Source organism: Paenibacillus sp. PvR098 (assembly GCF_017833255.1).
Lineage (GTDB): Bacteria > Bacillota > Bacilli > Paenibacillales > NBRC-103111 > Paenibacillus_G.
The window spans coordinates 2,249,190-2,364,532 of sequence record NZ_JAFIBU010000001.1; the positions used below are offsets into that span (position 1 = coordinate 2,249,190).

At 47.6% G+C, this 115,343-nt stretch carries 96 protein-coding genes, 8 tRNA genes, 6 rRNA genes, 2 pseudogenes and 1 riboswitch (2 of these 113 cut by a window edge); of the genes and pseudogenes, 22 read left to right on the top strand and 90 right to left on the bottom strand.

Translation table 11 applies throughout. From position 1 onward, the window contains the following. Both JOE45_RS11220 and JOE45_RS11225 read right to left on the bottom strand, forming a co-directional pair. Positions 1 to 154 carry the beginning of a VOC family protein gene (locus JOE45_RS11220; protein ID WP_210020112.1) on the bottom strand. Its footprint begins 239 nt before the window's first position, so the window shows 154 of its 393 coding nt (coding positions 1-154); the start codon lies at positions 152 to 154; its stop codon lies beyond the left edge, outside the window. Positions 155 to 228: 74 nt separating this feature from the next. Further along, complete coding sequence (locus JOE45_RS11225; protein ID WP_210020111.1) at positions 229 to 2,019, bottom strand: M3 family oligoendopeptidase; 1,791 nt, start codon at positions 2,017 to 2,019, stop codon at positions 229 to 231. 162 nt (positions 2,020 to 2,181) lie between these two features. Between JOE45_RS11225 and JOE45_RS11230 the strand changes: the two genes are divergently transcribed. Both JOE45_RS11230 and JOE45_RS11235 read left to right on the top strand, forming a co-directional pair. Further along, positions 2,182 to 2,370, top strand: coding sequence for a YycC family protein (locus tag JOE45_RS11230; protein ID WP_210020110.1), 189 nt, complete (start codon positions 2,182 to 2,184; stop codon positions 2,368 to 2,370). Positions 2,371 to 2,373: 3 nt separating this feature from the next. After that, the gene (locus tag JOE45_RS11235; RefSeq protein WP_210020109.1) at positions 2,374 to 2,613 is read left to right on the top strand and encodes a hypothetical protein; all 240 of its coding nucleotides are present in this window, start codon (positions 2,374 to 2,376) and stop codon (positions 2,611 to 2,613) included. 143 nt (positions 2,614 to 2,756) lie between these two features. Here JOE45_RS11235 and JOE45_RS11240 read toward each other — a convergent pair whose 3' ends face one another. Both JOE45_RS11240 and JOE45_RS11245 read right to left on the bottom strand, forming a co-directional pair. Further along, positions 2,757 to 3,458 carry a DUF2225 domain-containing protein gene (locus JOE45_RS11240; RefSeq protein ID WP_210020108.1) on the bottom strand — a complete coding sequence of 234 codons (702 nt, stop codon included), beginning with the start codon at positions 3,456 to 3,458 and terminating at the stop codon, positions 2,757 to 2,759. A gap of 18 nt (positions 3,459 to 3,476) precedes the next feature. Continuing rightward, a complete protein-coding gene (locus JOE45_RS11245) occupies positions 3,477 to 3,848 on the bottom strand; it encodes a globin domain-containing protein (protein WP_210020107.1) in 372 nt (123 codons plus the stop codon). Between the two features lie 434 nt (positions 3,849 to 4,282). Here JOE45_RS11245 and ylbJ point away from each other — a divergent pair, with 434 nt between their 5' ends. Both ylbJ and glgP read left to right on the top strand, forming a co-directional pair. After that, the gene (gene ylbJ, locus JOE45_RS11250; protein ID WP_245246873.1) at positions 4,283 to 5,533 is read left to right on the top strand and encodes a sporulation integral membrane protein YlbJ; all 1,251 of its coding nucleotides are present in this window, start codon (positions 4,283 to 4,285) and stop codon (positions 5,531 to 5,533) included. Positions 5,534 to 5,614: 81 nt separating this feature from the next. Next, the gene (gene glgP, locus JOE45_RS11255) at positions 5,615 to 8,191 is read left to right on the top strand and encodes an alpha-glucan family phosphorylase (protein ID WP_210020106.1); all 2,577 of its coding nucleotides are present in this window, start codon (positions 5,615 to 5,617) and stop codon (positions 8,189 to 8,191) included. 60 nt (positions 8,192 to 8,251) lie between these two features. On the opposite strand, the gene corA is transcribed toward glgP, so the two are convergent. Beyond that, complete coding sequence (gene corA, locus JOE45_RS11260; RefSeq protein WP_210020105.1) at positions 8,252 to 9,202, bottom strand: magnesium/cobalt transporter CorA; 951 nt, start codon at positions 9,200 to 9,202, stop codon at positions 8,252 to 8,254. A gap of 165 nt (positions 9,203 to 9,367) precedes the next feature. Here corA and JOE45_RS11265 point away from each other — a divergent pair, with 165 nt between their 5' ends. Together JOE45_RS11265 and JOE45_RS11270 are read left to right on the top strand one after the other, a co-directional pair. Continuing rightward, entirely contained in the window at positions 9,368 to 10,051 is a 684-nt protein-coding gene (locus JOE45_RS11265; RefSeq protein ID WP_210020104.1) for a PilZ domain-containing protein, read from the top strand. Between the two features lie 36 nt (positions 10,052 to 10,087). Further along, complete coding sequence (locus JOE45_RS11270) at positions 10,088 to 10,900, top strand: NAD kinase (RefSeq protein WP_210020103.1); 813 nt, start codon at positions 10,088 to 10,090, stop codon at positions 10,898 to 10,900. Between the two features lie 67 nt (positions 10,901 to 10,967). On the opposite strand, the gene JOE45_RS11275 is transcribed toward JOE45_RS11270, so the two are convergent. The 6 genes from JOE45_RS11275 to JOE45_RS11300 form a co-directional block, all read right to left on the bottom strand. Beyond that, positions 10,968 to 12,062 carry a hypothetical protein gene (locus JOE45_RS11275; protein WP_210020102.1) on the bottom strand — a complete coding sequence of 365 codons (1,095 nt, stop codon included), beginning with the start codon at positions 12,060 to 12,062 and terminating at the stop codon, positions 10,968 to 10,970. A gap of 21 nt (positions 12,063 to 12,083) precedes the next feature. Further along, positions 12,084 to 12,788, bottom strand: a complete 705-nt coding sequence (locus tag JOE45_RS11280; RefSeq protein ID WP_210020101.1) for a M15 family metallopeptidase — start codon at positions 12,786 to 12,788, stop codon at positions 12,084 to 12,086. 24 nt (positions 12,789 to 12,812) lie between these two features. Continuing rightward, positions 12,813 to 13,988: a D-alanine--D-alanine ligase family protein gene (locus JOE45_RS11285; protein ID WP_210020100.1), complete on the bottom strand. Its 1,176-nt coding sequence runs from the start codon at positions 13,986 to 13,988 to the stop codon at positions 12,813 to 12,815. Positions 13,989 to 14,001: 13 nt separating this feature from the next. Beyond that, positions 14,002 to 15,582: a UDP-N-acetylmuramoyl-tripeptide--D-alanyl-D-alanine ligase gene (locus JOE45_RS11290; RefSeq protein WP_210020099.1), complete on the bottom strand. Its 1,581-nt coding sequence runs from the start codon at positions 15,580 to 15,582 to the stop codon at positions 14,002 to 14,004. Then, positions 15,575 to 16,354 carry an alpha/beta fold hydrolase gene (locus JOE45_RS11295; protein ID WP_245246883.1) on the bottom strand — a complete coding sequence of 260 codons (780 nt, stop codon included), beginning with the start codon at positions 16,352 to 16,354 and terminating at the stop codon, positions 15,575 to 15,577. The genes JOE45_RS11290 and JOE45_RS11295 overlap by 8 nt, the downstream gene beginning before the upstream one ends. A 322-nt stretch (positions 16,355 to 16,676) precedes the next feature. After that, on the bottom strand, positions 16,677 to 17,033 hold the full coding sequence (locus JOE45_RS11300; protein WP_210020097.1) for an S-layer homology domain-containing protein: 357 nt from the start codon (positions 17,031 to 17,033) through the stop codon (positions 16,677 to 16,679). Here JOE45_RS11300 and JOE45_RS11305 point away from each other — a divergent pair. Beyond that, positions 17,020 to 17,316, top strand: coding sequence for an alkaline phosphatase PhoX (locus JOE45_RS11305; RefSeq protein ID WP_210020096.1), 297 nt, complete (start codon positions 17,020 to 17,022; stop codon positions 17,314 to 17,316). The genes JOE45_RS11300 and JOE45_RS11305 overlap by 14 nt on opposite strands. A gap of 180 nt (positions 17,317 to 17,496) precedes the next feature. On the opposite strand, the gene JOE45_RS11310 is transcribed toward JOE45_RS11305, so the two are convergent. Then, positions 17,497 to 19,977, bottom strand: coding sequence for a trypsin-like peptidase domain-containing protein (locus tag JOE45_RS11310; RefSeq protein ID WP_245246884.1), 2,481 nt, complete (start codon positions 19,975 to 19,977; stop codon positions 17,497 to 17,499). A 163-nt stretch (positions 19,978 to 20,140) separates the two neighbouring features. Continuing rightward, a complete protein-coding gene (locus tag JOE45_RS11315; protein ID WP_210020095.1) occupies positions 20,141 to 20,794 on the bottom strand; it encodes a CAP domain-containing protein in 654 nt (217 codons plus the stop codon). A 5-nt stretch (positions 20,795 to 20,799) separates the two neighbouring features. Continuing rightward, positions 20,800 to 20,935: riboswitch (cyclic di-AMP (ydaO/yuaA leader) on the bottom strand. A gap of 238 nt (positions 20,936 to 21,173) precedes the next feature. Here JOE45_RS11315 and JOE45_RS11320 point away from each other — a divergent pair. Genes JOE45_RS11320 through JOE45_RS11330 form a run of 3 tightly spaced genes read left to right on the top strand, consistent with a single transcriptional unit; the run spans position 21,174 to position 24,692 of the window. Then, complete coding sequence (locus tag JOE45_RS11320) at positions 21,174 to 22,526, top strand: spore germination protein (RefSeq protein ID WP_210020094.1); 1,353 nt, start codon at positions 21,174 to 21,176, stop codon at positions 22,524 to 22,526. Next, on the top strand, positions 22,523 to 23,611 hold the full coding sequence (locus JOE45_RS11325; protein ID WP_210020093.1) for a GerAB/ArcD/ProY family transporter: 1,089 nt from the start codon (positions 22,523 to 22,525) through the stop codon (positions 23,609 to 23,611). Before JOE45_RS11320 ends, JOE45_RS11325 begins: the two co-directional genes overlap by 4 nt. After that, positions 23,604 to 24,692 (top strand): Ger(x)C family spore germination protein, encoded by a 1,089-nt coding sequence (locus JOE45_RS11330; protein WP_210020092.1) that lies wholly within the window; start codon positions 23,604 to 23,606, stop codon positions 24,690 to 24,692. Before JOE45_RS11325 ends, JOE45_RS11330 begins: the two co-directional genes overlap by 8 nt. 170 nt (positions 24,693 to 24,862) lie before the next feature. Here JOE45_RS11330 and JOE45_RS11335 read toward each other — a convergent pair whose 3' ends face one another. From JOE45_RS11335 to JOE45_RS11380, 10 genes and pseudogenes are all read right to left on the bottom strand, one after another. Further along, positions 24,863 to 26,818, bottom strand: coding sequence for an ATP-dependent DNA helicase (locus JOE45_RS11335; RefSeq protein WP_210020091.1), 1,956 nt, complete (start codon positions 26,816 to 26,818; stop codon positions 24,863 to 24,865). Between the two features lie 163 nt (positions 26,819 to 26,981). Further along, a complete protein-coding gene (locus JOE45_RS11340; RefSeq protein ID WP_210020090.1) occupies positions 26,982 to 29,378 on the bottom strand; it encodes a YcdB/YcdC domain-containing protein in 2,397 nt (798 codons plus the stop codon). 189 nt (positions 29,379 to 29,567) lie between these two features. Beyond that, positions 29,568 to 29,756 carry a hypothetical protein gene (locus JOE45_RS11345; RefSeq protein WP_210020089.1) on the bottom strand — a complete coding sequence of 63 codons (189 nt, stop codon included), beginning with the start codon at positions 29,754 to 29,756 and terminating at the stop codon, positions 29,568 to 29,570. Positions 29,757 to 29,849: 93 nt separating this feature from the next. Next, positions 29,850 to 30,644 (bottom strand): TatD family hydrolase, encoded by a 795-nt coding sequence (locus JOE45_RS11350; protein ID WP_210020088.1) that lies wholly within the window; start codon positions 30,642 to 30,644, stop codon positions 29,850 to 29,852. A gap of 272 nt (positions 30,645 to 30,916) precedes the next feature. Then, positions 30,917 to 31,147 (bottom strand): cold-shock protein, encoded by a 231-nt coding sequence (locus JOE45_RS11355; protein WP_210020087.1) that lies wholly within the window; start codon positions 31,145 to 31,147, stop codon positions 30,917 to 30,919. 78 nt (positions 31,148 to 31,225) lie between these two features. Continuing rightward, the gene (locus tag JOE45_RS11360; RefSeq protein WP_054817005.1) at positions 31,226 to 31,426 is read right to left on the bottom strand and encodes a cold-shock protein; all 201 of its coding nucleotides are present in this window, start codon (positions 31,424 to 31,426) and stop codon (positions 31,226 to 31,228) included. A gap of 181 nt (positions 31,427 to 31,607) precedes the next feature. Beyond that, a complete protein-coding gene (locus tag JOE45_RS11365) occupies positions 31,608 to 32,594 on the bottom strand; it encodes a Gfo/Idh/MocA family protein (RefSeq protein ID WP_210020086.1) in 987 nt (328 codons plus the stop codon). A gap of 231 nt (positions 32,595 to 32,825) precedes the next feature. After that, a pseudogene (locus tag JOE45_RS11370) lies at positions 32,826 to 32,981 on the bottom strand (alanine--glyoxylate aminotransferase family protein); the annotation flags it as partial. Between the two features lie 224 nt (positions 32,982 to 33,205). Then, positions 33,206 to 34,570, bottom strand: a complete 1,365-nt coding sequence (gene allB, locus JOE45_RS11375; RefSeq protein WP_210020085.1) for an allantoinase AllB — start codon at positions 34,568 to 34,570, stop codon at positions 33,206 to 33,208. 69 nt (positions 34,571 to 34,639) lie between these two features. Then, on the bottom strand, positions 34,640 to 34,804 hold the full coding sequence (locus tag JOE45_RS11380) for a hypothetical protein (RefSeq protein ID WP_210020084.1): 165 nt from the start codon (positions 34,802 to 34,804) through the stop codon (positions 34,640 to 34,642). Positions 34,805 to 35,846: 1,042 nt separating this feature from the next. Between JOE45_RS11380 and chrS the strand changes: the two genes are divergently transcribed. The 4 genes from chrS to JOE45_RS11400 all read left to right on the top strand — a co-directional run bounded on the left by chrS (position 35,847) and on the right by JOE45_RS11400 (position 39,009). Next, complete coding sequence (chrS, locus tag JOE45_RS11385) at positions 35,847 to 36,329, top strand: chromate efflux transcriptional regulator ChrS (RefSeq protein WP_210020083.1); 483 nt, start codon at positions 35,847 to 35,849, stop codon at positions 36,327 to 36,329. A 4-nt stretch (positions 36,330 to 36,333) separates the two neighbouring features. Continuing rightward, positions 36,334 to 36,945, top strand: coding sequence for a chromate efflux transporter ChrB (gene chrB / locus JOE45_RS11390; RefSeq protein WP_245246886.1), 612 nt, complete (start codon positions 36,334 to 36,336; stop codon positions 36,943 to 36,945). After that, the gene (chrA, locus tag JOE45_RS11395) at positions 36,933 to 37,472 is read left to right on the top strand and encodes a chromate efflux transporter ChrA (RefSeq protein WP_210020082.1); all 540 of its coding nucleotides are present in this window, start codon (positions 36,933 to 36,935) and stop codon (positions 37,470 to 37,472) included. The genes chrB and chrA overlap by 13 nt, the downstream gene beginning before the upstream one ends. 295 nt (positions 37,473 to 37,767) lie before the next feature. Then, positions 37,768 to 39,009 carry an MFS transporter gene (locus JOE45_RS11400; protein WP_210020081.1) on the top strand — a complete coding sequence of 414 codons (1,242 nt, stop codon included), beginning with the start codon at positions 37,768 to 37,770 and terminating at the stop codon, positions 39,007 to 39,009. A 115-nt stretch (positions 39,010 to 39,124) separates the two neighbouring features. On the opposite strand, the gene JOE45_RS11405 is transcribed toward JOE45_RS11400, so the two are convergent. The 12 genes from JOE45_RS11405 to JOE45_RS11460 form a co-directional block, all read right to left on the bottom strand. After that, positions 39,125 to 39,682, bottom strand: coding sequence for a FumA C-terminus/TtdB family hydratase beta subunit (locus tag JOE45_RS11405; RefSeq protein ID WP_210020080.1), 558 nt, complete (start codon positions 39,680 to 39,682; stop codon positions 39,125 to 39,127). A 24-nt stretch (positions 39,683 to 39,706) separates the two neighbouring features. Continuing rightward, positions 39,707 to 40,549 carry a fumarate hydratase gene (locus JOE45_RS11410; RefSeq protein WP_210020079.1) on the bottom strand — a complete coding sequence of 281 codons (843 nt, stop codon included), beginning with the start codon at positions 40,547 to 40,549 and terminating at the stop codon, positions 39,707 to 39,709. A gap of 62 nt (positions 40,550 to 40,611) precedes the next feature. Continuing rightward, entirely contained in the window at positions 40,612 to 41,397 is a 786-nt protein-coding gene (locus JOE45_RS11415) for a TrmB family transcriptional regulator (protein ID WP_210020078.1), read from the bottom strand. Between the two features lie 229 nt (positions 41,398 to 41,626). Beyond that, on the bottom strand, positions 41,627 to 43,015 hold the full coding sequence (gene thrC, locus JOE45_RS11420; RefSeq protein WP_210020077.1) for a threonine synthase: 1,389 nt from the start codon (positions 43,013 to 43,015) through the stop codon (positions 41,627 to 41,629). After that, the gene (locus tag JOE45_RS24190) at positions 43,003 to 43,299 is read right to left on the bottom strand and encodes a hypothetical protein (protein WP_461480180.1); all 297 of its coding nucleotides are present in this window, start codon (positions 43,297 to 43,299) and stop codon (positions 43,003 to 43,005) included. Before JOE45_RS24190 ends, thrC begins: the two co-directional genes overlap by 13 nt. Positions 43,300 to 43,360: 61 nt before the next feature. After that, entirely contained in the window at positions 43,361 to 45,073 is a 1,713-nt protein-coding gene (locus tag JOE45_RS11430) for an adenine deaminase C-terminal domain-containing protein (RefSeq protein ID WP_210020075.1), read from the bottom strand. 20 nt (positions 45,074 to 45,093) lie between these two features. After that, positions 45,094 to 46,158 (bottom strand): ABC transporter ATP-binding protein, encoded by a 1,065-nt coding sequence (locus JOE45_RS11435; protein WP_210020074.1) that lies wholly within the window; start codon positions 46,156 to 46,158, stop codon positions 45,094 to 45,096. Between the two features lie 15 nt (positions 46,159 to 46,173). Further along, positions 46,174 to 46,962 (bottom strand): ABC transporter permease, encoded by a 789-nt coding sequence (locus tag JOE45_RS11440; RefSeq protein ID WP_210020073.1) that lies wholly within the window; start codon positions 46,960 to 46,962, stop codon positions 46,174 to 46,176. A 6-nt stretch (positions 46,963 to 46,968) separates the two neighbouring features. Further along, entirely contained in the window at positions 46,969 to 47,790 is an 822-nt protein-coding gene (locus tag JOE45_RS11445) for an ABC transporter permease (RefSeq protein WP_210020072.1), read from the bottom strand. 39 nt (positions 47,791 to 47,829) lie between these two features. Then, a complete protein-coding gene (locus JOE45_RS11450) occupies positions 47,830 to 48,762 on the bottom strand; it encodes a nucleoside hydrolase (RefSeq protein ID WP_210020071.1) in 933 nt (310 codons plus the stop codon). Between the two features lie 91 nt (positions 48,763 to 48,853). After that, entirely contained in the window at positions 48,854 to 49,933 is a 1,080-nt protein-coding gene (locus JOE45_RS11455) for an ABC transporter substrate-binding protein (RefSeq protein WP_210020070.1), read from the bottom strand. 174 nt (positions 49,934 to 50,107) lie between these two features. After that, positions 50,108 to 50,443, bottom strand: a complete 336-nt coding sequence (locus JOE45_RS11460; RefSeq protein ID WP_245247286.1) for a Na-translocating system protein MpsC family protein — start codon at positions 50,441 to 50,443, stop codon at positions 50,108 to 50,110. A gap of 321 nt (positions 50,444 to 50,764) precedes the next feature. Between JOE45_RS11460 and JOE45_RS11465 the strand changes: the two genes are divergently transcribed. Beyond that, entirely contained in the window at positions 50,765 to 50,866 is a 102-nt protein-coding gene (locus tag JOE45_RS11465) for a YjcZ family sporulation protein (protein ID WP_210020068.1), read from the top strand. 214 nt (positions 50,867 to 51,080) lie between these two features. Here the strand turns inward: JOE45_RS11465 and rrf (JOE45_RS11470) are convergent. From rrf (JOE45_RS11470) to JOE45_RS11500, 7 genes are all read right to left on the bottom strand, one after another. Continuing rightward, positions 51,081 to 51,197, bottom strand: a 5S ribosomal RNA gene (gene rrf / locus JOE45_RS11470). Positions 51,198 to 51,257: 60 nt separating this feature from the next. Further along, a 23S ribosomal RNA gene (locus tag JOE45_RS11475) occupies positions 51,258 to 54,179 on the bottom strand. A gap of 295 nt (positions 54,180 to 54,474) precedes the next feature. Then, positions 54,475 to 56,015, bottom strand: a 16S ribosomal RNA gene (locus JOE45_RS11480). Together the 16S, 23S and 5S rRNA genes form the textbook arrangement of a ribosomal RNA operon. A 1,038-nt stretch (positions 56,016 to 57,053) precedes the next feature. Beyond that, positions 57,054 to 57,680, bottom strand: a complete 627-nt coding sequence (locus JOE45_RS11485) for a cysteine hydrolase family protein (RefSeq protein ID WP_210020067.1) — start codon at positions 57,678 to 57,680, stop codon at positions 57,054 to 57,056. 88 nt (positions 57,681 to 57,768) lie between these two features. Next, positions 57,769 to 58,581, bottom strand: a complete 813-nt coding sequence (locus JOE45_RS11490) for an ABC transporter ATP-binding protein (protein ID WP_210020066.1) — start codon at positions 58,579 to 58,581, stop codon at positions 57,769 to 57,771. Between the two features lie 15 nt (positions 58,582 to 58,596). Further along, entirely contained in the window at positions 58,597 to 59,433 is an 837-nt protein-coding gene (locus JOE45_RS11495) for an ABC transporter permease (protein ID WP_210020065.1), read from the bottom strand. Positions 59,434 to 59,461: 28 nt separating this feature from the next. Beyond that, entirely contained in the window at positions 59,462 to 60,562 is a 1,101-nt protein-coding gene (locus JOE45_RS11500) for an ABC transporter substrate-binding protein (RefSeq protein ID WP_210020064.1), read from the bottom strand. A gap of 251 nt (positions 60,563 to 60,813) precedes the next feature. Here JOE45_RS11500 and nthB (JOE45_RS11505) point away from each other — a divergent pair, with 251 nt between their 5' ends. Genes nthB (JOE45_RS11505) through JOE45_RS11515 form a run of 3 tightly spaced genes read left to right on the top strand, consistent with a single transcriptional unit; the run spans position 60,814 to position 62,523 of the window. Beyond that, positions 60,814 to 61,533, top strand: a complete 720-nt coding sequence (gene nthB, locus JOE45_RS11505) for a nitrile hydratase subunit beta (protein WP_210020063.1) — start codon at positions 60,814 to 60,816, stop codon at positions 61,531 to 61,533. Then, a complete protein-coding gene (gene nthA / locus JOE45_RS11510) occupies positions 61,520 to 62,155 on the top strand; it encodes a nitrile hydratase subunit alpha (RefSeq protein ID WP_210020062.1) in 636 nt (211 codons plus the stop codon). Before nthB (JOE45_RS11505) ends, nthA (JOE45_RS11510) begins: the two co-directional genes overlap by 14 nt. Positions 62,156 to 62,172: 17 nt before the next feature. Beyond that, complete coding sequence (locus tag JOE45_RS11515; RefSeq protein WP_210020061.1) at positions 62,173 to 62,523, top strand: nitrile hydratase accessory protein; 351 nt, start codon at positions 62,173 to 62,175, stop codon at positions 62,521 to 62,523. A 617-nt stretch (positions 62,524 to 63,140) separates the two neighbouring features. Here the strand turns inward: JOE45_RS11515 and JOE45_RS11520 are convergent. From JOE45_RS11520 to JOE45_RS11650, 27 genes are all read right to left on the bottom strand, one after another. Then, on the bottom strand, positions 63,141 to 64,487 hold the full coding sequence (locus JOE45_RS11520; protein ID WP_210020060.1) for a hypothetical protein: 1,347 nt from the start codon (positions 64,485 to 64,487) through the stop codon (positions 63,141 to 63,143). A gap of 92 nt (positions 64,488 to 64,579) precedes the next feature. Beyond that, on the bottom strand, positions 64,580 to 66,052 hold the full coding sequence (gucD, locus tag JOE45_RS11525) for an alpha-ketoglutaric semialdehyde dehydrogenase GucD (protein WP_210020059.1): 1,473 nt from the start codon (positions 66,050 to 66,052) through the stop codon (positions 64,580 to 64,582). 42 nt (positions 66,053 to 66,094) lie between these two features. Next, positions 66,095 to 67,147 carry an Ldh family oxidoreductase gene (locus tag JOE45_RS11530; RefSeq protein WP_210020058.1) on the bottom strand — a complete coding sequence of 351 codons (1,053 nt, stop codon included), beginning with the start codon at positions 67,145 to 67,147 and terminating at the stop codon, positions 66,095 to 66,097. A gap of 3 nt (positions 67,148 to 67,150) precedes the next feature. Continuing rightward, entirely contained in the window at positions 67,151 to 68,095 is a 945-nt protein-coding gene (gene kdgD / locus JOE45_RS11535; RefSeq protein WP_210020057.1) for a 5-dehydro-4-deoxyglucarate dehydratase, read from the bottom strand. Continuing rightward, positions 68,092 to 69,393, bottom strand: a complete 1,302-nt coding sequence (locus tag JOE45_RS11540; protein WP_210020056.1) for a nickel pincer cofactor-dependent isomerase, group 22 — start codon at positions 69,391 to 69,393, stop codon at positions 68,092 to 68,094. Before JOE45_RS11540 ends, kdgD begins: the two co-directional genes overlap by 4 nt. An 88-nt stretch (positions 69,394 to 69,481) precedes the next feature. Then, positions 69,482 to 70,522, bottom strand: a complete 1,041-nt coding sequence (locus JOE45_RS11545) for a Bug family tripartite tricarboxylate transporter substrate binding protein (protein WP_210020055.1) — start codon at positions 70,520 to 70,522, stop codon at positions 69,482 to 69,484. Between the two features lie 205 nt (positions 70,523 to 70,727). Next, entirely contained in the window at positions 70,728 to 71,432 is a 705-nt protein-coding gene (locus tag JOE45_RS11550; RefSeq protein WP_210020054.1) for a FadR/GntR family transcriptional regulator, read from the bottom strand. Between the two features lie 75 nt (positions 71,433 to 71,507). Then, positions 71,508 to 73,013, bottom strand: coding sequence for a tripartite tricarboxylate transporter permease (locus tag JOE45_RS11555; protein WP_210020053.1), 1,506 nt, complete (start codon positions 73,011 to 73,013; stop codon positions 71,508 to 71,510). A gap of 9 nt (positions 73,014 to 73,022) precedes the next feature. Next, positions 73,023 to 73,475 carry a tripartite tricarboxylate transporter TctB family protein gene (locus JOE45_RS11560; protein ID WP_210020052.1) on the bottom strand — a complete coding sequence of 151 codons (453 nt, stop codon included), beginning with the start codon at positions 73,473 to 73,475 and terminating at the stop codon, positions 73,023 to 73,025. Positions 73,476 to 73,686: 211 nt separating this feature from the next. Beyond that, on the bottom strand, positions 73,687 to 75,195 hold the full coding sequence (locus JOE45_RS11565; RefSeq protein ID WP_210020051.1) for a xylulokinase: 1,509 nt from the start codon (positions 75,193 to 75,195) through the stop codon (positions 73,687 to 73,689). Between the two features lie 24 nt (positions 75,196 to 75,219). After that, positions 75,220 to 76,032, bottom strand: a complete 813-nt coding sequence (locus JOE45_RS11570) for a class I fructose-bisphosphate aldolase (RefSeq protein ID WP_210020050.1) — start codon at positions 76,030 to 76,032, stop codon at positions 75,220 to 75,222. 33 nt (positions 76,033 to 76,065) lie between these two features. After that, positions 76,066 to 77,109, bottom strand: coding sequence for a zinc-dependent dehydrogenase (locus JOE45_RS11575; protein WP_210020049.1), 1,044 nt, complete (start codon positions 77,107 to 77,109; stop codon positions 76,066 to 76,068). Positions 77,110 to 77,158: 49 nt separating this feature from the next. Continuing rightward, positions 77,159 to 78,025, bottom strand: a complete 867-nt coding sequence (locus JOE45_RS11580) for a MurR/RpiR family transcriptional regulator (RefSeq protein WP_210020048.1) — start codon at positions 78,023 to 78,025, stop codon at positions 77,159 to 77,161. Between the two features lie 22 nt (positions 78,026 to 78,047). Then, positions 78,048 to 79,127 (bottom strand): NAD(P)-dependent oxidoreductase, encoded by a 1,080-nt coding sequence (locus JOE45_RS11585; RefSeq protein WP_210020047.1) that lies wholly within the window; start codon positions 79,125 to 79,127, stop codon positions 78,048 to 78,050. A gap of 18 nt (positions 79,128 to 79,145) precedes the next feature. After that, entirely contained in the window at positions 79,146 to 80,426 is a 1,281-nt protein-coding gene (locus JOE45_RS11590; RefSeq protein WP_210020046.1) for a TRAP transporter large permease, read from the bottom strand. Between the two features lie 19 nt (positions 80,427 to 80,445). Next, a complete protein-coding gene (locus tag JOE45_RS11595) occupies positions 80,446 to 80,973 on the bottom strand; it encodes a TRAP transporter small permease (RefSeq protein ID WP_210020045.1) in 528 nt (175 codons plus the stop codon). Between the two features lies 1 nt (position 80,974). Beyond that, positions 80,975 to 82,420 (bottom strand): FGGY-family carbohydrate kinase, encoded by a 1,446-nt coding sequence (locus JOE45_RS11600; protein WP_210020044.1) that lies wholly within the window; start codon positions 82,418 to 82,420, stop codon positions 80,975 to 80,977. A gap of 70 nt (positions 82,421 to 82,490) precedes the next feature. Beyond that, positions 82,491 to 83,525, bottom strand: a complete 1,035-nt coding sequence (locus JOE45_RS11605) for a TRAP transporter substrate-binding protein (RefSeq protein WP_210020043.1) — start codon at positions 83,523 to 83,525, stop codon at positions 82,491 to 82,493. A gap of 322 nt (positions 83,526 to 83,847) precedes the next feature. After that, positions 83,848 to 84,633, bottom strand: a complete 786-nt coding sequence (locus JOE45_RS11610; protein WP_210020042.1) for a cysteine hydrolase family protein — start codon at positions 84,631 to 84,633, stop codon at positions 83,848 to 83,850. 317 nt (positions 84,634 to 84,950) lie between these two features. Next, entirely contained in the window at positions 84,951 to 86,567 is a 1,617-nt protein-coding gene (locus JOE45_RS11615) for a glycoside hydrolase family 13 protein (protein ID WP_210020041.1), read from the bottom strand. Between the two features lie 13 nt (positions 86,568 to 86,580). Then, positions 86,581 to 88,674 (bottom strand): amylo-alpha-1,6-glucosidase, encoded by a 2,094-nt coding sequence (locus JOE45_RS11620; protein WP_210020040.1) that lies wholly within the window; start codon positions 88,672 to 88,674, stop codon positions 86,581 to 86,583. A 17-nt stretch (positions 88,675 to 88,691) separates the two neighbouring features. Next, positions 88,692 to 89,516: a carbohydrate ABC transporter permease gene (locus JOE45_RS11625; RefSeq protein ID WP_245246889.1), complete on the bottom strand. Its 825-nt coding sequence runs from the start codon at positions 89,514 to 89,516 to the stop codon at positions 88,692 to 88,694. Between the two features lie 6 nt (positions 89,517 to 89,522). Next, positions 89,523 to 90,470, bottom strand: a complete 948-nt coding sequence (locus tag JOE45_RS11630) for a carbohydrate ABC transporter permease (protein ID WP_210020039.1) — start codon at positions 90,468 to 90,470, stop codon at positions 89,523 to 89,525. Between the two features lie 88 nt (positions 90,471 to 90,558). Further along, positions 90,559 to 91,779 carry an ABC transporter substrate-binding protein gene (locus JOE45_RS11635; RefSeq protein ID WP_210020038.1) on the bottom strand — a complete coding sequence of 407 codons (1,221 nt, stop codon included), beginning with the start codon at positions 91,777 to 91,779 and terminating at the stop codon, positions 90,559 to 90,561. Between the two features lie 176 nt (positions 91,780 to 91,955). Continuing rightward, a complete protein-coding gene (locus JOE45_RS11640) occupies positions 91,956 to 93,491 on the bottom strand; it encodes a response regulator transcription factor (protein WP_210020037.1) in 1,536 nt (511 codons plus the stop codon). A 3-nt stretch (positions 93,492 to 93,494) separates the two neighbouring features. Further along, a complete protein-coding gene (locus JOE45_RS11645) occupies positions 93,495 to 95,300 on the bottom strand; it encodes a sensor histidine kinase (RefSeq protein WP_210020036.1) in 1,806 nt (601 codons plus the stop codon). A 153-nt stretch (positions 95,301 to 95,453) separates the two neighbouring features. Continuing rightward, positions 95,454 to 97,169 (bottom strand): methyl-accepting chemotaxis protein, encoded by a 1,716-nt coding sequence (locus JOE45_RS11650; RefSeq protein ID WP_210020035.1) that lies wholly within the window; start codon positions 97,167 to 97,169, stop codon positions 95,454 to 95,456. Between the two features lie 241 nt (positions 97,170 to 97,410). Between JOE45_RS11650 and JOE45_RS11655 the strand changes: the two genes are divergently transcribed. From JOE45_RS11655 to JOE45_RS11660, 3 genes and pseudogenes are all read left to right on the top strand, one after another. Beyond that, positions 97,411 to 98,376: a sugar-binding protein gene (locus JOE45_RS11655; protein ID WP_461479734.1), complete on the top strand. Its 966-nt coding sequence runs from the start codon at positions 97,411 to 97,413 to the stop codon at positions 98,374 to 98,376. Positions 98,377 to 98,486: 110 nt separating this feature from the next. Beyond that, complete coding sequence (locus JOE45_RS24195) at positions 98,487 to 98,813, top strand: hypothetical protein (RefSeq protein WP_461479733.1); 327 nt, start codon at positions 98,487 to 98,489, stop codon at positions 98,811 to 98,813. Continuing rightward, a pseudogene (locus tag JOE45_RS11660) lies at positions 98,768 to 99,476 on the top strand (MFS transporter); the annotation flags it as partial. The gene JOE45_RS24195 and the pseudogene JOE45_RS11660, both read left to right, overlap by 46 nt. Positions 99,477 to 99,663: 187 nt before the next feature. Here the strand turns inward: JOE45_RS11660 and JOE45_RS11665 are convergent. The 19 genes from JOE45_RS11665 to JOE45_RS11755 form a co-directional block, all read right to left on the bottom strand. Continuing rightward, positions 99,664 to 99,740, bottom strand: a tRNA-Pro gene (locus tag JOE45_RS11665). Positions 99,741 to 99,752: 12 nt separating this feature from the next. Then, positions 99,753 to 99,832: transfer RNA gene (locus tag JOE45_RS11670), tRNA-Leu, on the bottom strand. Positions 99,833 to 99,923: 91 nt separating this feature from the next. Beyond that, positions 99,924 to 99,997 (bottom strand) — tRNA-Arg (locus JOE45_RS11675). Between the two features lie 10 nt (positions 99,998 to 100,007). Continuing rightward, positions 100,008 to 100,082: transfer RNA gene (locus JOE45_RS11680), tRNA-Gly, on the bottom strand. 15 nt (positions 100,083 to 100,097) lie between these two features. Continuing rightward, positions 100,098 to 100,174, bottom strand: a tRNA-Met gene (locus tag JOE45_RS11685). A gap of 9 nt (positions 100,175 to 100,183) precedes the next feature. Further along, a tRNA-Val gene (locus tag JOE45_RS11690) sits at positions 100,184 to 100,259 on the bottom strand. A 6-nt stretch (positions 100,260 to 100,265) separates the two neighbouring features. Then, positions 100,266 to 100,337: transfer RNA gene (locus JOE45_RS11695), tRNA-Glu, on the bottom strand. Positions 100,338 to 100,381: 44 nt separating this feature from the next. Beyond that, a tRNA-Asn gene (locus JOE45_RS11700) sits at positions 100,382 to 100,457 on the bottom strand. 49 nt (positions 100,458 to 100,506) lie between these two features. Beyond that, positions 100,507 to 100,623: ribosomal RNA gene (gene rrf / locus JOE45_RS11705) — 5S ribosomal RNA — on the bottom strand. A 60-nt stretch (positions 100,624 to 100,683) separates the two neighbouring features. Further along, positions 100,684 to 103,605, bottom strand: a 23S ribosomal RNA gene (locus JOE45_RS11710). A 295-nt stretch (positions 103,606 to 103,900) separates the two neighbouring features. Continuing rightward, a 16S ribosomal RNA gene (locus tag JOE45_RS11715) occupies positions 103,901 to 105,441 on the bottom strand. Positions 105,442 to 106,010: 569 nt separating this feature from the next. Beyond that, on the bottom strand, positions 106,011 to 106,361 hold the full coding sequence (locus JOE45_RS11720) for a nitrile hydratase accessory protein (RefSeq protein WP_210020034.1): 351 nt from the start codon (positions 106,359 to 106,361) through the stop codon (positions 106,011 to 106,013). Beyond that, a complete protein-coding gene (nthA, locus tag JOE45_RS11725; protein ID WP_210020033.1) occupies positions 106,358 to 107,017 on the bottom strand; it encodes a nitrile hydratase subunit alpha in 660 nt (219 codons plus the stop codon). The genes JOE45_RS11720 and nthA (JOE45_RS11725) overlap by 4 nt, the downstream gene beginning before the upstream one ends. Next, positions 107,004 to 107,720 carry a nitrile hydratase subunit beta gene (gene nthB / locus JOE45_RS11730; RefSeq protein WP_210020032.1) on the bottom strand — a complete coding sequence of 239 codons (717 nt, stop codon included), beginning with the start codon at positions 107,718 to 107,720 and terminating at the stop codon, positions 107,004 to 107,006. Before nthB (JOE45_RS11730) ends, nthA (JOE45_RS11725) begins: the two co-directional genes overlap by 14 nt. A 69-nt stretch (positions 107,721 to 107,789) precedes the next feature. Next, positions 107,790 to 108,821, bottom strand: coding sequence for an ABC transporter substrate-binding protein (locus tag JOE45_RS11735; RefSeq protein WP_210020031.1), 1,032 nt, complete (start codon positions 108,819 to 108,821; stop codon positions 107,790 to 107,792). A 17-nt stretch (positions 108,822 to 108,838) separates the two neighbouring features. Beyond that, a complete protein-coding gene (locus JOE45_RS11740; protein ID WP_210020030.1) occupies positions 108,839 to 109,621 on the bottom strand; it encodes an ABC transporter ATP-binding protein in 783 nt (260 codons plus the stop codon). A gap of 23 nt (positions 109,622 to 109,644) precedes the next feature. Then, positions 109,645 to 110,487 carry an ABC transporter permease gene (locus JOE45_RS11745; protein WP_210020029.1) on the bottom strand — a complete coding sequence of 281 codons (843 nt, stop codon included), beginning with the start codon at positions 110,485 to 110,487 and terminating at the stop codon, positions 109,645 to 109,647. Between the two features lie 60 nt (positions 110,488 to 110,547). Next, entirely contained in the window at positions 110,548 to 111,582 is a 1,035-nt protein-coding gene (locus JOE45_RS11750) for an ABC transporter substrate-binding protein (RefSeq protein WP_210020028.1), read from the bottom strand. 179 nt (positions 111,583 to 111,761) lie between these two features. Next, complete coding sequence (locus JOE45_RS11755; RefSeq protein ID WP_210020027.1) at positions 111,762 to 112,802, bottom strand: ABC transporter substrate-binding protein; 1,041 nt, start codon at positions 112,800 to 112,802, stop codon at positions 111,762 to 111,764. A 408-nt stretch (positions 112,803 to 113,210) separates the two neighbouring features. Here JOE45_RS11755 and JOE45_RS11760 point away from each other — a divergent pair, with 408 nt between their 5' ends. Continuing rightward, positions 113,211 to 113,600 (top strand): RidA family protein, encoded by a 390-nt coding sequence (locus tag JOE45_RS11760; RefSeq protein ID WP_210020026.1) that lies wholly within the window; start codon positions 113,211 to 113,213, stop codon positions 113,598 to 113,600. A gap of 89 nt (positions 113,601 to 113,689) precedes the next feature. Here JOE45_RS11760 and JOE45_RS11765 read toward each other — a convergent pair whose 3' ends face one another. Further along, the gene (locus tag JOE45_RS11765; RefSeq protein WP_210020025.1) at positions 113,690 to 114,475 is read right to left on the bottom strand and encodes an enoyl-CoA hydratase-related protein; all 786 of its coding nucleotides are present in this window, start codon (positions 114,473 to 114,475) and stop codon (positions 113,690 to 113,692) included. 58 nt (positions 114,476 to 114,533) lie between these two features. Next, positions 114,534 to 115,343, bottom strand: partial view of an NAD-dependent succinate-semialdehyde dehydrogenase gene (locus JOE45_RS11770; protein ID WP_210020024.1) — the 3' portion only. The gene runs 684 nt beyond the window's last position; only the last 810 of its 1,494 coding nucleotides appear in the window; the start codon falls outside the window, past its right edge — the gene reads right to left on this strand; it ends in the stop codon at positions 114,534 to 114,536.

Sequence of the window (115,343 nt, forward strand, 5' to 3'; positions counted from 1 at the left end):
GACCTTCGCTGCCAACAGTAAACCACGCTCCCGCAAAATCAAACGGAGGCCGCTCTATTTCTTCAAGCCCCAACACTTCTTTATAAAAAGCCTTGGAGCGCTCCAAATCGCGAACGCACAAGCTGACGTGATGAATCGAGTGAATGGATAGCATGCTTATCACCTACCTTCTTCATCGATTACCTCTACTCCAGTTCGTTCTTTCTAGAAATTTCCACTACTTTAGCCCTACTCAGTCAATCGCAAAAATTCGTGCACGTCGGCAATGGAGATGTCCATAGCCTGCTGCCAGAAGTCCGGCTTCCGCAGATCAATACCAAGATGCTTGCTCGCCAATTCTTCGACGGTCATACGGCCGGTATCGCGAAGAAGCGCCACGTATTGATCCTCGAAAGCGGCTCCGCGACGGAGCGCTTCCGCATACAGCCCAGTGCTGAACATGTAGCCGAACGTATAGGGGAAATTGTAGAACGGCACTTCCGTGATATAGAAATGCAGCTTCGACGCCCAAAAATACGGATGGTATTCATCCAGCGCTTCTCGGTATGCCGTTTTCTGCGCGGAGAGCATCAGCTCATTCAGGCGTTCCGTGCTGACGAGTCCCTTGCGGCGCTCTTCGTAGAATGCCGTTTCGAATATGAACCGTGCATGAATGTTCATATAGAAAGCAACGGAGCGCTGAATCTTGTCTTCGAGCAGTGTCAGCCGCTCCTCGTCCGTCGCCGCCGCCTTTACCGCCGCATCGGATACGACCATCTCCGCGAACGTAGACGCCGTCTCCGCCACGTTCATCGCATATTCTTGGGCAAGCGCCGGCAGGTCGTTCATCACGTACTGGTGATAGCCGTGTCCTAGCTCGTGAGCGAGCGTCGACACGTTCGAGGCCGTTCCCGCGTAAGTCATAAAAATGCGCGTTTCTTCGCTGATCGGAAACGATGTGCAGAAACCGCCTGGCCGTTTGCCTGGGCGGTCTTCTGCCTCAATCCACCCGTTCTCGAACGCCTTGACGGCAAAATCGGCCATCTTCGGGCTGAAGCGGCGGAACTGCTCCACAATGAGCTGTGCGCCTTCATCATAGCTATAATGGATGTCTCCCTGCCCGACCGGAGCATCGACATCATGCCAGCTCAGCCGCTGTATGCCGAGCAGCTTCGCTTTCCGCTCCAGATAGCGGACAAAAACGTCTTTGCTGCCTTCGATAACGCCCCACATCGCATCCAGCGTCTCTTTCGACATCCGGTTGATATCAAGTGGCTCTTTGTGAATCGAGTCCCATCCGCGGCGCTCATAAAGCTTGACTCGGAAACCTCCGAGATGGTTAAGCGCGTCTGCGCAGTAGTCGGCATGCTCCGCCCACTTCTCCTCCCAGCTATGGAAAAGCGTTTCCCTTACCGCTCGGTCCGGACTGTGCATCTTATTCGCGGCCTGACCTGCAGACAACTCTGTAACGACTCCGTTCTCCTCGAACGGTACACGAAATTTGCTGACCGTTGTATTATAAAGCTCTCCCCAGCCATGGTACCCGTCAACGGCCAAATCGTAAACCAGCGCTTCCTGCTCCGGCGGCAGCTTCTCCGCGGCCAAAGCTCTGCGCTCCTCAAGTGGATAAGCAATATCCTGTAGCTCCGGATGCTGCAGCAGCGCCGTCCACGCTTCGCTGCCGATCTTCGTCAGAAGGTCATCAAACCTTGTACTGGCGGAAGCATAGGAAGCACCGATCGTTCTCACCTGTCCCGCAAGAATAACCGCCTGTTTGTCATTCTGATTTTCCGCTGCCAGACATGCCGTAAACGAATCTGCCTCACGTATTTTTAGCGCCGCTGTTTGCAGAAGACGGATCAAGGGCAGCAACGTTGCTGCCGAATCCGATGCATTCGGAATGGTCAGCTCCCCGAGCGCCCGCTCCATAGCGGCGATATCCGCGCGAAGCCCTTCCAAAAACTGCTCAAAAGCCTGAGAATGGCTTCCTCCCTTAAAAAAACGATTCAAGTCCCACGTTTGTGGCAATGGACTCCGCATAGGGTAACACCGCACCTTTCGTATAATATGTACTCCTTTCCATTAAACCACAATTCAGGCTCAAGCCCAAATATGCTGGTGCCCCATATTTTCGGTTGAATTGTAGGTCCTGAATATGATTAAATGGAGACTATAGATCTTTAGGACTGGAGGTTCCACTCGATGAGACCACTTCCCATTTCTCCGGAAACGGCCCAGAGACTGGCCAAGGAGCTAAATGTTCCGCTTGAACATTTAATGCATATGCCACAGCATATTTTGATGCAAAAGCTGGCTGAGCTCGCCAAGCAAAAAACGGATGAAACCACAAAGAACGATGCGCCGGATTCCGGCAATTCGAGCCCGGAGTAGCGGATGATTCCTTTTGCCCATACCTGGCCGTATGATCGGATCGGACAAGACGTATACGTCCAAAGCTGCCCCTTCTGCCAAGCAGCCAATGTGCTGCTGACGCTCAAAGCGAAAGATCTCGCAGAGCTTCGAGAAGGGGTAAAAAGGTTGCTCGTCTTCCCCTGCTGCCGAAACAAGTTGACTCTGGTCGATGCTGACCCAGATTACCTGCTAGCGGACCGCCCGCTTCGCCGAAACGGCTGATTCGGCTTTCCCGCTTTTATCACGGCCGGCAAAATCGCTATAACATTTTATCCGGATATTTCCACAATAAAACAAAAAGCTTAAAGCTCTTACAGACCGGGTTGGTGTGCGGAAGCTTTGAGCTTTATATGATTACAAATTTCCTATAAGTTTTCGAGAATATCTTCCTCGAACTCCACTTCGTCCTCCCGCATATCCTCTCGGGTCAATACCCACTGCTCGCGACAGGCACGGATCATGGCAGCATCCGTAATGCTCTTGTCATTAATAACGCGGCCATACCATTTCACCGCTTCCCTGTAATGCTTCAACCGCCGGTTCAGCTCCCCCAGCAAGTACATCAACCGGGCGTTGTTCATTTCTCCCCCTTCCGTCTCGAATGCGCGGGTATATTCCTCAAGCGCGTATTGGAGGAATCGCTTCTCCTGCTCTTTATCGCCCTTCTCGCGATATAACCATCCGATGTGATGCAGCAGCCCCGCGGTAACTCTGCCCTGTTCTCCCACCGTTTGTGCACAGAGAAGCGCAAGCTTGAAGCTATAAATAGCCTCATTCCACGTTCGAGGGCCGCCATAATCCTTGTAGCTCCATTGGTCGGCCACCTTCTCTTTGAACGCATTTTTTTGTGCAAGCGTCAATCGGTCCTTCGAATTCTCCGTGCTGGCAAAGCCGCATTGAGGACAGATACGAACCACATAAAAGTTCGGGTTAATCTCTTTATACTGTACGCCAAAATCCGTATCCGTGCTCGCCACCTTCTTAAAGCTCGGACGGACGCGAGAACTTTGAAAATTCGTTTCGCAATGAGGACATACCACTTTCACTTGAAATAACGGTTCAACCATGGAGCACCCTTCCTTCAATTAGCTTGAGCTGTTGATAAAATGATAAGCGGGCCCCTTTAGCCTCTCCAGCACGGCAAACTGCAGCTCCGGATCCCATCCGGTCTCCTGAAGCGCCTGCTTCATACAGCCGAGCCAAGCTTCGGCCCGCTCGGGTGTTATGGGGAAGGACATGTGCCTCGCCCGCATCATCGGATGTCCGTAGGCCTCCGAAAAGAGCTGCGGCCCCCCAAAAAACTGCGACAAAAACATATATTGATTCTCGATCACCGGGCGGATATCTCCCGGGAACAAAGGGGCAAGCAGAGGATGCTCTTGGACCTTAGGATAGAACGCCTCTACCAGCTTCCGGATCCCTTCCGCCCCGCCCATCGCTTCGTAAAACTCAGACATATTCGGATTCCTCCCCAAAGGACTTAACGGATGCGTCGTCTTTAAGGGACGCGCGTGATCATCAAAGTGATTCAGATCATCTGTAAACAAAAAAAGATGCTAAGCCATAAGCCTTAGCATCGGTATACTGGCCAAAACCCTATACATATGGACATGGGAAAAAAGCTTACACATCCTCTTCACCCGAAGACATCAGCGATTCCCTTATAACATAAACAAAAGCGCATACGAGAATTCCAGCAATTACACCCGACATAAGGATCACTCCTATTCTCATATTGGTACTATTGTACCATAGAAAACCGTATAATTCAGCCCCTATGTTTGCTTTCTAAAATATTTTTGAAAAATTCACACTTCTGTTCGGGCATGTCTATACCCGCCACTTCATATATCAGAATGACAAGCTTTTTATAGTTAGGAGGTGGGTGCCGATGCGTACGAAAAACTCTCTTATGATCGCCGCGGCGCTGATCGCCGTTACGTTTGCTTTCCTGATGCTGGCTTTCCCGACAGAATCCTTTCATGCATCGCTGAAAGGAATGTCCATATGGTGGGATGTACTTTTCCCGGCGTTGTTTCCTTTTTTCGTCATTTCCGAAATCATGCTCGGTGTGGGCATGGTTCATTTCTTCGGTACCCTTTTGGATCCTCTGATGCGGCCGCTGTTTCGTGTGCCGGGCATCGGCGGCTTTGTGATGGCGATGGGCTTTGCTTCCGGATATCCGATCGGAGCCCGTCTCACCTCGCAGCTTTGGGAACAGCGCCTGGTGAACCGGGAGGAGGGAGAACGTCTGGTCGCCTTCACAACATCGTCGGACCCGATCTTTTTGATCGGAGCCGTATCGGTCGGTTTTTTTCACAATCCGGCGCTGGCCGCCGTCCTGGCTGCGGCCCATTACGGCGCCGCCATCCTGATCGGTCTGCTGATGCGGTTTCACGGACAGCCATCGCGGGATAATAAACGAAAGAACAAAGCCTCTTCGACGAACATACAGACTAGAGCTTCCAGAACCCGTATTTGGTACCGTGCTTTCGAGGCGATGCATGAAGCCCGGCTCAAGGACGGACGTTCGTTAGGCGTTATGCTGGAGCAAGCGATCTACTCCGGTTTAAATCTAATGTTTGTCGTCGGCGGCTTGGTAGTCTTTTTTTCCGTAGTCATGGAGGTGATGACTTCATCTCATGCCATGATCTTTTTTTATGCTGCGATCGACTCCGTACTTCAACTATTCGGCATGCCTATCTCCCTATCCCAAGCTGTAGCTAACGGATTTTTTGAAGTCACCTTGGGTGCCAAAACTGCCGGGGCCGCGGAAGGCATTCCCCTCATGTATCAAGCCGCCATCGCGGCGTGGGTTTTGTCTTGGGGCGGTCTTTCCGTTCATGCGCAAATTATCAGCATTCTGCATCATACCGACCTTCGCTACATACCATTTATCGTTGCCCGGTTTATCCACGGCCTGCTGGCCGCTGCATTAGTTATTGTTCTCTGGAAACCTCTGGCGCCCGATCACGCGAACCTTACCGCCTTTATCCCTATTCCGGATGTTACACGTCCCATAACTACGCTGCTGCAGCATACCCTGCCTGCCGCGGTCCTCACATTCACCTCGGTGCTGGGCATCCTGCTTCTGCTTTCCGCTTGTTTCTTTATAGGAAAAAAATGCATCAAGAGTTTCTAATTATTAGATTCTACAAGGACAAACGGAACTCTAATAGCTTCATCTGATGAACATGTGAAAATTTTGGGTAGAGGTGAAACGATGCAAACCAAGTTCCATTCAAGAAAGATCGAACTGCCCCCCGCCATCAGCCGGCTGTCGGACCTGGCCTTCAATTTATGGTTCAGCTGGAACGATAGCGCCAAGGCGCTGTTCTCGGTCATTGAACCGAAGCTTTGGGAGCAATTCGGACACAATCCCGTCCGCTTGCTGCTGGAAGTCGATCGGGCTGTGCTGGAAGCATTGGCGTGTGACGATGATTTTCTTCATCAATACGAAGCGGTGATGAAACAATACGACGATTATTTCGAAACCTCCACATGGTTCGAGCATGAGCACCCCCGCCATACGCAGCAGATGATCGCGTATTTCTCAGCGGAGTTCGGCTTTCACGAGTCGCTTCCGATATATTCGGGTGGCCTCGGCGTGTTGGCCGGCGACCACTGCAAATCGGCCAGCGATCTGGGTGTCCCGCTTGTGGGAATCGGACTTTTATATAGAAGGGGATATTTTAACCAAAGATTCGATTCCCATGGCAGACAGATGTCCGAGAATACGATCTACGATTTTAACAAGCTGCCGATCGCTCCAGCCTACACATCGGCTCAAGCAGACAGCGGTGCCGAACAGCTGCGGGAGGAGCTTTACATCACCCTGCCCCTGGCTGATCGAACCGTTCGTCTGAAGGTATGGCAGGTGCAGGTTGGCAGGGTTCCGGTATTTCTGCTCGATGCGGATCTGGAGGACAACAGCCCTTGGGACCGTGAGCTAACCGCTCAATTGTATGGCGGTAACCAGGATGTTCGAATTGCACAGGAGGTGCTGCTGGGCATCGGCGGCGTGAAGGCGCTGAGGGCTCTTGGTATTCCTACGGGGGCTTACCACATCAATGAAGGCCATGCTGCCTTTTTGTCCTTTGAGAGACTGAGAGAGCAGTTGGACCAAGGACAGCCGTTCCACGTTGCACTCGAGGTTGTCCGCGCAAGCACTGTTTTTACGACCCATACGCCCGTACCGGCGGGCCACGACGCTTTCCCTTTACCTATGTTCGAATACTACTTCAGCCGGTTATTTGCGGATTATCCCCATACGAAACCCGCTTTGACGGAGCTCGGATGGGATGTTCAAAAACAGTTGTTCAACATGACCCATCTGGCGATGAACACTGCCGCCCTACGCAACGGCGTCAGTAAGCTGCACGGTCATGTATCTCGCGATATGTTCCGCGCATTCCATGGAAACATCGATGTGCGTGAAGTGCCGATCGGCCATATTACGAATGGCGTTCACCTGAAAACCTGGCTCGCGCCCGAGCTCAAAGAACTCTACAGCCGCTTTCTTCCCGGAACGTGGATTTCTTATCAAGCGAATAAGGATTTGTGGAAGTCCATTGATCAAATCCCCGAGGAATCGCTGTGGTCAGTTCATTTAGAGCTGAAAAAGCAATTACTGAAGCTCGTACGCGCCAACCTTCACGAGCAGCTCAGCAGAAACGCAATGGCGTCGGCTGACAAAATGGAGGAGCTTCGATGCTGGTTATCACCCGAAGCGCTTACGATTGGATTCGCAAGACGCTTTGCCACTTATAAACGGGCGAACCTTATCTTTAAGGATCTGGACCGTCTGAACCGTCTTGTAAATAACCCAGAGAGACCGGTACAGTTTCTGTTCGCAGGAAAGGCTCATCCCGCCGATCATCCCGGTCAGGAGATGATTCGTGAAATCTACAGGATTTCACAGATGGAACCGTTCCGCGGTAAAATCATACTTCTCGAAAATTATGATATAAACCTGTCCCGATGCCTTGTTCAAGGCGTAGATGTTTGGCTTAACAACCCGCGAAGGCCATACGAAGCCAGCGGCACCAGTGGTCAGAAGGCAGCAATGAACGGAGTCATTAATTTTAGCGTGCTGGACGGCTGGTGGGAGGAAGGGTATGACGGCACCAACGGATGGAGCATTGACGGCGATCACCATGCCGACCCGGCGACGCAAGACCGGGAGAACACGGAATCGATCTATCGGCAGCTTGAACAGGAAATTGTACCGCTCTATTATAATCAAGGCCAGATGCCCGTTCAATGGATCGCCCGGATGAAGCGTTCCATCCAGACGCTTGCGCCTTTATACAATACGGACCGAATGGTGATGGATTACGCCAATGAGTCCTACATCCCTTCACTGCGAAGGACGCAGCTATTTGTGGCTAACGGCTATGCGGAAGCGACCAAGGTGGCCGATTACAAAAAGTTCATTCTACATAATTGGCATCAGATCCGCGTGGTCGAAGTAAATGACGGCTCTGCCCGAGCCTCTAGCGGAGCCTCGGATAATTCGTCTATGACGCTACTCAAGGAAGTTACAGCCACAATCCGATTCGGTCCAGTATGGTATCAGGATACCGCTGTAGAGCTTATTCATTACGAAGAGAAACCAGACGGCTGGCATCAGGTCGTTATTTCGATGGAGCCTGCGCGACAGTTAGTCGACGGCGCGGTTATCTACCGCGCGATGATTCCATCGCATTTGAAGCACGGTCCGCATTTCAGTGTCCGCGTCCTTCCGGTCAGCGCAAACTTCGCCCGCAGGTTTGAGGTCCCGCTTGTTACCAGGTTTTAATACCAAAGAGGCCTTGTCCCAAGGCATTCAATTGAACGTCTGCGGCAAGGCCTCTCTTCCTCATTTGAACCATCCTTTCACCTTAAACCACCAGAACATGCCGAATCCAATCGAGAACATGATGAGCAATATGGCAAAATATCCATAGCTCCAGCCCAGCTCCGGCATATTCTCAAAATTCATTCCATAGATACCGGCAATAAACGTGAGTGGCATGAAAATGGTCGTGATGACGGTCAGTGTTTTCATGATGGTGTTCATTCGGTAGGAGTTGACCGAAATAAAGCTGTCCCTGATGTCCGATGTCATGTCGCGGTTGGCTTCCACCATATCCGAAAGCTTTAGCAGATGGTCGTGAATATCTTGAAAATAGGCGGCATGCTGCTTCACGTCCTCGATTTTCTCTGTATAAATAACCCGGTACAGCAAATCGCGCATCGGAAGAATCGTTTTCCTCAGCTTTAGCAGGTCCGAGCGAATTTCGAACACCTGGTCCATAACTTTGTCAGACCACACGCCGCGGGAACGGTCCTCCAATTGATTTAGACTGTCTTCAATTTGATATACGCTGGGAAAATACTGATCCACAATTTTGTCTATCAGTAAATGGGCAGCGTATACCGGCCCGTTTTCCAAATATTTAGGATCCGACAGCATCTTTTTGCGAAAATCCTCCACTTCGGCTTGAGGCTTGGAATGATAGGTCACGATATAATTTTTGCCTAAAAAAAGGTCGACCTCATCGGAATCGAAACTGACAGGATCAATCGTTTGCAGGACGAAAAAGTGGTGATCCTTATAATGATCAAGCTTTGGTCTTTGCAGAAATTGCATGCAATCCTCTATTGCGAGCGGATGAAAATGGAAGAATGTATCCAATAATTCGGCTTCTTCCTGCGTAGGACAATCAAAATCAACCCAATACCAGCGGATTTCCGGGCTGTGCAGCTTTTCCAGCTCCAAGTCCTTCTCGAACTTAGAATGCTCAGTGACGGCAAACGTATGGATCATCGGATTACTCCCCTCGCTGCTTCCTTACCACATCATAGCATAATCGCGGATGACTCTCACCCCCCGCCGCGAGGTCCGGCATTGTTTTATTTTCCAATATTGATTATGATGGTAATACACAGATACATAGGGGCGTCGCAAACCATTTCCGGTAGGTGTCGCATTATGCATTGGAACCAAGCTTTGGCATGCGGGATGCTCGTTCTCCCTACAAGCTGCCGCCTTATCATAGTTGGCGAAACCAAGGAAGGCCTGCCCTTTTGCTATAAAGACAGCTTCACGCTCATGAAAGCGGACGGCGGCGGTCAAATAACGGTTACTTTAGAAACCATGTCGATCCATCCCTTGGAGAAGCTTCATCATGTATATTTCATTGAATTTTCTTTCGTGAAGCAGGGTATTCTGTACTATGCTCTGGTCGATTTACTTCATTTGGAAACCAAACGATGCCTTTGCACGTTGACTTTAACTGCTCCGCTTGAGCTCCTTGTGTCGGAGCAGCGCCAACATACACGAACCGTGCCGCAGGTGCGTACACCGATAACCTGCCGAATCGTAGGTGTGCGGGGACAGACAACGCATCAAGGCAATGCATTTTTTACCGGACAAATCCTGGATGTTTCCGCAGGAGGCGTATCTTTCATGACATCGACCCGTGTATTTTCTCCATTGAATTTGGAGTTATCCTTCGTGTTTCCCGGATATGCGCAGAAATTTACGGTCTATGCCGAGGTCATCCGCGTCGCTCCTTTCGGCAGCGATGCGTACCGGGTTGCTGCCCAGTTCCGGCACATGCCGGAAAGCATGGCCATGTTGATTGATGAGTATTGCACCGCTTCTGGCACTTGAGACCGACGAAGCGAACAGATATAGGAGGACAACCGTTTGAAATACAATGTGGTTCACCGAGGCGATGACATTTCCATCCAATTGATGCATACATTCCACAAGCTGATTCAGCAGTTCGGTCTCGTTCACGAAGAGACCGCTCCCGACATCGTCCTTTCCATTGGTGGAGACGGGACGCTGCTGCAGGCCTTTCACCGATATAAGGATCAGCTGGATCACATTGCTTTTGTCGGGATTCATACGGGGCGACTCGGTTTTTTTGCCGACTGGAAGCCGGATGAGGTGGAGCTTCTCGCGCAGCTGATGGGCGAAAGCTGCAAACAGAACGATCTGAGGGTAGTCAAATATCCTCTCGTCGAGATCCAAATTACGACGCCGCACGGAATCGAAACCGAACTAGCGCTGAATGAATTCACGCTGAAGGGCGTCGACGCCACGCTCGTCGCGCAGCTGCACATTAACGACGAGCTGCTTGAGACGTTCCGCGGCGATGGAATCTGCATTTCGACGCCTTCCGGCAGCACAGCATACAACAAAAGCTTGGGCGGCGCGATCGTTCATCCATCACTCGATACGATCCAGATCGCAGAGATCGCATCGATCAACAACCGCGTATACCGCACACTGGGTGCGCCGATGCTGCTGCCGAAGCATCACCACTGCGACATCTACCCGCGCACGAATCAAAACATACTGCTCTCGCTGGACCATGTCTACATGCAGCGAAACGATATCGTCTCGATCCGCAGCATGGTAGCGGCTGGCAAGAAGGTGAAGTTTGCCCGTTTCCGCCCGTTCCCGTTCTGGAGCCGCGTTCGAGAAGCATTCATTGGCTACGAGATGATTTAACCGGAGCCACCTTGAAGTAAAGAAGCCCTGCACTCTGTTCCCAGTGTGCAGGGCTTTCGTTTACATGTTACTCCTTCTCTTCCCACACAAATACGACACCGCTAGTAGGTAGCACCCACTCATTTAATTCAATCCGGATCATATCATTAGGTAAATTCGTAATGACTTCGTCGTGATCGAAGAAAGGAATAGCGGTCACTTTCATGTTCTTCAGCTGATTAGAGTAAAGAATGTCTACTCCATAGGTAGGCTCCGATAAAATCACGCTGAACTGCTTCTTCCATACCAGCTGCGGCATGCGAAAGCCAAGCTTGATTTTGTTGTATTCGTCAGGCTTTTGGGTCATTTCATCGGAAGCGGTGAAGCCCAGAGCGAAGCCGTTATCATCGTCATGCCTGGCGTAAAGGCATGGCAGCCGGACGCCGTCAATTTCGAGATGAAACTGCAGATCCTTCTCCGCGAAGGCTTTCAGCTGCTCTTCATCGTATCCTTTCAACACTTCAAGCAGCTGCGGCTCCAGCCACAAATTTTCTCTGAAAATGACGCTCTCATTCCTAAAAAATGTCTCAAGTTTTTGCTCGTTATAGCTGAATCCGACGATCAATTCCCGGTTCTTCAGATCCAGCTGCTTCTCGTAAGACAAGTCCTCATGAACCCAGCAATACCGGCTGCCATCCTGCAAAAATGGAAACGGCAACTGGCTCGAATCCATCGGAGAGTAAAAAATATAATAGGTAAAGTTTTTCCTGAAGGCTTGCTTCTCCGACAAATAAGGAGAAAGCAGAGTGGAGTACAGCATCTCTCCTTCCTCATCTCCCACAATGGACTTCGTGCAATTTCGGATGAACGTTTCCTTGTCCTCCCGCTTAAAACGGTCCACTACATTACGGTCCAGCAGCAGCGTCTCCGCTATCGTCTCCGACATCACATTCGCTTGATACGATCTGGTGAAATATTCATAAGCGATATTAAAAATAATGAGCGGAATGATAGCCCCCATCAGCGAATTGAAGAAATCGTTCATGAAATCTTTCAATGCATACGTGCCAAATGATAGTTTCACAAGTAAAATGACCGCAGCCGCAAGCAACAAAATAACCAGCATTAATAAAGTAATATCCCGCAGGCTTTTGCTGTACAGCTTCTTGTTTTTATGGTTCATGTGGTTCCGCCACAGCCCTCTCTACAATGAAATGACGCTGTAACTCGCTTTCTCGGCTCCGCTTTTCCGGGCCCAGAACTGATTGCCGAAATCGTAGTGCCACCATTCCTTGTCATAATTCGTAAACCCTGTGCCTATCAACGAATCATAGAGCAGTCTCCGATAGTCCCTGCAATGCAATGACATATCGTCAAGGACATACTCTTGGGATTCGTAGTACGCTGTTTCCGATTTCTCCGTAAAATCATCAAAGGCCGTACCCATGTCCAGCAAATCTCCGTTAGCGTACGCTAAACTCACATCGACAGAGCCGCCCGTTACATGCGGAGACGGCTTCAGCGGGTCCAAGGATGGCTTGGAAACAAACTGGGCTACCAGCGCCTCCAGCTCCTGACCCTTTACATGAGGATAGTCCTGGATAAGCTTGGCTCTAAAATTATCGTATAAGTACTGCTGAACGGTAACGGGTCTCCAAGCGTCGAATACGACGATCTTCAAGTCAGAAGGCAGCCTCTCGGCTGCCTCTACTAATCTTTTAGCCACACCTTGCCGCGCATAAGCCCCGTTAATCGCTGTGGGAATCTTAATAGCGTGATAGAATGGCCGAAGAATGATTCGTTCGGACAATGCTTCCAAGGAGACCAGCTTTTCATGACTTTCATCAATCGGTATACTCTGCCACCCGTCCATCCCCGAGCCTGAAGGTATCGGAGAATAGTCCTTCATGAATATCGCATCCCTAACTCGCTATTATTTGGTACCCAGCTTGCCGCCGCCTTTGCCCTGCAGCGCCAAAAGGTTCGTATCGTAAGAGAAAGTGAGCTGTGCCCGTTCCCGGCTCCGCTTAAGCGCCAGCTGAATCAATTCGTCCGTCAGCTGCATGAAATCCTTTCCCTTCGGCTGCCACAAGTAGAAGGAGAGCGAGCCCGGAATCGTATTGATTTCATTGATATACACGTTGTTCGTGTTCTGATCGATCAGGAAATCGATCCGTGACACCCCGCTGCAGCCGAGCTCTAGGAAGGTTTGCTTGGCCAGCTCCTGCACCTGCTGTGTGGTCTCCTCCCCGATATTAGCAGGGATAATCCTGCTCGTTCCACTCATCCCTTTGGAGGCCTGATTCATATATTTATCTTGATAGCTCAAGATTTCATCCGATTTGAGCACTTCTTCGCACTCAGACGCTTCCATATGCTCGTAATCCCCGATGACCGAACAGTTGACTTCCTTCAGGTTGGTAACCATTTTCTCCACAATAATTCGGGGAGAGAAGGAGACCGCCAATTCGATCGCTTCAACCAGCTCATCCCTGCTGCCGGCTTTCTGAATACCGACGCTCGACCCCAGGTTTGCAGGCTTGACGATTACGGGATACCCCAGCTGTTGCTCGACAAGGTCCAAACATTCCTGTTGAGCGTCAAACCAACGCTTGCTGTAAAACCATACATAATCGATGACCGGAAGACCCGCCCCACGAACGATCGTTTTCATCACGATTTTGTCCATACCTACGGCAGAGGAAAGCACATCGCAGCCAACGTATGGGATTTTATTCAAATCGAGCCACCCCTGCAGGGACCCGTCCTCTCCATAAGTTCCGTGCGTTACCGGAAAAGCAACATGAATTTCTTCGATGACTTTTTTGCGGAACAGCCCGGATGCGGCATTGAGAAGAAGGTGCTTTCCTTCTTGGTTCGTATGCAGAATGACCTGCTCGCTTCTTTTCAACAGCTCCGGAAGCTGCTTGTAATTCTCAATATCGGTCAGTCCTTCGCCGGTATACCAGCTTCCTTGCTTGTCGATATAGATCGGTACGGGCTCATAATTATCCCGGTCCAATGCATGAAGCGCCTGCAGAGCGGAAATAATGGACACCTCATGCTCTACCGACATACCTCCGAACAAAACCCCTACTTTTATTTTCATGGTGAGTCCCCCATCATTCATTATAATTATCGGGCAGATCATTCTCGAGCAGCACGACGCTGCCCTGCTCGGCTGCTACATTCATTTGCCGGAGCGCTTCCTGAAGATCCTTGGCGATATACAGCCGGTCTTCCGGATAGCCGGCGTCACGCAAGCCGTCCTGAATCGGCTTCGTTTGTTTATGCCCGACCAGTATAATATAATCGCAAGCGCCGGCCGCATGCACTCCGAACTGGCGATTGAGCTCATACTCCTTCTCCCCTAGCTCGATCATTCCTGGCGTAATCATGATCCGTTTACCCGGCATCTGAGCCAGCACATCGAGCGCTGCCTTCGAACCGACCGGATTCGAATTGAAGCTATCGTCCAGTATCGTCACTTTGTCTGAAATCTTCTTGAGCTCCAGTCTGTGCTTCACTGGCTTGATCCGCTTCACGAGCAGCGCCAGCTTCTCCGCCGGAACGCCAAGCTCAAGGCTGACGGCAATACTCAGAAGCAAGTTATAGATGTTGTGCTCGCCAAGCAGGCCCGTCTCAAAAGTAAGAATCGAACCGTCCTGTCTTACGAGTTCAAAGGAAGCGCCTTTGCTTGTGTATTGAATGTTCCGGGCGCGATAAGCGACATCCTCACGGTATATCCCGATCCCTACCTTTCTGGCTGCAATGTTCCCGCGGTAGGATGCGATATTCTCGTCGTCCATGTTCAGAAACAAGATGCCGTCCGGCGGCAAGCTCTCACCAAGCTCGAATTTGGTTCGCTGCACGTTCTCCAGTGTCTTGAACGTCTCCAAATGCTGAGGGCCGACGGCGGTCAGAATGCCGATCTTGGGGCCAACCAGCTCGCACAGCTCGCGGATATCACCGGTTTGCTTGGCTCCCATCTCGGTAATAAAAAACCGGTGCGTAGGACGCAGCATCGACCGGACCGTCTTGGTTACGCCCATCGGGGTATTGTAACTTTCCGGCGTGACGAGCACCTCATGCACTTGACTGAGCAGTGTATTCAGGAAATGCTTCACGCTTGTTTTTCCATACGAGCCGGTGATCCCGATTACCGTCAACTGCTTCATCTGCCGAACAATCCGCTCGGCATCGTTCAAATAGTAGCGGTTGATCCGGTTCTCGATAGGCAGGTTAATCGTATTGGCCAAAAGAACCACCAAGTCGGACAACAGCACAATTGCGAACAATAAGATGAACGGTCCGAGGCTGTCTGTAGCAGCTGCGAACATCAAGGAAACGGCCAAAGCTGCCGCAACCAGAACGCCGAGCGTCACGAGCAGCCGTTTGACCCTTGCCGTGTAGACCAGCTTCTTTTTCTCCTGCTTCTTAGGCCGCAGCCATACGAGAAGCCCGTAAATCACCGTCCAGAGAATGAAACCTGGCAGCGGCGCCTGAAACAACAGAGCGGCAAAAGACAACAACGGCAGCCATTCTCTCCAGGATAGCCGTTCCCTTACATGGCCTTTAAACCATCCCATAAACCGCTCATTGCGGTAAGAATTCAATTGAAGCATATGTACGCCGTTTAGAAGGCGCAGGACAGCATGCCCCAGCCAAAACAGCGAAGCGAACGTAAGCAAAAGCTCAAACATGGCTGCCTCCCTTATCCTTGGCCAAAAAATGGTCTACGATGACGATAAACTCATGGCCCTTCTCCAAATAACAAAAATGACCGGAGTTCTTCAGCACGACCAGACCGGCATCCGGTATCATTTGTTCCATCAGCTTTCCATCTGAAACAGGGGTAGCCGTATCGTTCTCGCCCCAGATTAATAGGGTTGAGGCTTTGATATGAGGAAGATGGTGCCGAAGATCCTCATTGACTACTCTGGTCAGCGTTTGCTGCATCACGCTTGACGCATTCTTATAGTCGCTGGAGCCGAATTTGGCTCGCATCCGATTCAGTATGCGGTCCGCATAACGGTTCAAACCCGGAAGCTTGAGCATATGTTTGGCCGTTTTGAACGAATACACCTTCACATAATAATTGAGGCTGCGCTTCGGTTTGATTCCCGCGCTTCCGGTCAATATCATCTTCCTTACAGAATTCGAAGCGGCATATTTAATTGAGACCCTTCCTCCGAAGGAATGGCCGATCAGAATCGGATTGGTAATCCCGAGCTGCCCAATAAAGGAAGCCAGCAGATTCGTATATTCAGAAACTCCCCATGGTTCAGGAGGCGTGTCACTCTGTCCGAAGCCGGGAAAATCGATTGCATACACTTTAAAATGCCGGGACAAATGCTGCTGTATCGCATGAAAGGTTTGCAGGTTGGTTCCCCAGCCGTGCAACATCACCACTTCATGCCCTGTGCCGACAACGGAATAATGGATGTCAAGCCCATTTATGTTTACTTTAGTCAACTCCATCAACATCCTTATGTCTCAATGTCTCAAATAAAACAATCATAACACTCTCGGATATTTGTTATCAAGCTCTAGTACAAGGCAACTGCGCCGTTTAGGGACAACTCAGAGACGATCTGCTCTCCGTATTGTATATGCTCTGACAACTTGGCCTATGTCAATAGGCCAAAGCGTTGGCTTAGCCCCTTTTACGCTTACCCCCATATGAACCGGTTGAAACGGAGATTATCATCGTTGGACAGAGATAAACATGTTAGAAACGGATCACAACAAAAATCCAGAGGGGATCCTCTGGATTTCTGCTGTTTCCCGCACGGTATTATGGATTGATAAACATGGCTTTTTGAAGCAGATTTAATATCATGCTTACGGTTTCGGCCCGATTGGCGTACCCCTGAGGACGGAACGACCCATCCTCATAACCGTTAATCAAACCAATGAAGCGCGCGTACTCTACGGCTTCAAGAGCATAACCGCTGATCCCTTCTTGATCCGTAAAGCTGCCTGATCTTGTAGTACCCGTATTACCTGGTGCAGCACCTGTTCTCGACTGAATATAAGCCCAAGTTCTGCCCAGAAGAACAGCCGCTTCCTCACGAGTAATTTCATTGTTACCCCGGAAGCTGCCTGACGGCAGCGGCAACCTGTGGATCGCAAGCGACGTGGATTCGAACAAATTGAATAAGGGCACCTACCGATCGTTTCAAAATAACGGGCTGTACGTCATTCCTGTATCGAGCCGTTCCAAGGACCCTATGTTTCCATTTGCATCCGCACCCGTGGAAGCGGCATTATCAGGTCCGGCCTTCACGCCAAACGAGCAAACCTTGTTCTTATCCGTCCGTCATCCGGGCGAAGCAAGCCAAGGTTCGTCCCAGCCTACCAGTAAGTGGCCCCACCGCTCAGGGGACCGGATTCCACGTTCCGCTTTGGTCGCCGTTACTAGGCCCATACTATAATCCATACAATAAACGTCCGAATCTTGATCGATCCGGACGTTTTTTTGCTTTATATCAGCTATTCAAATCCACATAGTAACGAATCGCCGCAGCGGGCTCGCATTTCACCCAGAATTTGGATTGTCCATGGTATTTCAATAAAAAAGAGCCGTAGCGGCTCTTTATTTAACATAACTTTATTTACTTCTCCGAAAACTTCATCGAGTTAAACGCATCCGTCAATCGTTTCCACTGCGCATCCGTTTTGACGGCGTCGTTGATCCGAATCGTAACCGTATAGATAATGCCGTTCTTGTCAAACACGTATTCATTCAAAGTGTAAGGAACATTCCTGTTCTTATACTGAGTGGAGAATGTTTTGACCGTCGTACCGAATAAAGTCTCCTCCACAGCCGTGTACTTGTAATTGGCGTCGATTTCGGCATTTTTATTGTGCTCTTGCTCTATCATGGACACCGCTTCATTGAAGTCCGCTTGGTCATCGGAGTCCACGGTCAGACTCCCTCCATCAAACGAGAATATATTTAAGCCGTAATCCTGCTCACTTTCGTAACCGCTAAACCACAATTCCGGTATTTGAATCGAATACCCGTACTTTTTACTCATAAATGTCGCAGTCTTGTTAGGGTCGATCAGATCATTCATATCTTCAATGACTCCGAGAGAACGGTTCATCGTGTCCTTGGTTAACTGAACCGATTCTATCAAATCCGTCAGCAGCTTCTCCATCTCGGCACTATCGCTCTTCGGATACGAGGCATACAACTCGTACTTGTACTTATCTTTGATCATGTAGATCACATGGGCTTGCTCCCATTTATCGCCCATGGTGTAGGAATACAGATTTTCTATCGCGGAAGCACCGCCCACCGTCGTTTCCTTCGCTCCTCGTACCTCACGGTATCCGTCCACATAGCTCTCAATAAAGCGGCGCTCCTGACGCTCCGCCCATTGCCCCAGTGTATCCCCCGAAGCTGCGGAAGTGACATGCACCGACCAGTTTCTCTCACCGTCATTACTGGAGAAATTCAAACCGCTGCCCCATTCATGCTTACTCCAATCCGATGGCACATCGAAGGTCAAACCGTATTCCGTCGTGATCGTATTTTGGTCCTGATATGCGGAAATATCCTTTAGCGCCTCATCAGCAGAATCGAATGAAAGCACGAACGTATCAAGCAAATCGATATAGCTGTTTCGTTTGAATCTATTTAAGTAATTTTCTTCCTTCTCTACTGCCAGAATGAGGTAGAAGATGTGATCTTCCTTCTGATAAGCTCTGGCCTCGTAGTACTCGCCGTACTCGCTTTTAGCCACAAGCTTGGCATAGGGCTGCAGTTTCTCATTGATATACCGTTTCTCCAATACCGTATCGCCGGTATGCTGCGTGAGCTTGAGAAGCAGTCCTTGTGGAGACAGATCCTTGCTTTGCTTTTCATCAATCGAAATACGGATTGCGAATTCCCCTTTAGCGTCTCCGAAGATGACGTTGTTCCCATCCTCGGACTGATCGAATTTGATCAATCCCGCCGGATACTTCATCGACCAGCCGAAGTGGCTGTCACCGATCCGGATTTTACCTTGGTCGGCATCAATGGACGTGCCTTCGGCATCCTGTATCAGTGTGGTAGCCGTAGAGCGGTCTTCCCCTAACACAACGTCGAGATCTTTTGTTTGACTGCCTGATTGTAGAGCAAGACGTATGCTTTGACCGGGCAGATATTTCTTTAATGCTTCATTATATTCCACCAGATTGCGGGTGTTGACGGAGTCGATGGAGAGAAGAATATCACCCTGCTTGACCCCTGCCTTCGCCGCGGGCGAATCCGGATCGACATAGGTGACCTCCAAACCGCTCGCCGATGGAAGTCCGACCACCGCTTCCCAGCTTTCTCCGAGCTCCAACCCGAGATAAGGCCGCTTCACTTTACCGTACTTGAAAAAGTGATTGAGTACATGCTGTACCGTATCGACGGGAATCGCAAAGCCTAAGCTGTCCACACCGAACTCGACATATTTTAATGTATTGATTCCGATGACTTCGCCTTTCATATTCACCAGAGCTCCCCCGCTGTTGCCAGGGTTGATAGCCGCGTCCGTCTGGATGAGCTGGTACTTCGATTGGACGGAACGCTCCATCCCGCTGACGATGCCTGAGGTGACCGAGTTCCTTAACGCAAAGGACAACGGAGTGCCGATGGCCATAACGGATTCGCCGACGCGAATATTTGAAGGCTTCGCGAATTTAGCTGCGGTTAACCCGGAAGCATCGATTTTGACCAAAGCCAGATCGCTTTCCTCATCATAATGGGTTGTTTTCCCAGGGAACGATTTGCCGTCGGAGGTGACGACGATAATATTGCGCATATCCTTCACTACATGCGCATTGGTTAATATGTATCCTTCGCTGCGAACAATAACCCCGGTCCCGTGAGCGAGGTGATAACGGCTTTGCTCCCATACCCTTTTGCTTTCGCTCGGCTTGCCAATGATCGCTACGACGGAGGACGTTGTTTGTTGTACGACCGCCGGGATCGAGTCTTGGCCCTGCACTTGAGCCGATGCCGTATATGCGCCGGGAACGATTAGCGAACCAACAAACAGAGCCGAAGCAGACACCTTTAAGACCCATCTTTTCAAACGGTTGACTTGCTTCATCATTATTTTCTCCCCACCATTAGTTTCCATATCAACTAAAATCTATCATATGCAGCTGAGGGCAGCAACAGAAATTTAAGTTTCTATGCTATTATTTTTGTTCCCTAATGAAGGACCTAGAAACGCCAAAAGACCGTCCGAAGACGGCCTTTCCTCATGTACTGAATTAATTTTTAATAAATAGCTGTACCCACACGCCATTGTAATAAGCCACGCCAATTTTGTTGAAGTTCGGGCTCATGATGTTTTGACGGTGTCCCGGACTGTTCATCCATGCATTCATCACTTCTTGCGGCGTACGCTGTCCTTTGGCAATATTCTCGCCGGCATAAGAATAACGGATGCCATATGAACGCATCATATCAAACGGAGAACCGTAGGTCGGAGATGTATGGTCAAAATAGCCGTTGTTATACATGTCCTTCGCCTTATCCAAAGCCACCTTCGTCAATGCGCTGTCGCTAGCGAGTGGCTGCAAACCTGCTTTCGCACGTTCCTGGTTCACCAAACTCACCACTTGGCTGGCATAAGAGGACTGTGTCGTGCTCCCTGTTCCTTGCTGCGAGCCGGAACCTGTCCCTATACCCGCCGCCTTGCCAGGAATATTCAGCACTATTCCAGGCCATATTATATTTGGATTAGCCACTTGCGGATTCGCCGCGATAAGAGATGCCAGACTAACCCCGTATTTTTGTGAGATCTTCCACATCGTATCGTTACCGGATACCGAATACGACGGAGCAGCCGAAACCACGCCTGCGCTGATGATCGGGCCAAGTGCCAAAACGCCTGTCAAAACCAATTTTTTAAAACCTTTCACTGTATTCCTCTCCTTTGTAGGGCCTGCGAGGTTAGCTGACGGATTCGGGTCAAAGAGCAATCACCCGGCCACAGCTTGTGGCTTCACCCCAAGTTCATAGGTTCCCCCGCGCTTTAGTATAAACTTCGGCCTTGTATGATTCGCGTTCCCTTAAAAGGAACGGTAACCATTGTAGCATGGATACCATGCGGTTTCATGGCACAAAGTTTACCAATGAATTTATGCAAGCGTTTTTTCTAATCAGTTTTATATAAGCTCTTCGCCTATCAATTACCCATCAATTCAGTTAAAAAACAAAACCATTTTATATCCATAATTTTACGATTGTAATCGGGATATACTACCTTCATCTATTCGAGATGAGGGGAGCACTCTAAAGATGACTACCGCATCAGACTCTTTATCCCAACTGAAAAAGCAGCTCGAAACGTCACAAGATCTTAAATCGGAGAGGCTCCAAAACGGATATTTGGAAATTGATCTGATCTATTTTTCTTCTTTATGTAATCCCAGCATTCTAAAGAAAAGCATTTCCGATCCGTTTCAGGAATGCACAACGGTTGAGGAGTTTCGTAACGTTCTTCGTTCCACACTTTCATGCAATACGCTGAATCCCTCGGAAAAGCTTCTGACAAAAATGCTCGGCGGATTTGTCGGAGTCTTTTTCCTCGAAGAAGTATACGTTCTCTATGCCAATAAACCAACATCAGAACAACCTTTAGAGGCAAAAGCCGAATCTACCCTTCAAGGACCTCAAACCGCGCTTAGCGAGAATATCGACACCAATATCAAAATCATCAGAGAGCGATACCCTTCACCTGCGCTAATTGCTGAAGGAACAACCGTTGGCAAACTTTCACAAACGAAACTGTCTATTCTTTATGACGATCAATTCGTAAACAAGACCGTTCTTGAGAAATTAAAGAAAAATATCGATCAAATTCAAGCGGACATTGTGCAGGCGTTAGGTCAGCTTGAAGCCCTTTTTACGGAACAAAAATACCGTCTGTTTCCAATCACCATTCTCACGGAAAGACCGGACCGCATTGTGCTCGGTTTAGCTCAAGGCAAAATCGTCATATTGATGCAAGGAACACCTTTTGCGATTATCGCTCCTGCCGTATTTTTTGATTTTATGACGGCAATGGACGATTTGTATCAAACATTTTGGGTGTCTCGTGCCATGGTTGCTCTTCGTTATGTCGCTTTATTCCTTACCATTACCCTTCCGGCCGCATATATCGCCATTGTTTCCTATAACCCGGAAATATTTCGCGTTCAATTCTCCTTATCAATTGCGGGAAGCCGCGCGGCGGTTCCCTATCCGTCGTATGTCGAGGTTACTATTATGCTATTCATGATTGAAGCTTTGATTGAAGCGAGCATCCGTTTGCCACGATATATCGGTTCCACTGCGACGACGGTCGGGGGGCTGATCCTGGGTCAGGCGGCCCAGCAAGCCGGAATTGTAAGCAGCATCATGATCATTATTACTTCCGTCGTAGCCATAGCCAATTTTGTCATACCGATCAACGCGATGAGCTTTGCCTTTCGTGTTGTTAAATATCCTTTAATTATGATGGCTACGTTCTTTGGCATGTATGGCTTGGTATCGGGGTTATTCTGTTTTCTGATGTATTTGTCGAACCTGCAAAGCTTTGGAGAGCCATATTTTCGCATGTTTATAGGGGAAAAGGAAGTATCCGGTTATAAGGAAGGAGATACATATTGAGCCGTTATTTTTTTTACCCCGTCGTATTGACTATGCTGATCAATACGATCTTTTACATCCCCAGGATCATGATCGAGGAGAGATTTAATGGAGCTTTTATGGGGATTCTGATCAGCATCCCCATCGGGAGCTTAATGGCTTATTTGTTTGTAAACGCTATGAGCAAATTCCCGGGATTAGGTCTGCCTGAAATTTTAGAGCGCAATCTAGTGACAGCCTTACGAATCCCCATCCTCAGTTTTTTGAGCGTTATGTGGTTCATTGCAGGAGCGATTATTATCGTCAGCTTTTCACTCATTACGGAGCGATATGTCAATCCTGAAATTTCAAAATCGCTGCTGCTGCTATTCTCTGTCGTGGTGATTTGTTGGTCTTCCACGCGAACGTCACTGGCAATAATTAACGTATTGGAAATCGGTTTGCTGCTCAGTATTCCTTTTATTATGTTTATTTCCTATAAGGCTATGAGTCATGAAATGTTGGATTGGGATGCGATTTGGACCATGTCGGATTACATCCTTCGCGTTCCGCCATGGCACACGGTTTCAGCGGCAACTTACCTTTTTACAGGTTACATCAACCTGGTTTTGTACAATCGTTTTTTTAAGGATACTCGCGTCAAGCATCTGTGGATTATTCCGATCGTGGGTACCCTTATCTTCTTCACGACGATTTTCCTTCCTATCGGGATGCAGGGAACTCAAGCGGTGGAGGAATACATATACGTTTGGATCAGCACGGCGGATGCCATTCGGATGGAGTATGGCTTTATCGAACGAGTCCTTTTTTTGTTTTTGTTTCTCTACATCGGTTTGGCGCTGCTGTTTGTCACGATGACCTGGAATGTCGGCTTGACGCTCCTTCGAAGCTGTTTTCGTACATTAAATCACAATAAAAAAAGAATGGCCATTTTTAATTGGACCGTGTGCGGCATGATGGGAGGGATTACACTCGTGTTCGGAGCCATAGTGAATGAGAAGCAGCTCATTTTCATATCGAAGCAATGGTTTAATATCCGTTTTCCTATTGAAATACTGCTTGTCACGCTCGTCGTTATCATTAGCAGGAGGAAAAACCATGCGTAAGCTTTGGGGAATCATGATTGCGGTTGTTCTCTTTACCCTCGTGTCCGGCTGCGGCTTTAGGGATATAGATAAGCGTTTTTTCATCGTGATGATGGGGATTGATAAAGGAGAGTCGAAACACTTTCGGATATCGCTGAAGCTGGCCATTCCAACGGCCAATATCCAACCGGGGCAAGCAAAATATACCATTGTTACAAAAGAAGCGGATACCGTCTCCGAAGGCGTTCGTTTGATGAAGGCAGATGTAGATAAAGAATTGGATTTTGGCCACACGAAGGTGATTGTTTTCGGCAAGTCCCTTGCCTCTGAAACCTTCGACGGAGGACTCGACTGGTTTTTTCGGAGAAGGGATATTCAACAAATATGCTATGTGGCTATCGGAGAACCGAGCGCACTGGACATTCTGAGGCAATCACCAAAAACCGAACGGCTTCCGGGCAATTCGTTAATCCTTAGTTTCGGAATGGAGGGAACCGAATCTTCTCATATTGTGACGGAATACTTGTTTGACTTTTACCGGAGATTGAAAGAGACCGGCAAAGATCCGTACCTTCCCATTATAAAAACGCGGGAGGACGCTTATGAAATCAATCGCGTGGCCGTTTATGACAAAAAGAAAGTGAAAGCGATCTTAACACCGGAGGAAACGAGATTATTTAACCAGCTGGTAAGACGATTCCCGCATTTTGAATTGAGCGTTGAGGAAGGAAACCCGCCTTTTACCATCTCTGTACAGCATTTCGACTACACCTATTCCATTTCCACGCCCCCCAATGGCAAACCGTCCGTTGACTTAAACGTTATCATGCGAGGATTTGCAGAGGAGTCAAGAGGCATGCTGTTCGACAAAGATTGGACTGTATTGGAGGCTGCTGCTGCCAAAGCCGCCGAAGGGCGGTATGTGCAGCTGTTGAAGAAGCTTCAGAAGCTTCGAGTCGATCCGGTCGGGTTCGGTCTCAGATACATTGCCACACGCCATAACGGGCCTAAAGATTGGGAAACGTGGCGAAGGCTTTATCCCGAAATCGCTTTTCATGTAAAAGTGAAAGTAAAGTTGGAAGGTACGGGACTGATTAAATGATGTCCTATGGTTAACGAGTGTTAAGAGGACGGGTGGGAGGAGTACAAAGGTAAGGGTACATGGTTAACGTATGATCGAGCAGATGGGGCATGTAGCCCTCATCTGCTCACATCATGCAGCATACCGTTCCTCAGGCGATTTAACAACCTTATATTCCACGAATCCGGTATTTAAGCAAGCGTATCTTTGAGGTGAACACCTGGAGGCAACACAGCTTCTACGCGGGCCCGCAGCGTTGGCTGCTCATGCAGTTCTGCACTTAGAATGGCCACCATCCCCCGGTCCTCACGTGAACGAATCAATCTCCCCATCCCTTGTCTGAGACGCAGCAGCATATAAGGCAGATCAACCTCTTCAAAAGGAGACGACGACGCTTTTCGTTTTGCCATAAAGACCGGATCTTGAGGCGGGAAAGGCAGCGACCATATGATGACATTCGATAAAGACGGTCCCGGCACATCAAGTCCCTCCCACAGACTGACGGCGCAAAGAATGCTGGATTCGTCATGCTGAAAGGAAGCAATCAGATGGCTAATTTCCTGATCTCCTTCAAACAAGAAACGCATTTTCCTGAAAAATTCCGGATACAGCGCAATCTCCTGTTTAAATCGCTTCAATTCACCTTTCGTTGGGAACAAGAGTAAAGCTCTTCCTTCCGTTCGTTCGAGCAGCGGGATAGCAGCCTCCATTTTCTCCGCAAATGACCCGCCGGCAGACCATTTAGGCGCGATGGCTTCCATTTGCTGCTCGTAATTATATGGAGAGGCAACGGAAAAGGATAAATATTGTTCAATCCCGAGACTTTCCGCTACATAACGGAAGGATCCGTCCACTGATAGTGTAGCCGATGAAAAAACGATCGGCATGTTCGAACTAAATACGCGCTCCCGAAGCACTTCCTTGACTGTCCTCGGCATGATTACCAGAGTCAAGCCGCTCTCACTTTCCGTCAGCCAACATACGAATGACTCCGATCGTTGAAACAGACTCAAGGCTTTCTGCATCATTTCAAGATGCTCTTCGACAATGCGCAGCTGGTATTCGTTTAATGTATGAAGACCGCTTTCAAACACAAGCTCCTCTTCTATCGCTGTGAGTATCGTTCGAAACTGATGTATTTCCCGAAGCAGTTGATCGTCCATTAAAATTTCTTTTCGGTCTGAACCGGGAATTTCCTTGCTCTGACGCCCTAGCACATCAAACATCGTCTCGCTTTGCGCAATCGCCTCATCTATAAGCACAGCCAAAGATTCGCGTATTTCCCCTTGCAGCAGCCGGGTGATCAGTTCTTCAAACACAACATGCTTTAATTTATAGGTTAGCGCCTTCTGCGCGGCAGACTCCAGCAAATGCCCTTCATCGAATACAACTGCACAGTGATCCGGCAGCAGCGGCAGCTGCCCTTCCCGCTTCCTGCCTTCATACGTCCACACATGCTCCATGTAAAAATCGTGCGAGCAAATGATCAAATCGGCGGACCGCCGGTAATGCTCGCGAGAGAGCGTCTGCCCACACCGGTGTCTTTTGTCGCAAACAAAGCAATCCTGAAATGCATCCCAATTGATTTTGTTCCATTGATCGTCATTCAGATCCGGATATTGCTTCCGGTCGCCGTAAGCGTAAAACGATTGCAGGGTTTCATGGGAACGGACAAAATTGGGCAGTTCATCATATAGTTCCTCAAACAGCACTCCATCATCGTCCTTGAATCTCGCGTTGTCCAGCTTGACTAGGCAGAGATACTGGTCCGGAGACTTCCCCAATCTGGCGTCAATAGCCAAGCTCAGGTACTGCGCCAGCTTGGCAATATCCCCTTCCGGCTTGACCAGTTGTTCAATTAATGACTCGTCCGCACAGGCGATAACAGCTGGCTTACGCATATAACGAGCGTAACAAATCGCATATAACAAATAAACAAGCGTTTTCCCTGTTCCCACTCCCGCTTCCGCAAAAATGGTTTGCTTCTCGGCAAACGCCCGTTCCAATTGGAAGGCCATATAAATCTGTTCATCACGCACTTCAAAGCCGGACTCCGGCAGGATGTCGTAAAACACATCTGCTATCCATTCGCCGACCTGCTGGATGAAAGGTTGAGAATGATCATAAGTAAAAGGGTAACGCTCCACTATGATTTTGCCTCCATGACATCAAAAATTCGAGGAAGTCCGCACTTCATTCTTCCATATGGACAAACACATATTATCCCATAATACCGACAAATATGCAACAAAAATAAAAGCAGTCCAAACCTTCCGATCATAACAGGTTTAGACTGCCGTAATAAAGAGATTACATGGCGATCCTTTGGTCCAGCTTGCCTTGTAAATGAACAAGTCTCATGAGAACGGTTGCCGCCTGGGCCTTGGTTACTTCCCCCCGCGGATTGAACTCCGGGACGGAACCATCGAGCAGACCCAGCCGAGTGATCAGCCAGACAGCGCCTTTCTCGGTAATGCGTTCCGAATCCTCAAAATTCAGTTGTGGATTCTGCTGTAATTGCGCAGCAAGCTTATTGTATTTGATCATTTGTGTCAGCAGAACCGCCAGCTTTTCTTTCGTCAGAGCTTCATCCGGACGAAGCTGCGGCGTTTTCTTCGGATCAAGCCACTTGGACTGAATAAAGAATTGGGCGGCCGCATAATATGGACTCTGCTCGCTGACATCCTCGAATTCCGGCTTTGAGTCCCTATTATTATAGGAGTAGGAATTCGTATAGTGCGGATTTACTGCTTGAGACAGCATAAGAAGCCAATCGCCGAGCGTGATCGCCTTGTCAGGATGCAATTGGCCATTGGAGTCTGCGGCTAAGATGCTGTACCGAAGCATCGTCTCCAAATCTTTCTGTGCCCAATGCCCCGTAATATCAACCGGCATTTCACCAGGTCCCTCGCCCGGACTTGTATGATCCAAGAAGGTAGCTCGCCACTGGCCGTTCGCTGCATCGATAACATAACCGTTTTTTGTACTGTCTTTGTACGTCTGTTGATAGACCAGCTTGATTCTCGGCTCCACGTATTGACTCTCCGTATAATAGCCGCCAAAGCTTTTGTACTGCAATTCCTGAGATGTTCCTTCCAAGAAAACAGCTGCAGCCTGAGCTTTCGTAGTATTGGCTTTAAGGGAACCCGCAGCTTCTTCTATTCGATCGGAACGTACGCTATGATAACCGCTCAATTGGCCTTGGGAATTCAATACCATACTCACTGTATCCCCACCGACAGGGATACCCTTAAAGAATCGTTGGAATCGGAAACCAAAGGTTTGTTCATCTCCCCCAGGTGGGGCATACGGATCGGAAGAAAACCATTTTAATTCTTCCGATGCATTCGGATACAGCTCGTTAATCAGAGCCAAAGCCTTCTCTTCCGCCTCTTTCTGCGTGATCGCCGCATTTGGCGTCTTAGCGATGTCTGGCTTTGGATTCATCCATGGTGGAACCATACGATCCTCGCGAAACTCCAGAATTTGTCCGGTTCGGGCATCCACTACGGCATTCGTATGACCTCCATAAGGGCCGGTAGGCGCATCTTCCCTCCAGCTAATATTCCATACCTTTTTATTCTGGTCTCCCCAATATGTATCAAGGCTGTGCATGGATCTGGTGCGATTGTCCGGGATGGACACCATTCGCTCGACAAGCTCTATGGCCTGCTCCTCCGTCAATAGCTGGTTATCTCCATTGCCCGTCGTCACGGTAAACGATTTATTCGTCTTCTGAACATCCTTATATTGAAAATGTTCAGGCTGAACGACTGCACCTGTGTAGTTAAGGAATTCATCAGTTTGGGCATCAATACTTAAATCAGCATGAAAAGGCTGCACCCAACCGAGAAACCAGCTCTTATCCCTGGAAAACGGCTGATAAACCGGGACATACTGCAGGGATAAGTCTCTAACCGGCTCGAACTTCTTGGCGGCTTCGTCGGAAGCGATTGCAGGATCAGGCGAAGGATAATCAGCAGTTACGACGTTTCGGTTATAACCCGTGATCTCTCCGTTGCCATTAATTGATACTGAAATATGTCCTCCGGGGCTGGCTATTCCATGAACTAACGCAGTAAATGAAAAGTCATACTGCACTGGACCGAAAAGCGCCTGGTTAGAGTACCGGGACTGGTCCATGGGCTTCAGGCTGTTAAGGGATAGCGTTGGTGAGGCTTTCTGAATAAATGCCTTGGCCAACTCCAACGCCTCTTCTTTTGAAACCTTCGGAGGATAATACGCTTCATTGCTCTCATCCATCGGGAAATACAGGTGGGTCTGCAAAAGATCTCCGGTCATCGAGTCAACTTTACTGTCAAAGCCATGACTGCTGTTTCCTGAAGTCACCTGCCAGCTGATGGTCCAGACATTCTGATATTGGGGAGGATACGAGTGATTGTCTCCCAGCTCCACACGTACAGCCTGAGCATCTTTTAATTTCAATTTCGGAAAAAGGTTCTTCACAATGGCGACCGCTTCATCCTTCGTAATCTTGGCCTCCGCTTTCACCGGCTTTGCTTCCATGGAAGCAGAAGAATCGCTGCCGGAGGAAGAAGTAAAACCGCTGGCGGAAGCAGCAGTTGCGTTGATGCCTACCCTAATTTCGTTCGCATGAGCCGTCAATGGAAGAAGGCTTAAGCTGAGTACGGAGAGAATCGCCAGCCTGCCTTTGAATCTTCCGGGATTGGGCCGTTCATTCATCATGATCACACTCCACTTTTGGTATTTTTTTCAATTACTTTCTGCAATGTAATTACGCAATATATTCCATAAAGTTCCTGTATTTCCGTAAATTTCACAGTCAAACCCTAAGTTTTACTTTACGCAATGGGTTCAGATCAAGAAAAAATCCTCTAACATGAACCATCTGTCAGAGGATAAAATATACCGAAACTAGTATTTGGCTATAAGAGCGCAAACGCCGCGATAGATCAGCGCTCCTGCAAAAACGATCATCGCTATAATACCAATAAAATCAAAAATCGTATTTAAGCCTGACAATTCGTCAATTCCCCCAACCGGAACTTCAATCAGGGCATAACTGCCTATCAACCCGCCTACATAGGTCAGAAATCGATCCATGTCTCTCACCTCCTACGATTAGGAACATTATATGGCGAGGAGATTGGTATAGTTCTAGACCATTGTATTATTTATATTACCCGATTAGGAGCATTACAGCGGCAGGTTGTAGAAGCGACGGGTATTTTCGAATAACACCATCCCTACTTCTTGTTCCGGCAACCCCTTGAGAATAGAAATTTGCCTAATGGATTCACGACTCATGCACGGATGGGTCGTTTGACCCTCGAATGCACCTTCAAAAGGCCAGGGACCGTCCGTTTCCACCATCAGAAGTTCGAGCGGATACGCCTCAACAACCGCTTGGATCTTCGCTTTATATACAACATCGGGCGTAACCGAAACAGCATATCCGTTCTTCTTCATCCTATCCAGCGTCTTCGTGCTTCCTTTGAACCAGTGAAAATGCGCCTTCTCCACGCCAAATTTCTCAAGCAAATCGCATACCCTCTCCGCATCCTCATACACAGCATGCAGGACCACCGGTTTATTGAGCTGGGCTGCCAGCTGAACAAAGCGTTCCAACAGCCGAAAGTAGGGTGCATCGTTAAAAAGCTCGCCTCTTTCTTCAGCCGCTTTTCGCATATAATAGGGAAGTCCGATCTCGCCGATCGCCACCATCTCATCCCGATGCCGATGAATCCATACGAATAAAGCTTCCTCTTCCTCTGGGGCAGGCATCGCTTGCTCCGGATGGTAGCCGAATGCAGGAAAAATCGCATGTGGGAGCTGCTGCTTCAACCGCAGATTGCGCAGGCACGATCCCGCATTCATCGAGACGGTGATGAACCCTTGAATCCGATATAAATCACGGGATTCAAGCAGTCTCTCCCGCACCATCTCTTCATACAAATCCAAATGTACATGGGCATCAATGATAGGATACATGGTTCATCCAACTCCAATATGGAGATTTCTTATAGGCTGCTGGCTGCTTGTACGGTTTTAGGGAAGGACAAAGTTAGCAGATAGTGACAACCAAAGTCTCAATGCTATTTTATTATAAAAACGAACTGAAATCATGGGTAAAATAAAAAAAATTCGGGAATGAAATAAAAAAAGGACCGCCTCAAAAAAGATTGTCCTTGTCATTCCCACTATGGAAAAGGGGAAAAAACTATATTATATCAAGGCAAAAGGCTTGAACTACATCTCAGGGGTTATGAAATCTGTATGCCTTTCTTGATTGCTTTGAGATCGCCATTAGAGTTTACAAGGAGAGGCAGCATCTTCATGCTGCTAGTCATAGGGGAGAAGCACTGCCAGCAAGTTGGCGCATGCTCGAAAGCAAAGTTATCCCGTATCCAGCCCTTACAGTCTTCTTTCTCGCAAGACCAAATCCTTGTGTTTTCCTCAGGGATATCCTCTAACGATTTTTTACGAAAATTCATAGGTCTCTCCTCCTTTGGTCAAAAAAAGAAAAACTGCTCTCAACACTTGTTAAGAGCAGTTTGCTTTGATTTAGCTTATTACAGCTTTACAACGTTCTCAGCTTGTGGTCCGCGGTTGCCTTGAACTACATTGAATTCAACGCGTTGGCCTTCGTCCAAAGTTTTGAAGCCATCACCTTGAATCGCGCTGAAGTGAACGAATACATCGTTGCCGCCTTCAACCTCGATAAAGCCAAAGCCTTTCTCTGCGTTAAACCATTTCACTGTACCTGTTTGCATAGTATTACCTCCAAAATTATATTTAACATGTTCATTTTAATCCTAAAGAAATTAAAAAATTCACATATTGAAAAAGGTTCCATCGTACAAATGATTACCCTTTACAATATGTGAATCAGGTTTCTTCTTTACGATTAAATATATCTTATCATAACTTGACTCGAATGGCAAGCGCTGATTATTACGCTGAATCCGCTGGGAACTTAAGTCCGATTTGTCGTCTTGCCTCATCCATGATTTCCACAGCCGTCATGGAATTGGCATAAGAATTCGTAGAAGATTCCACCCTTCCGCTTTTGAGTAGATCTATAAACTCCTTTACCTCATAATACATGGATTGGCTTCCTTGAGGCTGCGTAATCTCTTCAACGGACCCATCTCGATATCGAATTTCCACTTTTTCAGGCTGGTTGATTTTATCGATAATGATCGTCCCATTCTCCCCTTGAATTTCAGAGGGCAGATAGGAGCTTGTGATTTTAGAGTGCATGATGACGGCATCCATCTCCTGATACTTCAATAGAATACTTCCTTCCCCGTCCACTCCGGACCCAAGCATAATTCCTGTAGCCTTGATCTGCTCCGGTTTTCCAAACAGCACAGCCATAGGATAAATGCAATAAACACCCAAATCCATTAAAGAACCATTGGAAAAAACGGGATTAAAAGCATTTAAAACGGTTCCCTTCTTATAGGCGTCGTAGCGCGAGGAATATTGACAATAGCTTGCAAAATAACGGCGAACCTGCCCTATTTTATGTAAGTTCTCTTGGATCGCCCGAAAATTCGGAAGCAATGTTGACTTTAGTGCCTCCATAAGTAATACATTGTTCTTTTTTGCCGCAACTATCATGGCTTGCAGCTCATTCATATTGGACGCTATCGGCTTTTCACATAATACATGCTTGCCGTAATTCATACAGAGGATCGCTTGCTGCGCATGAAATGAATTCGGGCTGGCGATATATACCGCGTCGAACTTATCGCTTTGGGCCAGCTTCTCCAAGTCCGTAAAAAGGTACGGAATATCATGCTTGGCTGCAAATTCCTTTGCTTTCTCTTCCGTACGGGAATACACAGCCGTCAAGGCGAATTCCTCTGTCTCCCGTGCTGCCTTGATAAGTTCCTCCGTGATCCAATTGGTTCCGACAACTGCAAACCGTATCATATAGAGACTTCCTTTCACTAGGTAATGGGTTCAAGCAAACCATACTTTATTTTATATCTCTCCAGGATCTAAATCCACCCCGGTCCCATGATGTCCACTTTTTTAGCCATAAAGTGACTACATCCATGTTGAACAAATCAGTACCTTTTCATGAAGAATGAAAAAACATCCCCTATGAAAGGGATGCCCTGTGAACCAGGTCTTCGATTTATGATACACGATTCCTCTAGCTTCAATATAAGTAATCGGGGTTATGCCGGATGGAACCGACAAACATTTTTGCGTTCCACCTATCGCTGCGTTGATCTTCCACTCGTCAATCCGCACTTCTGTTCCTCCGATCGTAGCGACAGCATCCACAATAAACAGCATATCAGGCTCCCGGCATGGTTAGCCTAGCGCCCGTTGAGCCAAGCTCCAAGCATCGCTATACAAGAGCCGCGTAACCCCTCCCGACGCATCCTCACCAAAGCCTGCCAACCAACAATTGCCTGCTGAATATCCGCTGCAAATCGTGAACGGTCGCGATCAGACACTTGAAGTTCAGTCACATATTCATCTGCCATCTAAAAGCACCCTTTCACGAAAGTTGCTTTTGTTTACCTGATTGTTCAGGAGCGCAGCCATTGCCCGTAACTTGGATTCGTTATGCCGCATTGCCAATCATAAACGATCTGCCCCCGAACAAGCGTATGCTTTACCCGGCAATCCATTTGTTTGCCCACATAGGGATTGTGCTTATGCCGATCGTATAAATGCTCCTTTCGCAAAACGTATGGCTTGGAAAAATCGATGATCGCCACATCGGCGTCTTTACCCAGCGCGATCTCGCCTTTTTGGCCATGCAGCCCAAAGCGGCGGGCCGGATGGGTGGACAGCATTCGGCATAATATTGGAAGAGGAATGTTCCGCCTTGCGTAGCCCTCGCCAAGGAACAACTCAAGAGAGCTCTGCGCCCCGGAAATTCCTCCCCAGATTTCGAACCAATTGTCTGAAACTTTCAGCTCCGGCGGGCAAGGAGAATGGTCCGAACTCATCATATCGATGTCTCCTTGCCTGACCGCCTCCCACAATCCTTCCAATTCCTCATTCGTGCGCAGCGGAGGCGCACACTTAGCCAGCGCTCCGATCTCCTCCAAAGCATCGCCTGTGAGCATCAGATAATGCGGGCAGGTTTCGAGCGTTACATTCAAGCCCGCCCGTTTGGCGGTGCGAATCTCCAGTACGGCCGCAGGACTGCTGATATGCACGAAGTGCAGTGCGCAGCCCGTTAGTTCCGCATAATACAAAACTCTCCGAACCGCTTCAAACTCAGCGTAAATTGGTCTGGAGTGCAAATAATCCTTTGCTGAAGTCAGCCCTTTACTTTGTTTCTCAGCAGCCAGCGCGCTTACGATCGGCTCACTTTCCGCATGCAGCGCGAGAATTTTGCCCAGTCTCGCAATCTCCCGCATGCCCTGGTAAAGCGTCTGGTCGTCGACTTCAAGAAAAGCCCCCTCCTGTTTCCCTCCAGCCGCGGACAGAAAGGCCTTGTATCCGATCACGCCCGCTTCCGCAAGCGGTGCAAGCTGCTCGACATTCCCGGTAACGAGTCCTCCCCAGAACGCATAATCGATACAAGAGCGCTGTTTAGCCAGCTCCAATTTGTCATTCAAGGCTGGCACCGTCGTTGTCGGCGGGAGGCAGTTGAGCGGCATATCGAAGTAGGTAGTGCATCCCCCTGCGGCCAGTGCTGCCGAACCGCTCGGAATCCCCTCCCAATCGCCCAACCCCGGCTCATTCAAATGAACATGGACATCAATCATCCCCGGGACAGTCACTTCACCTCTTGCGTCAATCTCCTTTCGGGCTGACGCTGTAATGGTCTCCTGAATGCAGGTAATCACACCTCTGGCAATACCTATATCCATCCTTTCAAGCTTGTCATACCGTACGATATGTCCGCCCTTGATCACCACATCGAATTCAACCGCCATGACATTTCCTCCTAGTCTGTTTACAAAATCAGCCCTAGAGATCTAAGATCCCAGGACTGACACCATGCCTTACTTCAATTCCGCTTTCAGCAATTCCGGCGCCACTTCTTTCAGCAAGCTCAAAGCGTGATAGCTTTTCGGATCCTGCGGCTCCTTGATTTTCCCTACGCTTTTCAGGTAATTGCCCACCGCTTCTCCGTTGCTGTCATTCAGATAGTTATCATTGAATTCCATACTGTACACAACCCCTCTTGATTTGGAGGGCCCTTTCACCGGCATCCCATTCACCGTGACCAATCCGCTGTCGGGCTGCAAGATGCCGGGGATCAGATTTAACTGGGTGGATTTACCTCAGCCGCTATGGCCGAGGATACAAATAAACTCATGAGAGTCAACGTCAAAGCTGACATTTTTCAATACTCGCCTGCCTTCATAGCCTTTCCCCAATTTTTAATAGCTAATTGCAAGACTCCCACCTCATGATATGTTAATTTTCTTCACATATATGAAACTATTAACTACATAATATCATGTGATTCTTGATTTTCAATATCAAATGTGAACAATTTTCACATATACTTTTGTTCAACTTGCACAATTCAAGAAGTTAACGTACATCTTTACTAAGTAAATATAAATCCGCGTCATTTTACATGACAATAATCCGAGGTTTTAACTACCTTTGAAGCTATCGGAATTATTTCAACTGCCTGTATATCAGAATATCCGTGTCTTGGCCAGTCACGAAGGTTTGCTGCGACAGGTCAAGTCGATCAATATGATGGATACCCCGGACATCATGGATTATTTGAAGCCCGATGATTACTACAGCCTATGCCATCCGGGACCGCCCCGAGGAGCTGATTCGTCTTGTTCGCCATATGGCGACTAGTCATGCGCCGGTTTAGAGATCAAAACCAAGCGGTTCCTTCACGGGATTCCCAAAAGCGTATTAGAGCTCGCAGACGAAATTCATTTCCCCATCATTGAGCTTCCATTTCACCCGCCGCTTGGAGAACAGCTGCTGGAATCGCTCAGCTACATTATGGAAAAACGTATTGAAGAGCTGCGCTACGCTTTAAAAATGCACCGTGAGTTTTCACGCCTGGTCATGCAGGGTCAAGACGTCCAACCTAAAACTGAACATATGTAATCTTTTTTTCGAAAATTATATTGAAAATGTAGGTATTTGAATATATATTTATCCATAAAGTAATTCATATCAAATAAATTCTTACTATTCGTAATTAACATTCTTAACAAGGAGTCGATCTCTGTGCAATCCAGAACCTCAGGTGAACTCCCCCCCGGTCCCATCGATGAAATCGACCGTAAAATTATCGTGGCCCTCCATCAAAACGGGAGAATTTCTTACACCGATTTGGCCAAAGAAATCGGATTATCCCGCGTTGCCGTTCAAGCCAGAATTAACGCTCTTATGGATTCCGGCGTGATCGAGCGTTTCACCGCGGTCATTAATCCAGAGAAAATCGGAATCCACGTATCCGCATTTTTCAACGTGGAGGTCGAGCCTAAGCATCTGCACGAAGCGGCCGAGCAATTGGCATCAGAGCCGGTCGTTACAAGTCTCTATCATATGACCGGACCCAGCAAGCTGCATATGCACGGCTTGTTTACAAACAACCTGGAGATGGAGACATTTTTGAAAGAAAAGCTGTATAAGCTACCCGGGATTATGAGCGTCGATTGCCAGGTTCTGATCACGCGTTACAAAAGTCGTATGGGAATGAGGTTGTAACAAGATGACCAAATCAAATGGAGCCCATCCTTATCGAGAGCTGATATGGGGTATGGGCAGAACCGGGATTCTGGGCTTTGGCGGAGGACCTTCCGTTATTCCGTTGATCCGCTATGAAGCGGTGACTCGCTATCGGTGGATGGAGGATGACGAGTTTGGCGAAGTTCTCGCTTTAGCCAATGCGCTGCCGGGACCGATCGCCACCAAAATCGCCGTCTATCTCGGATACCGGCAAAAAGGAGTTCTGGGGGCGATAACCGCCGCCCTCGCTCACATCATGCCTTCCGCCTTGGCCATGATCACTTTGCTATCGGCCGCGCAACTAATGAGCGCCTCACCGATCGTACAGGGAATGATTGCGGCGGTAACCCCGGTGATCGCCGTCATGTTGGGGGTCATGGCTTACGAATTTGCCGAACGGGCCGTCAAAGGACTCGGCAAACCTCTCGGCTTTGCTTTATTTCTCGTTTGCTTTGCACTTTTGCAAATCATTGATATTCATCCGGCTTTTGTTGTCATTGCGTTTCTAGGTTACGGTGCCTTTCATTTCAAAACATCGGCATGGTTTAAAAAGAAGAAAAACAGAAAAGAGGATTACTCGACATGGAGTGGCTAAATCTCTTGATCGGTTTTTTCGTCGCTAACGTGCTCGGTTACGGTGGTGGTCCCGCTTCCATACCGCTGATGTATCAAGAAATCGTTGTTCGCCATCAATGGACGACGGATACACAGTTTTCCAATATTTTGGCTTTAGGCAACGCATTGCCTGGTCCGATCGCCACCAAAATCGCCGCATTCGTCGGCTATGATACCTTCGGGTGGCTCGGCATGGCGATTGCACTGGCCGCGACCGTGGTTCCAACAGCGGCTGCGCTTATTCTGATGCTGAGAATTCTGAATAAGCACCGCCAATCGCCTGTCGTTAAAGGAATGACTCTGCTTGTCCAGCCCGTCATTGCCGTTATGATGCTGATTCTCACTTGGCAAATGGCATCCACCAGCTGGCAATCGCTCGGTCTTTGGCAATCCCTTGCCATTGCCGCTATCGCTTACTGGGCGATGGAACGACGCAAGATTCATCCTGCTTTGGTCATTATCGGGGCCTTCGCTTACGGAGGATTGGTTCTGCCTTACTTTATTTAAAAGAGTGAGGCTATCGATACATATTTTCCAGCGTTGTCCTCATAAGCAGTTCACTTGTTCACCCCGCCACTTCGATACTGCGTGTATCGAAGTGGCGGGGTGAACGCGTTGGAGAACGATTTTTTTTAATACGGAGTAGACTATATTTTATTTAGTCAAAATATTGTACAATCATGGAATAGACGCTATATCCTAACCAACGGACGAAGAGCTTTCATGATTTTATGAAACCGTTCTCTCTGCTTATCATGTGCATGCACAATCTGAGTAACAACATGCTTCGGGAGGGTTTTCTTTGCATTATGGATGGATTGTAGTATGGATCACGTTTATTACCATACTGGTTGTTGCGGGGATCCGCTCCATTACGGGAGTCCTCATCATTCCATTGGAACAAGAATTCGAATGGAGCCGTTCAGCCATCTCCTTCGCCTTTGCCTTAAATCTAACGATCTATGGATTCTCAGGTCCCTTTATCGCGGCGGGGATGGAGCGGATCGGGGTCCGAAAGATGATGCTTTACGCCATGGTTTTATTGGTTTCGGGTATCGCAGTAAGCCTTGCCATGACGCAAATTTGGCAGCTTCACCTAGTATGGGGGATCATTATAAGCTTGGGCTCCGGTGTGTTTCTCACTGTACTTTCGGCAACCGTGGCCAACCGCTGGTTTGAACAAAAACGGGGAATGGTATTGGGGCTGCTTATGGCAAGTACCGCTGCCGGACAAATGGTGTTTCTTCCTCTGCTCACCTACATGGTTCAAGCCTATTCCTGGCGCATCGCTTTATCCCTATTTCTTGGTTTGGGGGTATTGATGATTCCTATTATTGCGTTATGGATGAGAGATCGCCCATCGGATAAAGGACTTCTACCCTACGGATCAGTGAATAGCGAACCCAAGGCTCCTGACACAAGGAAGAAAGATCCTATTTCTGCGGCTTTTGAGGGATTATGGATCGGGGTTCGCTCGGTTACCTTTTGGCTGCTGGCAGCAAGTTTTTTTATCTGCGGCGCATCGTCAACCGGTCTTATCGGCACTCATTTCATACCCGCATCCTCCCATCACGGAATCCCGGAAGTTCAGGCTGCCGGCCTGTTTGCTTTTATGGGTATTTTTAATATTATCGGCACAATCTTTTCCGGATGGCTGTCTGACCGTTTTGACAATCGCTGGCTTCTATTTTGGTATTATGGACTCAGAGGTTTATCCTTACTATTCTTACCTTATCTTTTTGACCTAAAGTCTTATATTCTCTTCATTGTCTTCGCTGTGTTTTACGGCCTGGATTGGATTGCCACCGTTCCTCCGACAGTCCGTTTAGCTGCGGACCATTTTGGCAAAGAGCGGGGCATTGTCATCTATGGCTGGTTGTTTGCAGCCCATCAGTTAGGCTCTGGAGCAGCTGCCTTTTTGGGAGGCTACATCTATGAACATTATCATAGCTATACGCTCTCCTTTATCTTTGCCGGACTCCTATGTATTGTCGCTACTCTGTTTGTTTTCAGCGTTAAAAAACGTCAAGCAGCGGCTGTTTAATGAATTTCTTACATAAACTGAAACAAGCTGAGGCCTGTTGAACACAGTCTTCAGCTTGTTTCAGTTGAGTTTAATGTCATCCTACAGGATTAACCCGTTGCTCCATCGCAACCCTTCAGTCGAGTGTTCTATATTTAGCTATTTCCTGCTCGTAGAGGTCTCCACCGTGTGCATCATAAACCACAAGCACTGGGAATTTCTCCACCGTCAATTTTCTTATCGCTTCTGGTCCAAGGTCTTCATAAGCGATGATCTCAGCGGATTTGACCCTCTGCGCCAACAGCGCGGATAAGCCGCCGATAGCCGAGAAGCATACGGCAACATCCTTCATGCAGGCCTCCTTGACTTCCTTGCTCCGCGGACCTTTCCCTATCGTGCCTTTGACTCCGTATTTATACATAGCGGGTGTATAAGGATCCATACGGGACGCAGTCGTCGGCGCGATCGATCCTATAATTTGTCTTGGCTTCGGAGGGGTAGGACCAGCATAAAATACAATTTGATTGGTTAAGTCGACCGGAAACTCCCGGTTTTGATCAAGCAATTCCAACAATCTCTTATGAGCCGCATCACGAGCCACATAAATGGTTCCACTGATGAAAACTTCATCACCCGCTTGAAGACGGAGGACCGCCTCCCGTGTCAGAGGAGTTTCCAGGTGAACTTTGGCCATGAACAATCACCTTCCCGACATAGTTTAGATGACACACGATTTTTTGCGTGCAGCATGACACTGGAGATTCACAGCCACCGGAAGAGCGGTGATATGGCAGCCGTAAGTCTCCACAGCAACCCAAAGGGCCGTACTCGTGCCTCCCAATCCTTGGGGACCGATACCCGTCTTGTTGATTTCCCCCAACAATTCTTTCTCCAGCTGAGCGATATGCGGCTCATGATGATAGGCTCCCACTTCCCGCAGAACAGCCTCTTTGGCAATTTCGGTCACCTTATCGAAGCTTCCGCCGATACCTACGCCTACGACCAAAGGCGGGCAGGCCCTTCCTCCTGCGGCTTGGATTGTATCTAATACAAACTTCTTCACGCCGCCTACACCATCGCCCGGGAGCAAAAACTTCATCGCGCTCATGTTCTCGCTGCCGCCGCCCTTGGGCAGAACAGTGAATTTGATTTGCTCGCCCGGGACGAGCTTCGTATGGATCACGCCGGGCGTATTATCGTTCGTGTTATTGCGCAGTAATGGATCGCCTACGATTGAATTTCGCAGGTACCCTTCTTTGTATCCTTTTCTAATTCCCTCATGAATCGCTTCGGTGAAGCTCCCGCCTTGAATATGTACATCCTGTCCTACCTCGGCAAAAACCACAGTAAGCCCTGTATCATGACAATACGGTCTGTTTTCTTCGGATGCCAATTGAGCGTTTTCAATTAATTGATCCAAAATACTTTTACCCAGAGGCGATTTTTCAGTTTCACTCGCCCTATGAAAGCCTGCTAGGATATCATCCGGCAAATGGTAACAGGCTTCCCAGCATAAAACAGCGATGGCATCACAAATTTGATCGACATGAACGGTTCTCATGGTCATCTATCCTCTCTGATTTGGTCTGCTTCAAGAGCTACATGCCATAGGATGAGCCCTGTTCATTTCTCTCCGAAAAAACGTTTCCTTGCCGGTAAAATCCATTGATCCATCTCTTCTCGCTTCTCTTCAGTGACCAATCGGTTCACCAGCACATCGTGCCAAATATAATCTTCCAGCAGGTAAATATGAACCGGGTCATCGGTATAAAATGCATTGCCGCTCTGTTGGGGGGAATGACCATAGAACAGTTCTTTGCCGTCTATGGAAAGAATGAACCATGGGTAGTCCAGATGTTCCACGTAATGAGTTTTACGATGAACTTCCAAACCGGGCAATGGATCGTCTACCTGAAACAATATCCCGCTCAACAAACATTGATCCTGTTTTAATTTCAAATCGTCCGCAAGCTTCTGATACATAGGCTCCCACAAGGAAAGTATAATTCGGCGCTCAGCTCGCCGGATCAAGACTCGGCAAAAAGATAAGATGTTGTCCTCTCCTTTGATCGTCGTCACATATACCTCAGATTCGGGACTCTGTTTTTCAAGTGACTTTAGTTCATTCTCCAGGCTGGTATAGGTTTCTTCCCATTTGGTTTTCATCGATTCCAAAAAAACATCAACCGGCAGGGAGGAATATTGGACTCCTCCTTCCAGATCTTCTTTCATGACCAATCCATGCTGCACCAGGCCATCCAATACTTCATAAACCCGTGCCCGCGGCACACCCGAGGCTTTGCTCACTTGATACGCATTCGAAGGTCCGCGGGACACAAGGGTTAAGTACACCTTGGCCTCGTATTGAGTCAATCCCATCGATTGAATGTTTTGTAGCAGGACTTCCATTAATCTCCCTCATCTCAAACCAAATTCATATTAGTTACTACTTTAGTAGTGTATATTATTCTTAATGTAATTATAATCATCTGATGCCTTTTTTACAAGACATTTTTATGCTTCAATATCCTTTTCCCACAAAAAAAGGTTTGTGCCTCAAGTCATCTTGAGCACAAACCTAGATTTCCCATAATAAAACCGCCCGAAATGATTTCCGGACGGTTTGCTTCACCAGATATTAAAAGAAACGCTTCAGCTGATCGGAGATTTCCTGCTTCGAATTGTCCACAACAGTCATATGCTGAGGCTTGTCGAACAACGCCTGGATTTCGGGCGGGAACTTCTGAGAGATATCGCAAAGCTGAACGGATTCGTCAAATTTCGCCGGATGAGCGGTTGCCAGCGTCACGCACACCTCATCCTTGTCGCAGCAGGACTCATAAGCCGCGATCCCGCAAGCGGTATGAGGATCAGCCAAGTAGTCGTATTCACCGGAGTATTTGCTAATGATATGCAAGCACTCCTCGTTTTTCACCCCGTGCGCAGAGAAGTCCGACTGTACCTTCTTCAGCAGCTGCGGATCAATCACGATTTTGCCTTCCTTCTGGAACTGCTCCATAAGAGAGGTAACCTTCTCCTGATTCTGATCTAGCAAGTAATACAAATATCTCTCGAAATTGCTCGCAATCTGAATATCCATAGATGGGCTGTACGTGCTCCGGAAATCTCCAGGACTGTAAACACCCTCATCCACAAAACGCTCTAAAATATTGTTCTCGTTGGTAGCCACCACGAGCCGGTGAATCGGAAGCCCCATTCGTTTGGCCAGATAGGCTGAGAAAATATTGCCGAAATTACCGGTAGGAACGCTAAAGCTGATTTTCTCTGCTTTCGTCTTCTTGGCAATTTGGAAATAGGCGTAAAAATAATATACGGTCTGCGACAATATACGAACGAAGTTAATCGAATTGATTGCCCTCAGATGATATTTGTTTTTATAATCGATATCGGCAAAGAGCTCTTTAATAATCCGCTGGCAATCGTCGAAATTACCATGAACCGATAGGTTCAGCACATTCTCGTCATCGACTGTTGTCATTTGCAACTCCTGTACCTTGCTTACCTTTTGATGCGGATGTAAAATGCAGATGCGGATGCCTTCTTTGCCTTTGACCCCTTGAATGGCTGCCGCCCCCGTATCGCCGGACGTAGCTCCCAGGATATTAATAATTTCATTCTCCTTACGGGATACGTATGAGTACAGGTTGCCCATAAATTGCAGAGCGATATCCTTGAAGGCGAAGGTCGGTCCGTGAAACAGCTCGAGCACATACAGCGAATCATGAATTTTTCTTACCGGCGTTACCTCAGGGCTTCGGAAGCTCGAATAGCTCTCGTCGATCAAGTCTTTCAGCTCTTCCCTTGGAATTTCACCGTTCGTGAAATAAGAGAAGATTTCCAGCATTAGCTGCTGATAGCTTAATTGCTCCCATTCTTTGAACACTTCATGCGGAATGGTCGGAATCTCCGTCGGAAGCATGAGCCCGCCGTCATCTCCCAGCCCCATCAAAAAGGTTCGGATAAATCCTGTTTTTTCCACTTTGCCTCGTGTGCTTATAAAGTCCATAGTCGTCCCCTCACGTCATAATTGACCTTATTATAACATATTTTTTCGAAAAGCGGAAAAATCGACATATGGGTGTGGGCAATGTTTCTCGAATCGCACAGCATCAAACCTATGGAAAAGTCCGAACCCGCCTGTGCTTTTCTTCCCATGATATGGACAACTATGATCCCGCGCTCGGTAGCCGCTTTCACATCGACGTTCTCCGTCCCAGCCCGGGCTACTCCGATCAGCTTTATCACTAAAAAACAAAAAAGACCTTTCCGCCACAAAGGAGGAAAAGTCATTTTTTATGGAGGAGTACAGAGACCATAGTTCTGCTCCAACGAACCAAACCGGATGATTCGGTTATTTTCCAACAATCAAAGAAACAACCTTGCCCGCATTCACATCGATCAAGCCCCAATCGGTAATTTTCAAATCCGGGCTGACGGGCAGTGAGTGCGTGCTAATCGACATAATGGGATTATAATGACAGTAACCAAGCGCTTCCATCGCTTTGCACAGCCCTTCCACTTCCTTAGCCACCTGCTCCAGAGGAGCCTCAGTCAAAATGCCGCCGACAGGCAGTCGGAGATGGGCCAGCACCCGGCCGTCCTCGACAACGCAGAAGCCTCCGTGATGGCGGATCACCTCATTAGCCGCGAGCATCATGTCCTGCGGATTATGGCCTACGACGAGCAGGTTGTGGTTATCATGGGAGTAGGTCGTTGCGACTGCCCCCCGTTTAATTGTATCTCCTCCGATCAGGCCGTACCCACGATTGCCGTTCTTCCCATAGCGCTCGAAAGTAGCGATCAGGCCGTAGGGGCTTTCCTTCCATTGAAGCTCTCCCCCACGGATTTCCGCCTCGCCTCGATGCTCTTGGGTGAACGTCGAGCCATTCTTGACCATCATCACCCGGCAGGTATACCGACCGTCGGCCTCCTCCGCGCGGACAGCAAAATCCGCTTCCGTCAGCAAAGGAAGCTTGACGCTTTCGTAATAATGGGCCGGGAAAGCCGGAGGGAACTCCTGCTGCCTGTATTCTTCTCTCGCATCGAAGGCTAGGCGTCCGTTCTTGAACACCTGATCGATGGTAAACTCCCGAATATCCGATACGATCAGGAAATCCGCGACCTTCCCAGGTGCGATCGCCCCGCGATCATGGAGCCGCATCCTTCTGGACGGGGTGAAGGTACTCGCATAAATGGCCCGCTCGGGGCTCATGCCCATGCGAATCGCTTTGCGCACCAGATGATTCAGGTGGCCCCTCCGTTGAAGGGAGTCAGCCATCACGTCGTCCGTCACAAAGCAGAAATGCTCTGACACATCGCCCGCGATCAGATAGTCCATAACCTCTTCGGTCATCGATTTTTCCTGAATCTCGATAAACATCCCCGCGCCGATACGGGCTTCCATGCCTTCCACAGTCTGATGCGTATGATCCGAATCGACTCCGGCATAGATGACGCGCTGCAGGTCCAGGTCCAGCAGCTTCGGGCAGTGCCCCTCAATGATCAAATCGGGATACTTGCTGCGAATATGCCGCAGAATCTGATTCGTCTTACAATCGGGATCGGTAATGACATCGACGTAGTTCATGATTTCGCCTAAGCAAATGATCTTCTCCGACTGCAGCAGCTCATCTAATTCCGGAATGTCCAGCGTGCCTCCCGTCGTTTCCATTGAAGTTGCCGGAACGGAGCTGGGGATGGCGTAGAACATATCAACAAGACATCCCTCGCTTGCCCGAATCATCTGCTTCACACCATCCATGCCAAACACATTTGCCATCTCATGCGGTTCGGGCACAATGGTCGTGACGCCATTACGGATAAGCCCAAAGGAGAACGTCTGTGGAGTCACCATCGTGCTTTCAATATGAAGATGAATGTCGACCAGCCCAGGAATCAGATAACGTCCACCCCCGTCGATCACCTCATCGCTTTCGAAGTCCGCTGCCCCGCGGGGACCGATATACAAAAACCTGCCGTCCGCGACAGCGGCGTTTCCCTGGATGAATGCTTTAAAATAACTGTTGTAAATATGAATGTTTTCGATCAGCAGATCCACACGCATGCAGGGCACCTCCAAGTTCATTACTTCACCAATACCAGCTTGTCCTTCGGGAACATCAGATGAACCTGTCTCCCGTTAACATAAGGTAGATCCATTTCTTTGTTGACTGTAAAATCTCCGAGTTCGGTCCCCACAATATATTGGTAGCTGCGTCCAAGAAACGTGCTCACCTTGACGGTTCCTTGCACGCCGTTCACACCGGATGGATTTACTTCACCAACCCCGTGAAGGACAATATCGTCAGGTCGAATAGCGCCTTTCTTGCCGGCCGGAAGTGTATGCTTCGGATCCGGAGCAACAATGAACGTATGGCCCCGGTGCTTCAGTTCAATCTCTTCGCCACGGTCGTTCAGCTCTTCAAAATCGATAAAGTTAGTAAACCCGGTAAATTGGGCAACAAATTCGGTTTTCGGATATTTAAATATGGTAGCAGGCGTGTCGAGCTGCTCGATCAAGCCTTTGTTCATAATGGCGACCTGATCCGAGATCGAGAAGCATTCCTCCTGATCATGTGATACATAGACAGTGGTTATGCCGAGCTCCTGTTGAATGCGACGGATTTCCACCCTCATGTTGACCCGGAGGTTGGCATCCAGATTACTGAGCGGCTCGTCGAACAAAAGCAAGTCCGGCTCGATCACCAAAGCGCGGGCGATAGCGACCCTCTGTTTTTGCCCTCCCGAGAGTGCTTTGGGCATCCGTTTCTCAAAGCCCCCGAGACTGACCACGTCCAATATTCTCTTGACCCGTTGGTCGATTTCTTCTTTGGACACCTTCCTCATTCGCAGACCGAAGGCGACATTATCATAAACGTTCAGGTGCGGGAATAGGGCATAGCTTTGAAAAACAAAGCCAAAATTCCGTTTGCTAACCGGCACCCGGGTGTAGTCTTTTCCATTGAACAGAAACCGTCCGTCCCCGGCTTCCAGAAAACCTGCAATCAGTCGTAGGGTCGTCGTCTTGCCGCAGCCGCTCGGACCGAGCAGCGATACGAATTGCCCTTTGTTTATATTCAAGCTGAAATTTTGCAATATATTTTGCTGATCGTAGGCGACCGATACGTTGTCCAGCGTAAGCAATGCCATGGATAATAGCCTCCGTTATTTTTTGGTAAAATAAGATAATCCCATCATTCGCTCGATCACAAACATCAAGATGGCCGTAAAGATCATAAGCAGCACGGATATCGCCGCAATCGTCGGATCAAAATTATTTTCCACATAAGTCAGCATCTGGATCGGAAGTGTGCTGACACCCGGCCCCGTCATAAAGACGGAGATGTCCACATTGTTAAAGGACTCCAGAAACGCAATAATCACGGCCGCGATAATGCCCGACCTGATATTGGGCAATACGATGGTGAAGAAAGTGCGGAGGTGTCCCGCGCCAAGACTATGCGCCGCTTCCTCGACAGAAAAGTCAAAATTCGATAAGCTGGACGCGATGACACGGATAATAAACGGAAGCATAATCACGGTATGCCCCACGAACAAGGCCGTATAAATCGGCAGCTGATAAGCAACGATCAAATACTTCAGCATCATAAAGCCGAGCACAATTCCCGGGATGAGGACAGGCGAAATAAAAATCGCGTTCCAAGTGTCCTTGCCTTTGAAGCTAAACCGGCTTAAGGCATACGCCGCAGGAATGCCGAGCAGAAGCGCCAATACATTGCCCATGAACGAGACAAGCACGGACGTCTGGAAGGTCTTCATGAACATCTCGACTTCAAAAATATGTTGATACCATTTTAATGAAAATCCCTGAGGGGGAAATTTCAGTATCGTGCCCGGTTCAAAGGAAGCCACCCCGATAATCAGCAGGGGCCCGAGCAGAAAGACATAGACCAGCAGCGTAAACAAGCCTAGTCCTCGATGGTTCTCCCGCATATCAAGTTACCCCTTCGGATTCAATTTATTGGCGATGACATTCATCAAGGCAATGACAACAAATGTCACAACAATCATGATTGTCGCGATCACGGAAGCGGAGTTCCAGTCATTCAACGTAATCGCGTTTTGGTACAAAAAGGTTGAGACCACGAGCTGCTTGCCCCCGAGCAGGGCAGGCGTCGTATAAGCCGTAAGGCTGCCTACAAAAACCAGGATGCTCCCGACGATCAGACCGGGCATGCTCAGCGGCACGATGACTTTGAAGAAGGCCTTCAGCTTGGAAGCCCCAAGACTCTCCGCGGCCTTCAGCAGATCGGAATCAATGTTCTCCAGCACACCTACCAAGGTGATCAGAATCAAGGGCAGAAACAGATGCACCATTCCGATCATCATCGCCGTTGGGGTATACAGAATGTCGAGCGGCTGATCGACAATGCCCAGTGCCAGCAGGGAACGATTCAGAAGCCCGTTCTTGCCGAGGATGATCATCCAGCTGAATGAGCGGACGACCGGACTTGTCAGCAGCGGGAAGATCGCTAAAGCTAGCAGCACCCCTTTTGTTCGGGGAGACTGCTTGGAGATGTAGTACGCGACCGGGAAGCCCAGAATGACGCACAAAGCCGTCGTTACAAGGCTGACTTGGAGCGTAGTCAGCAATATTTTGAGAAAATAGGGATCCTTGAAAAACTGCATGTACCCGCTGAGCGTAAAGCTCCCTTCCAGAAAGAAGGTCGAGCCGATCGTCAGTAAAATAGGCACGAGCATAAATACCGCCAAAAACAAAAAGCCGGGCAGCAGTAGTAGATAAATATACGTATTTTTCATGTAAAGCAATCTCCTGTTCCGTTCCTTGTTTCGTCGGTACTAGGTGCGAAGTGCGCCGATAAACAGCCGGAAGAATACTTCGGCGTCGACCTCCAGGCATACATGGACGTTCGGCTGACGGTTCAGCCGGTTCTGAAAATCGCACACCGTCAGCCCGTCGCACAAGTCGCTTCGGGTCTCCACATCCACGTAATAATGTCCGGTTGTCACCAAGCCGCGGTTTAATGCCACGCCAATCGCGAGCGGATCGTGCATCGCACAAGCCCGTACCCCATTCCGCTCAAAGTAACGCTTCATGTAATCCTCCGTGCTTTTCCGGACATAAGGACCGAGGGGAGAATCTGCGAGCAGCCCGATGTGCTCTTCCGTCAGCAGCGCCCGGCGAGTCACATCCAGCCCCACCTGTGTCAGGGAACGAAAGCCCGCGTGCATCACGATCTTCGCGGCTTCCGGATCGACATACATGTTGTACTCGGCAGTAGGCGTCACGTTGCCGAAACTTTGGACCACTCCTCCCATGAAGATCACTTCCTTCACGTGCTGAACCAGCCGGGGATCCTTCCGAACGGCAAGGGCAAGATTGGTAAGAGGTCCTGTCATCACCAGCGTAATCTCACCCGGATGCTGTGCCGCGCTGTCGATAATGAAATCGGGCGCGAAGCCGTCTGCGGCGGTCCGCTCGAACTGCATGTCGGACAACGCCCCACCGAGACCGTCCTCTCCATGCACTCTGTATTCGAACACCGCCGGCCGGATCAGAGGGCGATCCGCTCCCCGGATGACAGGGATTCGCTCAGCCGCCTCCAGCAGCTTCAATATTTTGCACGTATTCTCTGTCGCTTTGTCTAAAGAAACGTTTCCGTTTACTGTCGTAATCCCCAGAATATCGAACTGCTTACTGCGAACCGCAAGCAAAATCCCCAGCGCGTCGTCAATACCCGTGTCCACATCAAGGATGACTTTCTTTTTCATATCCGGCCCATCCTTTCGATTAAGCTCACGCCAAGAAAAACAAGGATATACTGAAGAAGCGGCATATCCTTGTTTTTTCATTACATCTTTATTATTGCGTGATTTCTCTATTCCAACGATCGGTCCAAGCTTTCAAATTCTCGTTGACGAACTTCATATCCAGCATGATCAGCTTGTCCACAACGTTCGTGCCGTAGGTGATACCCTGTACTTCCTCGGGTTGAAGCTCCAGTGTCTTATTCACCGGCGAATCGATTGCCGCTTTAGCCGCCTTCTCTTGGACTTCCTTGCTCAAATGCCAGTTGATGAACTCTTCAGCCAGCTCTTTATTCTTGGTCCCCTTCACCACATTCACCGTGTTCATGACAGCGTAAGCCCCTTCCTGCGGGGTGATAAACTTCGCATCTGGAACCGCAGCCTTCAGATCTTTCATATACATTTCCATGATCGGTCCTGCAGCGATTTCTCCTTGGGCAAACATATTGACGAATTCGGAAGTGCGGTTATAGTACTTGACCACCTGCGGATTCAGCTCTTTCAACTTGGCGAATGCCTGCTCTTCATTAAAAGAAGAGGATCCGGACACATGCGATGCGGCATCAAGGACCATCGGGCCGGTCGTCGAGGTAATCGTCGGCAGCGTCAGCTTCTTGGCCAGCTCCGGACTCCAAAGATCGCTCCAGGAATTCAGCTCCTTGCCTACCGCCTTCGGACTGTATGCAATACCAAATTGGCCAATGGTATACGCTGGACCATACTCCTCACCCAGCGGCGCTTTGGCGATATCGTAAATCTGCTCGATATTAGGGATCTTGCTCCGGTCGATCTGCTCAAACAATCCGGCTTCAATACCCTGTTGCGCATAGTAATCGGACAAGTAAATAAGGTCCACTTGAGAACTGCCCTGTTTTATTTTGCTTAGACGTTCCGCATTATTGCCGATTTCAACGACAATTTGTGCATTATGTTGTTTCTCAAACGGTTCGTACACTTCTTTCTTGAAAAAATCCTCGGAGAAGCCCCAAGTGGAAATAACCAATTTGGTCGGCTCTCCACTACCCTCTGCCGCTGTCCCGCTTTGTTCTTGATTTTCCGTTCCACATCCAGCCAAAGCCAGTCCCAAAAGAGATACTGAAAGCAGGCTGCCGATCCATTTCTTCTTCACAATCATTTTCCTCCCCATGTTTGTTTATGTTGTATAAAAAAAGGAAAAGCGCTCCAGGTAGAAAGAATCTTCTAACCAGAGCACTTTTCCTTTGTAAACAAAGTAAAGCGTCCTCCGTTGGTGTTCCGTGTGGTAGTACCCCTTAAGATATATCAAAAAGGAAACGAACCGAATATTCCATCAGGATTCAGCTAAGATCACATTCGTTATGGCCCACTGGGTGGAGGGATCATAGTCCCTTAGCACCGACTCAATGTCCAAATCGAACTCTTCCTCTAGCCGCTCCCTGATCTTCTTCTTGTAAATGTTCGACATGTAAAAGTCGACTTCATATTTCAAATTGGGGGCTTCTCCCTCCAAAGCCTCCGAACGTGGAGACCGTCGATGCTTGGCTTTGAAGGTGATCATATTCCCATCAATCGATACTTTAAGCGATATCGTACCGAATCCGAACAAACTCTTGGATAATTCGTTGTAAAGATGGGCAAGCTTCTTCTTACTTTCGTTAGAGTCCATCGGAAGCACGCTATCACCCTCTAAAGAAACATACACTCATATTACATAATTATAAGCAGTTTGGCAAGCCATCGTTCGGATTTATTGTTTGTTTTTTTCCGTTTACAATTACTTTTTTGAGACGAGCAGGTCCATTTCCGAATAAGCTGTAGCCCCGTCGTATCGGTTAGCTGCGTTCTCACATCACATGATATGAAAAGCTATCCAGCGATGAATCGACAAGTTTCCCCTTAAAAGGAACCCTTTTTTTCAAAATGTCCAATCCCCTAACCTCCAACATTCATAAAATACAGCAGATAAATAGGAAGGAGGATGTAATCTATGAGCTGCGTAAAAGGATTTGGACATGGCTTCACTTCTACGGGAGTGATTCTCGTGCTTTTCATTCTTCTCGTTATTGTTTCCACTGCATGCTTCATCTAATGTAACTTAATGCCATCGGCGCTCGGGCTCGCAGCTCGGGCGTTTTTTGTTTTGTGGAATTATATACTAATCCCACAAAAAATGGGTCATGTCATTACGCACAAAGAACCTCTCAATGTTCCAGATGCGCTGCTTAATGACAGCTCATAACACCAATATGGACAGTATGGTTACTTTATCTAATAAAAAAAAGCCCACCTAAGGTGGACTTCTTGCTTGGCGACGTTCTACTCTCCCAGGACCCTGCGGTCCAAGTACCATTGACGCTGGAAGGCTTAACGTTCGTGTTCGGTATGGGTACGCGTGGTTCCCTTCCGCCATCATCACCAAACATATTCAGGTTTGCACCCTGAAAACTGGATCGAAACAAAGCATGCTGAAGTTCATGTATTTGGATAAGCCCTCGACCGATTAGTATTCGTCAGCTCCACACGTTGCCGCGCTTCCACCCCGAACCTATCAACCTCGTCGTCTACAAGGGGTCTTACTAATTGGGAAATCTCATCTTGAGGGGGGCTTCACGCTTAGATGCTTTCAGCGCTTATCCCTTCCGTACTTAGCTATCCAGCCGTGCCTCTGGCGAGACAACTGGTACACCAGCGGTACGTCCATCCCGGTCCTCTCGTACTAAGGACAGCTCCTCTCAAATTTCCTACGCCCACGACAGATAGGGACCGAACTGTCTCACGACGTTCTGAACCCAGCTCGCGTACCGCTTTAATGGGCGAACAGCCCAACCCTTGGGACCTACTTCAGCCCCAGGATGCGATGAGCCGACATCGAGGTGCCAAACCTCCCCGTCGATGTGGACTCTTGGGGGAGATAAGCCTGTTATCCCCAGGGTAGCTTTTATCCGTTGAGCGATGGCCCTTCCATGCGGTACCACCGGATCACTAAGCCCGACTTTCGTCCCTGCTCGACCTGTTTGTCTCGCAGTCAAGCTCCCTTATGCCTTTGCACTCTTCGAATGATTTCCAACCATTCTGAGGGAACCTTAGGGCGCCTCCGTTACTCTTTAGGAGGCGACCGCCCCAGTCAAACTGCCCACCTGACACTGTCCCCATACCGGATCACGGTACCAGGTTAGAACTCCGATACGATCAGGGTGGTATCCCAACGTCGCCTCCACACAAGCTGGCGCTCATGCTTCTCAGGCTCCCACCTATCCTGTACAGATCGTACCAAAGTCCAATATCAAGCTGCAGTAAAGCTCCATGGGGTCTTTCCGTCTTGTCGCGGGTAACCTGCATCTTCACAGGTATTAAAATTTCACCGGATCTCTCGTCGAGACAGCGCCCAAGTCGTTACGCCATTCGTGCGGGTCAGAATTTACCTGACAAGGAATTTCGCTACCTTAGGACCGTTATAGTTACGGCCGCCGTTTACTGGGGCTTCGGTTCACAGCTTCGGATTGCTCCTAACCGCTCCCCTTAACCTTCCAGCACCGGGCAGGCGTCAGCCCGTATACTTCGCCTTGCGGCTTCGCACAGACCTGTGTTTTTGCTAAACAGTCGCTTGGGCCTTTTCACTGCGGCCCCCTCGGGCTATTCACCCTACCGAGGCACCCCTTCTCCCGAAGTTACGGGGTCATTTTGCCGAGTTCCTTAACGAGAGTTCTTCCGCGCGCCTTAGCATGCTCTGCTCGCCTACCTGTGTCGGTTTGCGGTACGGGCACCTTCTCCCTGGCTAGAGGCTTTTCTTGGCAGCCTGAACTCATGACCTTCGGTACTGTAATTTTCCCTCCCCATCACAGCTTAGCCTTAATGATGTGCGGATTTGCCTACACATCAGCCTTACTGCTTGGACGAGCATCCATCAGCTCGCGTCACTATCCTTCTGCGTCACCCCATTGCTCATAACGGTTCACGGTGGTACAGGAATTTCAACCTGTTGTCCTTCGACTACGCCTTTCGGCCTCGCCTTAGGTCCCGACTAACCCTGAGTGGACGAACCTTCCTCAGGAACCCTTAGGCTTTCGGCGGATCAGATTCTCACTGATCTTTTCGTTACTCATACCGGCATTCTCACTTGTAACCAGTCCACCAGTCCTCACGATCTAGCTTCAACCCGATTACAACGCTCCCCTACCCCATGACGTCATAGACGTCTAGTCATAGCTTCGGTGGTGTGTTTAGCCCCGTTACATTTTCGGCGCAGAGTCACTCGACCAGTGAGCTATTACGCACTCTTTAAATGGTGGCTGCTTCTAAGCCAACATCCTGGTTGTCTGTGCAACTCCACATCCTTTCCCACTTAACACACACTTGGGGACCTTAGCTGATGATCTGGGCTGTTTCCCTCTTGACAATGGATCTTAGCACTCACTGTCTGACTCCCGGGATAACGTCTGTGGCATTCAGAGTTTGACTGGACTTGGTAACCCTTGGCGGGCCCCGCACCCAATCAGTGCTTTACCTCCACGACGCATCTCCCGAGGCTAGCCCTAAAGCTATTTCGGGGAGAACCAGCTATCTCCGAGTTCGATTGGAATTTCTCCGCTACCCCCACCTCATCCCCGAATTTTTCAACATTCGTGGGTTCGGGCCTCCAGTGCGTGTTACCGCACCTTCACCCTGGACAGGGGTAGATCACACGGTTTCGGGTCTACGTCCACGTACTCAAGCGCCCTATTCAGACTCGCTTTCGCTGCGGCTACGGCTTCTCACCTTAACCTCGCACGGGAACGTAACTCGCCGGTTCATTCTACAAAAGGCACGCCATCACCCATTAACGGGCTCTGACTTCTTGTAAGCACACGGTTTCAGGTTCTTTTTCACTCCGCTCCCGCGGTTCTTTTCACCTTTCCCTCACGGTACTGCTTCACTATCGGTCACCAGGGAGTATTTAGCCTTGGCAGATGGTCCTGCCGGATTCCCACGAGGTTTCACGTGTCTCGCGGTACTCGGGATCCGTCTAGGGTTTTCGCAGAATTTCAGCTACAGGGCTTTTACCTTCTTTGGCCGGCCTTTCCAGACCGCTTCACTTACTCTGCTCAACCCACATTGACGTCCCACAACCCCAGAAAGCAAGCTTCCTGGTTTGGGCTAATCCGCTTTCGCTCGCCGCTACTGACGGAATCACTTTTGTTTTCTTTTCCTGAGGGTACTTAGATGTTTCAGTTCCCCTCGTATGCCTCCAATGCAGCTATGTATTCACTGCATGGTACATGCGAATTACCACATGCGGGTTCCCCCATTCGGACATCCCCGGATCAAAGCCTGCTTACGGCTCCCCGAGGCATTTCGTCGTTCGCCACGTCCTTCTTCGGCTCCTGGTGCCTAGGCATCCTCCGTGTGCTCTTTATAGCTTAACCAATGCTTCGACATGAAGTCTTAGCGTAGTTATAGATCAAAGATCTAAGGATGATTCAGCATTGTTACTTTGTTTCGATATCCAGTTTTCAAGGAACAAACTTTGTTTATTCGCTACCGTTTCACCGGCAGGAACGATATCTTAGCATGTCCGCCGCGGCCGATGCAAGCATCAGCTTTTGACATTTTTGCCAAGACCGAAAGGCATTGCGCCTTTCAAAACTGACAACGAGTGAGTGTGATGCAGCTTTCGCTGCAGATTTGTCCGTCGCCCTACAGACGACATGGACTCCATAGAAAGGAGGTGATCCAGCCGCACCTTCCGATACGGCTACCTTGTTACGACTTCACCCCAATCATCTACCCCACCTTCGGCGGCTGGCTCCCTTGCGGGTTACCCCACCGACTTCGGGTGTTGTAAACTCTCGTGGTGTGACGGGCGGTGTGTACAAGACCCGGGAACGTATTCACCGCGGCATGCTGATCCGCGATTACTAGCAATTCCGACTTCATGCAGGCGAGTTGCAGCCTGCAATCCGAACTGAGACCGGCTTATAAAGATTCGCTCCACCTCGCGGTTTCGCTTCTCGTTGTACCGGCCATTGTAGTACGTGTGTAGCCCAGGTCATAAGGGGCATGATGATTTGACGTCATCCCCACCTTCCTCCGGTTTGTCACCGGCAGTCAACTTAGAGTGCCCAACTGAATGCTGGCAACTAAGTTCAAGGGTTGCGCTCGTTGCGGGACTTAACCCAACATCTCACGACACGAGCTGACGACAACCATGCACCACCTGTCTCCTCTGTCCCGAAGGCCTACGATATCTCTACCGTATTCAGAGGGATGTCAAGACCTGGTAAGGTTCTTCGCGTTGCTTCGAATTAAACCACATACTCCACTGCTTGTGCGGGTCCCCGTCAATTCCTTTGAGTTTCACTCTTGCGAGCGTACTCCCCAGGCGGAGTGCTTATTGTGTTTACTTCGGCACCGAGGAATCGAATCCCCGACACCTAGCACTCATCGTTTACGGCGTGGACTACCAGGGTATCTAATCCTGTTTGCTCCCCACGCTTTCGCGCCTCAGCGTCAGTTACAGTCCAGAAAGCCGCCTTCGCCACTGGTGTTCCTCCACATCTCTACGCATTTCACCGCTACACGTGGAATTCCGCTTTCCTCTCCTGCACTCAAGCCACCCAGTTTTCGGTGCGAACCGGGGTTGAGCCCCGGGCTTAAACACCAAACTTAAGTAGCCGCCTGCGCGCGCTTTACGCCCAATAATTCCGGACAACGCTTGCCCCCTACGTATTACCGCGGCTGCTGGCACGTAGTTAGCCGGGGCTTTCTTCTCAAGTACCGTCACCCTCAGAGCAGTTACTCTCCGAGGCGTTCTTCCTTGGCAACAGAGCTTTACGATCCGAAAACCTTCATCACTCACGCGGCGTTGCTCCGTCAGACTTGCGTCCATTGCGGAAGATTCCCTACTGCTGCCTCCCGTAGGAGTCTGGGCCGTGTCTCAGTCCCAGTGTGGCCGATCACCCTCTCAGGTCGGCTACGCATCGTCGCCTTGGTGAGCCATTACCTCACCAACTAGCTAATGCGCCGCAGGCCCATCTGTAAGCCACAGCTTGCGCCGTGTTTCTTGATCTCCCCATGCGGAGAAACCAGCTATTCGGTCTTAGCTACCGTTTCCGGTAGTTATCCCGATCTTACAGGCAGGTTGCCTACGTGTTACTCACCCGTCCGCCGCTAACTTATCCCGAAGGATAAATCCGCTCGACTTGCATGTATTAGGCACGCCGCCAGCGTTCGTCCTGAGCCAGGATCAAACTCTCCATTAAAGGTAATACTTTAATTTAGAGAATTGATTGCTCAATTCGTTACTGACTTGCTTTTTGAAACCTCTTTATGAGATTTCATCACTCACTCGTTGTTCAGTTTTCAAAGGACAATGTTGATGCTTATTGTTTCACCGAACCGCTTGTCTCATGCGGCCAGATAACTAATTTACCATAACTCTATACTAGTTTGCAACTGTTTTTTTATTCCAATCTGAGGAACGAATCCTTTAGGCTGGAAGCTGTTCAGTTGTTTTGTTTCGGTGTCACGGTTTACTACTCTATCATATTCACTTTCGTTTTACAAGCACATGTTGTTTTCCATTCTTAGGATCATCCGCAAGCTCAGAGCAACATTCATACTTGTGTTCGGCATCCTGTGCGATGACCGGATTTGTAATTTATCATAACAGCTAACATTAATGCAAGTATAATATTTTCCATTTTTCCATGCTTAGGACTGGACTGCAACCGGAGATATTATTCTGGAGTTCTCCTCCTAATGGATTCAACTCTCTCTTGCATTCTAGCTTCAGGGCGGAAAGTTCGCTTTCAGCCAGCGGTTTGATCCTGTAGATTTGATGCGCCGTTATTAATTATCAGGTCCTGAACGATGCGTTAGCAGGAACGATAAGACGGATACGCTTATTAGATAACTGTCCTGGAAGGGTCGAGCACGGAATCGTCGGGAATTCCAAATTTCCGCGGCAGTCTCGGAGGAATTTGGAAATTGGAAGGGTTGCCGCAATGTGAGTCCCATCGCGGCCATGATATGCTATGCAGAATTAAAACAGAAATGAAATTTAGAAGCGGTCATTAAACAGAATGCGAGAGTAGGCTCGTCAAGGAGTCTTCTATTGAAGTGTATTTATGGGTGTAGATGATTATGAAAAGGACCTTTTATTTAAATTTTAATATGAAGTCGAAATTGGTTGCTTCCAAGCCGGCTATACTAGTATTTTGTTATGATCATTTCAATGTATGGTACTCCTGTTCACTAAAAGTCAATCGGCTTCATCATCCTTACGGCATATAATCAGCTTACCTTTTCACAGCTTGTTGGAGGTTGGACCAATACTCTTTGATGTCCTTCGAATCAAGGACCAATCCGAAATTGGTTTGAATATTGCGGTAAGTAGCTTCCTCGAGCTCAGTAGCATAAGCGGCGCAACCGTCGCGAACCATTGTAATGTTGAAATCGAGCATGAAACCATGGCGGGCTGTGGATTCTACACATACGTTGGTGGCTACCCCAGTCAATATCAACGATTTAATCCCTAACTGTCTTAACTTTTCTTCCAAAGCAGTGCGAATAAATGCGCTGTACCGGTGCTTTTCTACGACAATATCACCCTCCTGCGGAGAAACACGGTAGTATTCTGCACCCCATGTACCTTCCCTTACGACGCTCAGCCTGGACCTCCCATTAGGCCTGTTCACCCAAGCTTTTGAGGATGAAGTATCACTGTGTGTGGTATATACATAAATAATAGGTATGCCGCGCAGCCTCGCCTCTGCCATTAAATCTTCCATGACCGGAACAGCCTTTTGCGCCCCTGTAACGTCGTTACCCAGCTTTGCCTGTGCTCCGTCCTCATGGCAAAAATCGTTCTGGACATCGATAATCATGAATGCCGTATGTTCCGGATTCAAAAAGATATCTTGCATCGATATACCTCCATCTTATATTCATATTTACTTTAATTATAGTTATATGAAGCAATGACAATGCTACTATTTGGTTTATCCAGGCTTGCTAATGTCTATCATCTGATTTAATCAGACTCCAAATTTCTTTAACCTTATTGAGGAAGGCGGGTTCATGCTTCATCTCTTCGTTCCGGGGACGGGGAAAATCAATGTTAATAATTGCCTTCACCTTACTCCGCGGACCTTTAGAAAGAACCACAACGCGATCGGCGAGAAAAACCGCTTCATCAATCTGATGTGTGACAAGAAGAGCCGTTTTTTTCGTTTCCTGCCAAATTCTAAGCAGTTCATTCTGCATCACTTCCCGCGTTTGCGCATCAAGTGCTGCGAAAGGCTCGTCAAGAAGGAGCAATTCGGGATCGGTTACTAATGCACGGGCCAAGTTGACCCTCTGCTGCATTCCCCCTGAAAGTTCATGGGGATACCGGCTTTCATGCCCTTTTAGACCGACTAACTCAATCATTGGTATGGTTTTCTCTTGTGCAATTTGTTTATTCGTGCCCCTGAGTTCAAGCCCGTAGGAAACATTATCAGCAACAGTTCTCCACGGCAGAAGAGCCGGACTTTGAAAAACAACCGCCCTGTCCGTTCCCGGACCTGATATCTTTTGTCCATCCAGCATCAGGCCCCCCCTACGGTAAGGAATAAGCCCTGCAATGGCGTTCAGAAAAGTCGATTTTCCACATCCGCTCGGCCCGACGATACATATGAATTCGTTAGGATAAATTCCCAACGAAATATCTTCTACTGCCCGGTAAATCTCACCGGTGCGTTTAACGAGATATTCGATGCCCACTCGATTGGCTACGAGCTTTACTTCCTGTTGATTTTCCTCCGAGTTAATGAATGCCTGCTGCATGGTGAACCTCCCCCTCTACTTATGAAGTTCTGGACGCCATTTATCAAACTTGCGTTCCAAACGGCGGAGAAGCTCGGTACAGAGAACACCGCATCCGGAGATCAGGATGAGGATGAAAAATACGAGATCCGTTTGAAAGCTGGCCCCGGCCTGATGCATGGTATAACCCAGTCCGGCCGTTGCTGCCACCATTTCTCCTACTACAATCCCGATAAGCGCATGTCCCAGCCCCAGGCGTATGCCCGAGATGACAGCAGGCACAGTGCTAGGGAGAACAATCGTGCGGAAAATTTGGAAATCATTGGCCATGTGGGAACGTGCCACATTCAGCAATACCGGATCAATTGTCCTGATCCCAACGATCGTGTTAATAATGATCGGAAAAATCGAACCCAGAAATATGATTGCGACCTTTGAAGTCATGTCAATGCCAAACCAGATGATAAAGACTGGCATAAGCGCGATTCTGGGAGCAGAATAAAGGAAATTAACTAACGGATCGAGAAACGCATTAATTTTGTCGTACCACCCCATCATGATTCCGAAAGGAATACCGATAACTATGGATAATAAAAACCCTACCAGGAATTCCGATCCGCTAACCTTTAAGTCGAGCAAGGCGTTACCCTCTGTAAAGTAATTTATGCCCGCAACCAAAATAAGTGATGGAGCGCTCGTAAACACCGGATCTATAGCGCCGCTTCTGCCTAGAATCTCCCACAGAACCAACACGACCACAATCCCAAATAGACCCAGCAACCCACGCTCATTCTTGTAAAGCCATCTTTTCCACCCGGGAATTTCCAAAGGCTCCTCATCCACATACGTTGCCATTTTATTAGTTGAAATCATGCGGTATTCCTCCTGACAATCCCCACATTTACTTGGGATTCGCATTTTTTAATGTAAACCCATGCTGTTTAAGGAAACCTGATTTATCGAGCTGCTGCAAAAAGCTGTAATCAAGCATGTCCGCAACATTAATGCCGGCTACCTTCGGGTTATCGCTATAAATCTGATAAGGCTTAAATGCCTCGACGTTCATATTAACATCGTGCGTATGAATGTAGTCGTTATAGCTGATTTGTGCCTCTTCAGCCGTAATTCCCTTTTGATACTTCATAATACTGGCTACAGCAAGGTCTGGGTTCTTCTTCGCCATCTCGATCCCCTCGATATAAGCTTTCAAATAGCGCAGCACCGCATCGGGGTTTTCCTTGGCAAAAGCCTTGGTGGTGGTAACATAAGCTTGCGCCTCGTCGTATGTCTTGGCCAGATCAACCAGTATTTTGGCACCCTGTTTCTGTGCTTTTATATCGAGGGGGGAGGACAACACGCCGGCGTCGATTAATCCTTTGTCCAGAGCGGGCAAAATATCACTAATGGTCTGAAATGTTACTAATTTGTAATCTTCATCGGGCTTTAGTTTAAACTCCCTCTCCATATAGTTCATGAATGCAACGGACGGAGGTGCATATCTGCCGGACACGCCAATTTTTTTGCCCTTCAGATCTTCAGCTTTGGCGAGGGTGTTTGTCATGATTTTGTATATCGCTTTGTCGTTATTGCCGGCAACAAAGATCAGATCCTTGGCGCCTGAAGCATAAGCACTAATTGCATTTCCCGGTGTTGCCCCAATATGTGCGTCCTTGGATAGAAGGGCTTGAACCCCTGTAGGAGGTGGAAGAGTCGTCCATTTAGGATTGATTCCGTGTTTCTGAAAAAGATTATTATCCAGCGCTACCCATGTCGGTATTTCCAGCCCGCTAACGGACACGCTGAAAATACTCAGATCGATCGGCTGCACCGCAGCTGAAGACGAGTTTTGATGCCCCGCCGGAGGAGTTGAAGCGGTAGACGACGGGCTGCTTGGTGCTGTACTGGCTCCGGTCGTTATGGTGGCGGCAGAACCGCATCCGGTCAAAAGAATCCAAAAAAAGACCAGACATACCATTCCAACATTATATCCTTTTTTTTCCATTTCATAGTCACCTCACTTTTTTTGTGAAAAACTACTATACGTTCACCTTAAATTTTAAGAATCTTAAGCGCTTTCAATATCATCTTAATTTACTAAACTTAACTTGTGAAATAGAACATTTCTAACGGAAAGAGATCACAACCAATATTTTATTTATTCCTATATTTGTAAAAAAAGCGTTTACAATTATATTTATTTCATGTAAGCTGAAATCAATTTAGCACCTATCACCCGGAAAGGAGCTGGACGAGATGAACGGTATCCACGATGTTGGGGGAATGGACGGTTTAGGCCCTGTTGAATGGGAAGAAAACGAACCTGTTTTTCATAGACCGTGGGAAGGACGATTACGAGCTATTCACATGCTTGCGAGCAAAAAACATAAGTTTTATCATCTTGATGAATCCCGAAGTACGCTTGAAAGAATCCACCCGGTCTATTATATGGGGTCAAGCTACTATCAGTTATGGCTGTTAAGAACGGAATCCTTGTTGATTCAGAAAGGCGTGCTTGCCGAGGAGGAGTTAAATGAGAGAATGGCTCAACTCTCTCCGGACTACACCCCTCAATCTCATTTACAGCCTTATCGCACAATAAGACCTATGATCTCACCGTCCGACAGAAAAGTCGTCATCGATACGACATCAGGATCCAAGCAACCGAATGAGTCGATTCAGCCTAAGTTCTCGCCCGGTACCGTTGTTACGGCAAAGATGATCTCTCCACTAGGACATACACGTATTCCCCGGTATGTACGTGGCAAACAGGGCGTTATTGATAGCATTCACGGCATCTTTACTTTGCCGGACGCGAAAGTACACGCAGGAATCGATCTTTACCAAACGGTCTACCGGGTTCGCTTTGAAGCCCAGCACTTGTGGGGGAAAGATGCCTCCCCCAAAGACAAGCTTTATATAGAACTTTGGGAAGATTATTTGGAGCCAGGAGGAGCAGAAAATGAAAAACACTGATGAACATCACCATGATCACGACCATCGTCACCATTCTCATCCAGTCTCCGATTCGTATGAGGAGTTGCGGACAATGGCTCTCGAATCCCTTTTGATCGAAAAGGGATTGATCACCACCGAGGAGATCGACAAATTAATTCATTATTACGTAACCGATATCGGCCCCATGAACGGGGCGAAGGTTGTAGCAAGGGCTTGGGTAGATCCCGAATTCAAAAAAAGCTTATTGGAAAACGGCAAGAAGGCGGTAACCGGTTTGGGTTTGGAGGGTCCCGCAAGCGAATTGATCGTGCTGGAAAACACACCTGACATTCACAATGTGGTTGTCTGTACGCTTTGTTCCTGTTATCCCTGGACCATGTTAGGCTTGCCGCCTACTTGGTATAAAAGCACCGCTTACCGGTCCAGAGTCGTCATTGATCCCCAAAGCGTACTGCAGGAATTCGGGCTCGAACTTGATGACTCTGTGGAAATCAGAGTATGGGATAGTAATGCTGAAATCCGCTATCTCGTTTTGCCTGAGCGCCCGAAGGGAACGGAGCATATGAATGAGGAAGAGCTCGCCACTCTTGTTACCCGTGATTCCATGATCGGAGTGACCAAGGCAAACACACCGCAATAGTGAAGGGGAGTGTACCTATGAGCCAAGATACCCAGTCGATCGTCAGAACGATTGAAGAAAAGATGAACATGCCCCGCGAGAATGGGGAACTCGTATTCAGGACGCCTTGGGAAGGAAGAATTTTCGCCATGGCGGTGCTTTTAATGGAGAAGGGTATTTACCCGTGGAAGACATTTAACGGGAAATTTGTCGAGGAAATCGGTGAAGCCGAGCAGGAGCAACCTGGGAAGGAAATCGTGTCCGCTTACTATCAGCATTGGGTGCAGGCTTTTGAAAAGGTATTGATGGAAAAAGAGGTGCTCACGAAAGAGCAGCTGCAGTCAAGAACACACGAGTTTAAATCTGGACAACGACATCACGTTTGCTGAGGCAGCTCTGAGGTGGCCGGATGCAGTTACCTATTCGGTCACAAAAGGGCTATCTCAAAAGCTGATATTTTTACTTTAAGGACAGCGCCGATAAATGCAATAAGCTTGGTTTTCAAAAAGAGGTTAAGCAGCTGTTCTCCCTGCGCAACCTCTTTTTGGGGTCGATTGCCCCCGCCATACACCGGTTCAGAGTCTGTAAAACAGATTGTGTAAACTCCTAAACCTATTAAAATGGAAGTATAGGAAAGGTTGGGGAGAACACAAGGGATTATGGACAAAGCAGCCTACATGGTGGCACCCAGTCAATAAAGGCATGATCCAAGAAGGTTTCTTTCTTTATTTCGTTGTCCTAATCAAGAAGCTCAAAAATATTAAAAAGCTTCCCTTCTTCCGCCCAAGCAGCGCCATAAAATCTCTGACATAACCTATATCAGGGGATACGTTACCTGCCACCATCGCTGTTAATTTCGTATCATAATTTGCAGGGATGTATTGAGCGATAAAGCCACGCCAAAAATGGAACTATTTTTGTAAAACTGCAGTTATTTTAGAGAAAGCGAATAAAAAAGCGACACCCCTGTTCAATACAGAAAGGGTGTCGCTTTTTCACCGAAGATCTATTGAATGATGGTGATGATCGACAAGCCAAGTATAGCAACAATCAAAAGATGAATCCCGTTGGCGCGAATCCCGGCGGTGATTCCCGTGGTGCCCGAAAGACGGCTGACCAACAAATTCAATGGGTTAACGGGGCTTAGTACGGCTGAAGTAGACCAGGCGAGCATGAGCAGCATAGCAAGGGCAATGGGTGTAGTGCCCAATTGCTGGGCATCCATTTGTGTGACCAGCGCGGTAACAATCACCATCGGATGAATGCCTATGAAGGTAACGACAACCACGGTGAGAATAACCGATATCTCGAAAATAAAGAAGGACTGTTGTGCCAAACTATTCAGGACCCATTTAATCCCGCTCCCAAAGCTGGTGCCCTGCAGAGCATTCCCCAATAGTCCCGCACTGGTAAACAGTACGATTTCGTTATTCATAATGGGCACAGATCGGTCTCGAAATTCGGTCAATTGGGTACCCAACCGTTTCCAATCTTTAAATAGTAAACTCCAACATACAGGGAAAGCAATCGCAAGAAGGCTGACGATAACAAGCATGGACCAATGAGTCAGAGCCTCCAAAATAAAGGTTGTGCTCATTAGAGCAACGACGATCATACCCAAACGAAAAAGCTTTTGGCGATAGGTGCTGTCTTTGGATTCACCTGCGGAAGCTACTTCGGTGAAGGAATCCATGCTTAATGGATGACGCCTTGACCAAAAAGCAAAGAGCGCATTTCCAATCACAAAAAAGAGCACGGCGAAGCCGATTCCATAGGCCATGTATTCAATCATAGGAATCTTCAGATAGTACAGAACAAGGGCAACGGATGCATAATATGGTGACCACAGCATTGTCGTCGAGAATCCGACTAAATAACTTTTGGCCAGCATCACAGGAGGAAGCTTCAGCCCTTTAAGCAGTTCATCGACGATGCGTATCGAGCCGAGGTTCAATATCGGACCCAATACAAACAATACGCTCGTGATTCCAGCAAAAAGCTTTCGCGGATGATGTAATAACCCTCGCAGTAAAACATCTATGGCATCAAAATATCCGCCAAGCTTTAGAGGAATGGACAGCAGCGGTACCAGGATCACGAGAGTAAGTAAAGGAAGATTCATCGATATCCCTTCACTAACGCCTTCGATTCCCCGCCCTTTTTGAAATTCCAGAATGATTCCGGTAATCAGCATGGTGATCCCGAACCACCGGGGGATCGTGTTGGCCTTGGAGGCACTTCCCATAAAAGCGGCAAGCGCCATGAATATGACCAGATATTCCAGCCAACGAACGTGAGCAAAATATTGAATGAGAAACAAGCCGCACATGCCCAAAATCAAATAACTTCGCACCGGGTACTTCGCCTCCAGCTTTCATTAAGAAAAAGCCGGTTTTCTTCTGTCAAGAATTCCGGCTTTCGATCATATATTCTGATTCGAAGGAATCATGCTTTCACAAATATGGTTTTGATGGACGTATAGAATTCAATTGCCGCTAGCCCTTGCTCCCGGGAATGAGAACTGGATTGCTTCATACCGCCAAACGGCGCCTGGAGCTCAACCCCGGCAGATTCCGCATTAATGCGAACTAAGCCTGCATCCATCTCTTGAATAAATGATAACATATTTCCGATATTTTGTGTGAAAATAGAGGCACTTAAACCATATTTTGTATCATTAGCTGCCTCTAATGCTTCTTGAATGGTATCCACTTTGATTAAAGCAAGAACCGGACCGAAAATCTCTTCCTGGGCAATAATCATATTTCGGTCCACATCGTCAAAAACAGTAGGCTCCACATAAAAACCATGCTCCATGCCATCGCTCGTAATCCGCTGTCCACCGGCAAGCAAAGTTGCTCCCTCTTGCTTACCTTTCTCTATATAGGATAATACTGTTTTTAATTGACTTTCGCTGGCGCAAGGCCCCATCCACGTATCGCTATTTAATCCGTCGCCAACTTTAATTTCTTTCACTTTGGCTAACAACTTTTCTTTAAATTGATCATAGATTTCACTTTGCACAATGACACGGCTGCTTGCCGTACATTTTTGTCCTGTGGAGCGAAGCCCGCCGCTGATGGTCGCATCCACTGCAAGATCGAGATTCGCATCCGCCGCAACGATAACCGGGTTTTTCCCGCCCATTTCAAGCTGATACTTGGCCCCGCGAGCGACAGCACCTTGAGCCACGAGCTTACCGACTTGATCGGAGCCAGTGAAGCTAATCCCTTTAATATCGTTGTGGTCGATGATTGCCTGCCCAATGACAGAGCCTGGACCGGTTACCATATTGATCACGCCCGCTGGAAAGCCCGCTTCTGCGAAGCATTCGATCACTTTAGCGGCGGTTACAGCCGTTTCCTGTGCAGGCTTGAACACTACCGCATTGCCATAAATCAGAGCAGGCGCCATCTTCCAGATTGGAATCGCAACAGGAAAGTTCCAAGGCGAAATAATGCCTACCACACCGAGGGGAACTCGATTCGTGAACATCAGCGCTTCGCTGTCGGTAGACGGTATGACATCTCCAACTTTACGCATACCTTCGCCTGCATAGTAACGTAGAATCGCCACACCTCTAGCCGTTTCTCCTTTGGCTTCAGAAAACGTTTTCCCCATTTCTCTTGTCATCGTTTCAGCAATGTCATTGAGGCGGGATTCAAGGATATTGGCTGCTTTGAACAGATAATCTCCTCTGGAAGCGCCGGAAAACTTTCTCCATTGCACTTGAGCTTTCTTAGCCGCTTGGACCGCCTGATCCAAATCGGCTGCAGTCGATTTTTGAATATATCCTACAATCTCCTGAGCATTGGCGGGATTCGTGCTCTTATCTACTTCACCTGAGGAAGAAGCAGCCCAATTCCCATTAATATAGTTCAAAAAAGGTTTCGTTTGGGTTTTCTCTCCAATAGTCATCTGTGGTTCAACCCTTTCCATAGTATTCATGAATAATAATGGTTAGTCCTCTAATACTGCCTGGGCTTCATATCGTTTGGCAGCACTTAATAGCTCAGAATGAATTTCCTTCGACAATACAATCCCGTTTGTGCGGGATTCTTCAGCCCTTGCATATTCAAGATCACCTGGCATGTATACTCTATCAAAACCTTTGGCCGGTGCGCTGTCTCTGGTCTCACGCTCTTTATCTGCCATTCGATCTAGGAACGCATCAAGCGGCATCATCGCGTTTACATGGAGGGCAGCGAACATATGGCCCAGGTTTTGCGGTACCGGGTCATCATAAAAGCGCGGAACTTGCGATCCATACAGCGCCCCGGTCAGCACACCCGTCAAAATATCAACCATAATGGCCAAACCGGAGCCCTTAGCTCCGCCAAAAGGCAAGAGACTTCCTTTTAACGCTTCATGAGGATCGCTTGTTTCTTGTCCGTCTACCGTGATGGCCCAATCCGTCGGAATCGGCTTGCCGATCTTGGAGGCTAGCGTGATTTTGCCTCTGGCCTGGTTGCTAGTAGCCATATCCAGCATAATCGGTTTGCCGGATGGAGATGGCACAGCAATCGAAATCGGATTCGTTCCTAAAGTAGGCACCTTGGAGCCGAACGGAACCATAACAGGAGAGGTATTGGTCATCGAGATCCCAATCATTCCTTGGGCGGCAATTTGAGAAGTCCAATAGGCTGCTGTCCCATAATGATTCGAATTCCGGACCCCAACCCAAGAGCTGCCATATTCCTTCGCTTTCTTGACCGCTACATCAACGGCTTCCTGGGAAACAATCTGGCCCCACCCATTTCCCGCATCAAGAAGTGCGGTTGTTGGTGTTTCAGAAACCACGGTGATATTCGTTTCCTTCGTCACCAGGTTATTGTCAAGTCTTACCAAGTAGTCATTCAGCTTAGATACACCATGAGAATGAACGCCTGTCATGTTCGCATGAACAAGGGAATCCGCGATAATGGCCGAATCACGCTCAGGGATTCCAGCTGCGATCAAAACGTTTTTACAAAACGCAGTCAATTTTTCTGGAGAAACTCGAATGTCCGACATGGTTTACCCCCTGATTGTGCTGGATTCAATGGCTGTATTTTGGGGAAAGCGATCCAATGCATGTTTTAAAATGCTCTCCAGCTGAGCGTAATGATCTTTCTCAACAGGAATCAGCGGCGCCCGCACCTTACCGCCGACGGGTAACCCCATGATCTCCATACCAGCCTTGATTAAGGAAACGGCATAGCCTTTTCTTTGTTTACGAATATTGTTGATCGGGAAAATCACTTCTTTATATAGTTCGTTCAATAATGAATGATTATTTTCTTGGACTGCGTTATAAAACATTCTCGAAATGTGAGGAATATAGTTCGAAATAGCCGATGAATAGGATGTAAAGCCTAAAGGAACATAAGCCGGATACGTTACTTCGGCGAACGGCATTCCATTGACCCAGTTCAGGCGATTCCCTATGGTCTGAACGAACTCGATGTTACTCTCCATCTTCCCTACACCGTCTTTGAGACCAATGAGCTGGGGGAGCTCGGTTAATTTCCTTAAGGTATCTAATGACAATACGGCATTGTCCCGTTGATAAATAATGGCATTGAGATCCGTAGATTCGATAATGGCTTTAAAGTACTCGTATAAGCCTGACTGTTCTCCATTGATTAAGTAAGGAGGTAATATTAAATATCCGTCAGCCCCTTTGGACTGAGTCATACGCGCCAATTCGACGGCCTCTTTGATATTTCCACCAACGCCTGTGTAAACAGGAAGCCTTCCTTTGCTCAGCGAAACGGCAAGCTCAACGATGGATTCATATTCGCTGCGTGTCAGCGACTGAAATTCTCCCGCACCGGCAGAAACATAAATCGCATCCAGTCCTCCGTCAATCAAAAAGTTAATGTTTGCGGCCAGTGCCTGTTCATCCAATTGATCGTTGTCTTTAAAGGGGGCTACGGGAAAGCCCAAGATCCCTTTGATTTGATTAGTAAGATTGCTCATTCGTGCTCCATTCCTCTCCATATATCTGTTGTTATGTTATGGTCCAAATCAAATGTGACCTCAAAAGGATCACCTAACATTTGTATGCGGGAATCCCCTTTCATATCGGCTAAAACCGATTCGGATACCAAAATGTTTTCTAATTCCAATGTATTTTTAATCCAAACCACTCTTGGATTTTGAAGATCAATGTTGTAACACGTTTTCAAGGCTGTACTTACAGCCTCTCTATCATTAGCCATAATAACGGGTATCTTGGCAGAATCCAGAATTTTGGACGTAATGACGTTGGCATAGGTGTAACTCAGATTGATTTCTTCAAAGACTCGTCTGGTGATCACATCGGCTACTCCAATTCCGCATGCATTTCCCTTCGTTTCCTTCGTTAATCCACGAACGAAAATCCGTTCAATTTGAGGTGCATTGAATTTTTGCGGAGCTTTCGATGCGGCTCGGCCTGTAATGTTAGGGTCCATTCCTGAACCGCTAATGTTTTTCCCCATTTCATTGACCATCAGCAGATCCACTAGTTCCGGTACAATCCTGGGCATATACTGCTTAGCTTGAATAAGCAGTTCTTTATCTTTAGGAATAAGCTCATCCGGAGTGACCGCTTCAATGTGTGCGGTCTTATCGTAAGCATTCTCCAGAACTCCAACACCAAAGGCGATAGGGGCATGCTTCAAATACACCTCCGCAATCTTGGGCAGCAAAACAGGCATCTGAGCCAGCGGATGCTGATGGATCGCCAGCGTTCCTTTGTGCCGGCCTAAGCCGATCGCCATCATTTTAAGCAATCCGCTTTCATGATCCCCCTTAAAACTCGTATGAGGCTTCACCCGATTGATGAATACAATGGCATCGGAATGATAGGATGCTTCATCCAAATAAATGGGCGTACCATCATCCAAGGTGCCAATATGAACCACATTCATGGAGTTAATGATGGGAACACCCATGCTCTCCTCGGTAACGCCCAACTCCGCCAACATCTTGATCTGGCCTTCTCCGGTTCCCCCTCCATGACTTCCCATGGCTGGAACAATAAACGGTTTAGCTCCCCATTCAATCAATTGATTGATCAGTGTAACCACTAATGTGGGCAGGTTTGCAATCCCCCTGCTTCCAACGCCCACGGCCACACGGGACCCCGCTTGAATTGAATTTCTTATCGCTTCTTTGTTAAGTTCCCTTCTCAGTTCACCTTCAATATCAGCTATCGCTGGCGCGTCAAATATTTGACGTACAGGGATCATCCTCGGAAGCGGAACGAAATTGCTTAATTCACCCGTTAACATTGGTTTGCACCCTTTCGTCCGGTACTTAATGAGGGTATTATCATCTCCAGTACACAGGAGATGATAATACCCTATATCCTATTTTCCATTACTTGATCAAGCCGACGTTCTTCGCTACCTCTCTGGTTGATGTAAAGGTTTCCTCGGCAATTTTCTTGAAATCGTCCGGACCGCTATAGGCTGGCGAAATACCGATCTTTTTGAAATTCTCAATCACTTCCGGGTCTTCCAATGCCTTTTTAAAGGCATCTTGTAAAATCGTAACGACTTCTTTAGGAGTCCCTTTAGGCGCAACAATTCCAGTCCACGCGTTATAACCGGTATAGCCTCTTTCGGCAAGTAAAGGCGCATCGGGAATGGCATCGGATTTGGAGGTTCCGATATTCGCGAGTATACGCAATTCCCCTGCGTCCACTTGAGCCTTGGCTTCATGAACCTGTACGACCGCGCCTTTCACATGCCCGCCGAGCAATGCAGTAATCGCAGGTGCAGCCCCATCATAAGGTAAATGTCTCAGTTTGAGTCCATCTTTAAGAGCAACCGCTTCCAAATTCAAATGCTGTGTATTTCCTACACCAGGAGTGGAATAAGTGAAGCCATTCGGATTGTTTTGGGCATAATCCAACCATTCGTCGACTGTTTTCCAAGGCGCATCCGCTTGGACCACTAATACGTGCGGCACGGAGGTTGCGATTAAGATCGGTTCGAAGCTATCGAATGAATACGGTGTTTTACCATAGTTTGGTTGAATGGCCAAGTTTCCAATGGTTGCCATGGATATCACATAGCCATCCGGTTTGGCTTGAGTAAGGCCGGTCAATCCAATCGTACCGCTGGCACCTGGCTTATTTTCCACTACTACGGAACCGTTGTTCGGGAGATATTTAGATACTACATTGGCGAGTGTGCGGGCCGTGATATCCGTTCCTCCGCCTGCGGCGTAGGGAACTACCAACTGGATTGGTTTTTCGGGAAACTTAGACTTTGGAGCTTCAGTGGCGGTGTTGGTAGCCGTCGGCGCTGTACCCGATGCAGTCGAGGATGACCCCGTACCACACCCTGCCAACACGGAACCCGCGAGTGCTACTGCAGAAAATACGGAGAGAATGGTTTTATTTTTGCTTTTCATTTGGAATTGCCTCCCTTTTCATGTTTTCATGCCTGCCATCAGGTTTGAAGTATTTGTTTTTTTTGTGTATACTTCATTTGGAATTGTTTTTTAAACCTTTTTCTTCACCTCCTGTTATATGGTGTCAGCCCACACGACTGGCCACCATATAACAGGAGGTGCTTTTTTACTTTCACACGATCCGCTTTACCTCATTTCGAAACCTCTAGTCCTCACTTCCTTTTCTGGTCTTTAAAATTTTTTGTCTTACATAATCTAAATGGCGGTACATTTGGGCGACAGCTTCAGAAGGCGACCTCTTCTTCAGTGCCTCGTAAATCGCTGTATGATGCTCAACCGCAACATCCCGTTCTCTAAATTCGATCTTTTTACTCATCCGGTCAAAAGCCATCAAAAGAGAATCGATCATCCCTTCCAGTACATAATTGTTTACGCTAAAAGCAATGATTCTGTGGAATTCTTTATCCAGCTCGGAATAATCGCCCGGATGTTCGGAAAGAGCTTGAATCGTTTTGTACAGCTCATCGAGTTGTTGGTCTGAAATCTTCTCTGCGGCCAGCGTGACCATACCAAGCTCTAATGCCATCCTGGCCTCGATAATGGACGGCAAATCATCCCCAGCCAGAGATAGCATATTCGTATACGGTTTACTGCCGATTTTTTCAGAAAAATACGTGCCGTCTCGTGTTTTTCTATGGATAATCCCGAGCGATTCCAGAGAACTCATAGCCTCACGCAATACAGGTCTGCTAACCGCCAGCATCTTTGTTAGTTCCGTTTCGGGGTAGAGTTTATCCCCGGGTTTTAAATGTCCGGAAACAAGGAGTTGGATGATCCTGTCGGCTACTTCTTTTGCTAATGTTTTACGAGGAACAGAATCTAGCAGCACATCTTGTTTTTTCTTAATCAATCCGTTCCACCTTCCTTTTCTTATTTGCCATATGTTAAAATTGTATGACAAATAAATCAAAAATACAAACCACCTTTACATTTCCACGTCGCTCGCCAGCAAGCCCTTCTTCTTCTTTACACCTGCATAAATACTAAAGAGAAGAATGATAGCAGCGATTGACAACAGCACGACAGAAATTGGTCTGGTGAAAAATCCGAGCAGGCTGCCTTCAAACAAAATCATCGATTGCAGCAATGAGCTTTCCAACAATTGTCCTAGAACAAAGGTTAAAACAATAGGTGCCATAGGGACATCCAGCTTCTTCATGAAATAACCCAAAATTCCGAAAATCAGCATAACCCACACATCAAACAAGCTATTATTTACACTAAATGCACCAAGGATGGCGACTGCAAATATTATCGGGTATAACAGCTTCGCAGGAACCATGGCAATTTTGGCCCACATTCCGGCTAAAGGTAAATTTAGAATCAACAGAATCAGATTCCCGATAAACATACTTGCAATAATTCCCCACACGACGTCCGGGTTGTTTTGAAATAACGTCGGTCCAGGTGTTAAACCATGCATGATAAAGGCTCCGAACAAAACAGCAATCGTTGGAGAACTCGGTATCCCTAACGTGAATAACGGAATTAACGCCGCTCCGCTGTAAGAATTGTTTGCGGTTTCTGGCCCGGCAACCCCTTCTATGGCTCCTTTTCCAAAGCGAGATGGATCTTTGGCCACTTTTTTCTCAAGAGAATAAGATAGTATGGCCGGTATAACGGAGTTCGAGCCCGGGACCAGTCCTACCAAGAAGCCTAAACCGGTTCCTCTTCCGATAGCGGAAAGTGTCTGTCTCCATTCATCCCGCCGGGGAAACAGCCCTTTCACTTTCGGCGGAGCTTCTAGTTTTGTGATGTTCTCCATGCCGATCATAATTTCAGAAAGGCCGAACAAGCCCATAGAAATGATAACAAAATCAATCCCATTCATTAAATTCGGTTCGTCGAATGTAAATCGAATGGCTCCGGAAACGACATCCATTCCAATAAGAGCCAAACACAAGCCTAAAAGTGCGGAGATAATTCCTTTAACAATCGATTTTCCCATAAGACCAACAACCGTGATCAACCCTAATAACATAAGGGCAAAAAATTCCGGAGGACCAAATCGTAACGCGAACTGGGCTAAAGGCGGCCCAAGAACAACAAGTCCAATAATGGAAACCGTTCCCCCTATAAACGACCCCATACCTGCAACCCCTAAAGCGGTTCCCGCTCTTCCCTGTTTGGCTAGCGGATGGCCGTCAAGGCACGTAATAACCGAGGCTGCTTCCCCCGGGGTGTTGATCAGAACGGAGGTGATGGTTCCTCCATACATCGCGCCATAATAGATACCGGATAGCATGATAATGGCGGAAACGGGCTCCATAGAGAACGTGACCGGCAATAATATAGCCGTCCCTGTCGTCGGGCCTAGTCCAGGCAAAACTCCGACCAACATCCCTATGGAAACTCCTATTAAACAATACAGCAGGTTAGACCATGTAAGCGCTGTTTCAAAACCTTGCAGTAACTGAATCAATGAATCCATTGAACCCTCCTACCATCCCAAAAAATTAACCGGAAGCGGGACCCCAAGAAATATGTGAAAAACTACAAATAAACATGAGGAAATACTTAGAGCAATAACGACTGCAAAATACCACTTGTATAATCTTCTCAGGATGAAAAATAGCATGATACTGCAAGCTAAAAGAAAACCCAGATATTCGATGGTTAACAGGAAAAAAACGGCCGAAATAAGTAAGGTTACAACATTCCCCAATCCGCTACCTGTCGGAAGAATTTCTGAAAACGAAATTTTCTCCTTTAAAGAACTAAATATATAAGATAAGGAGAAAATACCTAATCCTGCACTTAACCAAAGAGGGAAAAATCCAGGACCGGGACCCGCATCAGAGTAATAAGGGAATTGAAGAGACTGCCAAAAAATAACTAAGGAAAAAAGCAGCAGCAATAATCCCATGTAAACGCCGGCATTATTTTTTACCACGTAATCACCCCCCTAATATTTTGGATATTAAGCGTTTTCATTACCAGATAAATCATATTGTAATACAAATTGAATAGTAATACAATATGTTTTTTATGATCTATTATGGTATGTTTCGACAACAATAATCATCATAATTTACACAAATGGGTTCAACGGGAAACAAAAGAAGCGCCGCAGTGTGTGCAGCGCCTCGGATGAATCTCCACTTTTATTCATGTCCATGTAAGTCAGCGGCCTTTTTATAGAAATCTTTGACCGATGGGTACAAGCTTTGGAATAGCTCAAAATACCTGCTGTATATAGGGATTGCATCGGGATCAGGGGTATATCTGTGCGTCTCATTATTTCGATTGAATGTAACCAATTCCGCATGGGTAAACAGCCCCGTGGAAACACCGGCCAAAAAGCAAGCTCCCATCAAAGCGGTTTCCCCCACTTCTCTGGTTTCGATGACGGTTTGGAGCACGTTAGCCTTGATCTGGTTCCAGACTCTATTCTGAGAACCTCCCCCAATAGCCGGCATGATGGAAGGAGCTAGCTGATACTCTTCATGAAGAATGCTCATCAACTGACGCAATCCAAACGAACAGCCCTCCATAATAGCTCTAGCCATGTCTTCCTTGCGGGTATTGAGAGAAAGACCGATAAACATGCCTCTGGCATCAGGGTCCCATATCGGTGAACGCTCACCGTGCATATACGGAAGGAAAAAAACGCCGTTAGATCCGATCGGACTTTGCTCCGGCAATCTGACGAATACATCTTGTATGGAGCCCTCGCCGCGCAAAAATTCATTATAATACCATTGAATGGCCGCACCCGGCGTCGACATGGCTCCGTGGGAGAGCCATTGATCCTTCACGACATGACAACGATTGAGGAATCTTCTGTCAAACTTATCAGTGGAATTACTGACAACGGTGATGACATCAGAAGTACCTACAGATTCAAATACCTCTCCAGGTTCAATACACAAAGCAAATGTCGAGCACGCCGTGTCTGCAGCACCTGCAATGACAGGGATTTGCGAAACGCCCAGCTCACCGGTCAGTGTCTCCAGCGTTTGTCCAACAATCCTGCCCGGTTCTACAATGGCTGGAAGCAGCGATTCATCCATATCAAGAGCAGTGCACATTTCTTCTGACCAGCAGTACTTATGGATATCGAATAATCCGGTAAATGAAGCCTGCGTCCAGTCCATGACAAATTGATGTGTCAGTTTAGCTACCAGATAGGTAGATAAATGTCCCCATTTATACGCTTGTTTAACATGTTCTGGTTGATGCTTTTGAGTCCACAACAAGCTTGTGGCGGAAATCATCCCCGGCTCCAGCCGATTTCCGGTTATGGAAAATATTCGATCATCAGAAACTTGAGTTCGGATCCATTCCGCTTCCTTCTTACTCCGTTGATCAATATAAAGAATGCCGTTGCCCAGATGGTTACCGTGTTTATCCATCAGAATAGAAGCATTACAGAACGTACTAAAGCTGAGCGCGGAAACCGAACCGCCTGCCGACTGAATTTCAGATGCCGTATGCTTAATCAACGAACAGACCTTGATCCAAATCTCTTCCGGGTCAATCTCTATTGCACCGGAAAAAGGGTAATGTAAAGAGTAAGAATCACGAGAAAGGAAACTTAGTTTCCCCTCGTGATTCATCGCTCCAATCTTAATTCCGCTAGTACCGACATCAATTCCGATGATGTGTGACAATTCAATTCACCTAAACTTTAGAGTTTATTTTTGATTTGACAACTCTTCGTACAATTCTGCCGCCTCATTAACGGAACCGTCTTTATGAATAATGTGGCTTAGCGCCTTCACAACTGCGGTTGGATTAGGGTTATTCCATACAAAGCGGCCAAAGGTGATACCCGCTCCACCAACATCCAGCACGTCTCTGGTCATTTGGAAGGCTGCACGAATATCATTACCTGTGTCCCCACCGGCCACTACTACCTTCGCCGGTGTAGAAGCAATCACCTTGCTGAACGAGGACGGATCTCCCGTATAGTGCGTTTTGATAATATCTACGCCGAGCTCAGCTCCGAGCCGCACGGCATAGGCATGATGACGCCAATCCATTTTCTCGTTATCCGGTATTTTGTTCCCGCGTGGATAAATATGGGCGATGACAGGCATGCCATAGGTGCTTGCTTCAGCCGCAAACTCACCTAAATTACGAATTTGCTCCGGCTGGTCATCTCCTCCTACGATACAACCCAAGGAAACCGCATCCGCTCCCAGACGAACTCCCTCTAGAACACTGGTAACCCAAGCGTCGTAATTCGGCTGCCAAGGCGAGAAGGTAGAGCACTTTAAGACAAGGGAGGTTTTCCCGGCGAATGGTGTAAAGCAGCTCTCCACCAAGCCCTTGTGCATCGTGATTCCATCTGGACCGCCGCTCGCAATTTCATGTACTTTGCGTTCAATCGGCATCAGTTCTTCAAATATTCCTCTAGCCGTTGCCTGATCCACTGCAACTGACAATAATCTTCCATTCTCACTCAACAGACGGTTTAACCGAACTTTTTTTCCGAAAAATGACATAATTACAGCACTCTCCCTCAATTTTTTATCTATTTATTGATTAATCTGAATAACAGATTTCATCCCTTTACCCGTTTTCACGTCGAGAATAGCCTGTTCGATCGTTTCAAGAGTATAGCCTTCCGTAATAATTACATCGGTGTTGATCAGACCCGCAGAAATGAGAGACAGAGCTTTATGATAGTCCGCCCGGGTAGAAGCCGTTGTGCCCACAACCGTGATTTCATTGTAATGAATCAGGTTTGGATCCATATCCGACATCGCCCCATGGTTAAAGCCGGCAAATAGATTCACGGAACCGCCTTTGCGGACGAGCTTCAGACAATCATTGACGATTTGGGATACTCCGATCGCCATAATGACAGCGTCCGCACCTAACCCGTCTGTTTCACGCATCACTACATCATAAAGAGACTCTTTGCTGGTATTCACGACAGTCGTCGCGCCCGCTTCCAACGCCTTGTCCAGACGGTGCTCAATCAGTTCACTGACAATGATTTTGCTGGCGCCTGACAGCTTAGCCAGTTGGACATGCATAAGACCAATCGGGCCGGCTCCAACAACAACGACCGTATCGTTCAGTTGAATGTTTGATTTTCGGTTACCGTTGATGCAGCACGATAAAGGCTCAGCAATGACCGCTTGTTCAAAAGTTACATGATCAGGTATTTTCGTGAGATTTCCAGCAGCAAGAGCCGTTCCGGGAATGCGTACATATTCGGCGAACCCGCCATCAAATTCGTATCCGATGGCCGTGCGGTTCGCACAGGCATTCTCACGGTTGCTCAAACAATAAAGGCATTTGCCGCACGGGATAACCGGAATCACACCGACGCGATCCCCTACTGCAAAACCACTTACAGCTTCGCCTACTTGTTCAATCGTCCCTACCATCTCATGACCGATGACTGATGGAAGGCGCACGCCTTTCGTTTTTTTTCCATCAAATATACGAACGTCCGTTCCGCAAACCGCACTTACGTTGATTTTAACAAGAACATCAGCAGCAGTAATCTGTGGTTTCTCTATTTCCTCCAACTGCATATGACCGGGTCCATGAAAAACAGCAGCTTTCATTTCTCTTCACTCCTATATCTCTAATGTTTATTAGCAAGCGGAACCTCCACTAATTCCGCTTGTGGATCGTAGCATTTCTTGTCTTAAACAGGCTATCGGATGCCTGCTCCGGACACTTTAACGCAACCGCCGTATAGATCGAATCAATGATCATCAATTGGGCAATACGGGAAGTCATGGCATCCGTACGGAACATCGTTTCCTGGGCAGCCGTGTACAAGTTGATATGGGCTACCTTAGTCAATGGCGATTTTGAAAAATTTGTGATGGCAATGACAGTGGCGCCTTGTTCTTTAGCCAGCTCTACAGCATGCAGGATATCCAGATTCGTTCCTGAATGGGAAATCGCCAGAACGACATCTTGAGGATTCAGAAGGCTGGCCGACATGGACTGCAAGAAGACATCGGTATAGGCCAATGTTCTGATTCCTATTTTGAGGAACTTGTGCTGTGCATCCAGTGCTATGGAACCGGATGCCCCGGTTCCATAGATTTCTATGAATCTGGCCCCTGCAATCGCCTCTACCGCTTTCTCCAATTCATCATCCTGCAATACTTCCAATGTGTCGTAGATCGCCTGAATGCTTGATTCGGAAATTTTCTTCTTGATGGAGGTGACATGATCATGAAGTTCGATGCCTTCTTGAATCTGTTTCTCAGGTCTCATAACGTCTTTGGCGATATTGATTTTTAAATCCTGAAACCCTTTATAACCGATCCGTCTGCAAAATCGGATGATCGACGAATCGCTTGAACCGCAACGGTCCGCAAGCTCCGCAATCGATAAATGTATAATCTCTTCAGGGAAAGATAGGATGTGGTCAGCTATTTTTCTTTCACTTTGTCTCAGCTGATCGTATACAGAGTCAATCCTCGTTAAATAACCAGGTCTCCTATTGTTAGCGATGTTTGTCATGTAGAAAACCTCCTCTTACCTGTTATTTAACAGAATTATAATCTCCTGTCAAAAATGACTCCAAAAATTCAATGGTCATGTTGATGCCCCGCTTCACCGTCTCCTGGCTGCCTCCGGCAATATGAGGGGTTCCCAATACATTAGGCATGGCTAACAGTTCGTTATAGAAAGCAAAGGACTCATCGCCAAACACATCTAATACTGCACCCCGCAAGCGCCTGGAAGCTAAATGCTCTTTCAAGGCGGGATAATCGATCAAGTCTCCTCTGGCCGTATTGATCAGAACGGCCTCAGGCTTCATCAGCGCCAGGGTTTGGGCATTGAGAATGGGTTCCGCTCCTTTAGGCTGCCTTGCGTGCAGGCTGACAAAGTCCGACGCAGACAATAATTGTTCAAGCGACTGCTTCGTTACCCCGTCTGCAGCGAAGTCTTCGTCTTTCACATAAGGATCGTATGCGACGACATTGACTTGAAAGCCTTTGAGAATGCGGGCCAAGTGACGGGCGATTCGCCCATAGCCGATCAAACCGAACGTTTTCTTGTACAGTTCAACCCCCGTGCGGTCGAATTCATAATATCCGGGCTTCCATACTCCATTTTTCAAAAAAGCGGAGCTCTCCGGAATATTACGCAGGAAGGAAAGCAGTAGAGCCATCGTGAATTCAGCCACACCCTCGGCATTTTTTCCGTTGGTATTAAAAATCGTAATTCCCTGCTCCTCCAAATAGGCTCGGTCGATATTTACAGGGCCTCCTCGCAGAATAACGACAGCTTTCAACTGATCAGCCTGCTCGAGCACCTCACGCGGAACAGCCGCTCCATGCACAATCAGGATGTGGATTCCCTGCAGCTTGTTGAGCAAAGCAAACGGCTCGCCATAAAATTCACGGACGCCGCACGGTTCCTTTTGCTCATTCGGGTCATCCCACGACATTCCGCTGGGGACACAAGTATCGTCATCCAGCATGAACTGTTCGACAGGAAAATCATATTTAATCGCTTGGATTTCGAGGTTAAACCGATCCGAAAGGTTGTTCTTTAACTCTTCACTCACCATAACGGGATCAAAAAACTTATCCCCAACAATCAGTACTCGGTTCATACTTCGTTTTCCCTTCTATTATTTACTTAAAAGTTCGATTGGTAACAAAACAATTTGCGGGAACAGAGTGAGCAGCAGCAAGAGTATGCAGTGCACCAGCAAAAATGGCCAAACGCCTCTCATAACCCCCTGCATGGTGGTGTGTCCGACACTGCAGGCGACATTTAGAACGGTCCCCACCGGAGGTGTCAGCAGCCCAATAACGTTATTGAAGATAAAGAGAATTCCGAAATAAACCGGATCAATACCAGCCTCGATTACAATCGGCATAAGAACTGGCGTCAAAATCAAAATGGTAGGGGTAAGATCTACTGCAGTACCCACTAGAAAAACCAAAAAGTTAATCATTAATAGCAAAAGAAGAGGGCTATCCATTAACGGTCCGAGTAAACCTGCGATTTCACCAGGAATGTTGGCGATCGTAATGAACCAAGCGGATACCATGGCTGCTGCAGCCAGGAACATAACGATACTTGTCGTTTTGGCAGCTGAAGCAAACAGTTTATACAGATGTGAGATTTTTAACTCACGATAAACAACCATGCCGACAAACAGAGCGTAGAATACCGCCACAACCGCTGCTTCTGTAGGAGTAAAAACTCCGCCACGCATACCTATGATAATGATAACAGGTAATAAAAGCGCCCAAATCGCTCGAACCCCGGCTTGTAATACTTCTTTCAATGGTTTGCGAGGAACGGGTTCAAACTTCTTTTTCCGCATAAGGAACCACCAAGTCATAGCAAGTCCTACGGCCATCAAAAGACCTGGAACAATTCCACCCAAGAACAATTTGGTGATCGACACGTTAGCGGTAACGCCAAATACGATCATCGGAATACTTGGAGGGATAACCGGAGCGATAATTCCGCTGGCCGCAACCAGACCGGTTGACTGTTCTCTGTTGTAACCAGACCTAACCATCATAGGTATCAGAATGGCGCCCAGCGCTGCTGTATCCGCTACGGCCGATCCGGACAGACCGGCAAAAAATACGCTGGCGATGATGACGACATAACCTAGTCCGCCCCTGATGTGCCCTACAAGTGACATAACGAAGTCAACGATCCGCTTCGATATCCCGCCGGCGTTCATTAATTCTCCGGTGAGAATAAAGAACAGGATGGCTGTGAGCGAGATGCTGTCCGCTCCGCCGATCATACTTTGAACAATAACTTGAGTATCAAACATTCCAAGTAAAAACATTAACGCGACCCCGCTAAGCAACAGCGCAAAAGCGATCGGCATGCCAAGCGCCATGGCACCAAGCAATGAACCAACAAACACAAACAAAGTCATTTTGTTCCCTCCACCGCTCTTATTTAGTGATTGGCTCCGCCAGCTCTTCCGATTCCTTGATCGTTATCAAATCATCGTCCGACGTGGCTTTAAACAAGACACGGTAGAGGTTATGCATGATAATGATCCCCATGCTGATACTCGTTACAACTCCGATTCCGTAAACAAAGGACATCGGCAATCCCGTGGCAGGCGCGTTGCTGCCCTGACCAAGGATCGTCATTTTCCAGCTGCCCTGCAATACCAACCATAAACAATACATCACAGCCAAATTACTGATAACGAAAGTAACTTTTTTCATTTTGTAAGACAATTTTTTCACGAACATGTCCACACCGAGATGCTGGTTATCTTTAAGTCCGGCAATCGCTCCTAGAAAAGTCAAATAAACAAACAGAAAACGGCAAGCCTCTTCCGCCCAGGGAATTCCGGATTCAAAAAGGTAACGCAACGTCACATTCCCAAAATAAAGGACACACATAACTGCTACTATAATGAAGAGGAAAAAATTCAACAAATGGTCTACAGCCTTCGATATTTTGAGCATTCTAAGCCCTCCTCTCTTGTACATAACGATGATAGCGACTTTCAAATAGATGACTCATTGCTTTGTCCGGCTCTAATAAGGTTTTTTTCTGCTGTTCTAACACTTCTTTAGCCGTCTGCTTTACATCACGAAAATAATGGAGAGCTAACCCGGACAAAATATACCCTCCCAAAGAGGTCATATCCACATCATGAATGACTTCGATCGGCTTTTGAAGAATAGACGATTTCATCTGCAGGAAATTTTTCGACTTTGAAGATCCGCCAACCAAACGCAGGAGATCCGTTTGAATGTTCAGCTTGGTATTTAGATGCCCCAGAAGAGCCCTAGTCTCAAAACACAGGCCCTCCATAACAGACAATGCAAAATCCTGACCATCATGCGAGGGCTGCAAATTAATGAAGCGGCCTGTGCGAGACGGCTGCATTCGCCTTCCCGAAGGAACATATAACGGAAGACCTTTTATCCTTTCTTGCACTTTCACCAAATCCAATTGTTGTTCCCACTTGAATAAATCGAAAAGCCGGTCAGCCCATTCCATAATTCTGCCGGTGCTGGCTACATAACCCACTACAAAAAACTCGTTATCTATGACATGACTTTCCAAATTGCATTCTTCGTTAACAAAGGAAAATGATGGGTCGTTAAGATATGGCAGCACTAAAGCTTCCGAGGTCCCTGTAGAATTTAATGCAATAGAAGAGTTATGAATTCCACCTGCAAGCGCCGCAAACATATGGTCATGGCCGCCCAAAATAAGCTGCGTATTTCGGTAACCCGAATGCAATTGATAATCCGCATCCAGCGTGCCAATAACGGTCCCTGCCGGTTCAGGCGTCGGAAGCTTCTCCAACGGGACATTAAAGTGATCGGCAGCAGGGGAATTCCACTGCTTGGTTAAACTGTTGAACAGCATCGTTCTGGAAGCTTGGGAGTAATCGGTAATATAGTCTTTGTCCGATGACAGGTGATGCACAATATAATCCGTTAAATTCAACCATTTATATGCATCCGATAATATCGCCGGATTATTTTCAGAAAACCATTTCATTCGGTAAGGCAAATACATAGGTAACGGGTATTGCTGAATATGGTGAACAATCGGATCTATATCCGGTATATTTATACCCGTGGCGGTTCGCTGATCGTTCCAGCATATGCAGGGATACAGCGGCCTGCCTTGCCGGTTAACCGGAATGAAAGAGCATGCCATACCCGAAACAACGATAGCGTCAACCTTTACACCTTCGGGGCTTGCATGGACTACCGACTTGAGAATATAAGAAATATCGTTAAGCACTTGATCAGGATCGATTTCAGAAATACCGTTTCCGAGCCTCAGAAATGATGTTGGATGAATCACATGATTTAATTTTTCCCCGCTCGCAGAGAATAAATATCCTTTGATGTGCGTCGTGCCCACATCCAGAGTAACAATACAGTTCATCCACCTGTCTCCCAACACTTCAACAGTTAAGATCGGTAGGGCTCAAGAGCCCTACCTCTACAATCATGTTTTATTTCGCTGCTTCAACCAGTTTATCAATCAGTTCTTTTGTATACTCGGACTCAACTTCCTTGTAAACATCTGAGACTTTATCGCGGAATGCCTGTTTTTGTTCCGGAGTAAGCTGAGTTACGGTCATTCCTTCTTTAGTCAGCTTATCGATCAGATCAATATCTCCTTGTGCAACAAGTCCTCTTTCCAGAGTTCCAGCTTCTTTCACTGCGTCTTCAATGATTTGTCTGGATTCGCTATCAAGCTCGTCCCAGAACTTCTTGTTGAAGCCAACGATCAGTGCATCCCAGCTGTAATCCCAAACCGTTACATGCTTCTGAATTTCTTGGAATTTGGAAGCGTCGATGGTTACAAGCGGATTTTCCTGACCATCTATAACCTTTTGCTCCAGGGCGGAGAATACTTCACCAAAGGCCATTGGCGTTGCGGTTGCTCCCAACAGCTTATACAAGCTCAAATACATTTTGATTTCAGGCACGCGAATCTTTAATCCTTGGAGATCCTCCGGCGCTGTAATCGCTTTCTTCGAGTTCGTAATTTGACGGAACCCGCCTTCCCAGTAACCTGCTCCATGAATACCTTTCGCTTGGAGCGTATCCAGGAGTTCCTTACCAACTTCCCCGTCAACAACATCGTATGCCTTTTGTCTGTCACTGAATAAGAATGGGAGCGATAGGGCACCAAATTTCTTTTCAAAACTTGCAAATACTAAGTTTGAAACCGTCGCCATTTGTAAGGTACCCGTTTGCAATTGCTCGATCATAGTTTGATTATTGCCGTTGGAGAGCTGACCGTTAGGATAAATCGTTACCTTAATTCGTCCTTCACTTTTCTCGTCAACGATCTTGGCAAATTCCTGCAAGCCTTTATGGCGCGGGGAACTTTCAGGATCATTGTGAGAAGCTTTAATCTCTATCTTTGCTTTTTCATTCGTCGTGCCTGCTGTGCTTTGACTCCCCTGACTTCCGCACCCTGCCAATGTAAGCGATGCCACAAGTGAAACAATGATCATTTTGAAGCTTAAACGTTTCATACTATTCTCCTCTCAACTATTTATTGATTCGTTCTGTCGTTTATTATATTCGTTTTGAAGTTTAATTTCAAGTATTTTTTAAAATTGTGAAGTAAATCACCAAGATACAGCTTCACATTTTAGTTCAGGATTGAACAATGATCGCTTGATTAAACAAAAAACAGGAGGCCGTCAATCGGTTTTGTACCGATCGACGGCCTCCTCACTCCTGCCATCAATTCAATTCGTAACAAGCGGCCCGTTCCCTTTCGGGAAACCGCCTTCAAATCCCCACAACATCATCTGAACCAGGGAAGGGCGATATACAAACCGGAGCTCGGCGTTAAGCCTCTACCTTTTCTCCAATGGCTTCACGATAGAGCGTGTCGCCCTCATGTAAAGCCGCGATGATTTGGTCCGCAGTCAGCACCCGTCCAAACCCTCTTCTCATGGTCCGCAATGTCGCCTCATGCGCAATAGCGCTGTCGGTAGCGTTGATATCTTCTCCAAATACGATATGATAATTCAGGAAGTAACCCGTTCTCGCTGTCGATTCGCAGCAGAAATTCGTTAGCGTGCCGCAGATAATAAGCGTTTTCACACCCAGGTTGCGCAGTACGTAATCCAAATCCGTGCCCGAGAAGGAGCAATACGCATGCTTGGTCCGGATGACCCGCTCGCCCGGCAGCGGATAAATCCCCTCATAAATGTCGGCCCCCGGAGAACCTTCCTTGATGGCGCCGTTCTTAATAGGATTCCAAAACTTGTAGAAATCGTGGGCGCAGTCCTCAGCAATGTTATGCGCGGTATAAATCACGGGAACTCCCGCTTTTCTGCAAGCTTCAATCGTTTTCTTTACGCGTGGTATCATTCGGTAGGCTTCGGGAACACACATAGGATGCGAAGGGTTCACAAAGTCTTCTTGAAGATCTATTACGATTAATGCGCATTCTTCTTTTTTGATTTCAAACGTCCAATGCTTATCCGTATTGTAGTCTCTTTCGGCAAAATCGATAAATTCTTTTTCCCCGGAAAAAACGCCCTCGGTCTCCAACTGGTCAGGGGTCAACAATTCGTCCTCTTTGCGCTTATAAATCTCCAAAAACTCTGAAACCGCTTTACTGTTCACACAAAAACCTCCTTTAGAATGTTATGATTTCAAATCACGATGGGGTCCATCAACATTATACACCCTTCACTAAGTATTCTGTATACACAAAACAGAAGTCATGTGCATTCGATAACAGAGCGATAACGGTTGATAAAAAAATAGTATACTACTTTTTTACAGCTGTCAATTTAATCGACGCCAGTAATAATAAAAATGAATTATAGTTCATTTTCATGTCGTTACTCTGCCAAAACAAAAAACCTTTATCAAGGGGATAAAACGGAATTCCGTTCAAACCCAAAATAAAGGATTTTGTATTGTATATCTGTGAAGTTTTACTTCAAGCAATAAATCCTGGCCTCATAAGGATTCAGCTTGAACGAATCGCTACGATCCGATGACTGAGGATAGTTCGAGATGATCATTTCTTTGGTATGAGAAGAAATGGATTCAGGAAGCTCGCAGGTCACCGTTTGATCCGAGATGTTAAGAATGACGAGCCACTTCTCGTTGTCCAGCACGCGTAAGTAGGTATAGATTTGCTGGTGATCCTCTAATAGCGGCTCATAGCTTCCATAGACCATCACTTCATGTTCTTTTCTAAGCTGAATAAGCTTTTTGTAATAATAGAAGACGGAATCCGGGTCGGCCAGAGCCGCGGCCACGTTGATTTCTTTATAGTTAGGATTCACCTTAATCCATGGGGTTCCGCTCGTAAAGCCGGCATTCTTCGAATCGTCCCACTGCACAGGCGTTCTTGAATTGTCCCTGGCCAAATGAAGCAGACTCTCAAACACTTCTTTAGGGTCTCTCCCCTTCTCTACTTCTTCTTTATATTTATTTTTCATCGCGATATCGTAATAATCCTCAATGGAATCAAACCGGACGCCTGTCATCCCGATTTCTTCCCCTTGATAAATGTACGGCATGCCCGGCAGCGTATGCAGCAGAGTCGCGAAGCATTTGGCGGATTCCACACGATACGTTGTATCGTTACCGAATCTCGTAACCAGTCTGGTATGGTCATGGTTATTTAAAAATTGTGAATTCCAACCTTTTCCCCACATGCCTTCAACCCATCTTTTCTGAATATCCTTGAAACGCAGCATGTCCCAATGCGCCATATCATCTGCTACTTCAAAATGGAATAAGGTATGAAGCTCACCACGGTCTTCTCCAACGTACAGCACCCCGTCCTCTGGAGTGACAAAAGGAATTTCCCCCACGGTAAAAATATCGTAATGTTTCAATACCTTCTCATGCATCTCTTGGAGATAATCATGGATTCCCGGATTATTACCCAAATAAGAAATATGTTCGGGATTCTCCGCATCCGGGAAACCTGCTTGTTTGGCAAGAAGATTAATGACATCCATCCGGAATCCATCGATGCCTTTATCCAGCCAAAAGCGCATCATGTCGTAAATTTCTTCCCGTACCTTAGGGTTCTCCCAGTTCAAATCGGGCTGCTCAATCGCAAAAGAATGGAAATAATATTCCCCTGTTCGGTCATCATATTCCCATGTCGAAGGCGTAAAATACGATCTCCAGTTATTCGCTTTTTTCCGCCAAATATAATAGTCCCTCTTCGGATTATCCTTGGAGGAACGGGATTCCACAAACCACGGATGCTGATCGGACGTATGATTTACGACCAAATCCATAATGAGCTTCATGCCACGAGCATGAACTTCTTGAAGAAGTTTCTCGAAGGTATCCATCGTTCCGGCTTTAGCCATAACATACCGGTAATCCGATATATCGTAACCGTTATCGACATCGGGAGAGCCGTAACACGGGTTCAACCAAACGATATCGACGCCGAGCTCGCGAATATAATCCAGTTTTTGAATGACTCCCTCTAAGTCACCATAACCGTCCCCATCCGTATCATAAAAGCTTCTCCAATACACTTGATAGACGACGGCTTCTTTCCACCAGGTTTTCTTCATGCTCTCACTTCTTTCACTTTATTTTTCTCGATGTATGGATTAGCTCAAACCCGGTCGTATTCTCAAGAATCTCAACTTGGACGGAGTCTTCGTCAAGTGACCCGCGAGTGACCTTCAGAGAGAGATGCCCTGTACCGATATGGATATGCTCAGCTACAAGTTCCTCGAACGACTCCGGCAAAAACGGATCGATACGGATTTCCTTCGTCAGCGCATTTGGGTTTATTCCCAGCATGGCCTGCAGAAAGACAATCGATGTGCCTGCCGCCCATGCCTGCGGGGAGCAAGTGGTGGGATATGGGACAGGATACCCCGCTTCCGAATCGTGGCCGCAGAACAATTCAGGCAGACGCTGATATTCAAAGTGCCGTGATGCCTCCAGCAATCCGGAGATGACCTTGCCCGCTTCTTTTTTATAGCCCGATCGGCTCAACCCGAGCAGGATCATTCCATTATCGTGCGGCCACACACTTCCGTTGTGGTAGCTCATCGGATAATAGCCCGTCGCTTCCGTGCTCATCGTGCGAATACCGTATCCGTTAAACATATCTTCGGCAACCAACCGTTCGGCCGTAAGATCCGCACGCGAGGAATCCGGCAAGCCTGTCATCAAGAGATGCCCCGGATTGGAGGTCACGGATTGCACTTTTTGCTGGTCCTCATCCAGTGCGATGGCATAGAATTGTTCATGCTCCATCCAGAAAGTCTGCTCAAATCTCGTCCGAAATGCTTCCGCTTCTTTCTCCAGCTTTTCTGCAAGCTCCTGTTCACCCATTCGTTCAAAAATGGGAGCCAAGCTCTTTTTCGCTTGATACACATATCCCTGCACTTCAGATAAGGCAATCGGAGATCGTGCGTACTCCCCCGAAGCATGAACGATGGAGTTGCTCGAATCCTTCCAGCCTTGGTTCGGGAAACCTTTCTCCGCCTCTTGATGATAGGTCAAAAAGCCCGCTCCGGCTTCCATACCACGGTCAATCCAATCCAGTGCCCGTTCAACGTTCGATTTCAATTCCTGAACGAAAGAAAGATCGCCCGTCCAACGGATATATTCTCCTAAAAGTACTAAAAATAACGGTGTGGCATCAACCGACCCATAATAAGGACCAAAAGGCGACTGCCCCGTATTCACCAATTCTCCAAAACGGATCTCATGCATGATCTTACCAGGCTGCTCGTCGCGCCATGCATCCACTTTCGTTCCTTGATAAGCGGCGAGAGTCCTAAGCGTTCCTTTAACCTTTTCCGGATTTAACGGAAGCATAAATAATGAAGTGATAAGACTGTCTCTTCCAAAAGGAACCGCAAACCAAGGAAGTCCGGCTACAGGCATTTCGCCATAACCTACGTCGGTCATCAGCATGCGCAAATCCTGTACCCCGCGCCGGTATAAACCGTTAAATACGTCAACATTCGTCGTTACACGCGAAGTCTCTTGGTTCCATGTATTATACGAAGCATCCAGACGCTTCAACCCTTCTTCAAAAGAAAGAAGTTCTGGGGATTGCTGCTCCCCCATCACGGGCATGATGAAGAAACAAATTTGCTTTGTCGCTTTCGATTCCAGGGATAAAGAGAAACGGACGTTTCCGTCAGCGTCCACTTGATTCTCGTTCTGATCCCAAAGAATCCGGGTCTCTCTCAGAATATCATCCGCTCCTTGATAACGGATCGACATATTCCGCTCCCCCACATCCCTGCCAACGATTTCACCGACTTCCCCTGTCCGATATTTCCGTACAATGAACATATCCTGAAAATCGGCATCAAAGGCAGCCGAAAAATCAAATGCGGTCGTTTTGGGAAAAAAGTTTGTTAACGACATTCTCTCATACAAGACACCATCATATATGAAACGTTCCCTATGGATCTCAATGGATCCTTCATCTTTTTTATCCTTCATCAACCGAATGGAAGCGAAATAGCTTCTATCCGCTGAGGATGAAAGTAGGGAAGGCTTCTCTCCATCCAAGAACACTTCCATTCGGCTTAAAAACCGCGTATCCTTCGTATATAAGCCATAACCATTCTCATTATTTTCCGTAATGTCCCCATTTTTGTCTGTAAGGAAAAACAAATCGCCTTCTTTAACCACACGGTATTCCATTGCTTACGCCTCCCTAGTTATCCCTTAACCCCGGAACTGGATATGCCTTCAATATATTGCTTCTGGAAGAAAAAGAAAAAGATCAAAATTGGCAAGGTGGACAGAACGACCCCGGCCATGATCAGCGGTGTATTTTCGAAGAACATATCCTTGACGCTGTTCAAGCCAACCACCAGCACATATTTGTCCGGATCGTTGGCTAGTGTGCTCGGAACGAGATAACTGTTCCAAGTACCCGCGAAAGCCAAGATCGACATGGTGATGAGCGGTGACTTCGCCAAAGGGTACACGATACGCCAAAAGGCTCCCATTTTTGTTAATCCATCCAGTCTAGCCGCTTCAATAAATTCGTTCGGTACGCTAATAAAAAATTGTCTCAACATAAAAATGTACAGACATTGATAAAGAAATGGTACCGTTAAAGCCGCAAAGGAGTTGAGCCAGCCGATCTGCGCCATATTGACGTAAACCGGAATGAGGATCATATGGTAGGGAACCATCATGGTGGCAACAACAATCCAATAGATGATTTGTTTCCCTGCAAACTCCAATTTCGCTAAAGCAAACCCGGCCATCGGGTTAATAATCAAGTTCCCCAGAATAACAGTCCCGGTCATGATGACCGTATTCATAAACCATTTAGGCACGTTATATGCATCATTCATAAAAAATAATTTGTAATTATCCAATGTCCAATTGGATACGCCCGTTATTTTATTGACATCCTGCATCGTAAGGAATGATGTGTATAGAGTATAGGCGAAAGGAAGCATAAAGATAAACCCGACTGCGATAATGAGGGTATAATTACTCAACAGAGTGAAACTTTTATTTTCTCGCAATGAATATCACTCCTTATCGTCCAACCATTTTTTCTGAAGGAATGTAATGATCATAATAATGAAGAAGAATAAGACGACCGCCGCGCTTCCATACCCAATATTCATATAACGGATACCATGCTGATAGAAATAAGTAACGACTGTACTGGTAGCGCCGGCAGGCGAGCCTAACGCTCCATATCTTGAAATCGCAGCGATTTGATCGTAAATTTGAAACCCTAGAATAGTCGCCACGGAAACGACGAAAAAAGTAATCGGCTTTAGGTAAGGCACCGTAATGTAGCGAAATTGAGCCCATTTGGATGCGCCGTCCATTTGTCCTGCTTCATATAAATCTTTAGGCACCTCTTGAAGCGCGGATAAGTAGACAATCATGCTGAAGCCGCATTGTTGAAATATAAATAAAATACTGACGAACAAAAGAGCATAATTCGTGTCGGCAAACCAAGTCACATTCCCGAACCCGAAGAGCGCAAAAAAGTCTGTAACAAATGTCCCTTTTTTAAACAGCATCATAAAGACGGTAGTAATCGCAATTTGAGAAGTGATATAGGGGATAAAGAAAACCGTTCTAAAGATGCCTTTCCCTTTTATTTTTTGATTTACCAGAAGCGCCATTAACAATCCCAGCACGGTTTGGATCGGAACAGCGATAACCACGATCTGCAGGGAATGAAGCACCGCCTGATAAAATTCAGGGTCATTCAATATTTTGATATAGTTCTCCAAGCCAACAAATTTGGCGTCGTTTAAAGCTGTGAAGCTTACATTCTGAAAGCTGCGGATAAAGGATTGGACAAAAGGAAATAAAAACCACCAAACCCATAAAATCAAAAACGGCAAACTGAACAACCAGCCTACGGCGTAATCCGAATCCGCCATTCTGCGAACCCATGACTGTTTAGGGGCACTATTGAGCTGTACATCTGCACTTCTATTCCCATAGGAAGCCATCGCGATCCTCCTTAAATCTCAAAATTTGGTTATAAGTCGAATAAAAAAAATCATTCCCGTTTCTCCTGCGGAAACGGGAACAGATGGATTATTGAAATTGTTGTTGAACGCTATCGAGAACATCCTTAGGCGATTTATTCGAACCACCAAGAATCGAGGCCTCCAGCTGCTTGACCAACTCGTCGATAAACTTCTTCGTTTCGGTTGGATAGCCGAAATCCGTACTGTATGCAAGGGCCGGTTCAACGGATTTAAATTCCGGATTTTCTTCGAAATATTCGGAAGACAGGCTTGAAACCGCCGAATTAAAACCAAGCTTCAAAAATTCGGTTTGCGTTTGGTCATTAGTCATATAATAAGCCGCTTGAAGCGCCGCTTCTTTATTGGCCGAATCTTTTAATACCACATAGGCGTCGGAGATCAATACACTTCCGTCTACTGTTCCTTTAGGAATCGGCAGAGCAACATATTTCAGATTCGGGTTGGCGTCCTTCAAATATCCTTTATACCAGTACCCCCCCGTTGTCATAGCCGCTTTGCCGCTCGCAAAGACCTCTCCATCCCAACCATAGCCCAAGGATTTTGGAGTTATGGCTACGCCTTCTTTATACATATCGAAGATCTTTTGCAAAGCTTGGGTATTCTCCGGTGAGTTGATCGTGGATCCATTGCCCCAGCCGCCGCCGTAGCTCTTCACGTAATTGGTAATGTGATAGGCGTCAAGATTGATCGTAATTCCGTATACATCGTCGGTTTTCAATTTCTTAGCCGCCGCTTCTACTTCATCCCATGTTTTTGGATAATCTCCAAGACCGGCTTGCTTCCACATATCCTCGTTGATAAAGAACATGGCCGGCATATTAATATTCGGAACCCCATATTGCTTGCCGTCTTTTTTCCAAATATCCATAGCTGAGGACGCAAAGCGGCTCATATCAACGCCCGCGGACGGAATCAGCTCATCCACAGAGGCGAATAGTCCTTTGTTAATATATTCATAAGCGCCTTCATTGGAGATTTTAATAAAATCCGGTGCTACACCCGCCGCAATTTCACCAGGAAGGATATTCCAGAATTGCTCACTGCTTGGATACTGCTTAATTTTAAGCTCAATATTCGGGTATTGTTCTGATATGGAAGCCGCAGCATCTTGATATATTTTCAAATCCTGCGCCGCTCCCCAGAAACCCATTGTGATCGTCGTTTTCTTTGAGGTATCTCCCGCTTGATTGCCGCCGTCATCACTCCCGCAAGCCGTCAAACCGGCTATTAATAAACCGGAAAGCATCAAACCAGTAAGCCTTTTCATGATGTCATCTCCCCCAATATGATTGTTTTATCATTAACCTGGTTCTAATGGTATCGGAATTCGTCCAAAAAAAAAATTAATCAAATGATGATTAATTTAATAAAATTACATTAAGTTGTCGTTCACTGCAGGGACGATTGTGATTTATTATTATTCTTTACTTTTCTTTAATAAAATCAAACCTGCTCTTTCCGATATTCTTTCGGGGCCATGCCCACATATTTATGAAAGACGATCGCAAAATGTACCTGGCTGTTAAATCCGACCAACTCGGCTACCTCGTATATTTTGTACCGATAATCCTTTAGCAGCTCTTTTGCTTTTTCAATACGAATGTCGTTAATGTAATCGAAAAGTCCTCTTTCCACTTCTTGTTTAAATAGTCGGCTTATATAATTGGCGCTGACATGGAAATGTTCTCCCAAACTTTTGAGAGAAATGTTTTCCTTATAATGGGTTTCGATATACTGAAGAATATTTCGAATAAGCGGACTATACTCTTTGTTTTTTTGGGAGATGCGTTCCCTTAGCTTTTCATTGAACAGGGTGTGATACAACGATGATAATTCATTAAAATCCTCGATTTCCTCAAGCTTATTTCCATTCTCCAAGTATTGTTCTCCATCTTCCATCATAAACAATAAACCTTGATAAATCTTATGGATATCTCTTTCATTCATACACTCTTTGTCCTGCAGATACTGTTCCCACTCCGCCAAATTAAGCGCAAACTCATCATACTTTTCTTCTTTCAACCCGTTTTTCATGGCTGCAATATAGGTGTTTATCCGTTCCAGCTCATCTTCCATATCCCCTTTTCGAGGCTGAAAATAAAACAGCGGGTCATTCGGATGATAAAACTTCCGATCCAATGCCTGTTTAGCTTGCGCAGTGGCTTGTTTCCATCCATTAAAGGATTGAAAAGTTTCACTGATTCCAAAAACCGTATCAATATTTACAAACCGCTTAAGAGAGGAACTGATCAGATAAACGATATCGTTCACATGTGCGAATGTAGCTTGTAGACTTTTGGTTTCACTATGGCTAACGATGACTGAATATAAGTTCTCGTCGAGCTGTACGAATTCTACTTCATCCTCTCTGGAGAGAAGTTCGGATAATATGTTTAATATCGAATTAGGGAGTATGAGTGCATTATCTTTTGTGTATCTTTTGAGAACCTGTGAATATTTTTTAATGCTAAACATTAGAACATACACGTTGCTTTCCTTTATTTTGGATGGCTGGACACCATGTAGATCCTCAAGAAGCATTTTTTTTAGGGTTGTTTCTTTGTCATGAACCGCATTTGAGGCATTCTCACCCGCCGCGTGCAGGCTTTCCTCTTCATTCTTTATTTTTTGCAGCGCAGCTTCGATTTCAAGCTCATTCATACCGGGTTTGTGAAAATAATCCGATGCTCCGAGCATCATCGCTTTTTTCACCAAAGTGAAATCATCAAAGCTGCTTAACATAATCACCTTGGCTTTAATACCGTTTTCCTTCATTTCCGACAATACGGCAATACCGTCTTTTTTCGGCATTTTGATATCCAGTATGACGACATCCGGTTTCCGTTCCATAATAAGCTTCATAGCCTCTTCGCCGTCAGCCGCTTCTCCCACGATTTGCATTCCCCCCGCTTCCCAGCGGATGGCTGATTTAAGTCCGATTCTTACCAATGGTTCGTCATCCACAATTAATACTCTCATTAGTTATTCACCCGGATTTTCATTTTTCATAGCCGGAATCACGATTTTTGCCGTCGTTCCGTTGCTTTCTCCACTTGTTATCCATAAGCCATAGCCTTCCCCGTAATGCAGCTCTATTCTTTTGCGTATATTTTTGATGCCGATCGAATTCATACGATCGGTCGCTCTTCCTTGCTCAAGCCTCACCTGCTCTGCTTGGGACATTCCTCTTCCGTTATCCGTTACGAGCATGATCATGTCGCCCAGATCCTCATAGATTTGAAGCTTTAGCTTCCCTTTATAGGCAATTTCATCAAACCCGTGAAAGATCGCATTTTCCACCAGAGGCTGGAGAAGAAATTTCAAAGTTTTATTGTTAAGTACATTGGGGTCGATTTCATAAGAAACCTCGAATTTATTCAGATAACGGAAGTCCAAGATTTTGGTGTAATTTTGGATAAATTCGACTTCCTCCTTTACGGTCACGTAGTCGCTCTCGGTTTTTGCGGTAAATTTAATGACCGACGAGAATGCCGTCAGCGCCTCTTCAATCCCGGTTACTCCCTGCAGCTTGGCCATCCATTTAATAACGTTCAAGGTGTTGTACATAAAATGGGGGCTGATTTGAGATTGCAGCGCAAGGATCTCCAGCTGCCGCTTTTCTTGTTCTTCCTGATATATCCTTTGAATCAATCTTCGGATTTCTCTTAACATGTGATCAATGGTAACGCTTATTCTGCCTACTTCCCCATGTTGAATGTCGATGGCTACATCCAGATTCCCTTGGGAGACCAGCTTCATTTTCTCATTTAGAATAGAAAGAGGCTTCGTAATGCTCGTAGCGATATAAATCGAGGCAACGATGGACAATCCGAGCAATAGAATTAATGAGATAAAAATGGTTCTTACGATAATATCCACGAAACCAAACATTTCGTCTTTCGGAATCATCGTAACGGCTTTCCAATCGGTTATGGCTGAAGTTGAAGCGATGATATAATGATCTTTGTTTTCTCTAGTTTCTTGTTCTGATTCATTGATGCTTCCCATATCCTGCCCCAGTACATCGCCTGACGCCTTGCCTATTTCACTGCTGTTTTTGCTGTACATTACATTTTCGTTTTCATCGATCAAGTAAAATCTAGTATGCTCCGTAAATTGAATGTCGCTCCATAACGTCTTGAGCTTGTCGATCCCGATGTTCAACAGAATCAGCCCGAGATTCTCTTTCGTATACGGGTCCACGATCGCCCGGCCGATCGAGACGACAGGATCATCATGAAAAGACATCAATTTTTCAGGATGAATACCGACTGGAACATATAGTCCCTTTTTCCGCAAAATGTTTTGCACAAACGGTTCATGATAGAATTCATGCTCCAAATAATGATGATCCATGTAACCTTCGTTGCTTCTGCCGACGACGATATGATTTTTGCTTTGGTAAATCACAACCGATTCCACCAAATCCGTATAGAGCAGCATGCTATTCCTGATAATCCCGCCCACCGTATTGAAATCCCTTTGTCTTTCATATAAAGGATAAGGGGAAGAAGCATAGTCTTTATGCATGATTTCAAAAATGCTTTTGTCATGCTCGGGATACATAGCCAAGCGCAATAACGGATTGAAAGAGCTATCCATATTTTTAACGATTTGCTTATTGTTTTCTACCGCCGCGGCCAAAATCATGCTTCGGTTTGAATTCTCATACAGCCAGGACAAGGTCCCCCCGATGATAAAGTAAGGAATAATAATAAAGCATGAAAAAACCATAATCAGTTTATTTTTTATACTTAAATTTTGTAGTCTATTTCTAAGTTTCGTCATTCCAAATCACTCTTTTATCATATATACTAAAACTCCATTATACCAGATCCTTGTATTCCGGTAACTATCGCTGCTGACTTTCATTATTTTACCTAAAAATAAAAATACCATCTTGGTATCTTATCCAAAATGGTATTTTGTATATCTTACGGATCAAACTTTAAATTTAATAACCAGTTGATACAGTTCTTCCGCCATTTGATTTAACGATACCGTTGCATCCGCCATTTCCTTCAATCGTTTCAACTGGTCCTCCGAAGCCGTCGATACTTCGGTAAAATGACCCGCAGCCCTTTCCGTAATCTCCGAGACCTCCGAGACCGATGCAGTCACTTCTTCCGCAGTGCCGGAAATAAGCTGCGTACTGTCCGATACCTCCTCGAATTGAACGGCCACCTTCTCGATTTCCTTCCTAATGATTTCAAACGTCCGGCTCGCTTCCTTAGCGACCTCTTGTCCGGACTGGACCTCCTGCATATTGGTATCAATGGCCTTTGCCGCATGCTTGATCTCTTCCTGTACAGCTTCAACTAAAGAAGCAATCTCTCCGCTCGATAAAGCAGCTTGTTCGGCCAGCTTTCGGATTTGGACCGCTACGACGGCGAATCCGCGGCCCTGCTCTCCAGCACGTGCAGCCTCAATTCCGGCGTTTAAGGCCAATATATTGGTTTGAGCGGCAATCGACGTCATCACGCCTACGATTTCCCCGATTTTCTCCGAGCGTTGATTTAAACCGGAAACGACGTTCTGCATGGTTTCGCTCGCTCCGCGAATATTATCCATTTGCATCATAACTTGCTGTACCGTTTCATTTCCGCTTTCCGCAATCCTAATCGTATTCCGCGAAGCTTCCGATACATTCGAAGCGGAGATCGCGATCCGGTTTACGCCGTGAGATACCTCATTCATCGAGCTAGAGGTTTCAATTGAGTGCTGAAGCTGCATTTCCGCTCCCGCTGCCACTTCCCGCATGGTATGGCTGATAAGCGAGCTATACTGCTCTGTCCTAGTGCTGTTTTCCGCTAAATCCTCGGACGATTTCTTCAAGCGATCAGCATTTTGCTGAATTGCGTAAATGAGCCGCCGTAAATCGTACACCGTTTGCTGGAAAGCCCGTGTCAAAGCCCCGATCTCATCATTTCGTTTCGTTTCCATATCGATGGTCAAATCGCCTTCTCCGACTCTCCCAATCTGCGCCGTCAGTTTACGAAGTGGACGAACGAGACATTTCGCCAGGAAAAAAACGAGAACAAGCGTAATGATCATCGTTATTGCAGAAACGATAAGACTTTGAATTTTATTTTTGTTCAGCAGGTCATTGATTTCGCTTGCGTCAAAATCAGCTCCGATGATTCCAATGATTGCTCCATCGGCATTCTTAATCGGGGCGTAGGCCGATAGCGTAGCACCGTATTCATCCGAAGCATCCAGATCTCCTACTAACGGAGCACCCGTTTCGAACACTGTGGCAAAAGCATCGGTCCCTTCATCCTCCGTCTCGCCTAACCCGGATGCTTCTTCACTGTTTAACGGCATCCCGTCCACCACATATCTGTACTCCGCTATACCGCTCTCTTCCGCCCGCCGTATCGTATACAAATATTTCAACCCGTTTGCTTCTCTAATCTCGTTCAGCTTCTGGCGCATCAATGTATAATCGTCCGTCTCTCCTTTTTCAGGAGTTATGGCCTCAAACACTGAAGGATTAAAGGACTTGAGAGAATAAGTTAACACCGACATCGCCTGGTTTCCAATGCTTTGAGTTACCAGTTGTACACTGCTGGTGTAAATGCTGATCCCAATGGAGGTCACAGCTATAAGAATCAACGTGGAAAAAAGCTGCATCATTTTAGTTTGAAGACTTTGCAAGTTATATTCTCCGCTCGAACGTCCTATGAAAATAGTACCAATTTCCTGTTTTATTGTATATCAAATGGAAAAATCTTTCGACATTTTTTTTGAAACATTTGTCTAAATTTGAAAGTGATTTTACGACAAATTTTCGTGGCGCCGGGAGCTTTTGGTTTGGCTCCCCGGTTTTTGTATAATGAGCTTATATCTGAACGTTCTAAAGGAGCTGCGAATGTCGAATCGGAAATAGAATTGGGGAATCTTCACTCTTTTTATCATATTTTCCTGCTTGCTGCTTAGCTTTTTGTTCTCTACGCTGCGTATTCGTGAGCTGGTTCAACCCTTGAAATCCGGAGGGACGGGTGGTGATGCTCGTCATATCGTGCTGATCCCCCAAGAGCTAGACAATCCGTTCTGGCGATCAGTAGAGCAAGGGGCTCGAGAAGCCTCCGAAAAGTACGGCATGACTCTTGAATATATCGGCCCGTTCCGAATCCATCCTCCCGAGCAAATCAAGCTGTTAGAGAAAACCATTGCCACCAAAGCCGATGCGATTTTGATCCAGGGAATCAATGACCCGCACTATCGGACGCTGATTGACAAGGCCATGGACCAAGGGATTCCCGTAATTACCGTTGATACGGATGAACCGGGAAGCCGGAGGCTGTCTTACGTAGGCACTGATAATTTGGAAGCAGGGAAAAAGATGGGTGAGCTTGTCGTGAAAGCAGCGGGAAGTCAGGGCAGCATAGGTGTACTGCTCGGTAATGAAGAAGCGGATAATCAACGGCTGCGGCTCGAAGGCTTTCGCTCCGTAATCAGCCGTTATCCCGAGCTTACGATCATCGATGTTCGTTCGTCGAATATTTCTCGTCTCCAAGCAGCGAGACAAGCGGAGGACATCCTGTTAAGCCATCCGCAAATCCGCTATATGGTTGGGTTCAGCGCACTCGATGGAGTGGGGATGATGGAGGCAGTTGAACGTGTCATGCCGCAAGGAGTGAACATTTTCGCATTCGATGATTTGGAGGATACGAAGGAAGGCATTCGGCAATGCAGGATTGTGTCGACAATTGTACAGCAGCCCCATGAAATGGGGTATAATGCCGTATCGATGCTGAATGATTATTTCCAAGGAAATAATCTGCTGCAGCAGTACTTTACCGCTATCTCTGTGTCCGACCGAAATACAGTCGGTAACGGAACCGGAGGAAATTGCCGATGAAAATTCGACAGAAACTGCTGGTGTTTATTCCATTACTAGTGCTGCTCGCCAATTCTGTGACATTCTTTTTGTTTGAGAGCGGGAAGATCGTGTAGCAGAGCTACGATTTGATGATGGACCGCATTTTGTTATACAAGCAATCCGCTCAGACGTCCGAGGACAGTCTCAGACTACTTTACGGCTACTTGGTCAATCCCGGTGGAAGCAGCGGAGCTGAACTCGAGCAAGTGAGAGCACAGTTGCAGCAGATTCGAGCTGTTTTTTCCGAAAAATCGATCTCCTCTCTCCCTTCTTCGACGCTGACGAGCTACGTTCATATGCTGGACACGCTCTTGGAGCAGGGGCAAGCCGCGCTCACAGCAATAGAAGCTCAGTCGCCGGGGCTACCTATATTGCGCGGATTCACGGCGAAGAATTGGCCAGGCAGGAAGTACTAGATATCAAGGAATCGTTCAAGCAGGAAAACGGATCAATCCGTCAGCTGCTCAATCCTGGACTACGGATCGCATTGATTGCTGGGGTAGGACTGGCTATCCTTCAGCAGATTACGGGAATTAACGCCATTATGTATTATGCCCCTGAAATTTTCAAAGCAACGGGAGCAGGCACGAACGCCTCCCTGATCCAGACCATTCTGATTGGTTTAATCAATTTTCTTTTCACCATTCTGGCACTGTGGCTCATCGACAAAGTTGGGCGTAAATCACTGCTGCTTGTCGGCTCGGCTTCAATGACATTGTGCCTGCTTGTCATAGGCTTCGCCTTTCAAACAGGTCATACCTCCGGGCCTTTAGTACTGATCTTTATATTGCTTTATGTGGCCTCCTTCGCCATATCTCTTGGTCCGGTCGTTTGGGTGATAATGTCCGAAATCTTCCCGAACCGTATCCGTGGAAAAGCAACGGCCATTGCCCATTGCTGCCATGGCACTCTGGGCGGCGGACTACGTTGTATCTCAATCGTTTCCACCTCTGCTTAGTTCCGCAGGGCCGGCGATTACATTCTGGATCTTTGGTGCCATCTCTTTGTTTACTTTCTTTTTCACTAAGCGTATGGTACCTGAGACGAAGGGCAAATCACTCGAAGAAATCGAATCCTTAATTAGTATCTATGAAAGATGCCGTACTCCCCGTACGGCATCTTTCTTTTTTTATCATCTTTCTCTACTCCAATATACAAAAAAGCCACTTGAGCCATGTATAGACCCGAGCAGACGTTTACAGCATATAAACACACAAAAGCCACGGTTACCCGCGGCCCAATTTTTATGTAATGTGATAAACTAGATGGTCGGGACGACACGATTTGAACATGCGACCCCCTGGTCCCAAACCAGGTGCTCTACCAAGCTGAGCTACGTCCCGATAATTATTCAATGCCGGTAGAGGGACTTGAACCCCCACGGTTTCCCTCACGATTTTGAGTCGCGCGCGTCTGCCAATTCCGCCATACCGGCTTACTACAGTTACTTACGTGCCCTGAGAGATGCGGCCTTTTCAGGCCGACTGCGTATCCTTCTCATCTATCTCAGTTCACTTTTTTCACTACGTGCCCTGAGAGATTCGAACTCCCGGCCTTTTGATTCGTAGTCAAACGCTCTATCCAGCTGAGCTAAGGGCACATATTCATAATGGAGCGGAAGACGGGATTCGAACCCGCGACCCTCGCCTTGGCAAGGCGATGCTCTACCCCTGAGCCACTTCCGCAAAATATTTATTAATTGGTTGCGGGGGCAGGATTTGAACCTGCGGCCTTCGGGTTATGAGCCCGACGAGCTACCGGGCTGCTCCACCCCGCGATAAGTAAATGGTGAACGCTGACGGGATCGAACCGCCGACCCTTACCCTGTCAAGGTAATGCTCTCCCAGCTGAGCTAAGCGTTCATATAATGACCCGTAGGGGATTCGAACCCCTGTTACCTCCGTGAAAGGGAGGTGTCTTAACCCCTTGACCAACGGGCCTCATTGATATGTATTTACTAAAGGGAATTACTCCATATAAGAAATGGCTCCCCGAACAGGACTCGAACCTGTGACAACTCGATTAACAGTCGAGTGCTCTACCAACTGAGCTATCAGGGAACATTGATCAAATCAAGCTCAAAAGAAAAGCCCACGCTAGGTAGGCATTGCTTGGCGACGTTCTACTCTCCCAGGACCCTGCGGTCCAAGTACCATTGACGCTGGAAGGCTTAACGTTCGTGTTCGGTATGGGTACGCGTGGTTCCCTTCCGCCATCATCACCAAACATATTCAGGTTTGCACCCTGAAAACTGGATCGAAACAAAGCATGCTGAAGTTCATGTATTTGGATAAGCCCTCGACCGATTAGTATTCGTCAGCTCCACACGTTGCCGTGCTTCCACCCCGAACCTATCAACCTCGTCGTCTACAAGGGGTCTTACTAATTGGGAAATCTCATCTTGAGGGGGGCTTCACGCTTAGATGCTTTCAGCGCTTATCCCTTCCGTACTTAGCTATCCAGCCGTGCCTCTGGCGAGACAACTGGTACACCAGCGGTACGTCCATCCCGGTCCTCTCGTACTAAGGACAGCTCCTCTCAAATTTCCTACGCCCACGACAGATAGGGACCGAACTGTCTCACGACGTTCTGAACCCAGCTCGCGTACCGCTTTAATGGGCGAACAGCCCAACCCTTGGGACCTACTTCAGCCCCAGGATGCGATGAGCCGACATCGAGGTGCCAAACCTCCCCGTCGATGTGGACTCTTGGGGGAGATAAGCCTGTTATCCCCAGGGTAGCTTTTATCCGTTGAGCGATGGCCCTTCCATGCGGTACCACCGGATCACTAAGCCCGACTTTCGTCCCTGCTCGACCTGTTTGTCTCGCAGTCAAGCTCCCTTATGCCTTTGCACTCTTCGAATGATTTCCAACCATTCTGAGGGAACCTTAGGGCGCCTCCGTTACTCTTTAGGAGGCGACCGCCCCAGTCAAACTGCCCACCTGACACTGTCCCCATACCGGATCACGGTACCAGGTTAGAACTCCGATACGATCAGGGTGGTATCCCAACGTCGCCTCCACACAAGCTGGCGCTCATGCTTCTCAGGCTCCCACCTATCCTGTACAGATCGTACCAAAGTCCAATATCAAGCTGCAGTAAAGCTCCATGGGGTCTTTCCGTCTTGTCGCGGGTAACCTGCATCTTCACAGGTATTAAAATTTCACCGGATCTCTCGTCGAGACAGCGCCCAAGTCGTTACGCCATTCGTGCGGGTCAGAATTTACCTGACAAGGAATTTCGCTACCTTAGGACCGTTATAGTTACGGCCGCCGTTTACTGGGGCTTCGGTTCACAGCTTCGGATTGCTCCTAACCGCTCCCCTTAACCTTCCAGCACCGGGCAGGCGTCAGCCCGTATACTTCGCCTTGCGGCTTCGCACAGACCTGTGTTTTTGCTAAACAGTCGCTTGGGCCTTTTCACTGCGGCCCCCTCGGGCTATTCACCCTACCGAGGCACCCCTTCTCCCGAAGTTACGGGGTCATTTTGCCGAGTTCCTTAACGAGAGTTCTTCCGCGCGCCTTAGCATGCTCTGCTCGCCTACCTGTGTCGGTTTGCGGTACGGGCACCTTCTCCCTGGCTAGAGGCTTTTCTTGGCAGCCTGAACTCATGACCTTCGGTACTGTAATTTTCCCTCCCCATCACAGCTTAGCCTTAATGATGTGCGGATTTGCCTACACATCAGCCTCACTGCTTGGACGAGCATCCATCAGCTCGCGTCACTATCCTTCTGCGTCACCCCATTGCTCATAACGGTTCACGGTGGTACAGGAATTTCAACCTGTTGTCCTTCGACTACGCCTTTCGGCCTCGCCTTAGGTCCCGACTAACCCTGAGTGGACGAACCTTCCTCAGGAACCCTTAGGCTTTCGGCGGATCAGATTCTCACTGATCTTTTCGTTACTCATACCGGCATTCTCACTTGTAACCAGTCCACCAGTCCTCACGATCTAGCTTCAACCCGATTACAACGCTCCCCTACCCCATGACGTCATAGACGTCTAGTCATAGCTTCGGTGGTGTGTTTAGCCCCGTTACATTTTCGGCGCAGAGTCACTCGACCAGTGAGCTATTACGCACTCTTTAAATGGTGGCTGCTTCTAAGCCAACATCCTGGTTGTCTGTGCAACTCCACATCCTTTCCCACTTAACACACACTTGGGGACCTTAGCTGATGATCTGGGCTGTTTCCCTCTTGACAATGGATCTTAGCACTCACTGTCTGACTCCCGGGATAACGTCTGTGGCATTCAGAGTTTGACTGGACTTGGTAACCCTTGGCGGGCCCCGCACCCAATCAGTGCTTTACCTCCACGACGCATCTCCCGAGGCTAGCCCTAAAGCTATTTCGGGGAGAACCAGCTATCTCCGAGTTCGATTGGAATTTCTCCGCTACCCCCACCTCATCCCCGAATTTTTCAACATTCGTGGGTTCGGGCCTCCAGTGCGTGTTACCGCACCTTCACCCTGGACAGGGGTAGATCACACGGTTTCGGGTCTACGTCCACGTACTCAAGCGCCCTATTCAGACTCGCTTTCGCTGCGGCTACGGCTTCTCACCTTAACCTCGCACGGGAACGTAACTCGCCGGTTCATTCTACAAAAGGCACGCCATCACCCATTAACGGGCTCTGACTTCTTGTAAGCACACGGTTTCAGGTTCTTTTTCACTCCGCTCCCGCGGTTCTTTTCACCTTTCCCTCACGGTACTGCTTCACTATCGGTCACCAGGGAGTATTTAGCCTTGGCAGATGGTCCTGCCGGATTCCCACGAGGTTTCACGTGTCTCGCGGTACTCGGGATCCGTCTAGGGTTTTCGCAGAATTTCAGCTACAGGGCTTTTACCTTCTTTGGCCGGCCTTTCCAGACCGCTTCACTTACTCTGCTCAACCCACATTGACGTCCCACAACCCCAGAAAGCAAGCTTCCTGGTTTGGGCTAATCCGCTTTCGCTCGCCGCTACTGACGGAATCACTTTTGTTTTCTTTTCCTGAGGGTACTTAGATGTTTCAGTTCCCCTCGTATGCCTCCAATGCAGCTATGTATTCACTGCATGGTACATGCGAATTACCACATGCGGGTTCCCCCATTCGGACATCCCCGGATCAAAGCCTGCTTACGGCTCCCCGAGGCATTTCGTCGTTCGCCACGTCCTTCTTCGGCTCCTGGTGCCTAGGCATCCTCCGTGTGCTCTTTATAGCTTAACCAATGCTTCGACATGAAGTCTTAGCGTAGTTATAGATCAAAGATCTAAGGATGATTCAGCATTGTTACTTTGTTTCGATATCCAGTTTTCAAGGAACAAACTTTGTTTATTCGCTACCGTTTCACCGGCAGGAACGATATCTTAGCATGTCCGCCGCGGCCGATGCAAGCATCAGCTTTTGACATTTTTGCCAAGACCGAAAGGCATTGCGCCTTTCAAAACTGACAACGAGTGAGTGTGATGCAGCTTTCGCTGCAGATTTGTCCGTCGCCCTACAGACGACATGGACTCCATAGAAAGGAGGTGATCCAGCCGCACCTTCCGATACGGCTACCTTGTTACGACTTCACCCCAATCATCTACCCCACCTTCGGCGGCTGGCTCCCTTGCGGGTTACCCCACCGACTTCGGGTGTTGTAAACTCTCGTGGTGTGACGGGCGGTGTGTACAAGACCCGGGAACGTATTCACCGCGGCATGCTGATCCGCGATTACTAGCAATTCCGACTTCATGCAGGCGAGTTGCAGCCTGCAATCCGAACTGAGACCGGCTTATAAAGATTCGCTCCACCTCGCGGTTTCGCTTCTCGTTGTACCGGCCATTGTAGTACGTGTGTAGCCCAGGTCATAAGGGGCATGATGATTTGACGTCATCCCCACCTTCCTCCGGTTTGTCACCGGCAGTCAACTTAGAGTGCCCAACTGAATGCTGGCAACTAAGTTCAAGGGTTGCGCTCGTTGCGGGACTTAACCCAACATCTCACGACACGAGCTGACGACAACCATGCACCACCTGTCTCCTCTGTCCCGAAGGCCTACGATATCTCTACCGTATTCAGAGGGATGTCAAGACCTGGTAAGGTTCTTCGCGTTGCTTCGAATTAAACCACATACTCCACTGCTTGTGCGGGTCCCCGTCAATTCCTTTGAGTTTCACTCTTGCGAGCGTACTCCCCAGGCGGAGTGCTTATTGTGTTTACTTCGGCACCGAGGAATCGAATCCCCGACACCTAGCACTCATCGTTTACGGCGTGGACTACCAGGGTATCTAATCCTGTTTGCTCCCCACGCTTTCGCGCCTCAGCGTCAGTTACAGTCCAGAAAGCCGCCTTCGCCACTGGTGTTCCTCCACATCTCTACGCATTTCACCGCTACACGTGGAATTCCGCTTTCCTCTCCTGCACTCAAGCCACCCAGTTTTCGGTGCGAACCGGGGTTGAGCCCCGGGCTTAAACACCAAACTTAAGTAGCCGCCTGCGCGCGCTTTACGCCCAATAATTCCGGACAACGCTTGCCCCCTACGTATTACCGCGGCTGCTGGCACGTAGTTAGCCGGGGCTTTCTTCTCAAGTACCGTCACCCTCAGAGCAGTTACTCTCCGAGGCGTTCTTCCTTGGCAACAGAGCTTTACGATCCGAAAACCTTCATCACTCACGCGGCGTTGCTCCGTCAGACTTGCGTCCATTGCGGAAGATTCCCTACTGCTGCCTCCCGTAGGAGTCTGGGCCGTGTCTCAGTCCCAGTGTGGCCGATCACCCTCTCAGGTCGGCTACGCATCGTCGCCTTGGTGAGCCGTTACCTCACCAACTAGCTAATGCGCCGCAGGCCCATCTGTAAGCCACAGCTTGCGCCGTGTTTCTTGATCTCCCCATGCGGAGAAACCAGCTATTCGGTCTTAGCTACCATTTCCGGTAGTTATCCCGATCTTACAGGCAGGTTGCCTACGTGTTACTCACCCGTCCGCCGCTAACTTATCCCGAAGGATAAATCCGCTCGACTTGCATGTATTAGGCACGCCGCCAGCGTTCGTCCTGAGCCAGGATCAAACTCTCCATTAAAGGTAATACTTTAATTTAGAGAATTGATTGCTCAATTCGTTACTGACTTGCTTTTCGAAACCTCTTTATGAGATTTCATCACTCACTCGTTGTTCAGTTTTCAAAGGACAATGTTGATGCTTAGTGTTTCACCGAACCGCTTGTCTTATGCGGCCGGATAACCAATCTACCATAACCCTGTACTAGTTTGCAACTGTTTTTTTATTCCAATCTGAGGAACGAATCCTTTAGTCTAGAAGCTGTTCAGTTGTTTTGTTTTGGAGTCACGGTTAACTACTCTATCATATCCACTTTCGTTTTGCAAGCATATGTTGTTTTCCATTCTTGGGATCATCCGCAAGCTCAGAGAAACGATTTAACTTGTTCTTGCAGCCCGCTCTGCCTCGCAGCAGCTCAGGAGTAGTAATTTATCATATCTGTTTTGAAAATGCAAGTATAAAAAAAATTCTCTGCCCACTAGTGTATATTCCTCTACTACTAGCATGAATTAAAAAATAAGAGAAAGCCAGATCGGACTTTCTCTACATGCCGAGGTAACGAAGAACATGGGCTTTTAACAACTCACTACGTTAACATACATGATGTCTTTGGCCGGATGTAAACTCGTCAGTCCGCTTAACCAACTGCTCCTGCGTCAACAAATGCTGTTCAAGTAATAACTTTTCCAGCGCTTGTGCCCATAGATGATAGTAAGAGGAAGCGACATCTGTCTCCGAGTGCTCCTTTTCGGCTTCCCCGATCTCTTTGACAAATTCTCCATTAAAGCTCTTCCACGGATATAATCCCTTATCGGACAAAAGGACGGCCATCGCAAAAATTCTGCTTTCCCACGGATTGTGGAAAATAAGTTCTCCGTTCTCGCGAGGCAACTTCATCGTTTCTTCAATAGAACCAATAAAGGATTTGGCATGCTGGCTCATAGGACGTCTCCTTTCCGTTCAAGTGGCGCCGCGGCTTTGGTTACCCCGATCATTGAATCCCGGGTAATAAGAGCAGCGAGCTCTGCCTCGGTCATATGCTCTGTGCCTTGAGGTCGCTCGGGTAAAATGAGGTAACGGACTTCCGCATTACTGTCCACTACCCGGATTTCCACGGTATCATCCAATTCCAGCCCAAACTCGCGAAGGACGCTTCTGGGATCAATCACGACTCTTGATCGATAGGCAGTGCTTTTATACCACGTTGGAGGCAGACCTAATAAGGCCCACGGATAGCAGGAGCAAAGCGTGCATACGACTACATGGTGAATCGTCGATGTGTTTTCCAAGACTACCAATTCGTTGGCTATTTGTCCTATCCCAAGCTCGGCCGCCGCTTGATGTCCGCTTTGCAAAAGTCTTTGTTTGAATTCGGGGTCCATCCAAGCTCTTGCGACAACCTTGGCCCCATTCATTGGACCGATATCGGACACGTAATGATGGATGAGTTCATCAACTTCTTGTGCTGAGATTAGCCCTTTTTCAATTAATAGGGATTCGATCGCCATCGTCCTCACTTCATCAAACGATTCGGGATGCTTATGGTGATGATGTTGATGGTCATGATCGTGGTGGTGATGCTCTTCATTGACTTTCATGCTTTACTCCTCCTAGTTCCAAATAATCTTCCCACATTTCAATAATAAGCTTATCCTTCGGGGCGGCATCCTTCCCCCACAGCTCTTGGGCTTCAAAGCGTACCCGATACACCGGCTGATAAAGATCAATTCCTTCATGTACCCTAGTATCCGGCAAAATAAAGCTGCCATGGACTTCTTCGATCACTCCCTGTTTCCCGCGGACATATCTGGGCGCACGTGTATGCCCCAAAGTAGACATCGTCTTCACTCGCACAAGATCTCCCCTTATAAACTTAGGTACAATCGGTTCATCCTTCCGCTCTGTATCCGTAGTGGTTGGGAGGGCAAATCTTCTATGAGTTGAGGGAATATACGATTTCACATTTCGATAGGACGGCAAATGAGATGTGTACGATACCGGAGAGATTCGGGCTATTTTTTCTTGGATCTCCTCTTCGGTAAGCACGCCCCTCTCTATTAATAAGGTTTCCATTCTCAACAGCCAAATCTGGTAGTAAGTAGAGCCAAGATAATAGATCGGGTTCATCCTCTCAATGGTATGTCTGGATTCATCAATATGATAGAGACGGTGTTTTTTGCTCATAAGCATATGCATCGCTCTCATCCGGCCTTCCCACGGCTCATGAAAGACAGGTTCATTCTCTTCTCTTTCAATAGGGCCAAAACCGTCCATACCGCCAACATCATGGATGCTGTTCATCACGTCAACCCCTTTACTTGGATCAATACTCTTTTTTGCTGCTTTTCGATCTCATCAACGCAACACATGTCACTGTACGGCATCCGCATAACGGTGATCTACAACGTCCACAGGTTTTGTCATCTTCGCTGCGGGGTTCTTTTCACTCAATTCATCCAAGATGTATTGAGTTTCACTTTCGGGTAGATGGAAATCCGTCGGCCAAAACGTTTTATAAGCGTCGTAAGACACATCCAGCACTTTGTCGTCCTGCACTTTCGTATACTTTCCGAGAGCTGCTTTGGTCGCTGCTTTGTCTGTTTGTGTAAGTTCACTGGCCTCCTTAAACGCTTTTAAAAAGCTTTCAATCGCATGAGAGTTTTTCTCGGCAAACGGTTGATTGAGCCCCATGACACCGTACAAACCGAGAACTCCTTTGACTTCAGACATTTGAGCAACTTGCTTTAATCCCATTTGTTCCGCTTGACTTGTCGCCGGCGGGGAGATCACTCCCGCTTCAATTTTCCCTTCGCTAATCGCAGCTAAAGTAGCCGGGTTACTACCGGTATACAGCACTTTCACATCTTTTCCCTGCTGCATTCCTATGGCCCGAATCAGAGTGCGGGCAACGGTATCAATGGCTCCACCCGGTGTTGTCGCACCGACCGTATGGCCCTTCAATTCTTCTAGCGTGCCAATGTTTTTGGCGTACAGCGAGAGTGCAATTTGCCCGTACGTACCGAATACCTTTACTTTACTTGTCTTCAGCGCTGCATCGACGAGAGCCGGTCCGCCGGCAGCAATTTGCACATCTCCCGAAATAAGTGCGGCCGTTGAAGCACCAACATCAAAGGAAACCAGCTTCACCTTCAATCCATGCTTCCCAAAGAGATCCTTTTCCTGAGCCAAATAAATTGGACCGAACACCGCATTATCGCCAACCGTGGCAACCGTCAACTCCTGAAGCGGTTGATCCTTGGCACCCGCTTCGGACGCTTTTGAATTCAGCTCATTCGTATGGGAGGAACCGGCCTCCTTACTATTGCTCTGCCCGCAGCCGGTCAATACGGTAAGGATGACTACCATCAACACAAGCGCACCTTTTGCCAACCGTTTATTCATGAACCATCACCCACCCCTTAGCTCTTTTCGCCCAATCGTATAATCTCGCGAATTTCTGCAACCATAGCTAAAAATTCCGGTTCCTTTTTCGTTCCCTCAGTCCTTGGTCTGGGGAGACGAATCTCCATATCGGCACTGACTACGCTTCCCGGCCCTTTAGATAGAACGATAACGCGATCGGCCAGGAACACCGCTTCATCGATTTGGTGGGTAATAAACAAGGCTGTTTTTTTCGTTTCCTGCCAAATTCGCAACAGTTCGGTTTGCATCACCTCGCGCGTCTGCGCATCTAATGCGGCAAAGGGTTCATCCAGAAGCAGCAGCTCCGGGTCGGAAGCAAGGGCCCGCGCCAAATTGACCCGTTGCTGCATACCGCCGGAAAGTTCATTAGGAAACTTATGCTCATGACCCAGAAGCCCTACGAGTTCAATCATGGCCATGGCTTTCTCCTGCATCACCGCTGCTCCCGTACCACGGAGTTCCAGCCCGTACTTTACATTGTCAACAACCGTTCTCCATGGAAGGAGTGCGGGAGACTGAAAAACAACCGCCCGATCCTCACCCGGTTTCGTAATTTTCCTCCCGTCCAACACCAATTGACCTTTATTGTGCGGCAGAAGGCCTGCCACCGCATTCAAAAAAGTAGACTTGCCGCAGCCGCTCGGCCCGACGATACATACAAACTCCTGAGATTTGATCCGAAGAGAAATATCCCATACCGCTTGGTAAACCTTTCCTGTTCTCTTCACTAGATATTCAATACCCACTTGCTCGGCAGTCAGTTTATAATCGGTAGGCATCCTGTATAACTCCTTTTTGGCCCTTATTTACGAATATCCACACGCCACTTGTCGAAATGTCTCTCCAATATTTGAACCAGTCCGGTTAAAATAACACCCAGTCCCGCAATAATAATGAGTCCGACAAACACCAAATCGGTTTGGAAGGTTTGCCCTGCAGTAAACATCATATGCCCTACGCCTTGTGTCGCTGCCGTCATCTCTCCTACGACGACCCCTATCAAAGCATGGCCAAGGCCCAGCCGAATTCCTGAAATAATAGCCGGTACCGAGCTTGGCAGAATAATGGTTTTAAAAATTTGACGGTCCTTTGCATTGTAAGAACGTGCTACATTTAACAGCATCGGGTCAATCGTCTTCACTCCCATCAGTGTATTAATCACAATCGGAAACACCGAACTGAGAAAAATGACCGCAACCTTTGAACCCATATCAATGCCGAACCAGATGATAAAAAGGGGGACAAGAGCGATACGCGGAGAAGCATATAAAAAATTAAAAATCGGATCGCATAAATAGTTCAGTTTGGGATACCATCCCATTAAAATCCCGAGAGGAATTCCGACCAAAATCGATAGTCCGAATCCTAACAGCAGCTCCGACCCACTGGCAGCAATGTCATGAACGAACCCTTCCGACGCTACGTACTGGATTCCGGCGTTCCAAATTCGAACCGGTGAACTGGTAAACATCATATCGACAATGTTCAAGCGGGCGATGGTCTCCCATATGGCCAACAGCAGCACGACACCGACTGTGCCCAGAATGACGCGTTCATTATTGTAATAGAACGTACGCCATTGATTTTTGGAGAAATGCGGCGTTTCCATGTTAGGTGAATCCGCAATCTTTTGAGAAGTGTTCATGAATGTCTCCTTTCGTATGAAAGACAAAGGATTCCCAACAAGATCCGGCGAAGCCCGTTTCTATGGGGCATAAAAGCTTTCGTCCGCCACTTGATCCAGACCGATCTCTGTTCTTAATGCCCCGATTCCTTTGACCGTATCTAAGGCCCACTTCACACCCTCCATATTCATTTTCCCTTTATCCGCAAGAGCCGGCAGCACAAAATCAAAGGACTTTTCGGCTTCAGCCCGGGTCATTTGCAGCTCAGTCATTAGGATTTGTATCACTTCATCGCGGTTTGCTTGATCTTTGGCATACGCCAATCCTTCCGCCACAGCGGCCATAAAGGCATATACAACCTCCGGTTCTTTTTTGATCAAGTCGCCTTTGGTGGCAATCATATTATGGTTGTATGTTTTCAGCTCATCCCGCATTTGCGCAAAACGTTTTAATCCCAATTCATCCGCCATTAAATCCGTGGGAGAGCTTAGAATGGTGATGTCAGCCTGACCCTGCTTAAGCACCTGAACCCGCTCAGCGTTATCCCCGGCATAAATGATTCGAATGTCTTTGTTGGGCTCGAGCCCTTGTTTTTTGAGCCAATACTGAATTTGAATGTCCATTCCGTTGCCGGGCACCATACTCGCTGCAGTCTTTCCTTTCAAATCTTTCGGATCGTTGATATCAGGGGTTACATAAATGGAAAACAAAGATTGGTTATCCAAGGTTCCAATTAATTTCACATCAGCCCCTTCAGAGACTCCTGTAATGACCGATTCCGGCAGTGTCGTGATCATTTGAAAATCCCCCGCTTGTAAGCCCCTGAGTGCCAATACCCCGCCTTGGACAAAAGTTAAACTGACATCCAGATGTTGCTTTTGAAATATGCCCTTTTTCAATGCAATGTAATAAGGTACGTACACGATATTGCGGTTTGAGGTTAAGGCCAGATTCAATTTCGTCATCTGATCCGGCATTCTCTTGACGCTTTCAGTGCTGCCCTTCGGATCCGTAGCTGTGACATCCGTTTTTTGGGCGCAGCCCAGCAGACTCATCACGAGCACAATAGATAAAACGGTTGAAAACCTCTTCATACGACTTTTTGGACATCTCATCGGTTACCCTCCCGCCAAGTCTTTATTCATCCACTCCAGCAATTCATCTAATTTGAGAACATTTGAATAGAACCCCATTTTCGCCTTCGAAAACATCGTTCTGTCCTGCTCGTTTTAGCACATCGTCCCAGAAGGCCATTATCATCATCGCTTTCTAGTAAATAGAAATGAAGAGCTTGTTATTTCATATAAAACCTTTCATCTACCAACTGATCCATGCGGATGTCTTTGGTCAGCATCCCTGCTGCCTTCACCGTATCAATGGCCCATTTCACACCGTCCATATTGATTTTCCCCTTATCGGCCAAGGCCGGTAACACGAAATCGAACGACTTTTGCACATTCGCTTGCGTCATTTCCATCTCTTCCACAGCAATTTGGATAACTTCATCCCGATTGGCCGGATCTTTAATAAACGTTACTGCTTCCGCTGTTGCCGCCATAAAGGCATGGACTACCTCAGGCTTGTTATCGATCAGTTTCCCATTCGTGACAATCATATTGTGGTTATACGTTGTTAACTCGTCGCGCATGAGATAACGCTGCAATCCCAGTTCATCTGCTTTTAAATCTGTAGGCGGACTTAATATAGTCACCGCAGCTTGGCCTTGCTGGAGCGCCTGCAGTCGTGAGGCGTTGTCCCCGGCATTCGTGATTCTTACATCTTGATTAGGCTCTAAGCCGTGCTTCTTAAGCCAGTATTCCAATTGAATCGTCGTTCCGTTGCCGGGTACATTACCTGCCGCGGTTTTCCCTTTCAGGTCTTTCAGATCGCTGATCTCTTTGGATACATAAATTGAATACATGGATTGGTTATCCAAGGTTCCGATGAATTTCACATCAGCTCCTTCAGCGACCCCGGTAATTACCGATTCAGGCAGAGAGGAAATGATCTGGAAGTCGCCGGTTTGCAGACCCCTCAGCGCCAAAACCCCGCCTTGGACATAGTTGAAGCTGACATCCAGATGTTGCTTTTGAAAATAGCCCTTCTTTACAGCAACATATAGAGGCAAATAGCTCGTGTTGCTCTTTGAAGGCAACCCCATATTCACTCTAGTCATCTCAGCGGGCATTTTCTTGGCGCTTTCGGTGCTTCCCGGGTTTGGCATTGTCTCGATACCGTTTTTTTGGGTACATCCCATGAGACTCATGGCGAGAATCACGGATAAAACAACAGCAGCGCCCTGCCATAATAATCGACTCTTGATATGACCCATCATTTGTACCTCCCACTCTTAAATCAATGGTTTCCCGTTTGCGAACCTCTGCAGCTCATGATCATCTCGTTGGCAAACCTCCCCCCCTTTCTGCTGGATCATGACCCAGTTATTACTGTATACGCTTACATTAGAAACTGGGATACACATCTCGGTGACTTGATCGTTTGACTAAAGTATATAAATAGTCAAAACAGGCAAACACAAGTAGTTCTTCTATAGTGAACGTGGACGACATTTTTTTGCCGATGTGCTGCGGTGGATAGGGCTACGAGTTAGAAAGACGCAGCCCGTTTAATATAAAGGAACAGCAGAATTGAAATGAGAGCCTATTCGCTTTTTACTTGAAATAGTGTGTTTCATCTCCCCCGTCATGAATCGTTTCGGGGATCTAAAGGAGCTGAATAACCGATGAGCAGCCTTCGACGCATTCAGATGTCTCAGAAAAGCAACTCCTCTCTTTACAGTGACGCGGTCATCTTCGGTAATATGATGGTGATTTCCGGCATGCTGCCAACGGACGACTCAGGCCGAGTTGTCGGCTTAGGAGATGCAAAGGCTCAAGCCGAGCAGGTGTTCCAAAACATCAAAGCCGTCTTAGACGCAGCGGGAGCCCATTTCTCCGATGTCGTCAAACTGAGCATTTTTTTGACGGACATCCAGCTTCGTTCTGAAATTGCCTCTGTTCGTGCACGCTACTTCGGCGAGGCCAAGCCGGCCAGTACCCTTCTGGAAATCAGCAGGCTTGCGCACCCCGACGCTCTGATGGAGATTGAGGCCATAATCTATTTGGGAGATTGATGTTCCGATGATGGACCACTTCAGCGCATGAGCAAATACCCCTTCACCTCAGCTGAACAGCTAAGTGAAGGGGTATTTCTAAAGAATGATTATTTTCCCTTAAACTGGGGAGGGCGCTTCTCCTTGAATGCAGCCAACGCTTCCAAGCGGTCTGATGTGGGAATGATAGCTTCATAGGCTTGAGTTTCGATGCGTAGGCCTGTCTTCAAATCAGCCTCGCTTCCATATTGAATCGCATACTTGGCCTGCCTTAATGCGAGAGGACCGTTCTTCATCATTTCGTCCGCTAAATCCAGGGCTGGGCGCATCACATCCTCCCCTTCGCCGGCTACGCCATTCAACAAGCCTAACTCCAACGCTTCTGGGGCGGTAATCCGTCTGGCCGTGAAAATCAGCTCTTTCGCCTTGGCCATGCCGATCAGCCTGGGCAGTCGCTGGGTTCCTCCGCCTCCGGGAACGATCGCCCAGCTGACTTCCGTTAGCCCGATGAGTGCCCCTTGGACCGCATAACGAAAATCACAGGACAGCGCCAATTCCAAACCGCCGCCAAGCGCATACCCGTTCATCGCGGCAATCGTCGGTTGGGGCAGCTCTTCAATCATGGAGAACACATCACGAATTTTCATCACATTGCGGCGAACCTCTTGTTCGGTAAGCGTTTGTCTTTCTTTAAAATCCGCTCCCGCACTGAATGCTTTATCGCCGGCACCCGTAATAATAACCGCATAGATGTCGTTATCCATCCGAATGTCGCTGACCGCTTGCTCCAATTGCACCAGCATGCGATAGTCGAAGCAGTTCAGCCTTTCCGCTCGATTCAAGGTAATGACCGCCAAATGATCCCGTTTATCCAGCAAAACGAGTGAGTCCTCCATTTTCCTTCGTTCCCCTCCAACCTATCCCGATCTCGAATTACCATAGATCACCGTATCTCTAGATTTGAATGGAGACAGTGACGGTTTCCAGAAAATCATATAAACCCTCTTTTCCACCTTCACGCCCCCATCCACTTTCTTTAACTCCGCCGAAAGGAGATTCAATATTGGCTGAAACGGCTCCGTTCACACCCACATTACCGACCTCCAGCTTTTCGGAAATGGTGAGCACTCTGGAGACATCTTTGGTGTATACGAAAGCGGCAAGTCCATAGGGTGTCGCCACTGCGCGTGATATGACCTCATCCTCTTCCTTGAACCTAAGAAACGTCGCCACCGGACCAAAGGTCTCTTCATGGCAAATATCCATATGATCCTGAACTCCCCTGATAATCGTAGGCAAGTAATAATAGCCTGAGTCCAGATCGACTCCGCTCACCATCCGGCTGCACACTTGGGCTTCCGCCCCTTGAGCCACGGCACTTTTCACCAGCCGATCCACTTTTTCAATCGCTTGTTGATGAATGAGCGGACCGATATTCGCTTCCTCATGGTGTCCCGGCCCTACTTTTAAGCTGTCGATTTGCCGATAGAACCGATCGATAAACTCTTCTGCAATGGATTCGTGCACGTAAATTCGGTTAGGAGATCCGCAAACCTGGCCGGTGTTTCTAAATTTGGCATACTGCAAGGTCTTTACCGCTGTCTCTTGATCCGCATCCGGAAAAATAATACACGGAGAGTTGCCGCCAAGCTCCATATGCGTCTGCTTTAAATGCTGTCCCGCTTGTGCAGTTAACAGTCGCCCGACATGGGTCGATCCGGTAAAGGTGATTTTCCGCACAACGGGATGCTCGCAGAACACCTT

Coding starts and splice junctions, on each gene's coding strand:
- glgP (WP_210020106.1), top strand. CDS start 5,615: ATGCAAACCAAGTTCCATTCAAGAAAGATCGAACTGCCCCCCGCCATC.
- JOE45_RS11460 (WP_245247286.1), bottom strand. CDS start 50,443: ATGGACTCTAACGAAAGTAAGAAGAAGCTTGCCCATCTTTACAACGAA.
- JOE45_RS11445 (WP_210020072.1), bottom strand. CDS start 47,790: ATGAAAAATACGTATATTTATCTACTACTGCTGCCCGGCTTTTTGTTT.
- JOE45_RS11485 (WP_210020067.1), bottom strand. CDS start 57,680: ATGCAAGATATCTTTTTGAATCCGGAACATACGGCATTCATGATTATC.
- JOE45_RS11230 (WP_210020110.1), top strand. CDS start 2,182: ATGAGACCACTTCCCATTTCTCCGGAAACGGCCCAGAGACTGGCCAAG.
- JOE45_RS11740 (WP_210020030.1), bottom strand. CDS start 109,621: ATGCCTACCGATTATAAACTGACTGCCGAGCAAGTGGGTATTGAATAT.
- JOE45_RS11265 (WP_210020104.1), top strand. CDS start 9,368: ATGCATTGGAACCAAGCTTTGGCATGCGGGATGCTCGTTCTCCCTACA.
- JOE45_RS11240 (WP_210020108.1), bottom strand. CDS start 3,458: ATGGTTGAACCGTTATTTCAAGTGAAAGTGGTATGTCCTCATTGCGAA.
- JOE45_RS11750 (WP_210020028.1), bottom strand. CDS start 111,582: ATGAGATGTCCAAAAAGTCGTATGAAGAGGTTTTCAACCGTTTTATCT.
- JOE45_RS11760 (WP_210020026.1), top strand. CDS start 113,211: ATGAGCAGCCTTCGACGCATTCAGATGTCTCAGAAAAGCAACTCCTCT.
- chrB (WP_245246886.1), top strand. CDS start 36,334: ATGACCAAATCAAATGGAGCCCATCCTTATCGAGAGCTGATATGGGGT.
- JOE45_RS11285 (WP_210020100.1), bottom strand. CDS start 13,988: ATGAAAATAAAAGTAGGGGTTTTGTTCGGAGGTATGTCGGTAGAGCAT.
- JOE45_RS11745 (WP_210020029.1), bottom strand. CDS start 110,487: ATGAACACTTCTCAAAAGATTGCGGATTCACCTAACATGGAAACGCCG.
- JOE45_RS11765 (WP_210020025.1), bottom strand. CDS start 114,475: ATGGAGGACTCACTCGTTTTGCTGGATAAACGGGATCATTTGGCGGTC.
- JOE45_RS11340 (WP_210020090.1), bottom strand. CDS start 29,378: ATGATGAATGAACGGCCCAATCCCGGAAGATTCAAAGGCAGGCTGGCG.
- JOE45_RS11640 (WP_210020037.1), bottom strand. CDS start 93,491: ATGAGAGTATTAATTGTGGATGACGAACCATTGGTAAGAATCGGACTT.
- JOE45_RS11365 (WP_210020086.1), bottom strand. CDS start 32,594: ATGATACGGTTTGCAGTTGTCGGAACCAATTGGATCACGGAGGAACTT.
- JOE45_RS11500 (WP_210020064.1), bottom strand. CDS start 60,562: ATGGAAAAAAAAGGATATAATGTTGGAATGGTATGTCTGGTCTTTTTT.
- JOE45_RS11540 (WP_210020056.1), bottom strand. CDS start 69,393: ATGTTAACGGGTGAATTAAGCAATTTCGTTCCGCTTCCGAGGATGATC.
- JOE45_RS11350 (WP_210020088.1), bottom strand. CDS start 30,644: ATGTATCCTATCATTGATGCCCATGTACATTTGGATTTGTATGAAGAG.
- JOE45_RS11735 (WP_210020031.1), bottom strand. CDS start 108,821: ATGAATAAACGGTTGGCAAAAGGTGCGCTTGTGTTGATGGTAGTCATC.
- JOE45_RS11490 (WP_210020066.1), bottom strand. CDS start 58,581: ATGCAGCAGGCATTCATTAACTCGGAGGAAAATCAACAGGAAGTAAAG.
- JOE45_RS11415 (WP_210020078.1), bottom strand. CDS start 41,397: ATGGAAGTCCTGCTACAAAACATTCAATCGATGGGATTGACTCAATAC.
- JOE45_RS11320 (WP_210020094.1), top strand. CDS start 21,174: ATGACTACCGCATCAGACTCTTTATCCCAACTGAAAAAGCAGCTCGAA.
- JOE45_RS11645 (WP_210020036.1), bottom strand. CDS start 95,300: ATGACGAAACTTAGAAATAGACTACAAAATTTAAGTATAAAAAATAAA.
- JOE45_RS11290 (WP_210020099.1), bottom strand. CDS start 15,582: ATGTTTGAGCTTTTGCTTACGTTCGCTTCGCTGTTTTGGCTGGGGCAT.
- JOE45_RS11515 (WP_210020061.1), top strand. CDS start 62,173: ATGAGCCAAGATACCCAGTCGATCGTCAGAACGATTGAAGAAAAGATG.
- JOE45_RS11720 (WP_210020034.1), bottom strand. CDS start 106,361: ATGAGCCAGCATGCCAAATCCTTTATTGGTTCTATTGAAGAAACGATG.
- JOE45_RS11465 (WP_210020068.1), top strand. CDS start 50,765: ATGAGCTGCGTAAAAGGATTTGGACATGGCTTCACTTCTACGGGAGTG.
- JOE45_RS11590 (WP_210020046.1), bottom strand. CDS start 80,426: ATGACTTTGTTTGTGTTTGTTGGTTCATTGCTTGGTGCCATGGCGCTT.
- nthA (WP_210020033.1), bottom strand. CDS start 107,017: ATGAAAGTCAATGAAGAGCATCACCACCACGATCATGACCATCAACAT.
- nthB (WP_210020063.1), top strand. CDS start 60,814: ATGAACGGTATCCACGATGTTGGGGGAATGGACGGTTTAGGCCCTGTT.
- JOE45_RS11430 (WP_210020075.1), bottom strand. CDS start 45,073: ATGCGTGTGGATCTGCTGATCGAAAACATTCATATTTACAACAGTTAT.
- allB (WP_210020085.1), bottom strand. CDS start 34,570: ATGGCGGTTGAATTCGATGTGGTGATCAAGGGCGGACATATCGTACGG.
- JOE45_RS11630 (WP_210020039.1), bottom strand. CDS start 90,470: ATGGCTTCCTATGGGAATAGAAGTGCAGATGTACAGCTCAATAGTGCC.
- JOE45_RS11380 (WP_210020084.1), bottom strand. CDS start 34,804: ATGGAATTCAATGATAACTATCTGAATGACAGCAACGGAGAAGCGGTG.
- JOE45_RS11410 (WP_210020079.1), bottom strand. CDS start 40,549: ATGAGAACCGTTCATGTCGATCAAATTTGTGATGCCATCGCTGTTTTA.
- JOE45_RS11530 (WP_210020058.1), bottom strand. CDS start 67,147: ATGTCGGACATTCGAGTTTCTCCAGAAAAATTGACTGCGTTTTGTAAA.
- JOE45_RS11605 (WP_210020043.1), bottom strand. CDS start 83,525: ATGAAACGTTTAAGCTTCAAAATGATCATTGTTTCACTTGTGGCATCG.
- JOE45_RS11435 (WP_210020074.1), bottom strand. CDS start 46,158: ATGGCATTGCTTACGCTGGACAACGTATCGGTCGCCTACGATCAGCAA.
- thrC (WP_210020077.1), bottom strand. CDS start 43,015: ATGGACTTTATAAGCACACGAGGCAAAGTGGAAAAAACAGGATTTATC.
- JOE45_RS11450 (WP_210020071.1), bottom strand. CDS start 48,762: ATGAAAAAGAAAGTCATCCTTGATGTGGACACGGGTATTGACGACGCG.
- JOE45_RS11310 (WP_245246884.1), bottom strand. CDS start 19,977: ATGATGAAGCAAGTCAACCGTTTGAAAAGATGGGTCTTAAAGGTGTCT.
- JOE45_RS11225 (WP_210020111.1), bottom strand. CDS start 2,019: ATGCGGAGTCCATTGCCACAAACGTGGGACTTGAATCGTTTTTTTAAG.
- JOE45_RS11405 (WP_210020080.1), bottom strand. CDS start 39,682: ATGGCCAAAGTTCACCTGGAAACTCCTCTGACACGGGAGGCGGTCCTC.
- JOE45_RS11615 (WP_210020041.1), bottom strand. CDS start 86,567: ATGAAGAAAACCTGGTGGAAAGAAGCCGTCGTCTATCAAGTGTATTGG.
- JOE45_RS11595 (WP_210020045.1), bottom strand. CDS start 80,973: ATGCTCAAAATATCGAAGGCTGTAGACCATTTGTTGAATTTTTTCCTC.
- JOE45_RS11360 (WP_054817005.1), bottom strand. CDS start 31,426: ATGCAAACAGGTACAGTGAAATGGTTTAACGCAGAGAAAGGCTTTGGC.
- JOE45_RS11620 (WP_210020040.1), bottom strand. CDS start 88,674: ATGGAATACCGTGTGGTTAAAGAAGGCGATTTGTTTTTCCTTACAGAC.
- JOE45_RS11575 (WP_210020049.1), bottom strand. CDS start 77,109: ATGAAAGCTGCTGTTTTTCATGGACCCGGTCATATGCAGTTGGAGGAA.
- JOE45_RS11275 (WP_210020102.1), bottom strand. CDS start 12,062: ATGAACCATAAAAACAAGAAGCTGTACAGCAAAAGCCTGCGGGATATT.
- corA (WP_210020105.1), bottom strand. CDS start 9,202: ATGATCCATACGTTTGCCGTCACTGAGCATTCTAAGTTCGAGAAGGAC.
- JOE45_RS11355 (WP_210020087.1), bottom strand. CDS start 31,147: ATGAATTTTCGTAAAAAATCGTTAGAGGATATCCCTGAGGAAAACACA.
- JOE45_RS11635 (WP_210020038.1), bottom strand. CDS start 91,779: ATGAAAAGGCTTACTGGTTTGATGCTTTCCGGTTTATTAATAGCCGGT.
- JOE45_RS11545 (WP_210020055.1), bottom strand. CDS start 70,522: ATGAAAAGCAAAAATAAAACCATTCTCTCCGTATTTTCTGCAGTAGCA.
- JOE45_RS11330 (WP_210020092.1), top strand. CDS start 23,604: ATGCGTAAGCTTTGGGGAATCATGATTGCGGTTGTTCTCTTTACCCTC.
- nthB (WP_210020032.1), bottom strand. CDS start 107,720: ATGAACAGCATCCATGATGTTGGCGGTATGGACGGTTTTGGCCCTATT.
- nthA (WP_210020062.1), top strand. CDS start 61,520: ATGAAAAACACTGATGAACATCACCATGATCACGACCATCGTCACCAT.
- JOE45_RS24195 (WP_461479733.1), top strand. CDS start 98,487: ATGATGGACCGCATTTTGTTATACAAGCAATCCGCTCAGACGTCCGAG.
- JOE45_RS11455 (WP_210020070.1), bottom strand. CDS start 49,933: ATGATTGTGAAGAAGAAATGGATCGGCAGCCTGCTTTCAGTATCTCTT.
- gucD (WP_210020059.1), bottom strand. CDS start 66,052: ATGACTATTGGAGAGAAAACCCAAACGAAACCTTTTTTGAACTATATT.
- JOE45_RS11280 (WP_210020101.1), bottom strand. CDS start 12,788: ATGAAGGACTATTCTCCGATACCTTCAGGCTCGGGGATGGACGGGTGG.
- kdgD (WP_210020057.1), bottom strand. CDS start 68,095: ATGAGCAATCTTACTAATCAAATCAAAGGGATCTTGGGCTTTCCCGTA.
- JOE45_RS11755 (WP_210020027.1), bottom strand. CDS start 112,802: ATGATGGGTCATATCAAGAGTCGATTATTATGGCAGGGCGCTGCTGTT.
- JOE45_RS11440 (WP_210020073.1), bottom strand. CDS start 46,962: ATGCGGGAGAACCATCGAGGACTAGGCTTGTTTACGCTGCTGGTCTAT.
- JOE45_RS24190 (WP_461480180.1), bottom strand. CDS start 43,299: ATGACTTTTCCTCCTTTGTGGCGGAAAGGTCTTTTTTGTTTTTTAGTG.
- JOE45_RS11345 (WP_210020089.1), bottom strand. CDS start 29,756: ATGGATCGATTTCTGACCTATGTAGGCGGGTTGATAGGCAGTTATGCC.
- JOE45_RS11555 (WP_210020053.1), bottom strand. CDS start 73,013: ATGGATTCATTGATTCAGTTACTGCAAGGTTTTGAAACAGCGCTTACA.
- chrA (WP_210020082.1), top strand. CDS start 36,933: ATGGAGTGGCTAAATCTCTTGATCGGTTTTTTCGTCGCTAACGTGCTC.
- JOE45_RS11245 (WP_210020107.1), bottom strand. CDS start 3,848: ATGTCTGAGTTTTACGAAGCGATGGGCGGGGCGGAAGGGATCCGGAAG.
- JOE45_RS11235 (WP_210020109.1), top strand. CDS start 2,374: ATGATTCCTTTTGCCCATACCTGGCCGTATGATCGGATCGGACAAGAC.
- JOE45_RS11580 (WP_210020048.1), bottom strand. CDS start 78,025: ATGACAAACATCGCTAACAATAGGAGACCTGGTTATTTAACGAGGATT.
- JOE45_RS11600 (WP_210020044.1), bottom strand. CDS start 82,420: ATGAACTGTATTGTTACTCTGGATGTGGGCACGACGCACATCAAAGGA.
- JOE45_RS11495 (WP_210020065.1), bottom strand. CDS start 59,433: ATGATTTCAACTAATAAAATGGCAACGTATGTGGATGAGGAGCCTTTG.
- JOE45_RS11570 (WP_210020050.1), bottom strand. CDS start 76,032: ATGTCATTTTTCGGAAAAAAAGTTCGGTTAAACCGTCTGTTGAGTGAG.
- ylbJ (WP_245246873.1), top strand. CDS start 4,283: ATGCGTACGAAAAACTCTCTTATGATCGCCGCGGCGCTGATCGCCGTT.
- JOE45_RS11585 (WP_210020047.1), bottom strand. CDS start 79,127: ATGAACCGAGTACTGATTGTTGGGGATAAGTTTTTTGATCCCGTTATG.